At 57.5% G+C, this 115,343-nt stretch carries 94 protein-coding genes and 2 pseudogenes (2 of these 96 cut by a window edge); 59 read left to right on the top strand and 37 right to left on the bottom strand.

Annotated features, from left to right (window positions below):
- The 5 genes from LKE90_RS07590 to LKE90_RS07570 all read right to left on the bottom strand — a co-directional run.
- Nucleotides 1-1,161 carry the 5' portion of a pyridoxal-phosphate-dependent aminotransferase family protein gene (locus LKE90_RS07590; RefSeq protein WP_291492136.1) on the bottom strand. 102 nt of this gene lie to the left of the window's left edge, so only the first 1,161 of its 1,263 coding nucleotides appear in the window; the start codon lies at nucleotides 1,159-1,161; its stop codon lies beyond the left edge, outside the window.
- Nucleotides 1,158-2,483, bottom strand: coding sequence for an allantoate amidohydrolase (locus LKE90_RS07585; protein WP_291492138.1), 1,326 nt, complete (start codon nucleotides 2,481-2,483; stop codon nucleotides 1,158-1,160). The genes LKE90_RS07590 and LKE90_RS07585 overlap by 4 nt, the downstream gene beginning before the upstream one ends.
- Entirely contained in the window at nucleotides 2,477-4,072 is a 1,596-nt protein-coding gene (locus tag LKE90_RS07580; RefSeq protein WP_291492140.1) for a gamma-glutamyltransferase family protein, read from the bottom strand. The genes LKE90_RS07585 and LKE90_RS07580 overlap by 7 nt, the downstream gene beginning before the upstream one ends.
- A gap of 385 nt (nucleotides 4,073-4,457) precedes the next feature.
- The gene (locus LKE90_RS07575; protein WP_291492142.1) at nucleotides 4,458-5,780 is read right to left on the bottom strand and encodes an ammonium transporter; all 1,323 of its coding nucleotides are present in this window, start codon (nucleotides 5,778-5,780) and stop codon (nucleotides 4,458-4,460) included.
- Between the two features lie 141 nt (nucleotides 5,781-5,921).
- Nucleotides 5,922-6,662: a tetratricopeptide repeat protein gene (locus LKE90_RS07570; RefSeq protein WP_291492144.1), complete on the bottom strand. Its 741-nt coding sequence runs from the start codon at nucleotides 6,660-6,662 to the stop codon at nucleotides 5,922-5,924.
- Between the two features lie 185 nt (nucleotides 6,663-6,847).
- Between LKE90_RS07570 and LKE90_RS07565 the strand changes: the two genes are divergently transcribed.
- On the top strand, nucleotides 6,848-7,813 hold the full coding sequence (locus tag LKE90_RS07565) for a hypothetical protein (RefSeq protein ID WP_291492146.1): 966 nt from the start codon (nucleotides 6,848-6,850) through the stop codon (nucleotides 7,811-7,813).
- 216 nt (nucleotides 7,814-8,029) lie between these two features.
- Here the strand turns inward: LKE90_RS07565 and LKE90_RS07560 are convergent, their stop codons facing one another.
- The 6 genes from LKE90_RS07560 to hemC form a co-directional block, all read right to left on the bottom strand.
- On the bottom strand, nucleotides 8,030-11,110 hold the full coding sequence (locus tag LKE90_RS07560) for an efflux RND transporter permease subunit (protein WP_291492148.1): 3,081 nt from the start codon (nucleotides 11,108-11,110) through the stop codon (nucleotides 8,030-8,032).
- 4 nt (nucleotides 11,111-11,114) lie between these two features.
- Complete coding sequence (locus LKE90_RS07555; protein ID WP_291492150.1) at nucleotides 11,115-12,296, bottom strand: efflux RND transporter periplasmic adaptor subunit; 1,182 nt, start codon at nucleotides 12,294-12,296, stop codon at nucleotides 11,115-11,117.
- Complete coding sequence (locus LKE90_RS07550; RefSeq protein ID WP_291492152.1) at nucleotides 12,293-13,408, bottom strand: TolC family protein; 1,116 nt, start codon at nucleotides 13,406-13,408, stop codon at nucleotides 12,293-12,295. The genes LKE90_RS07555 and LKE90_RS07550 overlap by 4 nt, the downstream gene beginning before the upstream one ends.
- Before the next feature lie 475 nt (nucleotides 13,409-13,883).
- Nucleotides 13,884-15,131 (bottom strand): class I SAM-dependent methyltransferase, encoded by a 1,248-nt coding sequence (locus LKE90_RS07545; RefSeq protein WP_291492154.1) that lies wholly within the window; start codon nucleotides 15,129-15,131, stop codon nucleotides 13,884-13,886.
- A 30-nt stretch (nucleotides 15,132-15,161) separates the two neighbouring features.
- Nucleotides 15,162-15,896 carry a uroporphyrinogen-III synthase gene (locus LKE90_RS07540; protein WP_291492156.1) on the bottom strand — a complete coding sequence of 245 codons (735 nt, stop codon included), beginning with the start codon at nucleotides 15,894-15,896 and terminating at the stop codon, nucleotides 15,162-15,164.
- Nucleotides 15,897-15,905: 9 nt separating this feature from the next.
- On the bottom strand, nucleotides 15,906-16,976 hold the full coding sequence (hemC, locus tag LKE90_RS07535; protein ID WP_291492158.1) for a hydroxymethylbilane synthase: 1,071 nt from the start codon (nucleotides 16,974-16,976) through the stop codon (nucleotides 15,906-15,908).
- A gap of 41 nt (nucleotides 16,977-17,017) precedes the next feature.
- Between hemC and tsaD the strand changes: the two genes are divergently transcribed.
- The 6 genes from tsaD to LKE90_RS07505 all read left to right on the top strand — a co-directional run bounded on the left by tsaD (nucleotide 17,018) and on the right by LKE90_RS07505 (nucleotide 24,972).
- Nucleotides 17,018-18,148 carry a tRNA (adenosine(37)-N6)-threonylcarbamoyltransferase complex transferase subunit TsaD gene (gene tsaD, locus LKE90_RS07530; RefSeq protein WP_291492160.1) on the top strand — a complete coding sequence of 377 codons (1,131 nt, stop codon included), beginning with the start codon at nucleotides 17,018-17,020 and terminating at the stop codon, nucleotides 18,146-18,148.
- Between the two features lie 147 nt (nucleotides 18,149-18,295).
- Entirely contained in the window at nucleotides 18,296-19,522 is a 1,227-nt protein-coding gene (locus tag LKE90_RS07525) for a YncE family protein (protein WP_291492161.1), read from the top strand.
- A 247-nt stretch (nucleotides 19,523-19,769) separates the two neighbouring features.
- A complete protein-coding gene (locus LKE90_RS07520; protein ID WP_291492163.1) occupies nucleotides 19,770-20,648 on the top strand; it encodes a ferredoxin--NADP reductase in 879 nt (292 codons plus the stop codon).
- 163 nt (nucleotides 20,649-20,811) lie between these two features.
- Nucleotides 20,812-21,210, top strand: a complete 399-nt coding sequence (locus LKE90_RS07515; protein WP_291492165.1) for a hypothetical protein — start codon at nucleotides 20,812-20,814, stop codon at nucleotides 21,208-21,210.
- 112 nt (nucleotides 21,211-21,322) lie between these two features.
- On the top strand, nucleotides 21,323-23,611 hold the full coding sequence (locus LKE90_RS07510) for a TonB-dependent receptor family protein (RefSeq protein ID WP_407066070.1): 2,289 nt from the start codon (nucleotides 21,323-21,325) through the stop codon (nucleotides 23,609-23,611).
- Between the two features lie 11 nt (nucleotides 23,612-23,622).
- On the top strand, nucleotides 23,623-24,972 hold the full coding sequence (locus tag LKE90_RS07505) for a PepSY-associated TM helix domain-containing protein (protein WP_291492169.1): 1,350 nt from the start codon (nucleotides 23,623-23,625) through the stop codon (nucleotides 24,970-24,972).
- A gap of 2 nt (nucleotides 24,973-24,974) precedes the next feature.
- Here LKE90_RS07505 and LKE90_RS07500 read toward each other — a convergent pair whose 3' ends face one another.
- Together LKE90_RS07500 and LKE90_RS07495 are read right to left on the bottom strand one after the other, a co-directional pair.
- Complete coding sequence (locus tag LKE90_RS07500; protein ID WP_291492171.1) at nucleotides 24,975-25,544, bottom strand: SCO family protein; 570 nt, start codon at nucleotides 25,542-25,544, stop codon at nucleotides 24,975-24,977.
- Nucleotides 25,545-25,766: 222 nt separating this feature from the next.
- The gene (locus LKE90_RS07495) at nucleotides 25,767-26,792 is read right to left on the bottom strand and encodes a YeiH family protein (protein WP_291492172.1); all 1,026 of its coding nucleotides are present in this window, start codon (nucleotides 26,790-26,792) and stop codon (nucleotides 25,767-25,769) included.
- A gap of 75 nt (nucleotides 26,793-26,867) precedes the next feature.
- On the opposite strand from LKE90_RS07495, the gene LKE90_RS07490 reads away from it, so the two are divergent.
- From LKE90_RS07490 to LKE90_RS07470, 5 genes are all read left to right on the top strand, one after another.
- Nucleotides 26,868-27,743: a LysR substrate-binding domain-containing protein gene (locus LKE90_RS07490; protein ID WP_291492174.1), complete on the top strand. Its 876-nt coding sequence runs from the start codon at nucleotides 26,868-26,870 to the stop codon at nucleotides 27,741-27,743.
- 112 nt (nucleotides 27,744-27,855) lie between these two features.
- The gene (gene gorA, locus LKE90_RS07485) at nucleotides 27,856-29,253 is read left to right on the top strand and encodes a glutathione-disulfide reductase (protein ID WP_291492176.1); all 1,398 of its coding nucleotides are present in this window, start codon (nucleotides 27,856-27,858) and stop codon (nucleotides 29,251-29,253) included.
- A gap of 344 nt (nucleotides 29,254-29,597) precedes the next feature.
- Nucleotides 29,598-30,902: an ammonium transporter gene (locus tag LKE90_RS07480; RefSeq protein WP_407066071.1), complete on the top strand. Its 1,305-nt coding sequence runs from the start codon at nucleotides 29,598-29,600 to the stop codon at nucleotides 30,900-30,902.
- A 168-nt stretch (nucleotides 30,903-31,070) separates the two neighbouring features.
- Nucleotides 31,071-31,610, top strand: coding sequence for a hypothetical protein (locus LKE90_RS07475; protein WP_291492179.1), 540 nt, complete (start codon nucleotides 31,071-31,073; stop codon nucleotides 31,608-31,610).
- Between the two features lie 200 nt (nucleotides 31,611-31,810).
- Nucleotides 31,811-35,197: a Hint domain-containing protein gene (locus LKE90_RS07470; RefSeq protein WP_291492180.1), complete on the top strand. Its 3,387-nt coding sequence runs from the start codon at nucleotides 31,811-31,813 to the stop codon at nucleotides 35,195-35,197.
- A 132-nt stretch (nucleotides 35,198-35,329) separates the two neighbouring features.
- Here the strand turns inward: LKE90_RS07470 and gspG are convergent, their stop codons facing one another.
- The gene (gene gspG, locus LKE90_RS07465) at nucleotides 35,330-35,758 is read right to left on the bottom strand and encodes a type II secretion system major pseudopilin GspG (protein WP_291492181.1); all 429 of its coding nucleotides are present in this window, start codon (nucleotides 35,756-35,758) and stop codon (nucleotides 35,330-35,332) included.
- A 139-nt stretch (nucleotides 35,759-35,897) separates the two neighbouring features.
- Between gspG and LKE90_RS07460 the strand changes: the two genes are divergently transcribed.
- The 11 genes from LKE90_RS07460 (at nucleotide 35,898) to LKE90_RS07410 (ending at nucleotide 45,442) form a co-directional block, all read left to right on the top strand.
- A complete protein-coding gene (locus LKE90_RS07460; protein ID WP_291492182.1) occupies nucleotides 35,898-36,311 on the top strand; it encodes a lytic transglycosylase domain-containing protein in 414 nt (137 codons plus the stop codon).
- A 107-nt stretch (nucleotides 36,312-36,418) separates the two neighbouring features.
- Nucleotides 36,419-37,714, top strand: coding sequence for an NAD(P)/FAD-dependent oxidoreductase (locus tag LKE90_RS07455; RefSeq protein WP_291492183.1), 1,296 nt, complete (start codon nucleotides 36,419-36,421; stop codon nucleotides 37,712-37,714).
- Nucleotides 37,715-37,937: 223 nt separating this feature from the next.
- Nucleotides 37,938-39,446 (top strand): methyl-accepting chemotaxis protein, encoded by a 1,509-nt coding sequence (locus tag LKE90_RS07450; RefSeq protein WP_291492185.1) that lies wholly within the window; start codon nucleotides 37,938-37,940, stop codon nucleotides 39,444-39,446.
- Between the two features lie 37 nt (nucleotides 39,447-39,483).
- Entirely contained in the window at nucleotides 39,484-39,855 is a 372-nt protein-coding gene (locus tag LKE90_RS07445; RefSeq protein WP_291492187.1) for a response regulator, read from the top strand.
- Between the two features lie 17 nt (nucleotides 39,856-39,872).
- Nucleotides 39,873-41,789, top strand: coding sequence for a chemotaxis protein CheA (locus LKE90_RS07440; protein WP_291492189.1), 1,917 nt, complete (start codon nucleotides 39,873-39,875; stop codon nucleotides 41,787-41,789).
- Complete coding sequence (locus tag LKE90_RS07435; RefSeq protein ID WP_291492190.1) at nucleotides 41,789-42,253, top strand: chemotaxis protein CheW; 465 nt, start codon at nucleotides 41,789-41,791, stop codon at nucleotides 42,251-42,253. The genes LKE90_RS07440 and LKE90_RS07435 overlap by 1 nt, the downstream gene beginning before the upstream one ends.
- Nucleotides 42,250-43,104 (top strand): CheR family methyltransferase, encoded by an 855-nt coding sequence (locus LKE90_RS07430; protein ID WP_291492191.1) that lies wholly within the window; start codon nucleotides 42,250-42,252, stop codon nucleotides 43,102-43,104. The genes LKE90_RS07435 and LKE90_RS07430 overlap by 4 nt, the downstream gene beginning before the upstream one ends.
- Nucleotides 43,101-44,150, top strand: coding sequence for a protein-glutamate methylesterase/protein-glutamine glutaminase (locus LKE90_RS07425; protein WP_291492193.1), 1,050 nt, complete (start codon nucleotides 43,101-43,103; stop codon nucleotides 44,148-44,150). The genes LKE90_RS07430 and LKE90_RS07425 overlap by 4 nt, the downstream gene beginning before the upstream one ends.
- Nucleotides 44,150-44,539, top strand: coding sequence for a response regulator (locus LKE90_RS07420; protein ID WP_291492195.1), 390 nt, complete (start codon nucleotides 44,150-44,152; stop codon nucleotides 44,537-44,539). The genes LKE90_RS07425 and LKE90_RS07420 overlap by 1 nt, the downstream gene beginning before the upstream one ends.
- 18 nt (nucleotides 44,540-44,557) lie before the next feature.
- On the top strand, nucleotides 44,558-45,103 hold the full coding sequence (locus LKE90_RS07415; protein ID WP_291492197.1) for a chemotaxis protein CheD: 546 nt from the start codon (nucleotides 44,558-44,560) through the stop codon (nucleotides 45,101-45,103).
- Nucleotides 45,104-45,442: a hypothetical protein gene (locus LKE90_RS07410; RefSeq protein WP_291492199.1), complete on the top strand. Its 339-nt coding sequence runs from the start codon at nucleotides 45,104-45,106 to the stop codon at nucleotides 45,440-45,442. It abuts the gene before it with no gap.
- 38 nt (nucleotides 45,443-45,480) lie between these two features.
- On the opposite strand, the gene LKE90_RS07405 is transcribed toward LKE90_RS07410, so the two are convergent.
- On the bottom strand, nucleotides 45,481-47,376 hold the full coding sequence (locus LKE90_RS07405; RefSeq protein ID WP_291492201.1) for an ABC-F family ATP-binding cassette domain-containing protein: 1,896 nt from the start codon (nucleotides 47,374-47,376) through the stop codon (nucleotides 45,481-45,483).
- A gap of 172 nt (nucleotides 47,377-47,548) precedes the next feature.
- Between LKE90_RS07405 and ndk the strand changes: the two genes are divergently transcribed.
- A complete protein-coding gene (ndk, locus tag LKE90_RS07400) occupies nucleotides 47,549-47,971 on the top strand; it encodes a nucleoside-diphosphate kinase (RefSeq protein ID WP_291492203.1) in 423 nt (140 codons plus the stop codon).
- Between the two features lies 1 nt (nucleotide 47,972).
- Here the strand turns inward: ndk and LKE90_RS07395 are convergent, their stop codons facing one another.
- Nucleotides 47,973-48,140 (bottom strand): hypothetical protein, encoded by a 168-nt coding sequence (locus LKE90_RS07395; protein WP_291492204.1) that lies wholly within the window; start codon nucleotides 48,138-48,140, stop codon nucleotides 47,973-47,975.
- Between LKE90_RS07395 and LKE90_RS07390 the strand changes: the two genes are divergently transcribed.
- From LKE90_RS07390 to LKE90_RS07380, 3 genes are all read left to right on the top strand, one after another.
- Nucleotides 48,139-49,665 carry a flippase gene (locus tag LKE90_RS07390; RefSeq protein WP_291492206.1) on the top strand — a complete coding sequence of 509 codons (1,527 nt, stop codon included), beginning with the start codon at nucleotides 48,139-48,141 and terminating at the stop codon, nucleotides 49,663-49,665. The genes LKE90_RS07395 and LKE90_RS07390 overlap by 2 nt on opposite strands.
- 298 nt (nucleotides 49,666-49,963) lie before the next feature.
- The gene (locus LKE90_RS07385; protein ID WP_291492207.1) at nucleotides 49,964-50,455 is read left to right on the top strand and encodes a hypothetical protein; all 492 of its coding nucleotides are present in this window, start codon (nucleotides 49,964-49,966) and stop codon (nucleotides 50,453-50,455) included.
- Nucleotides 50,456-50,694: 239 nt separating this feature from the next.
- Nucleotides 50,695-52,008, top strand: coding sequence for a lactonase family protein (locus tag LKE90_RS07380; protein ID WP_291492208.1), 1,314 nt, complete (start codon nucleotides 50,695-50,697; stop codon nucleotides 52,006-52,008).
- Between the two features lie 145 nt (nucleotides 52,009-52,153).
- Here LKE90_RS07380 and LKE90_RS07375 read toward each other — a convergent pair whose 3' ends face one another.
- The 3 genes from LKE90_RS07375 to cysS form a co-directional block, all read right to left on the bottom strand.
- Nucleotides 52,154-53,779, bottom strand: coding sequence for an NAD-dependent malic enzyme (locus LKE90_RS07375; RefSeq protein ID WP_291492210.1), 1,626 nt, complete (start codon nucleotides 53,777-53,779; stop codon nucleotides 52,154-52,156).
- 183 nt (nucleotides 53,780-53,962) lie between these two features.
- Nucleotides 53,963-54,733: an RNA methyltransferase gene (locus tag LKE90_RS07370; RefSeq protein WP_291492212.1), complete on the bottom strand. Its 771-nt coding sequence runs from the start codon at nucleotides 54,731-54,733 to the stop codon at nucleotides 53,963-53,965.
- Nucleotides 54,730-56,091 carry a cysteine--tRNA ligase gene (gene cysS, locus LKE90_RS07365; protein WP_291492214.1) on the bottom strand — a complete coding sequence of 454 codons (1,362 nt, stop codon included), beginning with the start codon at nucleotides 56,089-56,091 and terminating at the stop codon, nucleotides 54,730-54,732. Before cysS ends, LKE90_RS07370 begins: the two co-directional genes overlap by 4 nt.
- A gap of 577 nt (nucleotides 56,092-56,668) precedes the next feature.
- Here cysS and LKE90_RS07360 point away from each other — a divergent pair.
- From LKE90_RS07360 to LKE90_RS07335, 6 genes and pseudogenes are all read left to right on the top strand, one after another.
- On the top strand, nucleotides 56,669-57,142 hold the full coding sequence (locus tag LKE90_RS07360; RefSeq protein WP_291492216.1) for a DcrB-related protein: 474 nt from the start codon (nucleotides 56,669-56,671) through the stop codon (nucleotides 57,140-57,142).
- A 21-nt stretch (nucleotides 57,143-57,163) separates the two neighbouring features.
- Nucleotides 57,164-58,288, top strand: a complete 1,125-nt coding sequence (locus tag LKE90_RS07355) for a PAAR domain-containing protein (protein WP_291492218.1) — start codon at nucleotides 57,164-57,166, stop codon at nucleotides 58,286-58,288.
- Between the two features lie 39 nt (nucleotides 58,289-58,327).
- Nucleotides 58,328-58,693: a hypothetical protein gene (locus LKE90_RS07350; protein ID WP_291501397.1), complete on the top strand. Its 366-nt coding sequence runs from the start codon at nucleotides 58,328-58,330 to the stop codon at nucleotides 58,691-58,693.
- A 293-nt stretch (nucleotides 58,694-58,986) separates the two neighbouring features.
- Nucleotides 58,987-59,362: pseudogene (locus tag LKE90_RS07345) on the top strand (IS3 family transposase); the annotation flags it as partial.
- A gap of 122 nt (nucleotides 59,363-59,484) precedes the next feature.
- A pseudogene (locus LKE90_RS07340) lies at nucleotides 59,485-59,577 on the top strand (IS5/IS1182 family transposase); the annotation flags it as partial.
- Nucleotides 59,578-59,985, top strand: a complete 408-nt coding sequence (locus LKE90_RS07335) for a transposase (protein ID WP_291492380.1) — start codon at nucleotides 59,578-59,580, stop codon at nucleotides 59,983-59,985. It begins immediately after the preceding pseudogene.
- 601 nt (nucleotides 59,986-60,586) lie between these two features.
- Here LKE90_RS07335 and LKE90_RS07330 read toward each other — a convergent pair.
- Both LKE90_RS07330 and LKE90_RS07325 read right to left on the bottom strand, forming a co-directional pair.
- Nucleotides 60,587-61,333 (bottom strand): methylenetetrahydrofolate reductase, encoded by a 747-nt coding sequence (locus LKE90_RS07330; protein WP_291492222.1) that lies wholly within the window; start codon nucleotides 61,331-61,333, stop codon nucleotides 60,587-60,589.
- Nucleotides 61,334-61,424: 91 nt separating this feature from the next.
- Entirely contained in the window at nucleotides 61,425-62,234 is an 810-nt protein-coding gene (locus tag LKE90_RS07325) for a glycosyltransferase family 32 protein (protein ID WP_291492224.1), read from the bottom strand.
- 319 nt (nucleotides 62,235-62,553) lie between these two features.
- Here LKE90_RS07325 and LKE90_RS07320 point away from each other — a divergent pair, with 319 nt between their 5' ends.
- From LKE90_RS07320 to fghA, 15 genes are all read left to right on the top strand, one after another.
- Nucleotides 62,554-62,904, top strand: coding sequence for a RidA family protein (locus LKE90_RS07320; protein WP_291492226.1), 351 nt, complete (start codon nucleotides 62,554-62,556; stop codon nucleotides 62,902-62,904).
- A gap of 346 nt (nucleotides 62,905-63,250) precedes the next feature.
- Nucleotides 63,251-64,507, top strand: a complete 1,257-nt coding sequence (locus LKE90_RS07315) for a sarcosine oxidase subunit beta family protein (RefSeq protein WP_291492228.1) — start codon at nucleotides 63,251-63,253, stop codon at nucleotides 64,505-64,507.
- 87 nt (nucleotides 64,508-64,594) lie between these two features.
- Nucleotides 64,595-64,900 (top strand): sarcosine oxidase subunit delta, encoded by a 306-nt coding sequence (locus tag LKE90_RS07310; RefSeq protein ID WP_291492382.1) that lies wholly within the window; start codon nucleotides 64,595-64,597, stop codon nucleotides 64,898-64,900.
- Nucleotides 64,897-67,917, top strand: coding sequence for a sarcosine oxidase subunit alpha (locus LKE90_RS07305; protein WP_291492230.1), 3,021 nt, complete (start codon nucleotides 64,897-64,899; stop codon nucleotides 67,915-67,917). The genes LKE90_RS07310 and LKE90_RS07305 overlap by 4 nt, the downstream gene beginning before the upstream one ends.
- Nucleotides 67,910-68,449 carry a sarcosine oxidase subunit gamma gene (locus tag LKE90_RS07300; RefSeq protein ID WP_291492233.1) on the top strand — a complete coding sequence of 180 codons (540 nt, stop codon included), beginning with the start codon at nucleotides 67,910-67,912 and terminating at the stop codon, nucleotides 68,447-68,449. Before LKE90_RS07305 ends, LKE90_RS07300 begins: the two co-directional genes overlap by 8 nt.
- A 249-nt stretch (nucleotides 68,450-68,698) precedes the next feature.
- Nucleotides 68,699-70,069, top strand: coding sequence for an L-serine ammonia-lyase (locus tag LKE90_RS07295; RefSeq protein ID WP_291492235.1), 1,371 nt, complete (start codon nucleotides 68,699-68,701; stop codon nucleotides 70,067-70,069).
- A 202-nt stretch (nucleotides 70,070-70,271) separates the two neighbouring features.
- Nucleotides 70,272-71,528, top strand: a complete 1,257-nt coding sequence (locus LKE90_RS07290) for an aromatic ring-hydroxylating oxygenase subunit alpha (protein WP_291492236.1) — start codon at nucleotides 70,272-70,274, stop codon at nucleotides 71,526-71,528.
- The gene (locus LKE90_RS07285; RefSeq protein WP_291492238.1) at nucleotides 71,525-72,631 is read left to right on the top strand and encodes a hybrid-cluster NAD(P)-dependent oxidoreductase; all 1,107 of its coding nucleotides are present in this window, start codon (nucleotides 71,525-71,527) and stop codon (nucleotides 72,629-72,631) included. The genes LKE90_RS07290 and LKE90_RS07285 overlap by 4 nt, the downstream gene beginning before the upstream one ends.
- 2 nt (nucleotides 72,632-72,633) lie before the next feature.
- Complete coding sequence (locus tag LKE90_RS07280; protein ID WP_291492240.1) at nucleotides 72,634-73,632, top strand: GlxA family transcriptional regulator; 999 nt, start codon at nucleotides 72,634-72,636, stop codon at nucleotides 73,630-73,632.
- Nucleotides 73,629-75,680, top strand: a complete 2,052-nt coding sequence (locus LKE90_RS07275; RefSeq protein ID WP_291492242.1) for an NADH:flavin oxidoreductase — start codon at nucleotides 73,629-73,631, stop codon at nucleotides 75,678-75,680. The genes LKE90_RS07280 and LKE90_RS07275 overlap by 4 nt, the downstream gene beginning before the upstream one ends.
- Nucleotides 75,681-75,682: 2 nt before the next feature.
- A complete protein-coding gene (locus LKE90_RS07270) occupies nucleotides 75,683-77,578 on the top strand; it encodes a DUF3483 domain-containing protein (protein WP_291492243.1) in 1,896 nt (631 codons plus the stop codon).
- A complete protein-coding gene (locus LKE90_RS07265; RefSeq protein WP_291492245.1) occupies nucleotides 77,575-78,795 on the top strand; it encodes an electron transfer flavoprotein subunit alpha/FixB family protein in 1,221 nt (406 codons plus the stop codon). The genes LKE90_RS07270 and LKE90_RS07265 overlap by 4 nt, the downstream gene beginning before the upstream one ends.
- A complete protein-coding gene (locus LKE90_RS07260) occupies nucleotides 78,792-79,571 on the top strand; it encodes an electron transfer flavoprotein subunit beta (protein ID WP_291492246.1) in 780 nt (259 codons plus the stop codon). Before LKE90_RS07265 ends, LKE90_RS07260 begins: the two co-directional genes overlap by 4 nt.
- A gap of 20 nt (nucleotides 79,572-79,591) precedes the next feature.
- Nucleotides 79,592-80,704, top strand: a complete 1,113-nt coding sequence (locus LKE90_RS07255; RefSeq protein ID WP_291492247.1) for an S-(hydroxymethyl)glutathione dehydrogenase/class III alcohol dehydrogenase — start codon at nucleotides 79,592-79,594, stop codon at nucleotides 80,702-80,704.
- Nucleotides 80,705-80,714: 10 nt separating this feature from the next.
- Nucleotides 80,715-81,566, top strand: coding sequence for an S-formylglutathione hydrolase (fghA, locus tag LKE90_RS07250; RefSeq protein WP_291492249.1), 852 nt, complete (start codon nucleotides 80,715-80,717; stop codon nucleotides 81,564-81,566).
- A gap of 4 nt (nucleotides 81,567-81,570) precedes the next feature.
- On the opposite strand, the gene LKE90_RS07245 is transcribed toward fghA, so the two are convergent.
- From LKE90_RS07245 to LKE90_RS07230, 4 genes are read right to left on the bottom strand one after another with little or no spacing between them, the layout of a single operon-like run.
- Nucleotides 81,571-82,317: a hypothetical protein gene (locus tag LKE90_RS07245; protein WP_291492251.1), complete on the bottom strand. Its 747-nt coding sequence runs from the start codon at nucleotides 82,315-82,317 to the stop codon at nucleotides 81,571-81,573.
- The gene (locus tag LKE90_RS07240) at nucleotides 82,314-83,849 is read right to left on the bottom strand and encodes an efflux transporter outer membrane subunit (RefSeq protein WP_291492384.1); all 1,536 of its coding nucleotides are present in this window, start codon (nucleotides 83,847-83,849) and stop codon (nucleotides 82,314-82,316) included. Before LKE90_RS07240 ends, LKE90_RS07245 begins: the two co-directional genes overlap by 4 nt.
- 49 nt (nucleotides 83,850-83,898) lie before the next feature.
- Complete coding sequence (locus tag LKE90_RS07235) at nucleotides 83,899-84,975, bottom strand: HlyD family secretion protein (RefSeq protein WP_291492253.1); 1,077 nt, start codon at nucleotides 84,973-84,975, stop codon at nucleotides 83,899-83,901.
- A gap of 17 nt (nucleotides 84,976-84,992) precedes the next feature.
- A complete protein-coding gene (locus LKE90_RS07230) occupies nucleotides 84,993-86,630 on the bottom strand; it encodes an MFS transporter (RefSeq protein WP_291492255.1) in 1,638 nt (545 codons plus the stop codon).
- A gap of 119 nt (nucleotides 86,631-86,749) precedes the next feature.
- On the opposite strand from LKE90_RS07230, the gene LKE90_RS07225 reads away from it, so the two are divergent.
- Nucleotides 86,750-87,667 carry a LysR family transcriptional regulator gene (locus LKE90_RS07225; RefSeq protein WP_291492257.1) on the top strand — a complete coding sequence of 306 codons (918 nt, stop codon included), beginning with the start codon at nucleotides 86,750-86,752 and terminating at the stop codon, nucleotides 87,665-87,667.
- Nucleotides 87,668-87,805: 138 nt separating this feature from the next.
- Nucleotides 87,806-89,290 (top strand): Si-specific NAD(P)(+) transhydrogenase, encoded by a 1,485-nt coding sequence (gene sthA, locus LKE90_RS07220; protein WP_291492258.1) that lies wholly within the window; start codon nucleotides 87,806-87,808, stop codon nucleotides 89,288-89,290.
- Nucleotides 89,291-89,386: 96 nt separating this feature from the next.
- Here the strand turns inward: sthA and LKE90_RS07215 are convergent, their stop codons facing one another.
- The 7 genes from LKE90_RS07215 to betB form a co-directional block, all read right to left on the bottom strand.
- Complete coding sequence (locus LKE90_RS07215) at nucleotides 89,387-90,475, bottom strand: GlxA family transcriptional regulator (RefSeq protein ID WP_291492260.1); 1,089 nt, start codon at nucleotides 90,473-90,475, stop codon at nucleotides 89,387-89,389.
- A gap of 195 nt (nucleotides 90,476-90,670) precedes the next feature.
- Complete coding sequence (locus LKE90_RS07210) at nucleotides 90,671-91,081, bottom strand: ketosteroid isomerase-related protein (RefSeq protein WP_291492262.1); 411 nt, start codon at nucleotides 91,079-91,081, stop codon at nucleotides 90,671-90,673.
- Nucleotides 91,082-91,115: 34 nt separating this feature from the next.
- A complete protein-coding gene (gene glyA, locus LKE90_RS07205) occupies nucleotides 91,116-92,405 on the bottom strand; it encodes a serine hydroxymethyltransferase (RefSeq protein ID WP_291501396.1) in 1,290 nt (429 codons plus the stop codon).
- A 149-nt stretch (nucleotides 92,406-92,554) separates the two neighbouring features.
- Nucleotides 92,555-93,436 (bottom strand): carbon-nitrogen hydrolase family protein, encoded by an 882-nt coding sequence (locus tag LKE90_RS07200; RefSeq protein WP_291493930.1) that lies wholly within the window; start codon nucleotides 93,434-93,436, stop codon nucleotides 92,555-92,557.
- On the bottom strand, nucleotides 93,436-94,077 hold the full coding sequence (locus LKE90_RS07195) for a GNAT family N-acetyltransferase (RefSeq protein ID WP_291493932.1): 642 nt from the start codon (nucleotides 94,075-94,077) through the stop codon (nucleotides 93,436-93,438). Before LKE90_RS07195 ends, LKE90_RS07200 begins: the two co-directional genes overlap by 1 nt.
- Nucleotides 94,078-94,110: 33 nt before the next feature.
- Nucleotides 94,111-95,769 (bottom strand): choline dehydrogenase, encoded by a 1,659-nt coding sequence (gene betA, locus LKE90_RS07190; protein ID WP_291493934.1) that lies wholly within the window; start codon nucleotides 95,767-95,769, stop codon nucleotides 94,111-94,113.
- 11 nt (nucleotides 95,770-95,780) lie between these two features.
- Nucleotides 95,781-97,877 (bottom strand): betaine-aldehyde dehydrogenase, encoded by a 2,097-nt coding sequence (gene betB, locus LKE90_RS07185; RefSeq protein WP_291493936.1) that lies wholly within the window; start codon nucleotides 97,875-97,877, stop codon nucleotides 95,781-95,783.
- Nucleotides 97,878-98,378: 501 nt separating this feature from the next.
- On the opposite strand from betB, the gene choW reads away from it, so the two are divergent.
- From choW to choX, 3 genes are all read left to right on the top strand, one after another.
- Nucleotides 98,379-99,224: a choline ABC transporter permease subunit gene (gene choW, locus LKE90_RS07180; RefSeq protein ID WP_291493938.1), complete on the top strand. Its 846-nt coding sequence runs from the start codon at nucleotides 98,379-98,381 to the stop codon at nucleotides 99,222-99,224.
- A gap of 12 nt (nucleotides 99,225-99,236) precedes the next feature.
- Entirely contained in the window at nucleotides 99,237-100,475 is a 1,239-nt protein-coding gene (gene choV, locus LKE90_RS07175) for a choline ABC transporter ATP-binding protein (protein WP_291493940.1), read from the top strand.
- A gap of 164 nt (nucleotides 100,476-100,639) precedes the next feature.
- A complete protein-coding gene (gene choX / locus LKE90_RS07170) occupies nucleotides 100,640-101,575 on the top strand; it encodes a choline ABC transporter substrate-binding protein (RefSeq protein WP_291493943.1) in 936 nt (311 codons plus the stop codon).
- A 42-nt stretch (nucleotides 101,576-101,617) separates the two neighbouring features.
- Here choX and LKE90_RS07165 read toward each other — a convergent pair whose 3' ends face one another.
- The 4 genes from LKE90_RS07165 to LKE90_RS07150 all read right to left on the bottom strand — a co-directional run bounded on the left by LKE90_RS07165 (nucleotide 101,618) and on the right by LKE90_RS07150 (nucleotide 106,629).
- Nucleotides 101,618-102,154: a transcriptional repressor gene (locus LKE90_RS07165; RefSeq protein WP_291493945.1), complete on the bottom strand. Its 537-nt coding sequence runs from the start codon at nucleotides 102,152-102,154 to the stop codon at nucleotides 101,618-101,620.
- Between the two features lie 56 nt (nucleotides 102,155-102,210).
- Nucleotides 102,211-102,978, bottom strand: coding sequence for a TIGR03915 family putative DNA repair protein (locus LKE90_RS07160; RefSeq protein WP_291493947.1), 768 nt, complete (start codon nucleotides 102,976-102,978; stop codon nucleotides 102,211-102,213).
- Nucleotides 102,975-104,207, bottom strand: coding sequence for a putative DNA modification/repair radical SAM protein (locus tag LKE90_RS07155; protein WP_291493949.1), 1,233 nt, complete (start codon nucleotides 104,205-104,207; stop codon nucleotides 102,975-102,977). Before LKE90_RS07155 ends, LKE90_RS07160 begins: the two co-directional genes overlap by 4 nt.
- 208 nt (nucleotides 104,208-104,415) lie before the next feature.
- The gene (locus tag LKE90_RS07150) at nucleotides 104,416-106,629 is read right to left on the bottom strand and encodes a TonB-dependent siderophore receptor (protein WP_407066098.1); all 2,214 of its coding nucleotides are present in this window, start codon (nucleotides 106,627-106,629) and stop codon (nucleotides 104,416-104,418) included.
- A gap of 714 nt (nucleotides 106,630-107,343) precedes the next feature.
- Here LKE90_RS07150 and LKE90_RS07145 point away from each other — a divergent pair.
- The 6 genes from LKE90_RS07145 (at nucleotide 107,344) to LKE90_RS07120 (ending at nucleotide 115,030) form a co-directional block, all read left to right on the top strand.
- Entirely contained in the window at nucleotides 107,344-108,804 is a 1,461-nt protein-coding gene (locus LKE90_RS07145; protein ID WP_291493951.1) for an amino acid permease, read from the top strand.
- Between the two features lie 264 nt (nucleotides 108,805-109,068).
- Complete coding sequence (locus tag LKE90_RS07140; RefSeq protein ID WP_291493953.1) at nucleotides 109,069-109,965, top strand: fructose bisphosphate aldolase; 897 nt, start codon at nucleotides 109,069-109,071, stop codon at nucleotides 109,963-109,965.
- Nucleotides 109,966-110,133: 168 nt separating this feature from the next.
- A complete protein-coding gene (locus LKE90_RS07135; RefSeq protein WP_291493955.1) occupies nucleotides 110,134-111,816 on the top strand; it encodes an alpha-keto acid decarboxylase family protein in 1,683 nt (560 codons plus the stop codon).
- Between the two features lie 318 nt (nucleotides 111,817-112,134).
- The gene (locus tag LKE90_RS07130) at nucleotides 112,135-112,878 is read left to right on the top strand and encodes a (Fe-S)-binding protein (RefSeq protein WP_291493957.1); all 744 of its coding nucleotides are present in this window, start codon (nucleotides 112,135-112,137) and stop codon (nucleotides 112,876-112,878) included.
- Nucleotides 112,875-114,413, top strand: a complete 1,539-nt coding sequence (locus tag LKE90_RS07125) for a lactate utilization protein B (protein WP_407066099.1) — start codon at nucleotides 112,875-112,877, stop codon at nucleotides 114,411-114,413. Before LKE90_RS07130 ends, LKE90_RS07125 begins: the two co-directional genes overlap by 4 nt.
- The gene (locus LKE90_RS07120) at nucleotides 114,413-115,030 is read left to right on the top strand and encodes a LutC/YkgG family protein (RefSeq protein ID WP_291493959.1); all 618 of its coding nucleotides are present in this window, start codon (nucleotides 114,413-114,415) and stop codon (nucleotides 115,028-115,030) included. Before LKE90_RS07125 ends, LKE90_RS07120 begins: the two co-directional genes overlap by 1 nt.
- A gap of 237 nt (nucleotides 115,031-115,267) precedes the next feature.
- On the opposite strand, the gene LKE90_RS07115 is transcribed toward LKE90_RS07120, so the two are convergent.
- Nucleotides 115,268-115,343, bottom strand: partial view of a YceI family protein gene (locus tag LKE90_RS07115; RefSeq protein ID WP_291493961.1) — the final stretch only. Its footprint extends 470 nt past the window's final position; only the last 76 of its 546 coding nucleotides appear in the window; its start codon lies off the right edge, out of view — the gene reads right to left on this strand; the stop codon is at nucleotides 115,268-115,270.

Here is a 115,343-nt window from a genome sequence, read left to right as displayed (position 1 = left end):
CAGAACGGTCTCCAGCGCACCAAGCGTCAGCAGCACCTTGTGCTTCATGGCGTTGTAGCCCATCGCGCCGATCCGCCAGATCTTTCCGGCCAGCGGCCCGAACGCCGTGCCAATCTCGATCTCGAAATCCTCGCGCATCCGGCGACGCACGGCCTCGCCATTCACACCATCGGGAATCCACACGCCGGTCACGTTCGTCATGCGGTATTCGTCGTGGCCGAAGACTGTCAGGCCCAGCGCCCGTAGTCCCGCCGTCATGGCGGCTCCAGAGGCCCGATGACGGTCGAAACGGTTCTTCAGACCTTCTTCCAGCATCACCCGTCCACATTCACGCGCGCCGTAGAGCATGGTGGTCGCCTCGGTATGGTGGTTCAGGCGTTTCTCTGACCAGTAATCCATGACCATAGCCAGATCGAAGTAGTTGGAACTGATGCGGGCACCATAGCCATCATCGGCATCCGCGCCGCGAATACCTTTTTCCACGTGGCGGCGCTTGAAGATATGCTCGGCGGCGCGGTCGGAAATCGTGATGGGTGAGGAGCCCGGCGGCCCGCCCATGCACTTCTGAAGTCCGGCGGTGACGATATCCAGACCGCATCCATCCACATCGACGGGCATGCCGCCGAGGGTGGCGGTGGCGTCGACGTAGGACAGCACGTCATATTTGCGGCAGAGTTCGCCCAGCCCCTCAAGCGGCTGCGCTGTCGTCGTGGAGGTGTCACCGTGGATGCAGGCGAAGACACGCGGCTTATGTTCCTTGAAGGCGGCCTCGATGGCCTCAAGGGAAGCGACCTCGCCCCATTCCAGATCAAGCGTGCGGATGTCGGCACCGATCCGCTCCGCGATTTCGGACAGCAGCAGGCCGAACCGCCCGGCGCGCACGATCAGCACCGTCATGCCGGGTTCCAGCAGCGAGACCAGCGCCGCCTCGATACCCGCCCGCGCCGTGCCATCGATCAGGAATGTCCAGCGGTTCCGCGTCATGAACACGTCGCGATAGAGCGCCATCGTTTCGTTCATGTAGGTCGTCATCTCGGGGTCGAACTGCCCGAGCATGTCGGCGCTCATCGCCCGCAGCACACGCGGATGCACATTGACCGGTCCCGGCCCCATCAGCAGACGCTGCGGCGGATTGATCTGGTCGAAAACGGGCGCGGTCATGCGGAATGTCTCCCTTGGATCTGGCTGTAATCGTCGGCGAAGAGGTGGACAAATCGGGTCAGTGCGGTCACGGCTTTGCCCACATCGGCGGGGAGGACAGCTTCCGCCGGGTTGTGGCTGATGCCTTTCTCACAGCGGATGAACAGCATCGCCATCGGCGCCAGCCGTGACATGATCATGGCGTCATGCCCCGCGCCGCTGACCAGCACCCGGGCCGGTTCGTCGGTCACGTCCTGTACGGCGGTCGTCATCAGCGCCATGAGGTGGGGATCGCAGGGGGAGGGATCGAGATTTTCACGGGGAATGATCTCGATCCCGATGTCGCGCCGTCCGGCAATGTCTTTCAGGGCCGACAGAAATGTGTCCACGGCCCGGTCGCGTGTCGCGATGGTTCCGGCACGGACGTCGATAGTGAAAATGACATCGCCCGGCACGACATTCGCCACGCCCGGCCATGTGCGCAGTGAGCCGACGGTGGCCACAAGTCCGTCACGATCCCCACCAGCGACACCGATGCGTTCAATCGCCAGAACCATCTCCGCCGCCGTCGTCAGCGCATCCCGACGCAGAGACATGGCCATGGTGCCTGCGTGTCCCGCCATTCCATGCAGCCGAATCTCGAAACGCCGCTGCGCCGCGATGCCGCTGACCACGCCGAGCGCCCGCCCTTCGGCTTCCAGAACCGGACCCTGCTCGATATGCGCCTCGACATAGGCCAGCACGCTCTCATTGCGGCGTTTCGCGGCCGCCATGCCGCGAGGCGTCAGTCCCACACGCGCCAGAGCCTGTTCGACCGTAATGCCGTCAACGTCACGTAGTTCGGCAAAGGCGGCGACAGGATCGTCCTCTTCCAGAACTCCGGCGATGGAGCGGGTGGTCAGCATGGTGATGGGAAAGCGTGATCCCTCCTCATCGCCGAACCCGACAATTTCGATGGCGAAGGGGAAACGCTCGCCGCGCTCGTGAAAGCCAGAGACGACTTCCAGTGCGGTGATCACGCCGAGCATCCCATCATAGCGTCCGCCATCCCGCACCGAGTCCAGGTGCGAGCCGAACAGCAACGCAGGCGCGTCCGGCGTGCTGCCCTCATAACGGCCGATCAGATTGGCGGCGGCGTCCTGCCGCACCGTCATGCCCGCCTGACGCATCCAGTTCGAGATGGCTTCCACCGTGGCGATGAAACCCGGACCGAGCCAGGGACGGAAGAGCAGCCCCGGCTCGTCACTGAAAGGCGTTTCGCCGAGCACATCGCAGCGTGCGACAGCGCGTTCTCCCGCGTGCGCGACGGCGCGTTCTTCCGCCGCGAGGTGCGTGTCTACCATGCGGCGACCGCTCCATCGCTGCGCGGATCGGTCGCGCCTTCAATCACGCCATCCGGATGACGGACCAGCGCTCCGGCATGGCCCATCATGGACGTGAAAGGCGCGACCTGCTCGATGGCGTGTCCCGCCGCGCCAAGCTGCGCGATCAGGGCCGGATCGAACCGGTCTTCATATTTCAGGGTCACGCTTTCCTGCCCCCATGTGCGCCCCAGCAGCCAGCGCGGCGCGGTGACGGCGGCCTGAAGACCCATGCCGTAGCGGGCATAGCGCGAGAACACGGCGGCCTGCGTCTGCGGCTGTCCTTCACCGCCCATCGTGCCGTAGACCATCATACGTCCATCGTCGAAGCGGGCGGCGGCCGGGTTCAGGGTATGGAACGGCTTGCGTCCGGGTTTGAGCGCGTTCCAGCCGTCCTCTTCAAGACGGAAACTGGCCCCGCGATTCTGCCAGACGATGCCGGTCTGCGGCAGCACGACGCCCGAACCGAACTCGAAATAGGTGCTCTGGATCATGCTGACCCCGACACCGTCCGCGTCAATCGCGCCCATCCATACCGTGTCTCCGGCCTGTGACGGGTGCGGCCATGGCGCAGCGCGGTGTGGGTCGATGGCGGCGGCCATGGCGTCCAGCGCCGAGGGATCATCCAGCAGATGCTGCGCTTCGACGGTCATGTAGGCCGGATCACCCACATGGGTATCGCGGTAACGGAAGGCCTGCTTGGTCGCTTCGATCAGTCCGTGAATATGCGCGAAACTCTCGCCTTCGTCCGCCTTCAGCCTGTCGAAGAGCGCGAGGATCAGCAGGGACGCAACACCCTGCGTCGGCGGGGCCATATTGTAGAGTGTGGCTCCCCTGATTGGCACGGAGAGCGCTGGCCGGACCAGCGCCCGGTGTGTCGCAAGATCCTCGGCGCTGACGGGACTGCCCGCGCTGGCAAGGTCGGCGGCGATGCGGCGGGCGATGGAGCCGGTGTAGAAATCCTGAAGGCCGGACGCCGCAAGGTCTCGGAGGGTCGCTCCGAGGGCTGGATTGCGAAGGATATCACCCTCCGCCAGCGGACGTCCTTCGGGTTCGAAGACGGCGGCATAGCCGGGCGCTGGTGTGAGTTCGGCTGATTTCTCGCGGGCGAGGGCGCCGCCGCCCGCTGTGACGGGGACACCGGCTTCGGCATGGTGAATCGCTTCGGCAAGAATCTGTTGCAGCGGAAGTGTGGACCCGTTGGCTTTTTCCGCCAGTTCCAGCGCCTTCGCCCATCCGGAAAGAGTGCCGGCGACCGTGTTGGCGGCCAGCGGCCCACGCCACGGAACGGTCTTGTGTCCGGCTTTGCGGTACAACGCGAGATCGGCGGCGGCTGCTGCGGCTCCGCAGGCGTCAATGGTCTCGGTGCGCCCGTCCGGCCACGTGATGAGCCAGAAGGCGTCGCCGCCGATGGAAGTCATGTGCGGGTAGACAACAGCAAGGGCTGCGGCGGTCGCCACGACCGCTTCAAGGGCTGAGCCACCGTCCCGAAGAACGGCAAGACCCGCCTGAGACGCCAGATGATGCGGGGCGGTAACCATGCCGCGCAATGAACGGGCCGTATGCAGCATCCTGCAGCCACCTTTACTGTTGTTTGTGGGTCGGTTTTTCTGAAACAGATGTAACTGGAAAAACCTCTTTTTGCCAATTGTCCTCGCGATGAGGCGAGGGGTGTTGCTCATGCGGCAGTCTACAGGGCGGAATGAAGGAAAAACCTATCCAGTTATGGTGTTTCCCTTAGAGCGGTATCCGTTCAGACTGTATCACGAATATCGCTCTAACTCATTGTTTATAGATAAATTTTATCAAACCAGACGATTTCGTATGATCGGATGTTGCTCTGAGGATTACACGTCCTGATAGTGTCGGTTGACGTGCCAGTATTTCATTGTTTCAACACGGCAACGAGCCGGTGTGATGCTCTTTGTGTGGATCACCGGAGCGATGAGGCGAGCCTCAGCCTTTGTCATGGCCCCAGTACGTCATATCCATGCCGTTTCTTTCGCACTCACGGGAAATGCGAAGTCCGGATGTCGCTTCAAAAACACGACAGATGATGTAGGCGGGTATGGCGGAAAGGAGGATCACGGTGATGATCCCCACCAGTTGAAACAGTGGCGTGATATGCGCGTGATCAAGGGCGTAGGGCGGAGGCAGATCGGTAAAACCGCCTGTTCCTGTGCCCCAGTGCAGGAAACCACCAGCCAGCGAACCGACGATGCCGGGGCCAAACGCAAGTGGCGCGACTTTCGGCTCATCAATACGGAGATGCACGAGCACGCGGGAAACGATCACGGCGAGGATCGGCCCGATCACTCCAAAAGCAAGGCTCTCCATCGAACCGGCGACGTCAAATAGAGTGCCAGTCATGACAGCTCCGGCGATGGGACCGAAAAACACCCAGACCGGTTCTCTGAGAAGCGCTGCCAGAGTGGCCCCGCTGACACCGCCGCCCAGCAGGGCGAGAAACACGTTTTTCAGCACGATACCCAGTCCGGTCGGGACCATGGTGATGCCGTAGACGCTTTTCCCCGGTGCAATCCATGTCGAACCAAGGGCGATGAGGGGGATCGCCATGAAGACGAACAGCGCCCCAGCAGCGATATTGCCGTAATTGCTCGGTTTCGGCTGAATCCCGTCAGGATCGGGAGTGAATACACCGGCCCGCGGCCCCATCCGCCATGCCGTCACCAGAGTCCATGTGCCGGTAAAGACGTAAAGCGCGACGGCTCCTTCGAAATCATGCAGACCGTTATTGGTGAGAGGCGAAAGCGGACCCCATGTGAGATACGCCGCAAGCGGGCAGAAGATGAGGCCCGTTGCAAGCGACATGACATAGAGCGGCGCGCTGCGAATGCGCTCCACCGTGCCGCTGTGAATGAGAGCGACGGTCGCCATGGCGAAGGTCACGAAGAAGACCGAGAAGACCTGTTGCGTATCCGCACCCGGTACCAGTTTCGGGTCCTGCGCCAGAGCAGGCGTGCTCATGGCGGCGCTTCCGGGCCACCAGTCAAGAAAGGCCTGCCAGAATGGATGCGGCGTGCCGAAGGCAGTATAGAACTGCCACTGCCAGATGGCGTCACCCACAAAAAACGTCGCGAGACCGCCGATCATGCAGGTGGTTATTTTCTGTACCCAGCAATGCAGGACGTTGTCTTTCCGGACCAGTCCGGCATCGACCAGACCAAGGCCGATCAGGACCAGAATCACACTGACGGCGCTGACGACATAGATGAAAGCGGACAGGATATTGGCCGTCGAAACCTGTTCAGGAAACATGGGTGAACCTTTATGAAACGCCGGACCGTCCGGTAGCGAGCTTTCTGTGACGCAAAAGCTCCATACGCAACGGGCAGCCGTCAGGCTCAAGCGTTCTGGGAGCGGTTGGGTTCCAAAGGGCAGGCTACAGTAAAGCCGCTCTCATTTCTTGAGAAACACATCAAGCTTGCGGTCCACTTCAGCAAGCAGAGCGCTGTCACCGTTGTTTTCCAGCGCCGTCAGGGAACGTTGCATGGCCTGAAGAATATCCGGCGTGATGTCCTTGTCCTGAACGGCCCGTCGCCACCATGAAAGGGCTTCCTCGACAAGTCCCGCTTCAGCCAGCGCCGTCGCGTAATTGTGCTGTCCGCGATAGTCGCCCTGTTCCGCCGAACGTTTGTACCACGTCAACGCCTCCTGCCTGTCCTGAGGCACTTCCCAGCCTTCCTCAAGAAAACGCGCATAGAGGTTCATGGATTTGGCGTGACCCTTGAAGGCGGCTTCCCGGAACAGGGCAAAGGCGCGTGGGCGGTCAGCGGTCACGCCAAGCCCTCTCAGAACGAGGATGCCGAGATTGTAACGCCCCCATTCATCGCCGAGAGCAGCGGCTTTTTCATAATGGACAGCCGCCTGCGCCAGATCTTTCTCCACGCCGTGACCGAAGTGATGGCACCGCCCGAGCATGTTGCTGGCGGGGCCGAAGCCGGCGTTGGCGGCGATTGTAAACCATCCGACGGCAGCCACCGGATCGCTCTGCATGAATGTGCTGCTGAGAAGAGCCTGTCCCCATTGCGTCTGGGCGAGCGGGTCGCCCTTCAGGGCCTCCAGCCGAATCTGTTCGATATGAGCCGGAAGAGGCGTGCGCTCGGCAGAACGCTTTCCGGGGAGAAGGCGGGAGATCATGGCGGGACTCTTGTTGCGAAGGCTTCTCAGTAGCATCGTGTGCGGGATGAGAGCAAGAATCCGGGGCTTCGCTTGTTGCTTTATGAAGGGGTTGTGTTCTTTTTTTGGAGGGGAAAGCGGAATGTCTGCTCTTGAAAATATAGAAAAGCAGACTTTATAATTGAAATCATCGAGAAGTAAATTTCATGACAATGGAGACTGAGCCTGCAGATTTAAAATCTCAGCAGGCGCAATATAATAATATGCGCCCTTTTCTTGAAAGTAAAATAATCGAAGCGAGTATTGAAATATATAATACTTCAGGTTTTGAAATATCCGCCGAAGGGGCTCGCCCTTTTGTAGATTTCGTTAGATGGATAAATACGCGACCTCAATTTATATCCGAATGGCGTTCAGAAGCAAAAACAGAACAAACACTCTATCCGAGGTTTATGATAGTTTCTGGTGGAGTACGTTCGGCATATGCAGCTGTATGCTATCATTTAATGAGAATTAAAGAAATCGAAGCATCCGTCGATGCCATTTTATCAAAATATGATTTTTCAAGTCAATTTAACCCAAATCAAACCGCTTCTTTTGGAAACATGCGGCAGCTTGATTTTGAATATCACGCGTTTGTAATAGCATACCGTCGTTGTTTGGATTATTTATCTTGGGGGTTTTCAGCTTATTTCAAACAATCGCAAAATTCTTATAACAAATTCAAAAAAACTTTAGAAAGAGCCCACCCGCGTTCTGTTGCTGAAGCCCTCATAGCCGTCTACGAGAAGCATATAGGAAAATTCTCATTTGTCATTGGAACCGAGCGAGGACAGTCTCTTAGAGATCGCATTGGTCATTCAGAGTTTGTGCAAGCTGCGACGATAAATGTGGGATCAAACGGACACAGGTTCGTCGGCGGAGGAGAAAATCTTCGGATATCTGATCCTAATGACGACCGCAGTTTTTCGGAAATACTTGATAGTAAAGCGCATGATTTGCATAAATGCATTTCCGAATTTCTGTATTCGTTCCAAGATTCGGTAATTTCCTTTGAGAATACTCTTCCAATACAAAAATTTAACGGACCATTATCAACGCAACATTCTTATTATAATGTAGATAATCGTACTTTCTATCTAGAAATAGCAAAATCATGGAAAATTTCATGATTTACACGCGCATATATTTAAAAAACAGTAGCATGTAGTGATTGTGACATCACATTGATGCCAGCTAGTTAATGTCCACTGCTCGGAAGCTGATTGGCCATGCCATATGTCGTATATGAGGCGAAACCGGTCATTTTTTCTATGGTTATGACTTGCTTGAGCAATCTCTCATTGCAGACATAAAAAATATAAAACCATCGATACAAGATAATGAACTTAGCTGCTTTTACCCCGATAAAGCCAAGCATAGAGCGATGGCAGAACCAGCAGTGTCAGCATCGTGCAGGATACAAGGCCACCGATAACTACTGTCGCCAGCGGCTTTTCAACCTCCGCGCCCTCGCTCATGGAGAACGCCATGGGGAAGAAACCCAGACACGCGACTGTCGCCGTGGCCATGACCGGGCGGAAGCGTTCGCGAACGGCCTCGACAGCAGCGTCAAAAGGCAGGAGGCCTTCTTTTCTCAGATCGTGAATATAGGACACCAGCACAAGACCGTTCATGGTCGCGACACCGAACAGGGCGATAAAGCCGATGCCGGCTGAGATGCTGAATGGCATAGCCCTGAAATAGAGCGCGAGGATGCCGCCTGTGGCCGCAAAAGGCAGATTGACGAACACAAGGGCCGCAAGTCCCAACTGACCCAGCGCCATCACAAGCAGCAGGAAAATCAGCCCCAGCATGATCGGCACCACAATCTCCAGACGCGCCACGGCTGTCTGGAGATTTTTGAACTGTCCGCTCCACTCCATGCGATAGCCCGGAGCGAGCTTGATGTTTTTCGCTACGGCATCCTGAGCTGCCGCGACGAAAGAACTCAGATCCCGCCCGCGAACATTGGACTGCACCATTGTCCGGCGAAGTCCCTGATCGCGCCGGATTGTGGGTGGTCCATCCGTCAGCGCGATATGGGCGACCTGAGAAAGATCGACGGTGCGGTCATCGCGTGTGACGACGGGGAGGGCACGGATATCGTCGATATTTTCACGCGCGTCCTCTGCGAACCGGACTTCTGTCGGGATCAGAGCGTCATCTACGGAAACGGGCGGCCCGTAATGGCCTCCGAGCGCTTCCACCACGTCCATGACAGAGGAGGTTTCCGTGTTGAGACGCCCCGTCATGGTGCGATCGACGTCGATATGCAGATAGGGAATGGTGCCGACATCCTGCGGCGCCACGTCCGCGGCACCGGGAACTTTGGAGACGACATCAGCGACCTGTGTGGCCAGACGCGACAGGACGTGCATGTCCGGACCATAGATGCCGATTGCTATCTGTGAGCGGACACCCGACAGGAGATCGTCCATACGCATCTGGATGGGCTGGCTCCAGTTGAAGAGCGAACCCGGATTGTTCTTCTTGAGCGCCGCATTGAAAGCCTTGACCAGACCTTCCTGCGTATCGGCGGTTTTCCATTCGGAGCGAGGTTTCAGAATGACATAGGTGTCACTCTGCTCACCGCCCTGCGGATCGGTGGGGATGGCGGAGGTGCCCGTATTGCTGATCACGGTACGGACGTCGGGGAAAGCGCGGAGGGTCCGCTCTATGGCCTGCGCGGCGTCCAGAGAGGCGTCGAGGGAAATCCCCGGCAGGCGGGTGGAGGTGACGATCAGGTCGCCTTCCTGAAGCTGGGGGATAAACTCTCCGCCAAGACGGCTGGCTACAAATACGGAAAGTATCAGGAAAACGGACGCAACCGCCATGACCTGTTTTGTGTGCGCCATGCAGTAGCGGGAGGCTGGCTGAAAAAGCCGCCACAGGCAGGCGATGAAGCGGGTGTGATGGTCGCTCCCTTCTCCATGCGTGTGTTCGTCAGGCTTTTTGCCACGTCCGAGAAAGACAGAGAGAGCCGGAATGCAGACCAGCGAATAAACAAGGGAGGCGACCAGCGCCAGAATGACGGTTTCGGCCATCGGCGTGAACATGCGCCCCTCGACGCCCTGAAGCGTGAGGACCGGCAGATACACCATGGCGATGATGAGGACGGCGAATGTGACCGGGCGAATGACGGAGCGGACGGTCGACAGGATGGTGGTGGGCAGCGGCGTATCATAGCGTCGGCGATGCAGGACGTTCTCGACGATCACCAGCGAACTGTCCACGACCATGCCGAAGTCGATCGCGCCGAGAGAGAGCAGGTTGGCCGAGATTCCCAGATGCCGCATCCCGACCATGGCGGCGACAAGGGAGAAGGGGATGACGGAGATGATGATCAGGGAGGCCCGCCAGTCCCCGATCACCAGCAGCAGGACAACCAGAACCAAAATAGCACCCAGAGAAAGATTTTCCCTGACGGTATCAATTGTTTTTTCGGTTAGACTCTCGCGGCTGTAATAGGGTTCGAGCGTAACGCCTATGGGCAGGGAGGCCTGGATTTTCGGCAGCTCCGTCTTCAGGGCGCTGAGTGCGGCCCGGGCGCTCGCGCCTTCCCGCAGAAGCACCACGGCGCTGACGATTTCGCCCTGTCCATCCCGCGTGACACCGCCCATGCGCGGTCGGCTGCCTTTCCGCACGATACCGATATCCCGCAGATGGACGACTTCACCGTTCGGGCCGCTGCGGACCTGCACTTCACCCAGTTCGGCCAGATCGTCGATCAGGGAGCGGCCGACAACGATGTGCTGTTCGTCGTTATGCTCGATCCACGCGCCACCAGCCGCCTCGTTGCCGGTATCGACTGCGTCGAAAGCATCCGAGACGGATACGCCGTAACGGCGCATGGCCATGGGATTGAGCGCGACTTCGTAGGTCTCGGAAGCGCCGCCGTTGATGTTGACGTCCACCACGCCGGGAACGAGGCGCAGGCGCGGCACCACGTTCCAGACCATCAGGCGGTTCAGGTCTTCGAGAGACTGGTCCCGCCCGCGAATCTGCAAATGGAGGATTTCGCCCATGCCGGTGGACATCGGCCCCATGTCGATGGACAGACCATGCACCGACACGCTGTCCCGCGCTTCAGGCAGTCGCTGGGAGACCAGTTCGCGGGCGCGATAGATATCCGTGGAATCATCGAACTGGAGGTAAAGCACCGCTACGCCTGTGCGTGACACGGAGCGCATGCTGATCAGGCCGACAACGCCCGACAGAACTTTCTCCACAGGTGATGTAACGAGTTTTTCAACTTCTTCCGTCGGCAGGCCGGGCGCCTGCACGGACACCAGCACCTGACGCGGCGAGATGTCCGGAACAGGTTCGACCGGCAGGCTCCTGATGTCGGCCAGCCCGGCCACCATGAGAAGAGTGACGATACAGAAAAGGAAAAGGCGCTTTTCGATAAACCAGTGCAGAAGCTTCATGGGGTCAGCCGTTGGCCTCGGCGGAAGGAGCCAGAATGGCTTGTGATTTCAGGGTGAAGCTGCCTTGCGTCACCACGGTTTCACCACTGTTCAGACCTGCGATGATGACGGTCTGCCCTTCGAGGGAGGGACCGGTCCTGACGATGCGCAGGGTGTAGCGGTGGGGCGCTGTCAGCACGAAAACGCAGGGCTCACCAGCAAATGTCTGAAGCGCCGTGCTCGGGACCAGAATACCTTCCACCTTGTCGGAGGAAAACAGCCGTGTTTTTACCAGCATGCCGGGGCGCAGACGATGCTGGGGATTTTCCACAAGACTGCGTGCGAGAATATGCTGGGTTTTCGCATCGACATGTCCTTCGATGACATCGATGCGCGATGAGAGAGGGGGCTCACCGGGACTGAGCCACGTCAACTGACGATCGCCGGGACGAATGCGGGTCGATGCATCCTCATCGACCTGCGAGACGATCCAGACATGGGACAGGTTTTCGATTTCAACTGGCGCCAGCCCGGTTGCGGTCATTTCCTGCCCGGTCGCGACGTTGATGCTCGTGACAATACCGCTGATGGGGGAGACAACGACCGATTTCTCCGCGTCCGGATGTTCCATGCTGGAGTGATAGCGGCGGAGATGCTCGGCCATGGTCTGGAGCGCTGCTTCCCGGCCATGCACGAGCGCGTCGGCCTCACGCAGGGCCGCGCCCCGGCGTTCCAGTTCACCGACCGAGATAGCGCCGCCCTTGAGGGTGCGGGCGCGGTCATAAAGCTGGCGGGCGTTCTCGCGTCTGGCGCGGGCCTCCTGAAGAGCGGCTTCAGCGGACAGGTGCTGCTGCGTGTCGTCGTTGAGCGTGAAGTTCTCATAGGTGAGAAGCGGCTGACCCTTGGTCACCATCTGTCCCGCGACAACCGCCACGTCCAGAACGCGCCCGCTGCCGACGGGACGGATGTGCGCGACCTTACGGGCATCGGCGGCGATGTAGGCCGGGACATCCATGTGATGCGGCAACGCTCCGGGATGGGCGACGGCGGTGCGGATGCCCTCGGCGGCCAGCGCCTCGTCGGAGATTGTGACTGTCGGCAGCGGCGATTCCGCCTGAGCCGCGGGACTGAACGCGGTCCCGAGCAGCAGGGAGGTGAGCAGAACTGATACAAAAGAGGAGGGGAAGGCTCTTTTTGTTTCGATCATGGAATGTTTCCGCTCATAAGAATCATCCGGGCAATCGTGGCCCGCATGACAATGTCTGCCTGGGCGTAGCGTTCAGCGGCTGTAAGGGCGGTGCGTCTGGCTCGCAGATACTCGATCACCGGAATCTCGCCGACCTGCCATGCTTCGGCAAGATCAGCCGCACGACGATCCGAGTGGGCGCGTAGCTGACGTGCATGTTGGAGAATCTGAGTGGAGGTCGTCAACTGGTTATGCAACTGACGATACTCGGCCCTGATCTGACGGTGGGCCTGCGTGACGTCGCGTTCCGCCCGCCCGACAGCCTGAACTTCCTTCATGACCATGGGGACATTGCGCGCCTCACTGGGCAGCGGCACCTGAAATTCGACGCCGATCTGCGTGTCCCAGGGGCTTTGGTACTGCTCCTGCCTGCTGAGAATGACGCCAAGCTGGGGGTTGGGCATATAGGAATGCCGGGCCACGGAATAGGAAGCCTGCGCCTGTTTCAGGGCGGAGTCAGCGAGTTGGACGCGCGGGTCACGCTCGGGATCAAGGCGTGTGCCGATCCGTCCCAGAAACCGGCCGTCAATGCCCGACAGGTCTGGAAGAGCGTCAGTGCCTGTAAGGGATTCCAGATCAGCGCGGATGTTCTCAAGCCTTTGCCGGGATTCCGCGAGTGTGCCGTCAAGGTCTTCCTTTTCGGTGACTGTTGCTTCGTAATCGGTGCTGGCCACTTCTCCCGCGTGCAGGGCGTGTTCGACATCCGACATGGTCTTGCCCAGCACGTCGCTGACGACTTCCTGATTGCTGATGCGGGCGCTGAGAACCGCGCCCTCACTTGCGAGATCCAGAACACGCACGGCGACGGCCAGTTTCTGCACCTGCTGCTGCTGCGCGGCGACTTTTTCATCCGCGAGGGCCGCTTCTTCCGTGGCTGAACCCTGTCCCGGCAGCCATAGCGGAACGCTGATCTGTCCCTGATAGGTGGTGTAGCCCACTTTGCTGCCGATGAAATGGTCGTCCATGTACAGGCCGGAGACGGTCGGGCCGTCCGGGAACCATGAGCGTGCCGCCGCGGCGCGCTTGTGTGCCGACATGGCGTCCGTGGCGATGGATTTGCGGGACGGGTCCATGGCCCAGGCCGATCTGATGGCTTCGCTCAGACTTTCTGCATATGCGGGCGCCCCGGAGGCAAGAAACAGTCCGCATGTCGTCGCTATCCGGACGTAAGGAACGTCGATTAGCGAGAGACAAAACGAAAGACGTCTGACACACTCTTGAAACAAAAAAGTCCCTCACAGAACGGCAAAGATGCAGAAACAGGCATACGGGGCAACCTGCTACGACGGAACGGTCAAAAACATTAAAAATATTTTATAGAAACGGCGAGAACATTACGCAATCAATATAAAAAATCATCGGGACAGAGAGAGGCCAAGCCCCATTTTCTCCTGCCCGGAAGGGCGGAAACCGGGCCTGTTCGCTGTCCCGTCCTTCCTTATAGGGCGTTTACCTGACACCAGTATGAACGAACGGTCCGGGCTCGCAAAAATGGTGCTGAGTCCCTGATAGCCCCATCAGGATAAACGGATGCTGAAAGCCCCGTTGTCAGACGGGAGAAAGCAACAGAACGCGGTTCAGGCTTTCCAGTCTTGAAAAAAGCTCTGACCAGACCGTGAAGAACTTCCTCTCGGAGAGACCGCGCTCCTGCATGATCCCGGCAATGGCCGCAACAGTCCGCTCACCGTCAATCAGGGGCAGAATGCTTCTCGCCTGAGCAGGAAGCGGAACGGGAACCGTCAGCGTCCCGAATGAAAAAGGCAGTGTGCCGTTCGGAAGAATCAGCTTCGCCAGTTCATCCCCCGGTATTTCCCGCATGACCGGCACAGTCGTTGGAGCACAGCAGTCAGGCGGCGTGGGACGTGCTCCGTTCCGCACGACGTAGGCCACATGCGTCGCCATATTGCCGGTCAGCGATTCGGCGACCTCAGCCTTCTGTCTCCATGACAGATTCTCGACACGGGCGCGCAGCTTCGGATCGGGCAGAAACAGCGACGGGTCATAGCGGGCGGGTTCCATCAGGCAGGATGGTTCGAGACCAGCTTCCGCCAGCAGATCGAGAAACGCGCTGATCGTATAGGCGCGGTCGCGTGGATTGAGCAGCAGATCGTACAGTCCGGCATCACCGCCAGTGAGGTGATCACCGAAGTTTCCGTTCTCGCGGAGCCATGCCGTGGCGGGAAGCGTACGCATGACCCGCTTGGCGATATCGAGCCGTGTCGAAGGTGATTCTGAAAAAGGGGTGAGACGTTCCAGCGCTTCCTGAAGCATATACACGCCGGTTCGACCGTAAGGCGCATAGACCATCAGTCCCATGCCGCCACCGGGAAGGAGCGCCTGTTCAAGGATTTGCAGCGTTTCCAGCGGAGCGGGGAGATGATGCAGAACGCCGCAGCAGTCGATGTAATCAAACTGTCCCGGCAGCGTTGCCGGATCGGTGAGAGAACCCTGTATGAAGCGGATATTGCCCAGATTGCGAGTTTCGGCACGGGAACGGGCAATCTTCAGCGCATGCTCGGATCGGTCCACGCAGACGACTTCGCCGGGACGATTGCCGCGGGCCATCTGGGTGGCGAGCATGATCGCGCCATCACCGGTGCCGCATCCGGCAACAAGAGCACGCAAGGGCTGTGAGCGGGGACGACGGGCTCCGAACACCCAGTAGTCGATTTCCCTCAGATGACTGGGACTGCCGATCAGGAGCCGCTTCGCCTCCTCGCGGGGATCGCGTTCCGGATAGGGATAAGCCTCATACTGGGCGGCAAGTTCCGTATCGCGGGCATCGGTGCTGGTCATGTGAGGTCTCCTGAAACACAGATTGTCCGGTCAGCATGAGGGAGGTGACGCAGCAGATTCCAGCCTGTCGAGCATGGCGGCCATATCGGGCGTCCGCGCCGTCATAATGTTTTGAAATCCCCCCTTGCGTAGCTCTTTCATGGTGTTTTGAGAGATCGCAATGGCGCGGAGTGTGCCGGGAGAGCAGTCCGCTCTGGCAAGGGTGGCGCAGAAAGCGCGTGCGCTGGCGGCTGAAAAGACCAGAACTGTTGCAATCAGTCCTTCGCGCAGGGCTGAAAGCACTTCGGGTGGGAGTGCCGTCGCTGGGCTGGTGGCGTAGGCGATCCGACGACGAATACGAAAGCCGATGTCACGGAGCGTTTTGGCGAGCGGAAGGCCCTGATGCTCTCCGGACAGCAGCAGAAGCGGTCCGGATGCCGGAGAAAGCTGCTGCGTGACGAGTTCCGCCAGTTTCATCGCGTCGCCGCTGGCGCTGATGACCGTCTGAAAGCCCTGTCTTTTCACGCGCTCCGCTGTGGCGTCGCCCACGGCATAGACCGGAATATCGTGCGTAGCGGAGGAGGACAGGGCCAGAATGGACTGGCTGCTGGTGATCAGCGCACCGGCAATGCCTCTCTGCGGCGGCAGAGGTCGCGCCGTGATCACAAGCGATTCCATCCCCCAGCAACGCCAGCCGAGCCGCTCCAGCGTTTCGCATGTGTCGGTCAGGCCGGGTTCCGGACGCACAACAAGAACGCCGCGAAGCGAGGGCGTGTCCTTGTTCATGCCGGCTGGTCAGTCAGTAAAGATCGACGCCGGGCTGTCCGCACGCAGACTGCGACCGAGTTCATGCCCCATTCGCTCGGCATCCGACGCCTGACCGACGATATCCCGACGCAGCAGGAACGTGCCGTCTTCGGAAGCGACCAGTCCGGTAAGATGCAACTCGCTTCTCGCGCCGGTCGAGGGTGAAAGCAGGCGGGCATAGCCGCCGATCGGCGTGCGGCAGGACCCATCCAGCTCGGACAGCAGGGCGCGTTCGGCGGTCGAAACCGCCCGGGCTTCATAATCTTCAATGGCCGAGAGCAGTTCGCGCAGTTCGACATCGCTTTCACGCACCGTGACGCCGACGATTCCCTGTCCGGCCGACGGGACCATGACGGACGGCTCCAGCACGATGGAAGCGCGGTCTTCCATGCCGAGGCGACGCAGACCGGCGAGCGCCAGCAGTGTCGCATCGCAATGACGCGCCGCCAGTTTGTCGAGACGGGTCTGCACGTTGCCGCGCAGCAGGCCGAATCGGAGGTCCGGGCGGACATGCAGCATCTGGGCCTGACGGCGGACGGAGGCGCAGCCGATCAGCGCCCCTTCAGGCAGGGCGGAATAGGGATCGTTCGGATCACTGCCGGGCGTGAAGCCGGGCCGCAGGATCAGCGCGTCGCGGGCATCCTCGCGGCGCATGGTGCAGGCCAGCACGAGACCGGGCGGCAGGGTGGTCTCAAGGTCCTTGAGACTGTGCACGGCGAAGTCGATCCGGCCATCCACGAGCGCTTCATGAATCTCCTTGGCGAACAGCCCTTTGCCACCGATTTCGGCGAGGGCGCGATTCTGCACCTGATCACCCGTGGTGTTGATCAGGTGCTCCTGAAACGCGTTCATGTCGCGCAGGACGGGACAGAATCGCGTCAGGCGTGTCAGGAACGCGCGCGTCTGCCAGAGTGCGAGCGGCGACCCACGCGTGCCGACGCGCAGCGGGAGCTGCCGTCGATGTGGCGGAGGGGCTGCCTTCTGGCGAGCGGCTGCCTCGGCTGCAATTTTCTGCAGGGTCGGCGAAGGGGATGTTTGTGATGGCTGTGCGGAGACCATTGGGCGTGTTTATTACCAGCACCGGATGAAGGAAAGGTGACGTGACGCCAGACAGGACCGACAGAAACGCTTCCGATGGGGAGGCTCTATATCCCAGCGGACCAATTCTTGCCATCGAGTCGTCATGCGATGAGACCGCGTGTGCCATTCTTTCACCGGAAGGCGAAGTGCTCGCGGAGAAGGTCGTTTCACAGGAAGCGCACGCCGCGTTCGGGGGAGTCGTGCCCGAGATCGCGGCCCGCGCGCATCTGGCGCTTTTGCCCGATCTGGCGCGGAAAACCGTGGAAGCGTCAGGCCTCGCCCTGCATGATCTGGGCGCCATAGCCGCCAGCACCGGGCCGGGCCTGATCGGTGGCCTGATCGTCGGAGCGAACTTCGGCAAGGGGCTGGCCATCGCGCTCGACAGACCGTTCATCGCGGTCAATCACATTGAGGCCCATGCGCTGTCCGCAAGGCTGCCCGGCGTCTCGAAAAAAAATATTTCGTTCCCGTTCCTGCTGCTTCTGGTTTCCGGCGGTCATTGCCAGTGTCTGGCGGTGGAGGGGATCGGGCAGTATCGCCGTCTCGGCGGCACGATTGACGACGCGGCGGGCGAAGCCTTCGACAAGGTGGCCAAGATGCTTGGCCTCGGCTGGCCGGGCGGTCCGCAACTCGAAGCGCTGGCGAGAGAGGGCAACCCTGCCGCCTTCGCTTTCCCGCGTCCTCTGAAGGGCAGGGAGGGGTGCGACTTTTCCTTCTCCGGCCTGAAAACCGCGCTGGCCCGCCAGATCGAGCCTTATGGCAGTGCGGCGCTGCCCCGTCCGGTGGCGGCGGATCTGTCCGCCAGCTTCCAGCAGGCCGTCGCGGATGTGATCGAGGATCGTGTCCGGCACGCCTTCGCCATGATGGAGCCGCCGACCACGCTGGTCGCGGCAGGCGGCGTGGCGGCTAACGGCGTGCTGCGGGCGTCCCTGACCCGTATTGCCGCCGAGTACGGCGTGCCGTTTGTCGCGCCACCCCTGCGCCTGTGCACGGACAACGCCGTCATGGTCGGCTGGGCGGCGCTGGAAGTCTGTCATGAGGCGGCGCGACGTGGTCTGCCCATACCGGACGACCGTGCCATGCGACCTCGTCCACGCTGGCCTCTGTCCGAAATGCAGGAACGGTTCGCAGTGCGGGCAGATGCTGGCTGAGCGGTCGTTTCTGGTCCGGTCTTTGATCATCGCGCCTGAAAATATCGGGACAAAGGGGGATGGACAGACCGGAATTGACCCAGATCGCTTGTCGCCGTGGCATCCTGTGCTATGTCCGACGCCTTGCCGAGGTTAACGGACGCAAACATGACGAAAAATCGATTTCTGACAGGCGCCGCGGTGGCTGTACTGCTTGGCGCTGCCGGTCTGGCTCCTGCATGGGCCCAGACCGGGACCGCTCCCGCTCAGGCGGCTTCTGAAGCTGCCCGTCTGGTTCCGGCCGCAACGGCCGCGGCCGTGCAGACCATCCCCGGCATGCCTCCGGTGATCGACGCCGGCAATATATATTCCGAGGCCCGTCCCGGGAACCTCAATCCGGAAGTCGCCAAGGACCCGGCCCGCGTTTACGTGCCGAACCTGCGCTCGAACGATGTGTATGTCATCGACCCCGCGACCATGAAGGTCGTGGACCGTTTTCCGGTCGGCAAAAGCCCGCAGCATGTCGTGCCGTCATGGGACCTGCGCACGATCTGGGCGACGAACAACGCCGAGGGCACGACTGAAGGCAGCCTGACCCCGATTGATCCACGCACCGGCAAGCCGGGTGCGCCGGTTCCGGTTGACGACCCTTACAACATGTATTTCACGCCCGACGGCAAGTCGGCGATTGTCGTGGCGGAGGCCCGCAAGCGCCTCGACTTCCGTGATCCGCACAGCATGCAGATGCAGGGCTCGGTGGAAGCGCCGGAGTGCCGTGGCATCAACCATGCCGGGTTCTCCATCGACGGACGCTACGCCATCTTCACCTGTGAGTTCGGTGGCATGCTGGCCAAGATCGACACGGTCAACCGCCAGCTCATCGGCTATCTGAAACTGTCCAAGGGAGGCATGCCGCAGGACATTCTGACGGCTCCGAACGGCAGGACGTTCTATGTGGCCGACATGCACGCTGATGGTGTGTTCATCGTCGATGGCGACACGTTCAAGGAAACCGGCTTTATTCCGACGGGTGTCGGCACGCACGGTATCTACCCGAGCCGTGACGCCAAGGTCATGTATGTGGCGAACCGCGGCTCCCACAAGGTGCATGGTCCGCGTCACAGCAAGGAAGGCAGCGTCTCGGTCATCGATTTCGCGACCAATCAGGTTGTAAAGACCTGGCCGATCCCCGGTGGCGGCAGCCCCGACATGGGCAATGTCAGCGAAGACGGCAAGCTGCTCTGGCTGTCCGGGCGCTTTGACGACGTGGTCTATGCCATCGACACGACAACTGGCGCGATGACCATCATTCCTGTTGGGGCCGAGCCGCACGGTCTCACGGTCTGGCCGCAGCCGGGCCGTTATTCCGTGGGCCATACTGGCATCATGCGCTGAGGTAAGGCAGGCTCTGGCGCGTATTTCTGCTTGTCAGAGCCACCTTGCGAGCGGCGGGGAGTAACAGGGTTTCCCGCCGGTCAATTCAGACGTTGTAAATTATTTCTGGTGCAAAGCGCCGGTTCCACTTAAAACCCCCTCCCAAAATTCGTCAGCAACCCAGCGGTGGGTCCGCCAGAAAGGTTCTGCTCCCAATTGGGGCAGCGCCGGATGCGAACATCGCTGCCGATACGGAGATTTCCGGTCTATGTCCGACATTCTGCCACGCGTTTCCCCTGAAGAGGCTCCTTCCGGTTTGTTGCCTGTCGAAGGGCAGGAAGGTGTGTGGCACCTTGCTCCTCCGGAGAAGGAATACGGTCATCTGTTTCCGGCCAAGGTGCTGACGGTTCATCACTGGACGGACCGGCTGTTCAGCTTCACCACCACGCGTGATCAGGCCCTGCGTTTCGAGAACGGTCAGTTCACGATGATCGGCATGGAAGTGGACGGCAAGCCGCTGCTGCGCGCCTATTCCATCGCCTCGCCGAACTATGAAGAGCACATGGAATTCCTTTCCATCGCCGTGCCGGACGGTCCGCTGACCTCGCGTCTGCGCCATGTGAAGGTGGGTGACACGGTCCTTATCGGTCGCAAGCCCGTCGGCACGTTGCTGCTCGACAACCTGCGTCCGGGCCGTAACCTCTATTTCCTGTCCACAGGCACCGGCCTTGCGCCGTTCATGAGCCTCATCAAGGACCCGGAATGCTATGAGCGTTACGAGAACGTCGTGCTGACGCACACGGTCCGTATCTCGGGTGAGCTGGCCTACTTCAATCACATCCGCCACGAGCTGCCGGAGCATGAGTTCCTCGGCGAGATGATTTCTGAAAAGCTGCGTTATTATCCGGCTGTGACCCGTGAGGACTTTGAGGTCACCGACCGCATCACCACTTTGATCGAGAGCGGCAAGATTTTCACTGATCTCAACCTGCCGCCGTTCGATCCGGAACTGGACCGCGTGATGATCTGCGGGTCGCCGGAAATGCTGGCCGACACGGAAAAGCTGCTCGAAGGTCTTGGATTTGACGAAGGCAACAACTCCAAGCCGGGCGCCTATGTTGTCGAGAAGGCGTTTGTCGAGCGGTAAAAAGCGCTGGAATGCTGGTTATGCAGAGGCTCCGGATGGTTGTCCGGAGCCTTTTTCTTTTGTGGTAATATCCGTATTTTCCATGGCCGACATTTTCATTGGTCGCGGTGATCAAGTCCGTGAACAAAATATGTGTCTGGCTAGCAGGAAAAACTTCCTGTAAATGTCACGCATGTCTTCACGTGCCCACAGTTTGACTTACATGACGGCCTTCTGGCCTCTTGTGTTGCTTGCTGTGGTTGCGCGTCTGACCTTCGGCGGAATCGCCTTCCCGTCAGCGCTGATGGACGATCCCCTCAAGAATCTTACAAAGCTGAGCATTCTTTGCGACGATCAGAGTTCATCGTCTGACCCGGACGGCCAGCAGCATCACTCCACCAATCCGGAAGATGACAGCTTTCTGCTGTCTGAGGCTTTTGAGCTTCTGGTTCTGAGTGTTGTCTTCTGTCTTTTCATCGCGCTGGTTGTCTCCGGCATCCATCAGCCCTGGATGTTCACGCCCATCCGTGGACCGCCGAGGCCAAAACGGGCCTCACTCTGCCCGCAGGGGCCTCCTGCCTGATCTGAATTGAAAGAGCCGCTCATGTGCCCCGCATGTGAGCTTTTCGTGCTGCTTGTTCAGGTTCAGTCTCATGTTTCATACTGCCCATATTTCACTCCCGTTTTGCGGGATGATGGCGGCTGTCGTCGTCATCCCGGCTACCAGCGCGTGCGCCGCGACAGAAGGTGCGGCGGCCCACCTTTCTGAGCACCACACTCTCGTTCCTGCGTCGAAAACTGGCAAAATTCCCGCCAAAACCGAACAGATTCTTGTGACGGGGTTAAACCGCTCGTCTGCTCTCACTCGTCCAACAGGCCAGACGACCTATAGCTCGGACAGACGTGATTTCGCGGATCAGATCGGCCAGAGCGTTGCGGATATGGTGGTGACCATTCCCGGCGTCAGCTTCACTCAGGGGAATGGTCCCCGTGATACCGTGGTATCCGTCCGGGGATCGGGAGACCGTCAGTCCTATGGCCTGAAGAATCTACAGGTGCTGGAGGATGGCTTTCCCATGACCCAGCCCGACGGGACTGCCCGGGCTGATCTGATCGATCCCCATGCCTATCAGGGGGTTGATGTTTTCCAGGGGCCAGCCTCCACCCTCTATGGCAATTACGCCATCAATGGCGCCATCAATTTCCATACTCGACAGGGAGCGGATATCCACGGGCTGGAACTGGGCTCCGATTTCGGCAGCTTCGGAATGTTCAACAACTATGCGACGCTCGGCTTTGGCAATAGCCGTTATGACCTGATGATCTTCGGCAGCGATGTGCGCGGAAACGGTTTCATTGCCAACAGCCGTTACAATACCTCGACGGAAAATGTGCGGCTTCGTGTCAATCTGACTTCATCCGACCGGCTGATTCTGAAATTCGTCAACAACGTCACCGATGCTTTTCTGCCGGTAAGACTGTCACTCAGTCAGTATCGCGCCAATCCCTACCAGCAGGGGTGCGCCAACGCGGCCAGCGCGGCAGCCGGATGCGCGTCCGTCAATCTGCTGGTCAATGGCCGCTATGGCGCAAAGGTAGCCATGAGTCCTGAAGCCGCCGGTCTGGGACGTTTTGACCGACGCACGGTCGTCGGTCTGCGCTGGGAGCATGATTTCAACAGCCATACAACATGGCGAAACCAGTTCACCTACGATCAACGCCACATCGATCAGCCTACCTCGCCCACGGCGTATGTCGGCCCGTATAATTCCTACAATGTGAGCAGCGACATAACCAATCATGCTCAACTCGCTGGCAGGGCATTGGAGACATTCGCCGGCGTCAGCTTTGATTATCTCGATTTTGGGTCACAGACCTACAATATCATGCCATTTGGCGGCGCAACACGAGGCGCCATGAGTTCCGAAAGCTATGGGCACCAGTGGAATCTTGGCGCCCGTTTTCAGGAAGACTGGCATTTTGCGCCGGACTGGCACATCGTGGTGGGGCTTGGTGGTACATATTCCGATATCGGCGCAACCGAAACGCTTTATGGCTATTCCGCCACAGCAAGCACTCAGCGCGCCATCACGGCCAATCGTTTCTATTTCAATCTCGCTCCGGAGGGAGCGCTGATTTACACACCATCAAAAGACTGGACGCTGCATACCCGCGTCGGCACGGCCTATGGCACACCATCATCTTCCAATCTTTTCATTACCCCGCAGGGGCAATATGGAAACAACACGCAACTGAAAAGCCAGACAAGTGTCGGAGTCGATCTGGGTGCGGACTGGCATCCATCTTCCAATATAAGCCTTCAGGCCACGGGTTTTTACGAATTTTATCAAAACGAACTGGTCAGCCAGTCTGCGGGTGTCAACACGGTTGGCTCCTATACCTTCAATGCGCCAGCGTCCGAGCATCGTGGCGTTGTTCTGGGCGTGGAGTGGAAACCGCTGCCGAAAATGCTTCCCGGCGGTCGGATCAAGCTGAGTTATACATACGATAATCAGGTTTACACCAATTACAGCGAGGTTCTTTCCAACAGCACGCTTTCACGCAGTTTCAGCCGTAAAGGTCATTATATTCCCGGGGTCATTCCCAATTTTCTCAATGCCCGCTTTCTCTACGACCAGCCTGAAGGTCCACTGGAAGGACTGGGCGGATATGCGGAAGTTACCTGGCGGGATTCCTACTGGCTTGATAACGCCAATCGTCTGAAAGCGCCGGGTTATGCGCTGCTGAATCTTGAAGTGCATTATGATCCGCCAGTCCGGTTCGGCTGGGCGCATCGGCTGCACTGGTATTTCGAGGTGCAGAACGTCGCAAACCAGACCTATGTCGCAGGCGCCACCAACATCAGTGACAGCCTGCAAGCCAACGGCCAGCAGTCTGGTGCCGCCACACTCATGAACAGCACAGGCTCCATCTACGCAGGCTCGCCCCGCGCGTATTTCGGCGGCGTGCGGATCAGATTCTGAAGGAGATCGCCATGATCACGCACGTTTCCGCGCTCTGGCCAGACCATCGTACCCTCTGGCGGTGGCACTTCTTCGCCGGGCTGTTCTGTCTGCCTTTTGTGGCCTTTCTGTCTCTGACCGGAGCGGTTTATCTCTTTAAACCGCAGATTGATGACTGGATCGACTGGCGATATGACCATCTGCCCATGGTCCTGTCGCCCTCTCCCGAGCGTGACGTTCAGACGGCCCTGTCGGTAGTGCCTCAAGGCTCTTTTCTGGCTTATGAACTTCCTCGCACACAGCACAGCGCGGCGCGTGTTCTCGTCATCAGGCCGGACGGGCAAGCCGTCCGCGTGTATGTCGACAGGAATGCTCATGTCGTTCTGAAAACCGTTCCGGAAGAAAAGAGATTTGAGAGGCTGGTCTTTCGGCTGCACGGCCAGTTGCTGCTGGGCAATGTGGGTTCCGTCATTATGGAAATGGTTGCCTCATGGACCATTGTTCTGGTCGTGACAGGTCTGCTGCTCTGGTGGCCACGGTCTCATAGCGGACTGGCAGGCGTCATTTACCCCCGTCTTGGAGCGAAGGGGCGGACCCGCTGGCGGGATTTACATGCCGTAACCGGTGTCTGGACATCACTCTTTCTGGTTCTGTTTCTGGTGTCAGGTCTGCCCTGGTCCTTCGTCTGGGGGCATGCCCTGCAATCAGTCGAAAAGACGGTTGGCCGTCTGACGTCCGTCAAGGACTGGGAGATTGGCGCGGTTCCTGCCGCCACAGTCATTGCCGGGCACCCGGTGGAGCCATCACAGACGCGTTCAAAAGGCACCATGGATATGCCCGGTATGGATATGCCGGACGCCTCAGCCCTTCTTCCTGAAAAACATCTTTTGAGTGGTCTGGACGCTGTCGCGCGGACTGCCGCCACTCTTTCCCTGTCTGCTCCGGTGATCATCACGCCGTCAGGCTCTGTCTGGACCGTTCGCTCGGATACGCAGAACCGACCCCTGCGAGAGAGTGTTACGGTCACATCCGGCGGGCATGTGATGGCGCGGACCACGTTCGCCGGAAAAGGTCTGATGGACCGGATAATCGGCTATGGTGTGGCCGCACATGAGGGGCAGCTTTTCGGCTGGATGAATCAGGTCATCAATCTTATGGTGGCGTCCGGCCTGCTGCTGATGAGCGGAACCGCGACATTTTTATGGCTCAGACGCAGACCTGTCGGGAAGCTGGGGGTTCCACCAGCCTTGCGCTCTCAAAAACATGGAATTGCTGGAATCGTAATCCTTGTTGTTCTGGCGGTGTTTCTGCCTGAACTCGGTGCATCGCTGCTCGTTCTGGCTCTCGCGAGCCGGATGTTCCAGAGATTATGCCCGACCTGACGTCAGGATGACGGTAGAAGTCGTCTGAGTTCGCTGGCAATCTGATGGGCACTGGCATCAACGGGGATCATGCCGACCAGATGGTTTTGCCCATCCATCAGGTAAAGAAGCGAGCTATGATCGACAAGATAGCCTGAGCCACTGGCGGCGTGGCGCTGTGCCGAAACATGAAACGCACTCATGACAGGCTGGAGCTGGGCTTCGGTTCCTGTCAGGCCGACAATGCGGCTGGAGAAACGCTGGACGTAATCCCGCAGGACTTTTGGAGTATCCCGCTCAGGATCGACCGAGATGAAAACCGGAGTGACTTTTTGCGCCTGTCCGCCGAGTTCCTCCAGTGCCACTGACAAGGTTGCAAGCGTCAGAGGGCATACATCAAGACAATGCGTGTAGCCAAAATAAAGAAGCGTATAACGCCCCTGAAAACTGGCCTGTGTGACGGTCTGTCCCTGTTCGTCAGTCAATGTGTAAGGACCACCGATCTGCGTATGGTGTTGAGACGTCAGAAATGTTCTCAGCCCTGCGGCCCCGGCGAACAGGATCAGCACGACGCCGAGCACGGAAAGAACCATTTTCCGCTCGTGTTGTCTCGAAAGAGAGGCTTTCCCGGCAGAGGTGGCTTTTGAACGGTTCTTCTGCTTCATGCCGGGATTGTAGCAGACATGGTCTGAACTTTCATTACACTATGACCATCCTGACGTCATGGCGGTCCGGTGAGGATGATAAAGATATAGTCGGCATGATGCCCCACCAAACCAGCTTTCTGCGTCATGGCTATGGACGGATTTTTCCTTTCATAGCTGACAGCAGAGTCTGGCGACCAGCAGCGCCACTCCGCCCAACACTCCAAGCGACAGAGTAACAACCGCCATTACACGCGGTCCGGCAGCCAGCACATTCCGTAAATCAACGCCAAGCCCCAGCGCCGCCATGGCGACAAGTGTGAGCATGCCGCTCATCATGTGGAGTGGCGCAAGCAGAACGTGTGGAACCAGATCCAGCGAGCGTGCCGTCATCAGCCCCATGAAAATCAGAATGAAGGGCGGTAGAAAACGGCTCAGGCAGGAACGGGGCTTTGCGTCGCACAGTGGAAGCCGCCGCGTGTAAACCAGCGAACTCACCGCCACGACCGGACCGAGCATCAGCACGCGGACCAGCTTGACCAGTGTGCCGATCTGTACGGCTGTCGCGCCCATCGGACCAGCGGCGGCAAGCACCTGCGGCACAGCATACACTGTCAGACCCGCCATGACGCCACCAGCCGTCTGTGTCAGGTGAAGGGCGTGGGCCACTACAGGCAGACACATGACCACCACAATGCCCAGAACGGCGGTGAAAGCCACGGCGATGGCGGCTTCATCACTGTCCGCGTCGATGGCGGGAGCGACTGCGGCGATGGCGGAGTTGCCGCAAATGGCGTTTCCGCAGGCGATCAGCAACGCCATTCTGGGCGGTAGCCCAAAAGCACGCCCCAGCAGCACGCCAGTTCCGATCGCAATGCCGACAGTCCCCACAATGCCGAGAATGAGAGCAGGACCGGCTTTCAAAACCATCTCCACGCTGATCGCAGCCCCCATCAGGGCGACGGCTGTTTCCAGCAGGGTATGAGCGGAGACATGGATGCCACTCTCAAAAACGGTTGACGGCTTCCACAGCGTACGGAGCACGGCGCCAGCCAGAATGGCGAGCACAAGACTTTCGATCCATGCCGAACCAGTCAGAAACCGTTCCGTCTGTTCAAGGAGTATGGCGCATCCGGCGACGGCCATGCTGAGCAGAAGACCGGGAATTGTACGAAAAAGGCGAGGTGTCTGTTTCATGCTGCGAAGATCGCGCCACATGAATGACAAATCCAATGGATTGATATAGTCAATTCAACAAAGTAAATCTATTGAATGACCCTCGAACAGCTCCGTATCTTCGTCACAGTGGCAGAACTGCTGAACATGCGGGCTGCGGCGGAAACACTCCATCTCTCGCAGCCCGCTGTCAGCGCCGCAATCGCCGCGCTGGAAGAGCGGCACGCGACGCGTCTTTTCGACCGTGTGGGACGCAGGCTTGAACTCAACGACGCGGGGAGGGTGTTCTTGCCTGCCGCACGGAATGTGCTGTCCAAAGCGGCGGACGCGGTGCAGGTGCTGGATGACCTGTCAGGGCTTTTACAGGGCGAATTGCGGATCGCTGCCAGCCAGACAGTGGCGACCTACTGGCTGCCGGGCTTCCTGACACGGTTTGCCGTGCAGTACCCTGCCATCACGCTGAACTTCCGTGTCAGCAATACCATGCAGGCGGCTGCGGCCGTGATGGAAGGGCAGGCTGATCTGGGATTCGTGGAAGGCCGGATCGATCAGGCGTTTCTGTTGCACAAACAGCCGGTGGCCACCGATGATTTCCGCCTTTATGCGGCGCCCGGACATCGGCTTTTCGGCCAGTCCCTGACCCGACAGGACCTCGTGGACGCGCAGTGGGTGCTGCGGGAAGAAGGTTCCGGCACGCGGGATCACCTCGCACGCTGTCTGCAAACGCTCTTCCGGCTTGATCTGACCGACCTCGATATCCGGCTCGTGCTGCCTTCCAACGAAGCGGTGCTGGAAGGTGTGGCCAGTGGCGGGCTGATCTCGGCCGTGTCCGATCTTGCTGCTGCCTCACGTGTGCGGGCAGGGCTGGTGGAGGCGCTGGATTGCACGCTTGAGAAACGGAATTTCCATATGCTGCGCCACCGTGAGCGTCCCTTGAGCCGTGCGGCGCAGGCGTTCGTGGCGATGCTGTAGACGCATTTCCTTCCCGCAAAGAAGCTCCGTCGCTCTGGTGTGGTTGTTTCCGTGACCCACACAAGGCATCTTCAATCCAACAGTGTGATGAAACCGGACGGAGAGCAGGGACATGCCCGACAGGACAGAATACGACGTAGACCTTCTGGTCATCGGCGCGGGGTCGGGCGGTGTTCGCTGCGCGCGGATCGCCGCGGGACATGGCGCGAAGGTGGCGGTGGTCGAGAGCCGTCACTGGGGCGGCACCTGCGTCAATCTGGGCTGTGTGCCGAAGAAGCTGATGGTGCAGGCCAGTGAATACGGCAATTATGTCGAGGACAGCCACGGATTTGGCTGGAGCACGGAGCAAGGCTCGTTCGACTGGAGCAGGTTGATAGCCGCCAAGGACAAGGAAATCTCGCGTCTCAACGGCATCTATGTCTCGATGCTGGAAAAGGCGGGTGTGAAACTGCTGACCGGTTTTGCCAGCTTTGAGGACGCGCATACCATTCTTGTCACGCCATCGGAACTGGCTCCCGATGCGAAGCCGGAGCGGATCACGGCGAAGCAGATCGTCATTGCGACGGGATCGACGCCTTCGAAACTGGACATCGAGGGTTCTGAACTGGCCATCACGTCTGATGAAGTCTTCGGTCTGAGAGAGATGCCGGAGCGCGTCTGCATTATCGGCAGCGGCTATATCGGCATTGAATTCGCTGGCATTTTCGCAGGGCTCGGGGCGCAGGTTGATCTGGTCTACCGTCAGACGCTGCCTCTGCGTGGATTCGATGAGGATCTTCGGGAGGCCCTGCATGAAGCGATCAGCCAGCGCGGCGTGACACAGCATGTGCAGGCCAGCCCGACGCGCATCCGCAAGGAAGGTGAGGCTCTGGTCGTCACGCTGGACAATGGCGTGGAACTGACGGTCGATTGTGTGCTGATGGCCACAGGGCGTCACCCGAAGAGTGGCAGGCTTGGGCTGGAAAACACCCGCGTCCGCCGGACGGCGGAGGGGCGCATCGAGGTTGACCGGCACTTTGAAACGGCTGAACCCGGCGTGTTCGCCATTGGCGACGTGACGAATCACCTCAACCTGACACCTGTCGCGATTGCCGAGGGGCATATTCTCGCGGACCGGCTGTTTGCGGATCAGTCCCGCGAGTGGTCGTTCGACACCACGCCGAAAGCGGTATTCTTCACGCCGCCGCTAGCCAGTGTCGGTCTGTCCGAAGCCGAGGCCGCCGAAAAGGGCGTGGTGGACGTGTATGTGTCGAAGTTCCGCCCGATGCGCCATACGCTCAGCGGTCGTGAGCGGCGCACGCTGATGAAGCTGGTCGTGGATCAGGCCACCCAGAAGGTGGTTGGTGTGCACATGCTGGGCGAGGACGCGCCGGAACTGATGCAGGGGCTGGCCATTGCCGTGACGGCGGGATTGCGGAAGGCTGATTTTGACCGGACGATCGGCATCCATCCAACCTCGGCGGAAGAATTTGTCACCATGCGGACGCGGACGCGCGTGGCTGGAGATTGACGGGTTTTTCCTGCTTTATGGCGCATTCTTTCCCGATTGACGGGCTTGAGTAATTCGTTACGAATAAGCTACGTATAGGCAAGGTCAGTGTCATCTCATAATGAGATGAACGTCTTGATGTGTGTTCCGCAGGCAGGGTGTTCCCACAGGCTCTGTCGGACGCTCACACCATAACGATCAAGCGTGAATGAGGCAGGGGGCAGCGAGCGTTTATGAATATACAGTTTTCCTCGTTCGCGGGGCATGCCCCGTATCGGCAGGGTCAGGTGGCCATGCCACTGAAATCCCGCTTCTCCGGGGCGCTGACTGCTGTTTCTGTCGGTGCGGTCGGGCTGCTTGCCACCATGCCGGCGTTCGCTGAGGAGGCCGCTGCACCGGCCCCGAGCATCGACACGGGCGACACGGCCTGGATGCTCGTCAGCACGGCGCTGGTGCTGATGATGACCATTCCGGGTCTTGGCCTGTTCTACGCCGGAATGGTTCGCAAGAAGAACGTGCTGGCGACTCTCATGCAGAGCTTCGCCATCTGCTGCATCATCACGATCGTCTGGATGGTGGCGGGCTACTCTCTCGCCTTCTCGAATGGCACGCCTTATGTCGGCGGCCTGTCCAAGGCGTTCCTTGCGACACTGGGCGAGCATATCAGCAAGGGCGCGGACATCCCCTTCACGATTGGTGAGGGCACCGCTTCCGCTTCGACCATGACGATCCCTGAGAGCATCTTCATGATGTTCCAGATGACCTTCGCCATCATCACCCCTGCGCTGATCGCGGGCGCTTATGCCGAGCGCATGAAGTTCTCGGCGGTATGCCTGTTCAGCATCCTGTGGTCGCTGATCGTTTACGCTCCTGTTGCCCACTGGGTCTGGAGCCCGCTCGGCTGGCTGGCCGGTATGGGTACGCTGGACTTCGCTGGCGGCACGGTCGTTCACATCAATGCCGGTGTCGCCGGTCTGGTGTGTGCGCTGGTCCTCGGCAAGCGCCGTGGCTATGGCACAGAAGACCTTGCGCCGTTCAACCTGACTTACGCCGTCATCGGCGCGTCCCTGCTGTGGGTGGGCTGGTTCGGCTTCAACGCAGGCTCCGCTGTCGGCGCGAATGGCCGTGCGGGCATGGCGATGGCCACCACACAGATCGCAGCGGCTGCGGCTGGCGTGTCTTGGATGGTCGCCGAGTGGTTCCGCACGGGCAAGCCGACGGTTCTGGGCATCATCTCCGGTGCTGTCGGTGGTCTGGTGGCCATTACGCCGGCGGCCGGTTTCGTGCTGCCGGGTGGCGCGCTGGCCATCGGTCTGGTCACGGGCGTCGTCTGCTACTGGGGTGCGACATCTCTCAAGCACATGATGGGATATGACGACAGTCTCGACGCCTTCGGTGTGCATGGTGTCGGTGGTATCGTCGGCGCCCTGCTGACGGGTGTCTTTGCCTATGGTCCCCTGTCCGCGACGGACGCCAATCCGACAGGCACGTCCGGTTCGCTGCACCAGCTTCTGGTGCAGGCCGAGGCTGTCGGCGTGACGATTGTCTGGTGTGGCATCATGACATTCATCCTGCTGAAGGTAGTGGATCTCATTGTCGGTCTGCGTGTTTCCACGGAAGCCGAGCAGGAAGGTCTGGACGTTGCGCTGCATGGCGAACGTATCAACTGATCCCTGTTTGACCGGATGATATGGAGAAGGGGCGGATCGGCTGATCCGCCCCTTTTTCGTTGGGGTTCTCCGGGCTTGTATGATGACGCATTCTGGTTTCTTGTGAGTGCGGATGCTGTGCCGTGCGGGCGCGGCATCACCGTCAATTCTGTGATGTAAGGATAGCCGATGGGCTTCAATCGTTCCGTTCGTACGGTGACTGCTTCGCTTGCTCTTCTGGCGGCGGGTGCAGCGTGGTCTGTGGTGGTGCCGGGTGAGGCGCATGCCGCTGTGACGGCCAAGGAGTGCCACGCGAAATTCAAGGCGGCGAAGGAAGGCGGCACTCTGGCCGGTCAGAGCTACAAGGAGTTCAAGGCCGCTCAGTGCGCCGGGGCCGAGGTCGAGCCGGAGGAGAAGAGCGAGACCCCGGCTGCTGCATCGATCGCCGCACCGGCTGCCGCGACTCCGGCGGCTGCCTCCGCAGTCGACACCAAGTCTGAAAGCAAGGACAAAACAGCCAGCAAGGCATCGACCTACTCAGGAAATGCCGTATTCCCCAGTCAGGTTTCTTCAAAATATTCCTCCCTGTCCGCAGGGAAGGCCCGCATGAAGACCTGTCTGGACCAGTATCACGCGAACAAAGCCTCTGGCGGCAATGGCGGTCTGAACTGGATTCAGAAAGGCGGCGGTTATTACAGTGTCTGCACGAAGCGTCTGAAAGGCGAATAATCCTTTCTCTTCTCTGTGTTTTTGCAGGAAGCCGCCCTTCTGAATGGGGCGGCTTTTTGTTTTTTGCCCCTGTTTTTTTAAAGGTTTGGAAAGGGATGTATCCAAAAAATTAGTTATTGGAACCAATAATTGGACCCTAGGAAATTTTTTTTGAGTGCAATCAAAAGGTTGCGCTGTGACTGGGGGAAAATATGAGCACCATGGACGTCACTTTAGCCAATGAGAGTTTAACCTCGAATGTTGCGAGCGCGACAATCGAAAGCGGGGGCCGACTTAATATCTCATCTGGTGGCGTGGCGTCCTCCGTTACGGTCATGAGTGGTGGTCTGCTTTTTGTCGGCAAGCAGAATGATACGTCAGATGCGCCCGGAGCACAGGGAGTTGTCAGTGGCGGCGTTGTTTCGGCTGGCGGCACCCTGACGGTCTATGGTGGCGGCCTTGTCGAAAATGTGCTGGTCAACTCAAGTAACCTTCTGGTGTCCAGTGATGCCGTCGTCAGCGCTCTTACGCTTGCGTCCGGCGTTACGGAAACTCTCTATGGAGTGGATTCAGGCGCAACCGTGCAGGAGAATGCCGACCAGAGCATTCAGGCGGGTGGAAGCGCCGTTTCCGCGACCCTGCAACATGGAACGCAGGATATTGGCCAGGGCGGCACAGCGATTTCGACCACTGTCATTGGTTTCGGTTCGGGCCACGGTGCTGACGGCGGCGGTCAGAACATCAATGCCGGTGGCTTTGCGTCCCATACCATCGTCACGAATTATGCAACCCAGCTGATTACAAGTCAGGCGTCCGCGACCGATACCATCCTGACCAACGGTGGCGTGCAGGAAATTGATGGCGGCGGTTCGGCAACCAACACGACTGTCAGCAGTGGCGGCTTCCTTGATGTTACGGAGGGAGGGTTTATCTCCGGCGCCACGGTCTCAAGCGGAGGCACGCTGAGCGCCACTGAAATTGACGGCTCCAGCACGACTGTCGCTGACGTAACCGTTTTAAGCGGCGGCTCGATAGCTCTGACGGGAGTAGGGGTCACTGTAACGGGACTTACGCTTCAGAGCGGCGCCGGCATCCAGCTTTTGAGCTTGGACGACACTACTCATTCAACGACTTTGTCTGCTTCCGGAAATACCCTGACTGTTTCGGGGTATTATAACGGTTCTGCTGTTACTCAGGTTTTTTCGTTTGCCGGAACGGCTGGAACCATCACGGCTGAAGACTTCAGTCTGGCGCAGGACGCAAACGGTACTACCCTGAATTATGCCGCTTGCTATTGCTCCGGCACGTTGATCGCCACGAAAGATGGTGAAGTTCCGGTCGAACAACTGAAAATCGGTGATATGGTGCGCACGGCGTCGGGCACCCTGAAAAAGATCCGCTGGATTGGTCGCCGCAGCTATGGCGCGGAGTTTGTCAGCAACAACCGGGGTCTGATGCCGGTGCTCATCAGGGCCGGTGCGCTTGCCGATAATGTGCCCCGCCGTGATCTGAAAGTTTCTCCCCTGCACGCCATGTATCTGGATGGCGTCCTTGTGGCGGCCAGCGCGCTCATCAATGGTGAGACGGTCATTCAGTGCGATGTGAAGGAACAGATCGAGTATTTCAATATCGAACTGGACACGCACGACCTTCTGATGGCCGAAGGCGCCCCTTCAGAGAGTTACGTGGAAGATGGCGGTCGAGGCATGTTCCACAATGCCGCTGAGTTTTACACGCTTTATCCTGATGCTGTCGCCACGCAGGCGGTTCACTACGCGCCGCGTGTCGAGAAGGGTGAGGAGGTTGTTGCAATCTGGCAGCGTATCAACGCTCGGGCACAGGCTCTGGTGTCCCGTGAAGTGGATATGGGTCAGGCAGAGACTTGCCTTCGTCTGCCGCCGGAAACGCAGGCTGAAGCCGGTCCGGTCTCGCCTTTTGACCCGGCCGACTATCGCGGAGGGCTGGATCACGCTTCCCATGACTGTGTTGGCGGATGGATCTGGAACGCAAAGCGCCCGTGTGAAAAAGCTCGGGTCGATATCCGTATCGATGGTCAGCATGTCGCCACTTTGCCTGCCGTCAATTATCGGGCTGATCTCGTTCCGGCAGGTATGGGCAATGGCTGGTCCGGCTTCAGGATGACCCTGAAAGAGCCGCTGGACTGGAAAACCTCTCACATGATCGAGGTCTTTTACAGCGGCACGGATGTACAGGTCCCCGGTTCGCCAGCGCAGCTTTCAGTGCCGGAGCAGTTTGACGGCGCATTGCGCAATGTCATCGGACGCGCCGTGAAAGATATGTCCTCTTCGACCGAACGGCGTCAGGCATTGTCATTCATTCTTGAGCAGGCCGCCCATCTTCGTCAGAAGGAAGCCGATCTGGACGGGCAGCGGGAGAAGCGGACTGCTCTTCATCATGAGCGGCGGCTGGCCGGTCGGGATGCGGCGGACATGCCGGTCATGCGGCGCGCTCTGGTGATCAGCGAAACGATGCCGCGTATCGGACATGATCCTGATGCGGCTCCCCTTCTGTCCCACATCAGGTCTCTCGCACGTCTGGGATACGATGTGACGGTCTCGACAGTGGATCATGCAGCCGTTCCGGAAACGGAAACGCTTCTGGAAGCGGAAGGCGTTTCCATTACCCGGGCTCCGCTCTACGCCTCGCCGGAAGAAGTGCTGCGGCGTCAGGCCGGATGTTTTGATCTGGTTTATCTGCGTGGATTGAGCGCTGCTTCGTCCTATGCCGGTCTCGCCCGTCGCTACATGGGGCGCGCCACGGTGGTTTATGGCACGCGCGAGCTTCAGTATCTCCGTCTTGAACGGCAGGCCGAGACAGAAGCGCGTGTCGATCTGCTGCGTGCAATCGGCAGGATGCGCACTTACGAGATCACGACAGCGCTGCTTTGCGATCAGGTGATTGTGCATTCGCAGGTTGAGGCAAACCGTCTGAAACAACTGGTTCCGGCATTGAATGTTCATGTCGTGCCATGGGAGGTCGAGCCGGAAGCCGTGGAACAGCCTGCCTCGACCCGGTCGGGTGTGGCTTTCTTTGGCTACTATGATCGGGCGGACAGTCTCGATGCGGCCATCCTGCTCGTGCGCGAGATCATGCCGCTGGTATGGGCGCGCCGTCCGGACATCAGATGTCTGCTTGCTGGCCCCGGTCAGGAAAAAGTCGTCGGTACGCTCGCTATGCCTGCGGATTCAGATTGCGGAGGCGTTGAAATCGTCGGTGGTATCGACAACCCGGCCAAAGCCCTCTTTCCGCAGGCTCGTGCCGGTGTTGTGCCGCTCAACTTCGGAGCGGGTGTCGATGGGGTGGTTCTCTCGGCGTTTGCCGCAGGTGTTCCCTGCGTGATGAGCGCCGTGTCAGCCGAAGGTATGGTCTTGCCGGGACGGTTGACGGGGCTGGTGCAGAACAGCGTCGAGGGAATAGCGGAGCAGCTCCTGAGGCTGCATGAGGAACCTGAGACGTCCGATGAACTCGGGCGCACGGAGATGCGTCTGATCCGTGAGCAGTTCTCAACGGAGACTGTGGATCGCTGTCTCGGTGAGGCTTTGGGTCTGAAACAGGCGTCCCAGCCTGTGGTCAGAATGGCAGGCTAAGAGCGACTATCTTATAATTCAGACGGGCATTTCACGTCTGACCGGTGCTGTTTGGCTGAAAACAGCACCGGGTTGTTGCAGAAACGGCCACTGCTTGAAAGTTTTTTTGAGCGTTTCTGCTCAGCCTTCATTCTACGGATTGCAGATTTCGCCGCTGCGATCGCCATCTTTCGGTCCCTGCGAACACAGGTCGTAATCCTTGCCTTCCCGGTCTGAAGGAGCGCGGTAGGCGTAAGGGTGTTTCCACGGATCAAGGGGGACGGTGCCACCCTTCAGGTAGGGACCATTCCAGTTTTCAGCGCCGGAAGGACGATGGATCAGGGCGTCCAGACCATCTTCCGTTGAAGGATAGCTGCCAGCATCCAGTTTGTACATGTCCAGTACCGTGCCGATACGGGCGATGGATTGCTGGGCGACAGAGAGGCGGGCGCCTCCAAGCTGTCGCAGGGCCGCAGGGGCGACAAGTCCGACAAGCAGGCCTAGTATTGCCAGCACCACCAGAATTTCCAGAAGGGTGAAGCCGGCATCAGGCTGGTCGGTGTGGTTCTCAACGTGTGACATTTTTATGCCAGAGCTTTCGCTGTTCGATCATGATGCGTTAGTAAACGCACCCGCTGTCTTCGGAACAGCGGGTGCGTATTAAATAAAAATGAAATGTAGGCTCGGCTGTCTGGTTGTGCCTGTCTCGGAAAAGGTCTTCATGCCAGCCCATTTGCTTGCGTGTATGGTTGCCGCTGCAATCCGCTATGATGTTCCGCCACGCGTGCTGCCCACGATATGGGAAGTGGAACGCGGTGCGAACGGCATGGTTCGTCGCAACAAGGATGGCTCCTCGGATATGGGGCTCATGCAGATCAATACCCGGTGGATCCAGCCGATTACCGAACTGACCCGTATGCCTGCCGTTCAGGTGGCCGCGCGTCTGGTGTCTGACGGGTGCTTCAATATCGCGGCTTCCGCCATGATTCTCCGGACATATCTGAATGAGACGCATGGTGATCTCATGAAAGCTGTCGGAAATTATCATTCGCATACACCCATGTTGAACGAGGCCTATCAGAAGAAAATCATCCAGCAGGCTTCGAAACTGTTTCCGGTGCAGTCAGACCCCTGATTGTTTCGGGGAGGGGTGTCTCCCATTCCGTGCATGGAATGAAAAAACATGCCATATCAGGGCAGGCGGTGAGAGAGCATGCTCTCTGGATGCAAGACGGAGCTGATATGCGGCATGATGTCCGGAACTCCTATCCACCATCACTCTGGTATGACACAGCAGGACAGGTTCCGGCCTTTGGACAACTGACGGGTTACGATCGTCAGTATGATGTTGCCATTGTCGGCGGGGGATATACGGGGCTTTCCACAGCACTACATCTTGCGGAAAAAGGTCTCAGTTGCGCTGTGCTGGAACGTCACGGTATTGGCTGGGGGGCATCGGGGCGGAATGGCGGCCAGGTTATTGCTGGTCTGAAGTATGATCCGGATGAGCTGGTGGCGCTTTTTGGCCCTGATCTCGGTAACGCCATGATCCGGAGCACCGGCGGTGCGGCAGCTAGTGTTTTCGAGTTGATCGCGCGTTACAATATCGCATGCCATGCGGTGCATAATGGCTGGATTCAGGCGGCTCACTGTGAAAAAGCTCTGGCAAGACTGCGTATCAAGGCCGCGCAATGGGCCGCGCGGGGAGTAGACTCCGAGATTCTGGACGCCAGACGTGTTGCGGATCTGACGGGAGCGCAGACTTATAACGGTGGCTGGCTGGACCCGAGAGGCGGCAAAATTCAGCCTTTGCTGTATGCTTTTGGATTGGCCAAAGCCGCCGCTTCTCTTGGAGCGGATATTTTTGTCAACAGCGCCGTAGAAAACATGACGCGCTCGGCAGGGCGCTGGCGGCTCGGCACGGGGCAGGGCAACCTGATCGCCAGACAGGTTGTTCTGGCGACGAACGGCTATACCGATGGCCTGTGGCCTCATTTGAGAGAAACTGTTGTTCCTGCCTATTCAATTCAGATTTCGACGGAGCCTCTCGTGCCAGAAATCAGGAAAACCATTCTGCCTGACGGGCAGGCGCTTTCGGAAACACGTCGGGTTCTGCGCTACAGTCAGATGGATGCTCATGGCAGGCTGGTCATGGGCACGCGTGGCCCAGCTCATGACGAGACGACCTGGAAGGATGCCACCCCTCTGATCAAGGCCATGCATCGGATTTTTCCTCAAATCGGTGAAGTTCGCCTTGACCATGTCTGGGTTGGCCGGGTCGGTATGACGGCCGATCATTTTCCGCATCTGCATCAGCCTGCTGAAGGTGTGCATGCCGCGCTGGGATATAATGGCCGAGGTGTCGCCATGGCGACTGTGATGGGGCGCATGCTGGCACAGCGGGTGCAGGGTGCTTCTGCTCTGGAAATCGGTTTTCCCGTTACTCCTCTTGAACCTATTGCTTTCCATCAGTTTTCTGGTCTGGGTGTGAGTGCTTATGGAAGCTGGTATCGGCTACTGGACAGGTTGAAAGTCTGACGCCTTGGTCGTGTCGTCGGGCGATGGTCTGCTGTTTTCCGTAAACGGAGATTACGTATTCGTAAAACATCGGAGGTATAAACTTCTTTATTTACCGTTGATTTATATGTGAAAGACTATGGTGGACGAATAAACAATCAGTAACGATTTATTCAGCGCATTGAGGCAAAATCGGGGAGAAACAAAATCCCTTGCGGGAACGTTCACTTGAGGGTGCCTGAAAATGTCGTTGCATTGGCTGCTGTACGTCGCGCCCGCGCGTAAAAAAATTTATTTTGTTATGTCTGCTCCGGTTATTCTCTCTGTATTGGAGCCATTGGTAAGTCTGTACTGGCTGCAGAGGGGGGTAACCCCGAAAATAGAAGCAGTTATGATTGCCGCAAGCGCTGTTCAGTTCCTTTTTTTCGTATGGTTGACGTATATTCTCGTTCGCGCAATGGCAGTTCCTCTGGAAATAATGACTTCTACAACTGAAAAAATTGCATCTGGCGATCTTGATGTTGTTATTTCATACCAGCAGTCGCAGGATTGCATAGGCCGTCTTGCCAAGGCGCTGACCCGCTTCCGTGATCAGGCGCTGGAGAGAGCTCGTCTTCAGAGAGAGGCGCTTGCTCAATCACAGGCTGCTGCTGCCAAAGAGAAAGAGTTCGCAGCGAAAAGCAGTGAAACGCAGCAAAGGACAGAAAATGTCATGCGTGAGCTGATGAAAGGCATGAAGTGTCTTGCGTCAGGAGATCTCAGTTTTCGACATACAGAAAAATTTATTCCGGAATACGAAACCTTCCGCGAAGATTTCAATACTGTCGCCGAAAGATTTTCCAGCACGATCGGTCGGGCGGCATCTAGCGCATCTACAATTGCGGATAGTTGTGCGGAAATCGCTCTGGCTTCCGATGATCTGGCGCGTCGAACAGAGCATCAGGCGGGAAGTCTTGGTGAAATTTCTAGTGCAGTGAATACGTTAACCCAGCGTGTCCAGAAAACGGCACGAGATGCCATGGATGCCCGCACAGCGACGGGAGGAGCGCGTGAGCAGGCTTCAGAGTCTGCGTCTGTCGTTCAGTCTGCGGTTAAAGCCATGCATGAGATTGAGGAATCTTCAACCAAGGTTGCGGATATTCTTGGTGTGATGGATGAGATCGCCTTCCAGACCAATCTGCTCGCGTTGAACGCCGGGGTAGAGGCGGCGCGCGCAGGAGAGGCTGGGCGTGGCTTTGCTGTGGTGGCGACCGAAGTGCGTTCTCTGGCGCAGCGTTCAGCAGTTTCAGCAAAGAATATCAAGGAACTGATTTCTCTTTCCAGTCGGCAGGTTTCGTCGGGTGTGACGCTTGTCACCCAGACCGGTATCGCACTGACAAAGATTTCAGAAAATGTAGAGACTATTTCAGAGATCATCGATTCCATATCTTCGTCTGCCCAGGAGCAGGCTGATAGTCTCGGTCGGATTAATGGTTCATTGGGGGAAATGGATCAGGCGACTCAGCAGAATGCTGCTATGGTCGAGGAAACAACGGCTGCAAGCCATAGTCTTACTCATGAAGTGCAGGATCTTGCAAAAGCGGTGTCAGAGTTCAGTCTGAGCAAGAATTTTGTAAAAAACATGGGCGAAACGGCGAAAAGTACCCGGTCTTTACAGGTAAAGACCGGGACGACGTCACCTGCGCTGACTGTGCAGAATTCAGCAGCGGTTACTCGTCACACAGTTTCCGATGATGGCTGGGAAGACTTCTGATCTTCCGATTGACACTGATAACAACAAGGATCGTCTAATGCCTGCTACCATCATGATTGTCGATGACTCCCGGACCATGCGCGACATGCTCCATCGGACTCTTGAAGGAGCTGGCTACCTGGTGGTCGAAGCAGTCGATGGGAAAGACGGGCTGGAGAGGCTGAGCCACCTTCCAGACCCTCCGGAAGCTATTATTTCCGATATCAATATGCCTAATCTTGATGGATATGGTTTCATATCCGGGGTTCGTTCTTTGGAAAAGATGCAAAAAACACCCATTCTCGTTCTGACGACTGAAACGGATCCTGTCAAAAAAGAACGGGCAAAGCAAGTCGGCGCGACAGGTTGGATCGTGAAGCCGTTTGCTCCTGCAATTCTCCTGAAGGCCATTGAACGCGTTACGGCCTGAGTAAGCGGAGGCGACCCATGGACGAACTTGATGCTATTAAACCAATTTTTTTCGAAGAATGTTCAGAGCAACTTGTTGAGCTTGAGCGGGCTCTAGCAATCCTTGAATCCGGTGAGGCTGATCAGGAAACGGTCAACAGCGCTTTTCGGGCAGTTCATTCGATCAAAGGTGGTGCCGGTTCTTTCGGCATGACTGAACTTGTGAGATTTGCCCATGTGTTTGAAACGGCGCTGGATCTCCTACGGTCCCACAAGATTGAATCCACACATGAAGTATTGAAGATTTTTCTTCGTGCAACCGATATTCTCAGTGATCTAACTGCCTTTGAACAGGGAGGGGAACCTGTAGATGAACAGCGTCAGCAGGAGAGTATTCAATCACTTGAAGCATTGTTACGGAAACCTGACGAGATAACTTCTAAAGAAGAGGAAGAGGAGGAAGATTGGGGACTTCCTGAAGGGTTTGTGCCAGTCCCTGTGTCTGCTGAAATATTCAGCGAACCGGCTGTAGATCAGGTTGCTGTAGACACTCCGGATGATTCCACAGACGGATTTGAGATATTTGATTTTGAACCGATCAAACAGGTAAAAGAAGAAGAAAAAAAAACAGAAGAAAAACCATTCAAAAATATTGAAAGCAAGAAATCTGCGCAGGGTGGCCGTGCTGCGCCTTCCAGTAGTAATGCGCAAAGCATTCGCGTTGATGTCAGTCGTATTGATCGACTGATGGATCTGGTGGGAGAGTTGGTCATCGGACAGGCGGCCCTACGCGAATCTTTTTCTTCTTCTGAAAAGAAAAATTATTATCCTGATCCAGGAGGCAGTGATCTTTCAGATGCGATGAACAGTACTGAGCAACTGACGCGTGATCTGCAGGATGCAATCATGGCGGTCCGCGCTCAACCGATGCGCGCAGTCTTTCAGCGAATGCAGAGAGTTGTTCGAGAGGCTGCGCATCTTGCCGGCAAGCAAGTTCATCTGGAGATGGAAGGGGAAGACACGGAAGTCGATAGAACACTGATTGAAAAGTTGACTGATCCTCTCACGCATATGTTGCGCAATGCTGTTGATCACGGCGTTGAAAAAGAACAGGTGAGATTGCAGCATGGCAAGCCTGAGGCTGGGACGATTCGATTGTCTGCCGCACACAAATCGGGACGAATTGTGATCACGCTCAGCGATGATGGAGCAGGTATAAACCGTGTCCGCGTGCGTGACATCGCTGTGGAAAAAGGGATTGTTTCTGCTGATGCTCAGTTGAGTGATGCAGATATTGATAATCTTATTTTTGCTCCTGGCTTTTCAACGGCCACAACCGTAACCGACCTTTCTGGTCGAGGTGTAGGAATGGATGTGGTCAAACAGGCTATTCAGGATCTGGGTGGACGAATATCCATTACTTCGGAGGCAGGCAAAGGGTCTTCATTTTCCCTCAGTCTTCCTCTGACGCTGGCTGTGATGGATGGAATGTTGGTGACGGTTGCAGGACAGCTTTTGATCCTGCCTGTTTCCTGTATTGTTGAAACAATGCAAGTCAGTAAAGAAAATATATTTGTCTCCGGGAGTAATTCCACTGTAATTTGCGTAAGAGGTCGATTTATTCCAATCGTGGATGTTTCGAAATCTCTTGGAATAAAAAGTAGAAGAGAAAGTTCCGACCAGCCTGTAATTCTGATTGTGGAAGATGATGCGGGTAAGATGACAGCTCTTGCGGTCGATCGTATTGAAGGTCAACTACAGGTTGTCATAAAAAGTATAGAAAAAAACTATCGTTCTGTCAGATACGTTTCTGCGGCGACAATACTCGGTAGTGGTCGTGTTGCTTTGATATTGGATGTGCCAGAAATCGCTACTTCTGCCGAAGGTAGAATGCTGGATATGTGGATATCTGAAAATGAAAACAAGGCTTCTCTTGAATGTGTGGGTGAAATCTGATGCAGGAAAACAACATATTGCCTGTTAGTTCAGGAAAAGTCATTTCATTTAATGTGGGAGAGCAGGAATACTGTGTCGATATTCTGCGTGTAAGGGAAATAAGAGGGTGGACAGAAGCAACCCCACTTCCCGGAACTCCACGATGCATCAAGGGTGTCATCAATCTCCGTGGGATTATTGTGCCGGTTATCGATATGTGTGAACTTTTACACGTATCACATCATGATTCCTCTGATCGTAATGTGGTCATGGTTATTGATGTTGATGGTAAGACCGCAGGGCTCCTGGTGTCAAAAGTCTCTGATATTCTGGATATCACTGCTGAAATGGTTCAGGATGTTCCTGTCTCCAGCACTGATGAAATTGATCCGCTCGTGAGTGGTCTGATTGCTTTTGATGGCCGGATGATTGGCTTTCTACAATTGTCTGTTGTGGCAGAGCAGGCACTGGAAAGCACTCCATGAGCACACTCTCAGAACAGAACCTGTCTGGTGGGGAGATTCCTTATGATGAGTCTGATTTTAATAGCATAAGAAATATTCTAAAAGAAAAAAGTGGAATTTCTTTAAGCTCTTCAAAAATGCGGCTTGTGTATTCCAGGCTGTCACGAAGAGTCAGGCTATGTTCCCTTCCTGATTTCCGATCATATATTTCGTTTGTCAATTCTTCTTCCGGAGTTGAAGAACGGTCATGTATGATTGATGCTTTAACGACAAATGTCACAAATTTTTTCCGTGAAAAATATCATTTTGAGCATTTTGCACAGGTTGTCATGCCTGAAATCATAAATCGTGCACAAAAAGGAGAGAAGATAAGAATATGGTCATCCGCCTGTTCGTCTGGGCAGGAGCCTTTTTCCATTGCCATGACTGTTCTTGACTGTTTTCCGACGGCTAACAAATATGACATTAAAATATTAGCGACAGATATCAGTCATGAGATGATAGATTTTTGCCGACGTGGTGTTTATTCGATATCAGAAACTGAGTCCATTGCTGAAGATTTTCTGAAGAAATACTCAATAAAAACAGGGGATAGAATTCATTTTTCTGATGATATAAAGAAACTTATCAGTTTCAGAAATTTGAATCTGCTGGAATCCTGGCCGATGCAGTGTCAGTTCACCTCCATTTTTTGCCGTAATGTAGCTATTTATTTTGATCGTGCCACGCAGAATATATTGTGGCGTAGACTTGCTGACGCGCTCCTGCCTAGTGGGTATTTATATATTGGACACTCGGAAAAAATAGCAATGGAAACTGCTCCTGACATCACCCCGTGTGGATGTCCTACAACGTATAGGAAAGATATATGAATAGAAAAATTCGCGTTATTATCGTCGATGATTCTAAAACTGGACGCGCTTTTATCGCGGCGGCCTTGCATCGGGATTCTGATATTGAAATTATAGGAATGGCATCTGACCCACTGGAGGCTAGGGATCTTATTATCAAGGATCAGCCTGATGTCATTACCCTTGATATTGAAATGCCCAACATGAATGGTTTGCAATTCCTTGAGAAAATCATGAGGATGCGTCCAATCCCAGTAGTCATGGTCTCAAGTTTGACGGCAAGAGGAGCCGAGACCTCAGTAGAAGCGCTTCAACTTGGTGCATTCGACTGTTTTCCAAAACCGGCTGCCTTTTCTGGTATTGATGCTTATGCAGGGCTTGTTCCTATAGTGAGGGCTGCTGCCGGTTCAATGTCGGGGCGAAATTCTTCAAGGAATAGTAGTTGTAGTAGTAAAAATTCGGAACGACGGGTCGTGTTGCCTGAGGTGATCGCTATCGGGGCCTCGACCGGTGGGGTGGAAGCCTTGGGGGCTATTCTTCCACGTTTACCCTCTGTTTTTCCACCAGTCATGATAACGCAGCACATGCCACCGCTTTTTACGGCGAGTCTGGCTACACGTTTGAACCAGATGTGTGATATCACTGTGCAGGAAGCGGAAGATGGTGTTCCTCTGGAAAATGGGCATGCTTATATTGCTCCCGGCGGAAACCGCCATATGCACCTGAAAAAGATGGGAGGACAGCTCTTTGCCAGTCTGGATGCAGGTGATCCGGTTTCAGGACACCGTCCTTCTGTTGATGAACTTTTCAGGTCTGTCGCTCATTGTTCAGGAGCGTCCTCGGTGGGCGTTATTCTGACGGGTATGGGACGTGATGGTGCAGAGGGTTTGCTGGAAATGAGGAATGCTGGTGCCTACACTCTGGGGCAAAATGCTGCATCCTGTGTTGTTTATGGAATGCCAAAAGCTGCGATGGAGGTTGGAGCTGTTGAACGCATGGTTCCTCTCGGTTCCATGGCGGAAATGCTGATTTCATATTGTAAGTCTGAAAACGGAGGTTTTGTCTGATGCCTGATGCTGCTTCAATTCATGTTGTCATTGTCGATGATCAGACATCCATTCGCGCTATCCTGCGAAACAGTCTGGCTCAACTTGGTATAATTAATGTTTCAGAAAGGAAGAATGGGAAAGATGCTATGGAGTATCTTGCTCAGAATTCCGCTACTCTTATTATTTCAGATTTTAATATGCCAGAAATGAATGGTCTGGAACTGTTGAGGGCTGTGAGAGCCAATCCACGAACAGCGAAAACCGCTTTTATTATTTTGACCGGTGAAGCCAGCAAGGAACTCGTGCAGGAAGCTGTTAAAGCAGGCGTCAATAATTTTCTCGCAAAGCCGTACACGGTTGGTAAGCTGAAGGCGGTGATGGAAGCCGTCTTTGGTACTATTGTATGACAATCGAAAAAAATCTCCATGCGTGATGCCAACACGATTTTGGTGACGCAGGGTGAAATGTACATATCCTGCGACCCCAACGTGATCATGACCACACTTGTCGGTTCGTGCATCTCTGCATGTATGTTTGATAGTGCGGCAAAGATTGGTGGTATGAATCATTTCCTTTTGCCCGACGGAAGCGAAATCTCTGCCACCAGCAGATTGTCATATGGTTTCTATGCCATGGAGTGTCTGATCAATGGTCTTGTAAAACAGGGTGCCCGGAAAAGTCATTTGTGCTGCAAATTGTTCGGCGGTGCCAATATTCGTGCTAATCTCGGTGATATTGGCACACGAAACGCGACATTCGCGACAGATTTTCTGAATAGTGAGGGTATTTCTTGTGTCGGTTCCAGTCTGGGAGGCGATAGAGGACGAAGAATTCGTTTCTGGCCAGCGACAGGTCGAGCCCAGCAACTTATGGTTCGTGACGATACTATCGTCAATCGTGAGATGGAGACTGCACGGAAAGACCTTCTGCGTCGTCATGATTCGGCTGCGCAGGAAGTGGAATTTTTCTGAATGAATCGCACTTCCTTGAATATTTCAGATCTTCTCTTTCGTGCAGGGAAAGTTTCCGAACACATTGAAAATCTTCTGATTGCATTGCAGGACAGGTTGGCCCAGCGTGAACCAGATGTGTGTTCCGAACTGCAAAATCTTGATCTGGCAACGCAGTTGTCGGCTGAACTGACCGCCCTTTTGAGACGCCTCTCTCTTGATGGTCATGTCATCGCCGCCGGTCAGCCGAGTGATGTGGCCGCGATTGTCGGACCTGTGAAACTTGACGCTGTTTCCAGTATTCTGGCTGGCGAAAGCCCCTCCAAACAGGAAGACTCTTCGGAAGTCGAACTGTTTTAGGCAGGCTTTAGGAGAGGAAAGAGCTAAAGAAGAGATGTTCACTCTTCAGCGGAGGCTTCTTCCAGTTCGCCCTGAACGATGAACCATTCCTCTTCTGCTCTTTCCTCGTTTTTTTTGAGTGTCGCCAGTTTCATCGTCAGTTTGGTGACATCATCACCAGCAGAAGATTCATAGAGAGCAGGATCAGCCAGACGCGCTTCGACCTTCGCCCGTTCTGCGGCCAGCTTTGTGACCTTGGCCTCGGCCTCTTTCACCTTCTTGCGTAGGGGGGCAAGCGCCTTGCGTGCCTCGGCACGTTCACGGCGTTCCTCCTTCTTGCCGCCGGATGGGTCATTCTCCCTGCCAGAGGCGTTCCGTGCGGCAGCGCGGGACTGTTCCAGCAGCCATGTGCGATATTCAGCCATATCGCCTTCAAACGGCGTGACCTTCCCATCACCGACCAGCCAGAGACGGTCCGCGACCATCTCCACCAGATGCGGGTCATGGCTGATCAGGAGGACGGCTCCTTCAAATTCGGATAATGCCCGCACGAGTGCGTCTTTGGCGTCGAGATCAAGATGGTTGGTTGGCTCATCCAGGATCAGCAGTTGCGGTGCGTCACGGGTGGCCAGCGCGAGTAACAGCCGGGCCTTCTCGCCACCGGAAAGCTCGGACACTTTGGTCTCGGCCTTACCTGCATCAAGACCGAAACGGGCGAGTTGCGAACGCACTTCGGGTGGCAGCGCCTTCGGCAGGGCGCGGGCCATGTGGTCGATCGGCGTGTCGCTCGTGACCAGTTCTTCCGCCTGATGCTGGGCGAAGTAACCGACCTTCAGGCGCGGACTGTGGTTGACGGTACCGGACATTGGTTCAAGCCGTCCGGCCACCAGTTTGGCGAAGGTGGATTTACCATTGCCGTTTGCGCCAAGCAGCGCGATGCGGTCTTCCATATCCAGCCGGAGCGACAGGTTGGAGAGGATAGCCTTGCCGTCATAGCCGATGGTCACGCGGTCCATGGTGAGCATTGGCGGGGGGAGGGGCTCAGGCTCGGGAAACGCAAAACGCGTTGGCGTGTCTTCCACCACACTGTCGATCACAGGCAGCTTTTCGAGCGCCTTGATACGGGCCTGAGCCTGCTTCGCCTTGGTCGCCTTGGCGCGGAAACGGTCTACGAAGGACTGCATGTGCGCCCGACGTGCGGCCACCTTTTCGGCGGCGCGAGCCTGCTGAAGCGCCTGCTCGGTGCGGATACGGACAAATTCCTCGTATCCGCCCGGTGTCAGCGACAGTTTGCCTCGGTCAAGATGGGCGATGGCGTCCACGCAGGCGTCGAGCAGGCCACGGTCATGACTGACGATCAGAGCCGCGCCACCGAAGCGTGTGAGCCAGCTTTCGAGCCAGAGAGTCGCTTCGAGATCAAGATGGTTCGTCGGTTCGTCGAGCAGCAGCAGATCGGGCTCAAGAAACAGCGCGGTCGCGAGCGACACGCGCATCCGCCAGCCACCGGAGAAGTCGGAAACCGGTCGGGCCTGTGCCTCCGCATTGAAACCAAGACCCGAGAGGATGGCGGCCGCGCGGGCAGGAGCGCTGTCGGCATTGATGGCGATCAGTCGCTCATGCACCTCGGCAATGCGTTGTGGATCGGTCGTGGTTTCCGCCTCCAGAAGCAGGGCAGCCCGCTCCGTGTCACCTGCCAGCACCGTATCGACCAGCGAGGCCGGGCCTGAAGGCGCTTCCTGTTTGATCCGCCCCATGCGGGCGCGGGAAGACAGGCGGATCGAGCCGCCATCCGGCTGGATATCGCCCGCGATGGCCGCAAGAAGAGTGGATTTACCCGCGCCGTTGCGGCCGATCAGGCCTACCTTGCGTCCCGGTTCGATGGACAGATTCGCCTGATCCAGCAGGGTGCGACCGGCAATGCGGAGTGTCAGATCATGGATGACAAGCAGGCTCACGGGACTCTCAATGTTCAGAAACGGCGAAAAGTTTGTCTCGCCATAGCATCCAATGCAGCAAAGCCCTACCCGAGAGGCGGAGAATGCTCTAGAGGGCATCCATCCGCGGGATGATCCGCAAAGCAAGCGGTTCCGTCTCCGGGCGGGACACACAGACTATCGGGAGCCACACATGGCCGTAGAACGCACCCTCTCCATCATCAAGCCAGACGCAACGCGTCGTAACCTGACCGGCAAGATCAACGCCGTGTTCGAAGATAACGGCCTGCGTATCGTCGCCCAAAAGCGCGTTCAGCTGAGCGAAGCACAGGCAGGCGCGTTCTACGCTGTGCACAAAGAGCGTCCGTTCTACGGCGAACTGGTGTCCTTCATGATCTCCGGCCCGGTCGTGCTTCAGGTTCTCGAAGGCGAGAACGCTGTTCTGAAGAACCGTGACGTCATGGGCGCCACGGACCCGAAGAAGGCCGAGCCGCAGACCATCCGCGCCCAGTTCGCCGAGAGCATCGAAGCCAACTCCGTGCACGGTTCTGACAGCGCAGAGAATGCAGCGAACGAAATCCGCTTCTTCTTCGCCGAGACGGAAATCCTTCCGTAAGTCAGACTGACTGAAACCAGACCTGTCCTGAACCTTTCCTCCGGGAGGGAACGTAAGGGCGGGTCTGACTCAGTTCCGTGCCGACAAGCGGACGGTCCTGTCGGTATCTGGAAAATGGCAGTTGGCTCTCCAGTGGGCAGCCGACAAGTTGCAGGACGATGACCGTCATGTCTTCCCCTGATGAGACGGGCGCATCTCCCCGTTCACGCCATATTCTGACCAGCACCGGCTGGAACATTATCGGTCGCATTGCGCCGGTTTTTGTCGCTATTCTTGTGACCCCCCGACTGATCCATCTGCTTGGTCTGTCGCGCTGGGGCATTTTCACCATCGCCCTGAGTCTGATCAGCACTCTCGGTATCTTCGATATGGGACTGGGCCGCGCGCTCACCCGCGCGATTGCCGATCGTCCTGAAGGGAAGACCACGTCCGAGACTGCGGATCTGATCTTGACCGGCAGCGCCATGATGGGGCTGATGGGAGTCTTGGGTGGAGGCATCGCCGCTGTACTGGTGGGGCTGTGGGTTGATCACGGACTGAAAATCGCGCCGGAATTGCACTCTGAAGTGCTCTGGTCATTGTGGATATTCTGCGCGACCGGCCCGCTACTGATGATTAACGCCGCGTTCTGGGGTGTTTTTACCGGTTATAACTCATTCCGGACCGTCAATCTCATTACCATTCCGGTTTCAGTCGCCTATTACATCGCGCCCGTTCTTGTCCTTTATGTCTGGGACAATCTTGTGGGTGTCATGCTGGCGATCTTCGCCTGCAGGCTGTGGCTCACCTTCGCCTATGCGCGATCCCTGCTGCGCCTGATCCCGGCATTGAGGCAGGCCCGCTTGCGTGGCCATCTTCTGAAACCACTGCTGCGGATCGGCGGCTGGATGACGGTTTCCAATTTTGCCTTTCCTATCCTGAACTATGTCGATCGTTTCATGATCGCCAGCGTGGTCTCGGCTGCCGCGACCAGTTTCTACACGACGCCCGCTGATGTCGTGACTCGCTTTAACATGCTGAGTTCGTCCGTCAGCGCTTCCTCTTTTCCTGCTCTGGCCTCCTCATGGCGGCGAGAGCCGGAGCGGGCATCGGAGATTTACTGTACGAGCGTGCTGGCGGTCAGTGCCCTGCTGTTTCCACCCTGTCTGATCACGGCCCTGTTCAGCCACACTTTTCTGTCGCTCTGGATTGATCCCTCGTTCGCGGATCACAGTGCGATCATCATGAAATTCCTGTGCGTCGGTGTCTTTCTGGGCGGTGTCGATTCCATTGCGTCTGGACTACTGGACGCTATTGGCCGACCGGATGTGAACGCACGTTTTTCCATCGGTGAAATTATCTTCTATCTGCCGCTTCTGTATCTTTCCCTGATTTATTTTGGCGTTCCGGGAGCAGCCTGTGCATGGGCGATCAGGATCTGTGCCGATTATAGCGCCCGCTCTCTGGTCAGTGTCCGGTTCTATGCACCGTTGAAATCCGCAATCCTGCGCGTCCTGCCGGCGACCTTATCTGGCGCGGTGCTGTTGGTGTTGGCCATGGCTGGTGTTTCTAGCGTGATGGCTTTGGGGGAGATGCTCCTGTCCCTGCTGGTTTTCTATGCGATCCTGTGGTTTGTCTGCCTGAATCGCTTGGAACGGGCAGCCTTTCTGTCCTTCGCGGGGAAAATAAAGAATAGGGTTGGTATAAAGATATAAATAATACACTCATTCTGGGAGTTTGAAGGTTTCATAAGATTAGGTTTGGGTCATTTCTAGCTATATGTTTGCCTCTCATTCTGACTGTTTAGGCATGAATGGCGGCCATTTATTACTTAAAAAAACCGTCTGCTTCATATCATCTACCCTTCATCACAAGATGAGGGATGGAATCAAAGAGAATCTATCAAAACCAAGAGGTTTTTTGAACCCTCCATTTTCGATTTTACGGAAAGGTCTGTCTGTTTCCGTTGCCCGGCAGAATGTTTTCCATCGTGACATGGCTGGCCCTCCGGATATGACGTTGACAGAAGCATCTGGTTTCGCAGAGGCTTGTGAGATGGTCGACGCCTCCTCATCAGCCGGGCCATCTGAACAGGGCCCAACAGTCTACGCGTTTCCCGGCAAATCCTTGCTGAACCGCGAAGAGGCGGCCCGCTATCTCGGGATTACGCCACTTCGTCTGAGGTTGCTGGATATAGCGTGTTGTGGCCCGATTGCACTGTCTCCGGGGCGCTATCGCGTTGATGCGCTCGATCTTTACAGAAGCGAATTGTTTCTCAAGGCGGCTTTGCCAGTCGAGGAAGCATCACGCCGTGCCCTGCTGGCCCAGACAAGGATAGAAAGCGGTCATTTCGTGTCCGATCCGTTCATGGAGATGGCGACACAGCATGACCTGCGGGATGTGATGGCGTTTATCGGCGGACGCGTCGCCATTGTCGGAGGGCTGATCATTGTCGTTCTTTCGCACACGCCTCTATCCAGAATTCTGACTCATACGCTCAGATAAAAAGTGTCCGTTCCGCTCCAGCAGGCGAAAGTGTTGTTCCTTGCATTTGCATCACCTGTTTCTCCCAAAAGGTTTGAAAGGCTGAAGCAGACAAACTTTGGGGGCATAAAGGAACCTGACAGGATATCCGGATGTTGTCCTCATAACGACATATACAGAGGCAGATTGGTCCGAAGAGCAGTCTGTCCGGATTTTGGCCTGATTCCACGCGGATTTTGGTATGAAAACTTGGAACGATCATGAAGAATAAAACAGGTTTTGGCCGTCGTCTGTTCGGGCTGTCCATGCTGGGGACCGGATTGGCCGGTCTGATGAAGGGTGCTTTAGGAGAAACACCGAAAGCGCCACCACCCGCGCCGATACCGAAGGCGGCCTTGCCGAAAGTTTCTCCCGAAACAGCCGCTCGCAAAAACAGCGGAAATCCGCGCACATTATGTTATGTCGGCGGCTATACCCGGCCCGGTCCCGCCGATACGAACGCCAAGGGCATCACCCTTTTCGAAATGAATGAAGAGACGGGTGTGCTGACCCAGCTCGGGCAGATTACTCCCGCGGACAATCCTTCCTTTCTGGCTCTGTCTTCGGATCGCCGCTTCCTTTACGTCGTCAATGAAATCAGTGACTTCGGAGGACAGAAGAGCGGGTCAGCCACGGCCTATGCGATTGATCAGCGGACGGGTGTCATCACAAAACTGAATACGGTTGCAACGGGTGGTGCGGACCCTGCCTTTCTGAGCGTGCATCCGTCCGGACGTTATCTGCTGATCGCCAATTATACCGGAGGAAGCACCGCAGTCATTCGCATCCAGCCCGATGGAAGCCTCGGAGAACTGTCGGATCTCGTGCACAATACCGGTCCCAGAATGCCTGAACGGGCGAAAGACAATCCTCCCGGCAATTATGCGATCAGTGATCATTCCGCCTCTCACATGCATATGATTCAGGCTGACGTGGCCGGTCATTTCATTGTCGGGTGTGATGCCGGTCTGGATCGGGTTTATGTCTGGAAACTGGAACCGGACAAAGGTGTGTTGACACCTGCGGCAACGCCGTGGCTGACAATGGAGCCCGGCTCCGCGCCGCGTCATTTCTGCTTCAGCCCCAACGGCAAGGTGATCTATATTCTGGGTGAACAGGACTCACGGGTTGTTGTCGCCGATTATGATCAGGACACGGGGGCGATGTCCGTGCGTCAGACGGCATCGACCGTAACGGCAAAATTCCGCGGCAGCACGCTTGCCGCTGAAATTGGTCTGCATCCGAACGGTCGGTTTCTGTATGTCACCAATCGTCTTGGTGATTCTATCGCATGTTTTCGCGTCAGTGATGACGGTTCCATCGAGCTGTTTGACGAGATCTGGGAGCGCGCCAATTATGGACGCTCCTTTGCGTTTGACCCATCGGGGAAATTCCTTTTCGTTGCCAATCAGCGCAGTGATTCCATCACATCGTGGCGTGTGAATCCTGAGACGGGCGCTCTGGATTTCACATGGAACTTTACGCCGATAGGGACGCCAAGCGCCTTTGCGTTCCTTACGCTGGATCATGCCTGATTCAGGTAAGCGGTTTCTGAAACGGGTCTGTGAAAGCCCCCACGCCAGACATTCCGGCGTGGGGACTTTTATATTGCAAGGCGGCTTCTGCTCACAAAAACTATCTGAAAAAAATCGAGGTTTTTAAAAAGCTTCGGGAGTGTCTTCAGTAATGCGGGTCGTAGGCCTGTTTCTCAATCCATGCCCGTATGTCGGTTGGTCTGTCCACGCGCGCCATTCCCTTGTCAAAAATGAACTCCGCAAGACGCACAGCCGATGTTATGGAAACGTCGATGATGTCTGTCTGCGGAGGGAACAGCCGTCCACGCTCCAGCGCGATTTCGTCGACCTGATCCGTTAACGCTTTCGCCGCTTCAATAATCAGTTCGTCGGTGATGATCTCGGGGTGGGTTGCATAAACCGCGAGGCCAAGACCGGGGAAAATGTAGAAATTATTCGCCTGTCCCGGATAGAAAACCTTGCCGTCAAGTTCGACGTTGGGGAACTGGATGCCCCCTGCGAACAGCGCTCGTCCTTCCGACCAGATGTAGGCCTGTTCCGCCGTGCATTCCGCGTTTGTTTCTGGAAGCGACAGCGAGAAGATGATGGGACGTTCATTGAGTGTCGCCATCTCCTTGATGACGGCCTGATTGAAGGCGCCTCCACAGGTTGAGACGCCGATCAGGACCGTTGGCTGTGTGTTCCTGATTGTGGCGAGAAGATCCTGTGTCGGAGAGGCATCCTTGGCAAAGCGCTGCTGCTCGGGGAGCAGGTCTGTGCGGGATGTTTCCAGAAGCCCTTCCACATCCATCAGCGTGATGCGTTCACAGGCCTGCTCGTCGGTGAGTCCTTCCAGCTTCATGGCTGAAACCAGCATGTCGGCGGTGCCCAGACCGGATGACCCCGCGCCAAGAAACAGGTAGCGCTGCTCTGAGAGTTTTTCCTTCTTGACGCGAAGGGCGGTCACCAGACCGGCGAGCGTGACGGCAGCCGTTCCCTGAATGTCATCGTTGTAGCACAGAACCCTGTCACGATATTTGGCGAGGTAGCGCAGTGCATCGGTGCCTTTCCAGTCCTCGAAATGCAGACAGCAGCCCGGGAAGACCTCCTGCACGGCCTGCACAAATTCCTCGACAAATTCATCGAGTTCTTCAATCGGTGGTGGCTCGCGGCGTGCGCCCAGATAGAGCGGGTCTGCTCTCAGGGCTGCGTTGGTCGTGCCGATATCAAGCTGGATGGGGAGCAGGGAGCGCGGAGGAACGGAGCCGCAGACGGTGTAGAGTTGCAGCTTGCCGATGGGGATGCCCATGCCGTTCACACCGATGTCGCCGAGCCCGAGGATGCGTCCACCTGTCGTTACGCAGATCGTCCGAACATCGCTTTCGGGCCAGTTACGGAGCACTTCCGCGATGCGGCCTTTCATGTCGAGCGTGATGTACATGCCGCGGGGACGACGGTAGATGTGGCTGAACACCTTGCAGGCCCGGGCGAGGGTGGGGGCGTAGATGATCGGCACGAAACGGGCCGGGTCTGAGCGCAGAACCTTGTAGAAAAGCGTCTCGTTCCGGTCGACCAGCGAGTTCAGATAGATATAGCGCTCAAGATCGTCCGGCTTGAGCGCTATATGATGAAGCGAGCGCTCCATCTGCCTGTCCAGTGTTTCAACATGAGGCGGGATCAGCCCTTCAAGACCAAGGGTTCTGCGTTCCTCCAGTGTGAAGCCTGTGCCGTGGTTGACGTCGCCGTCATTGAGCAGCGCCATGCCGCGAAGCGAGGATTTCTGCGATGTCATGAATCAACACCTTTCTGTTCCAGTCATTGTCCCGGATTGCCTCTGTCCACAATGCTGGATTTTTTCGGTATTGTCCAAAAACCGGATTTGTCCGGATTCGTAGGATTCTCTTTGGGTTTTCCGGGGGATTCTATTCTGGAGTGGCGATGGAGTGTTCAGTATACTGAACACTCATCCTGTTTCTCAGCGGACCCGGCGTCGGTTCACCAGTTCCGTGACAACCCCGTGCAGTGTTCTCAGTTCCTGTTCGGTCACTTCGCCACGCGTGAAGAAATGGCGCAGATTACGGACCATCCCCGGGCGTTTCTGCTCGTTGCGGAGGAAGCCGCAGTCATCGAGCTCCCGAAACAGATGACTCATGAAGTTCTCAAGCTCGCCTTTGGTGGCGACATGGGTTTCATTGGTCATCAGCTCGCGGGGCGGCGTGCCGTCCTCTGTCAGCCACCACTCATAGGCCATGATCATCACGGCCTGCGCCAGATTCAGGGACATGAACGCTGGATTGAGAGGATAGCGGATCAGCGCGTCCGCCCGAGCCATGTCCTCATTGTCGAGGCCAGCGCGTTCCGGGCCGAACATCAGCCCGACCTTCAGGCCGCGATTGGTCGCTTCCCGCAGCTCGATCGCGCCACCGCGTGCCGTCAGCAGCGGCTTGACGATATGGCGGGGGCGCGGGCAGGTCGCATAGACGTGATGCAGATCGGCGATGGCGTCATCGACCGTTTCGAACACTTCCGCCGCATCGAGAATACGGTCCGCGCCGGAGGCGGCACGCCATGCTCGTTCTTGTGGCCATCCGTCACGCGGGGCGACAATACGCATATGAAACAGACCGCCATTGGCCATGGCGCGCGCGGTCGTGCCGATATTCTCCGCCATCTGCGGGCGCACGAGAATGACAACAGGGCTGTTACCGATCGGTTCGATGTCGGCGCCGCCGTCACGCCCGGTCATGCGCGCCTCCATGTGGTTCCACCGGGACCATCTTCAAGCACGACACCCTTGTCGGTCAGTTCCTTGCGGATGGCGTCGGCACGGGCGAAGTCCTTCGCCTTGCGGGCCGCCAGACGTTCGGCGATCAGGGCTTCGATCTCCGCTTCGGGTGGACCGTCACCAGCCTCGCCCCGGAACCATGCGGCAGGCTCCTGCATGAACAGGCCGATCATGCGACCCGCTGCCAGCAGGTCAGCAGCGGCATCCCGGTCGCCAGCGAGGGCTGCCGTCGCCATGGCGTGCAGTTCGGCTACGGCTTTCGGAGTGTTCAGGTCGTCGCACAGGGCGGCAAGGAAAGGAGCCGGAATGTCACGATCTTCCACATCCAGCGGCCATGCGCCTTCCAGCGCCCGATAGAACCGGTCCAGCGTACGCTTAGCCTCATCCAGCCCAGCCCATGTAAAGTTCAGAACCGAGCGATACTGTGCGCCCATCAGCAAGAGACGCAGCGCTTCGACTGGGCCTTTGGCCAGCACGTCACGGATGGTCAAGAAGTTGCCCAGTGACTTGGACATCTTCTCGCCATCGACCAGCAGCATGGCGTTGTGCACCCAGTAATCCGCGAAACGACTGCCGGGAAAGCAGCACAGGCTCTGGGCGCGTTCGTTTTCGTGGTGCGGAAAGAGCAGATCGCTGCCGCCGCCGTGAATGTCGAAGCTGTCGCCGAGATAGCGATGCGACATAGCCGAGCATTCGATGTGCCAACCCGGTCGGCCGCGTCCCCACGGAGAGGGCCAACCGGGCTGGGTCGGCGTGGAGGGTTTCCACAGCACGAAGTCGCCCGGGTCGCGCTTGTAGGGAGCGACCTCGACACGAGCGCCCGCGACCAGATCTTCCGGATCACGCCCTGAAAGCGCGCCGTAGGACGGGAAGGACGCGACGGCGAACAGGACGTGGCCTTCCGCCTCATAGGCGTGATCAAGTTCGATCAGACGGGCGATCATCGCCACCATCTGTTCGATATTATGCGTGGCCCGGGGCTCGATGTCAGGCGGCAACATGTTCATCGCTGCGAGATCGGCATGGAACTCGGCGGTGGTGCGGGCGGTCAGAGAGGCGATATCTTCGTTGTTCTGTGCGGCTCGGGCGGTGATCTTGTCGTCAACGTCGGTGATGTTGCGGACGAACGTCACACGCGGATAGAGCTTTCTCAGCAGCCGGGTGAGGATATCCGCTGTCAGCATGGCCCGCAGATTGCCGACATGCGGGAGATCGTAGACCGTCGGTCCGCAGTAATAGACCTTCACATGCTCCGGATCGAGTGGCTCGAACGGTACAGTCGCACGGCGCTGGCTGTCGTGGAGCTGAAGTTTGGTCATCGTGATAGGTCTCTGTCGTCCTGAAACTGTCAAACGCGCGCATGATTGCGCGACCCCGACGCAGGCTTTTGTCCTCTTCGTTCGTGTTGAAGGGAGTCAACCGGCGGATCGTTTCGCGTGGATGCCTTTTCGCGCGCCGGAAGGCAACACCCAAGACATATCAGCTTTCAGGGGGTGTGTCGGGGACGCAGCCAGTCATTGAGTGGAGATGAGGTTGACTGACCGCTCTGGACCCAGACTGGGTCGTAAAAAGGCCAGCCCTGTCTCCATGCTGCGACACTTATGACAGGACTGACCTCCGGTTTGACTAAAGGACACTGACTAACATTATCCTAATATCACTCCTTCACCTTTATCGGGAGAAAATCAGGCAGGATTTTGTTATTTTGGAACAGTATTTGTGTTTTATGCTGCGGCAGTAGCATTCTGGTGATGACAATACGGTGATGTGACAGCCCAGCAGGATGTCGCATTTTTCCTTCCCCGGCATCGGACGTGAACAAAAATGTTCCTGCGTTTGTCATTGTCGTCAGAATTTCATAAGTTGGACATTCTTGTGAATTCTGGCGGTGCCTTGATGACGACTGCTGCAAACGACACGTCCGCTCCTGTTTTTCAGTTCAATGAAGGGACACTTCCTGCGGATGTCCCCGGCATGTGGGAAGATCAGAGCGTCAATATCCTCAGGATCAGGGGAGATGAGGCGCAGGCGTCGAGTCTTGTCATTTCACGCGAACTTCTCCCGGTCGGCGTTGGTCTCGCGGATTATGTCGAGAGCGAGATCGCCCGTCTGAAGGAACATCTGAAGGACTTTGAACTGAAGGCCCGTTTGCCTGTGGACTGGGCGGACGGTCATGGCGAGGCCCTTCTGACACGCTGGACATCCGAGGAAGGCAGTATGGATCAGGTTACGGCCTGTCGTCTGGTGGATGACAGGAGGATACTGATCTTTACCGCGACCCATGCCTCACCGATGCCGAGTGGAACATACCGGACAGTTATGGGGATCATCAGCGGTTTCCGCCCGCGTTTTCCTGCTTCGGGTCACTGAGAGATGCCTGCGGCGGTCCGTGTGGATGACCCGATTGGTCACAGTCACGCGCTTGGTGGTTTTCTGGCGGGCGCTGCTGTTGGTCTGGCGGCTGCTGCCGGGATAGCGATTGCAACCGGCGCCATTGTCGGGGCGGTAGCGACGAGTGCCGTTACTGCGGGTCTTGCGGCTCCGCTGGCCATAGGCATTGCTGCGACGGCGACAGAGCTGGTTGTGAACGTGGTGGCTGGTGGCTACGCCGTTGAGAAAGCTCAGGAGATTGGCGAGAGTCTCGGGGGTGGCATGACCTTGCCGACGGGAACGGTCGCCGAGGGGTCTTCGAATGTTTACATCAATGGCAGGCGGGCGGCGTTTGTCACAAAGAAAGTGCTGTGTTCGAAACCGGGTCATCAGCCGGGTGACATGATTGCCGAGGGGGCCTCGGCAGTCTTTATCAACGGCCAGCCTGCCGCTCGTGTGGGGGATAAGGTTGTCTGTGGCGGGGTGATTATTTCTGGTTCGTCGAATGTTTTTATCGGCTCACCGACGAAGTCTGTGCTGAAGGTGAATCCTGAGGTTCCCGGATGGGCGAGAACGGCAGTTTTCGTAGCGTCTCTGGTGCCTGCGGGTGCTAGCCTTCTCAGGGCGGTGAGACCCGCATTGAAGGCGCTTTCAGAGAAAGGGCTGGTTGGGAGTCTGAAGGCGGGGGTTAAATCGCTTGAAAAAACAAAAGAGGGATATAAAATTTCTAAATTGGATAGAGAAAAAATAAATAATGGAGAGCCTCTGTATCGTGGAGACACCAGAGATGTTAATTTTATTCATGAAAATGGATTTAAATCCAGAGGTGGGACAGTAAGTCTTGAAGATTATGTTGAAAATAATACATCTAGTATTTTCATCAGTACATCAAAATCTAAATATGTGTCTGAGAAATTTGCTAATCAAGGTATGGATGGAGGATATGTTCATGTGATTGAGCCTGAAGGATTGAGGGGCGTGGACGTAAACGCTGTATATAAAGGGAATACTTTTTTTGATGAGCAAGAGGTTTCTGTAATTAATCAAATTCCGAAAGAAAATATCATTGGATCGTATCGTGTAAACCCAAATGGGAGTATAGGTTCTATGATTTTTAATCCTAATTATAAGGGAGGAATTGAATGAGTGTTATGATAAAAAAAAACAGCTCCAAAAAACGATGGATTGATTAAAGAAGCAAAAAAAAATCCAGGTGGATATGTTAGTGATATCGATTGGCAATACCCTGAAAATCAAGAAATTCCTAGAGAGGCTATTCGAGGAAGCTGGAAGGTAGATTTAGATGGGAAATTGACCGATCATTATTATTTAAATAATAATTATAGAAAAATAGAAGAGGTTGAAAAAATCCTTCCAAAGTACATGATTGAAGCTGCCCGTCACTTTAAAAATATATGGGTTGCAGAAATTTCTTCGGATGCAGAGGATTTGTATCCAGAAATTCCCGAGGAAAAAATAATTGGTTGGTGGTATGTTGATATAAATGGAAACATAACAAAAAAATTTAGAAGAAATTCAAGATGCGATTAAATTTTGTTGAAAAAATATGTACGAGTTTTCATGCATTGGGGGGTATCGAAGAGCCGTTTATTGAAGTTGTTGATGTCTGATTTTGGGAGTGGCGAGTGAGATTGATGGTTTTATTCGGCGTCGTTTACCAATTTTATGAATAAGATAGAGCTTATTGTAATCAATCCCTACTATGCAACTTTGCTGATCCACTCGCAGTGTCTGCCCAGATAATTCAGGCGGTATGGCAGAAGAGGCTTCCGTTTTTCGGACAGGACGATCATCTGTAATCTAACCTGAGAGCGGGCGGGTTTATGAGCAAAGTTACGCGGAAACGGTATTTGGGTGAGTTGAAGTCGTGTGTCGCACTGAAAGCGGTTCGGGGTGAGCAGATGCTGGCGGAACTGGTGCCGAAGCACAGCGCGCATAAGACGATGATCGCGCAATGGAAGCGTCATGCCATCAATGGGCATGACGAGCCGCTTTTCTGGCAAGACAGCATCGAAAGCGACAGTCAGCCTGGTCGACGTGGAAAAGCTGGGTGCGAAGATCGGCCAATTTCTGGTAAAATGTGATTTTTTGCGTGATGGCCTCTGTTCGGTTAGGTGTGATCAGAGGCGGCAAGTGATCGACCCGAAACGGCCTCGGCTTTCAGCCGTATTGCAATGTACGTTGCTGCAACCCAACCGATGATCGGGCGTCTACTACCCGCCTGTGTCAGAGAGCTACGGCGTGTCGTCAGTTATCCTCTGAGTGTTGTACTTTCCGGCGTCCTGCGCTGACTGTTTTCCTGATTTTGGGGAGACAGACGGATGCGTCGCTACGGTTTGTGTGATGACCAGTGGGAGCGAATAAAAGATTTTCTCCCCGGTCGGGAAGGTCATGTCGGCGGCACGGCTGCGGAGATCTATGATGAACAGCAGCGATCACATGCCGAATATGCTTACGACAAGTGGGCCGCCTCCCTTCTGCAGGAAATCGTCCATCGTTTTACGCCTATTCTGACAGCCATGAAGCGTTGGCGTCCCTACATTTTCCATTACTTCGAGCATCCCTACACGAACGCTTACGTCGAAAGCCTGAACGGGTTGATCGGAGAGATGCAGCGGCTTGGGCGTGGCTACACTTTCGACATTCTCCGCGCCAAGGCGCTGCTGAAGTTCGGACCGCCAAGACGAGCCGGAGAGGTACGCCATTACAAGTTCTGCTTCTTTCCCGGACGCCCTAACCCCTTTGGCGTCAATGGTGAGGTGCTGGATTACGGGGGCGGGATCGACGACTTGGTCGAGGTCTTACACCAAGGGAAATTCTAACCCATCAACCCCATATGCCGGATAGCCAAAAAAAGACCGCTTACGCGGCGGAGCAGGATCGCTCCGACACGCGACGCCTTGTGGGACAGGATCGGCACACTGATCGATCAGGTCACTCCTACAGAATGCGCAAACTTCTTTACAGCTGCTGGATATGAGCCAGATTGAGAGGAAAACGCTTTAGGGGATGCCTGCAGCAGTGCTTCCGATATGACCCTCACGACTTGGAAGAAGGTTTTTTATCCGCTCCCACTGATCGTCACGCAAACCATAGCGCCCCATCTGTCTGTTTCCCCAAGAAACGGGACAGCAGCGGTGCAGGAAGCAAGAAAGTACAACCCCCATGCGCAACTCAGAAATTAACTGATGACACGCTGTAGGATTATGTATAAAAACAAATCCTTATATTTCTTTCTGTTTCAGAAAAAATTATAGTAAATGTTTTCCTGTGCATTGCAGAAAAACAAGGTTTTGATATCTCAGGCTTTGAGAATGGATGCGTGACGTCTAAGGGGGACTCATTACTGAATGCCCCAAAGTGATAAAAGTATAAAAATGATGATGCAGAGAAAATAGTTTCAATATATCGCGTTCAAAGCTCTCATTTCTTCAGGATATCGGCAAGGGGGGCAAGATAACTTGGCAGCTTCACTCTGAGCGGCATCAGATAGACGGAACCTCCATCCGCCCGCACACTACGAATGGCCTTTCGGGCAAATGCAATATTCTCCTCAAGAGTGGGAGCAAAATCATGCGGAAAGACAATATGGTTTGTCGTTTCCCAGTAGGATCGCGATTTTGGGCCGATAACGGGCGAGAAACCCCAGAAAACAGTTTCGTCGCGCAGCCATTCCCGACAGAGATCGAGCATCCTCATATCGAAAAGAGGCTGGGTAAAGAAACCGCAGGCCCCGGCGTCCCGTTTGCGCGCCAGCTCTTCCAGTTCCTGATAAGGAGCACGTCGGTAGGGGTCAAAGGCAGCGTAGATTTTCAGATGCGGCGCTTCACGCTGATAGCGTCGGATGATGGAATCAGAGGAGTTGGGGAATACGCGGCGGCTGAGATCCGCTGGCGGATCGCCTTTGATGATAAGGATTTCCGTCAGATCGGGGCGGTCCAGACCGGGAAGAGGTCCCTTGGGATCAATATCAATGGCCCGGATATGCGGAATCGCGGAATTGAATCTGTCCCGGACCATGTCGGCGGCATCCCAACTACGAAGCGAAAAGCGCTGAATATCGGGAATGTTGATTGTATCGACGAAAGGCAGGCACGAGCGCAGTTCCTGCACCTCCCGTTCGAGAGTCTCCGCGTCCCGGGGGACCAGTTCAATGGAAACGCGACTCATTTCGGGAGCCATTCATAAAAGCTGTTCATATGAGGAGCTTTAGACCAGTTTGGGCTCGAAGGGAATCAATCGGCACCTGTCCGGCCTGAAATCACGTTGGGGTGGCGCCTCGCCAGTTTCCTTCCGGACGTGCCTTGTAGGCCATATCCGCATCATTGAAGGCTTCAGTAACGGCGGAATAGGGCCGAAACAGCAGGCCGCTTGCCGTGGGTAAAACGCCCTGATCGATAGACTGCTTCGCCAGCCAGCGCATTGTCGCCATTGTGGTGACACCCGGCCCTGTCTCGACCCACACATTCTCAAACTGGTGCGTGCGGACAAAACGGGAGACGTTGTCGAACATGAGCGTCAGAATGGCGTGTATCAGCGGATTTCTTGGTGTTGCAATGATGAAGCCATTGTTGATGCACCAGGGGCGACCGATGGCATATGTCAGCATGCAGTTGAAAGTCGCTCCGGCGGCAATGCGTGCCAGAGGAGCATGAGCGGTGGTGTCAACGTCGACATAGATTCCGCCGTGCTCGTAAAGGTCGCACAGACGCCAGAAATCAGAGCGCATTGTGGCGTGAAAGCAGGCGTCGAACAGACGTGCCTTTTCTTTTCCGTAATGCTGCTGAATGAAGGCTCTGGCCGTCTCATCACAGACCAGATGATGCGTGAAGCCCGGATTATGGGCCTGCATGGTGTCGACAGCGTGCCTCACCTCTTCCGGTAGAGTGGGCGAATGCCAGTACTGGGCGATACGGTGTGGAATGCCTTCCGGCAGAATGTTGCCGTGAGCTGGTTTTACCTGAGGTAGCCAGCCGCTCTCGATGCCGGATGCCAGCAGTCCGAAGCACGGCATTTTTTCACCACGATAGACAGCGGAGAGTTCTGGCGGAGCATCAGGGGGCAGGGACATTCGTTTGCGGATTTCATCTTTCTTGCAGAACGTTCACTATAGGTCTTCCATGAAGATTGAAAAGCTCTGAGGACCGAATGGGGCCGCAGTTCCACAAGACGTGTTCTGTCATCAACTCGCGTCTAAAGAGCCTCCACGGTCAGAAGCCGTATCGCTGTTGACGGACCGGAATCGTGAGTATTCCGGCGGAGGCGTGGGACTGGGCGGCTTCCGGCGCGTATCGACGTCTTTTGATTGTGGCGCCGCCGATTGTGATACGACGCGTAAATTTGTTAAGAATGCGCCTGTCAACCTGCCACAAAGAAAGAGAGCTGGCATCATGAGCAAGATCATTCGCACCGAACCGAACCAGATTCTGTCTAAAGCCGTCGAATATCATGGCTTTGTCTTTACGCAGGGAATGGTCGCCCGTGACCTGACGAAAGACGCCAAAGGCCAGACGCAGGATATCCTTGAGCAGCTTGATGCGCTTCTGGAAGAGCACGGCACGGACAAGACCCGCATCCTGCAGGCCCAGATCTGGCTGAAGGATATCAATGACCGCACCGCGCTGAACGAGATCTGGAGCGCATGGCTCCCGGAGAATGGCGCACCGGCCCGCGCCTGTGTTCAGGCGGTGATGGCTGACCCGCAGATGCTTGTTGAGATCATGCTGGTCACGACGAAATAATGCATCCCTCCCGTCTGCCGGTTTTGTGCAGGCGGGAGATTTCTCTGCCGTATTTTGGATAATTCCTTTTATTCTGGCCCGGTCAGTGAAGAGAGTTGCAGCGCCTCTCAGGATCTGAAGTTTTTCAGTCCCGCCGCATGTTCCTGCAAACAGAATCATCATCTTATCCGTTTGGTTGTCTTCAGCGGCCTGAGAATGACAGGCGCTGCCAATGTCGTTCGTTTCGAATACGATAAAAATTTTCACCATGTCGTCTTTATTCAAGTTTCACGTCTGATCCTGACCAGCGACCGCTGAGTGCGGGGCGCATGCTCGCTTCATAAACCTGTTGTGATGCGGGACGGATATGGAACGATTTTCTGCTCTTTCCCTGGCCAGAAAGGCTCTCGGTGGCCATCTGGGCTGGAAGCCGCAATGGCGCTCCGTCGAGCAGCCAAAGAAGGCTTATGATATTGTCATTGTTGGCGGTGGCGGCCACGGGCTTGGCGCGGCCTATTACCTCGCCAAACAGCATGGGCTGCGTAACATCGCCGTGATCGAGCGTGGCTGGCTGGCGGGCGGTAATACCGCGCGAAACACCACTATCATCCGTTCGAACTACCTGTTCGACGAAAGTTCGTCCTATTACGAGCACTCGCTGAAACTGTGGGAAAATCTCTCGCAGGAACTGAACTATAACGTCATGTTCAGTCAACGTGGATGCCTGATGGTCGCTCACACCGTGCATGACGTGCAGGTGTTCAAGCGCCACGTTCATGCCAATCGTCTGAACGGAATCGACAATGAGTGGCTGTCGCCCGAAGAGGCGAAAGAGTTCTGCCCGCCGCTGAATATTTCTTCCAATATTCGTTATCCCGTGCTGGGTGGCGCGCTTCAGCGTCGTGCAGGCACGGCCCGTCACGATGCCGTGGCGTGGGGCTTTGCGCGCGCCGCCAGCGACATGGGCGTCGATATCATCGAGAATTGCGAAGTGACCGGCATCAATCGAGGACCGGACGGCGCTGTCACTGGTGTCGAAACGACAAAAGGCACGATTGGCGCGAAGAAGATCGGCGTTTCCGCTGCCGGACACAGTTCCGTTGTCATGGCGATGGCGGGCATCCGCGTGCCGTTGCAGAGCAACCCGCTTCAGGCGCTTGTGTCCGAGCCGGTGAAGCCTGCGTTCCCGACCATCGTCATGTCCAACACCATCCACGCCTATATCAGCCAGTCCGACAAGGGGGAGATGGTGATCGGCGCGGGCACGGACTCCTATGTGTCCTATACCCAGCGCGGCGGGTTGCATATTCCGGCCGAAACGCTGGCGGCAATCTGCGAATTGTTCCCGATGTTCCGCCGCCTGCGCATGATGCGTTCGTGGGGCGGCATCACGGACAACACCCCCGACCGTTCACCGATCACGGCGAAGACCTCGGTACCGGGGCTTTACGTCAACTGTGGCTGGGGAACGGGCGGCTTCAAGGCGACGCCGGGTGCGGCCAACCTTCTGGCCTGGACCATCGCGAAGGACGAGCCGCATCCGATCAACGCGCCTTTCACCATCGAGCGTTTCCGTGACGGTGTGATGATCGACGAAGCGGCGGCGGCGGCGGTGGCGCACTGAGATGGTGTGTCGCCCCATGCTTCAGGAATCATCGCCGATAACGGCACAGGTTTTCACATCTGGTCTGCTCCGAGGAGCGAGTGCATCATGCTGCTGATCCGCTGCCCGTATTGCGGGGAACGAGCCGAAGTCGAGTTTTCAAACGGGGGCGAGGCTCATATCGACCGCCCGCAGGACCCCATGAGCCTGACCGATGAGGAATGGGCTCAGTTTCTCTACATGCGCGACAACCCGAAAGGGCTGATCGCCGAGCGTTGGCGTCATGCTCACGGCTGTAACCGTTTCTTCAACGCCATCCGCGACACGCGGACGGATCGTTTCGTTGTCACTTATGAAATCGGACAGCCCCGTCCGGAGGTCACTCCGGAACAGGCTGCGGAGGCTGCACGATGAGCCGCTTGTCCCGCGCTTCTGCGCGCGTTCCTGGTCGCGGCCGCGTCAATTCGCGTCGCCCGGTGCGCTTCACGTTTGATGGCCGGAGCTTCGAAGGGTTTGAGGGCGATACGCTCGCTTCCGCCCTGCTGGCGAACGGCGTTCACCTGATGGGCCGGTCCTTTAAATATCACCGTCCACGCGGTCCGATTTCCGCCGGCTCCGATGAGCCGAACGCCATTGTCGCGGTCGGTTCGGGGCCTGCCTTGCAGACGCCGAACCTCGTCGCCACGCAGGTCGAGATTTATGACGGTCTGAAGGCGCAGAGCCAGAACCGTTTCCCCTGTCTCCAGTTCGACATGGGTGCGGTGAACAATCTGGCCTCGCCACTGCTGCCATCGGGCTTCTACTACAAAACCTTTATGTGGCCGCGTAATTTCTGGACCAAAGTCTATGAGCCGGTTATCCGCCGCTCCGCCGGTCTGGGTGTCGCTCCGACCGAGCCTGATCCGGATCACTATGCCTTCCAGTATACGTTCTGTGATGTGCTGGTGGCGGGCGGCGGCGCATCCGGTCTGGCTGCGGCTCTTGCTGCGGCGAAAGCCGGTGCGGAAGTTATGCTGGCTGACGAGACGGCGGAATTCGGTGGCAGCCTGCTGTTCGATCGCACGTCCCGTATCGACGGTCTGCCTGCATCCGAATGGGTCGAGCGCACGGTTGCCGCACTGAAGACCATGCCGAACGTGAGGCTGTTCACCCGCACCACGGTCTTCAACTACGGCCCGCACAACATGGTCGCGCTCAACCAGCGCATGACCGACCATCTGAGCGCACCGAACCCGGCTACGCCGCGCGAGCGTCTGTGGCAGGTGCGCGCGAAACAGGTGGTCATTGCGTCTGGTGCGATCGAGCGTCCGCTGGTGTTTGAAGGCAATGACCGTCCGGGCGTCATGCTCGCCAGCGCGGCCCAGACCTATCTCAACCGGTATGGCGTCGCCTGCGGTCGCAAGGCTGTCATCGCCACGGCGGACGACAGCGCCTATCGCGTGGCGCTCGACCTGCTTGAGGCGGGTGTGAAAATCGCTGCCATCGCCGATATCCGTCCGAAGCCGGATTCCGAACTGCTCCGCAAGGCGAGGGCGGCTGGCATCCCGGTTCTGGTCAACAGCACGGTCCAGCGCGCGCACGGTTCGCAGCGTATTCACAGTGTCGAGCTCGCGCCGGTTCTTCCGGGTGGCGATGTAGGCGAGGGTAAGAACTACAGTTGCGACCTGCTGCTCATGGCGGGTGGCTGGACACCGAGCCTGCACCTGTTCTCCCAGTCCAAGGGCAAGGTGATCTACAGCCCGGAACTCGATGTCTATCTGCCCGGCGAGTCCACGCAGGAAGAGCGCTCAGTCGGTTCATGCCGCGGCATCTACGACCTTGGCGAAGTGCTGGCCGATGGCCTGAAATCCGGAGCGGCTGCCGCGAAAGATGCTGGCTGTGACGGCGAAGTCGAACTTCCATTGTGGGAAGTGACCAGCGACGCCATCGGTCGTGGTGGCTTCACCGGTGCGCTGCCCCGTCGCGGTAAGGGCCTGATGGCCATGGCGTTCGTCGATTACCAGAACGACGTGACGGCCAAGGACGTCAAGCTCGCTGTGCGTGAGGGCTTCCAGTCGATCGAACATATCAAGCGTTACACCACGACCGGTATGGCGACGGATCAGGGCAAGACCTCGAACCTGAATGCGCTCGGCATTGCCTCCCATGCGCTGGGACGCCCGAAACAGCAGATTGGTCTGACCACGTTCCGTGCGCCTTATACGCCGGTGACATTCGGTGCGTTCAGCGGGCACGAGCGGGGTAATGAGTTCGATCCGGACCGTCGCACGCCGATCGACCCGTGGGCCCGCAGCAAGGGCGCGGTCTTCGAGGATGTCAGTCTCTGGCGTCGCGCCCGCTACTTCCCGCAGCCGGGCGAGGACATGGATGCCGCCGTGGCCCGTGAATGTCTCGCTGTCCGCAAGAGTGTTGGCATTTTCGATGCCTCCACACTGGGCAAGATCGAGGTTGTCGGACCTGACGCCGCCGAGTTCATGAACCGGATGTATGTCAACGCCTGGACCAAGCTGGGCGTCGGCAAGTGCCGCTATGGTCTGATGTGCCGTGAAAACGGCTTCGTTTATGACGACGGCGTGGTCGGACGCATCGCGCAGGACCGCTTCCACGTCACCACCACGACAGGCGGTGCGGCAGGTGTCCTGAACATGATGGAGGATTATCTCCAGACCGAATGGCAGGACCTTGATGTCTGGCTGACCTCCACTTCGGAAGAATGGTCCGTCATTGCGGTGCAGGGTCCGAAAGCGCGTGAGGTTCTCGCGCCGTTGGTGGACGGTCTTGATATCTCGCACGAGACCATGCCGCATATGAGCGTCGTGGAAGGCAGCATCGGCGGAATTCCGATGCGTCTGTTCCGTGTCAGCTTCTCCGGTGAACTCGGCTTCGAGGTGAATGTGCCGCCGAGCCGGGCGCGGGAAGTGTGGGAGCGCATCTGGGAGGCGGGCAAACCCTACGGCATGACGCCTTACGGCACGGAGACGATGCACGTTCTGCGCGCCGAAAAAGGTTACATCATCGTCGGTCAGGAAACCGACGGCACGGCGACGCCGGATGATGCAGGCTGTGGCTGGGCGGTCAGCAAGCTGAAAAAGGACTTTGTCGGCAAGCGCTCGCTGGCGCTTCCGGCGATGCAGGACCCGGACCGTTACCAGCTTGTCGGCCTCTACACGCAGGCGCCGCAGGAAGTGCTGGAAGAGGGCGCGCAGCTTGTCGCAAACCCGAACGAGGTCATCCCGATGAAAAAGATCGGACATGTCACCTCGTCCTATCACAGCGCAACGCTGGGTCGGTCCATCGCGCTCGCCATGATTTCCGGTGGCCGCGCCCGTATGGGCGAAACACTCTATGTGCCGATGGAAGACAAGGTGATCCCGGTCACCGTCACCAGCCCGGTGTTCTATGACGCGGAAGGAGCCCGCCTCAATGTCTGACGCACTTGCCCCCAACACCCTTTCCGTCTCTCGCGCCGGGTTCACGGCCACACCACTCAAAGGGGGGCGTCGTTTCGCCCTTCAGGGGCGGAAGGCCATGCTGGAAGGCGTGGCCGGAGCTTTCGGTCTCGCTGGCACTCCGGACATGCTGCAAAGCGCTGTCGTCGGTGACTGCACGCTGTTGCGTCTTGCGCCGCAGGAGTTGTTCATCATCACGGGCGATGCCGGATTGCCTGAGGCCGTGACCGGCTATCTCGCCAGCGTGCCACACAGTCTGGTTGAGGTTTCCGAGCGTCAGATCGGCTGGACTCTGGAAGGTGAAAAGCTGCGCGACACGCTGGCGGCGTTGAGTCCGCTTGACCTGCGCGAACGGTCCTTCCCGGTTGGGATGGTCACGCGCACGCTGTTCGGCAAAGCTGACGGTATGGTCTGGCGCACGGCTGAAAACACGTTTCATCTGGAAGTCTGGCGGTCCTTCGGACCGTACATGTCCGCCATGATGGATGCGGCGGCGCTCGACGCAGTCTGGTAAGGGCGTTATTGAGCGCTTTTCCGTCCATTTCGGAAAAATGCTCGATTTCAATAATGTTTATAAAAACCGCTCTTCCCACCCGTTCCGGTTGGGAAGAGCAGGGCGTCTTCGCCAGTTTGAGTGGGCACATTTAAGCTGATGGAGATGCTTCGGGGCGGCGGCCTGACGGTATCGCGCAGGAATGGCCCGCAAGGCGCTTTCAGTGTGAGTCCTGTGTGGACTGCGTAAAGGGATATCGGAAAGCTCGCCATGATCAGTGTATTTGAAATCTTCAAGATCGGCATTGGTCCTTCCTCTTCCCATACAGTTGGTCCCATGAAAGCTGCCGCGGAGTTCGTCACCGAACTGGCCGTGCTTGCAGCTGATGCAGTCCATCCGCTGCACGTCCGGGTCACGCTTTATGGCTCTCTGGCATGGACCGGAGTAGGGCATGCCACCGACCGCGCCGTTATTCTCGGTCTGGGTGGACTGCATCCCGACATGGTTGATCCTGATGAGGCCGAGACCATTCTTGTGCGTGCTCGTGAGACGCACGAGCTTGGTCCGCGTGGTTGTATTTTCACGTTCGATCCTGACAAAGACATTATCTTTGACAAGGACACCATACCGCCGGTTCATCCCAACACACTCCAGTTCCTTGCTACGGACGGGGATGGAAAGGCCGTTCTGATCCGTCGTTACTGCTCTATCGGCGGTGGTTTTGTCGTGCCGGAGGATAAAAACGCGGAGGCTGTGCCGCAGAGCGTCAATGTGCCGTTCGATTTTCGTAGCGGCACGCAGCTTCTCTCCTGCGCGCGGCGCAGCGGTCTCAGTATCCCCGAGATTGTGCTGGCCAACGAAAGCGCCCTGCGTCCTGTAGAAGAAGTGCTGGCCTATGTGGATCGTATCATCGACGTAATGATGGCGTGTGTGGACCGTGGCATGAGGACGGAAGGCGTGCTGCCCGGTCGTCTGGGGGTGCAGCGACGTGCGCCAGCCATCCGTGACCGGTTGGAGGCGGACCGGTTTCGTAATGTCCGCACGGCCCATGAGATCATGGATTGGGTCAGCCTGTTCGCCATTGCGGTGAATGAGGAGAATGCGGCGGGTGGGCGCATTGTGACGGCCCCGACCAATGGCGCGGCGGGCGTCGTTCCTGCGGTGCTCAGGTATTATCGTGATTACAGTGCAGGTGCATCGCGGGCCGGTGAGCGTGATTTCCTTCTGACGGCTGTCGCCATCGGCGGTCTGTTCAAGCGAAACGCCTCGATTTCCGGGGCCGAGGTGGGGTGTCAGGGGGAGGTAGGCGTTGCCTGTTCCATGGCGGCGGCGGGTCTGTCCGCTGCTCTGGGGGCGGGAGCGGCGCAAGTCGAGAACGCGGCGGAGATCGGGATGGAGCATCATCTCGGCATGACCTGTGACCCGGTGGGTGGTCTGGTGCAGATCCCATGCATCGAGCGTAACGCGTTCGGCGCGATCAAGGCGATCAACGCCGCCTCGCTGGCCATGCGGGGAGATGGTTCCCATCATGTCTCTCTCGATGACGTGATCAAGACAATGTACGAGACCGGAAAAGACATGAGCAGTCGCTACAAGGAGACCTCTCTGGGGGGGCTGGCAGTCCGTTTCCCAGAGTGCTGACGGTTTATGATTATTGCCTTGATATAAGACGATAAAATTCGAAAACCTTCATAAGAAAAGCACGGAGCTTTTTTAGAGTTGGACAGGTCGGCGTTAAAGTCGTTACGATATAAAAATATGTCGTAATTGGGAAATTAAAATTCTCCGGAAACAGCATACTGGGTGTGTCGAACCAGAGTCGGGTCGGGAAGGAAACGTCATCATGTCCGGTCACACAGAAGAAATGCTCAGAACACTCCTTGCCCGACGCAAGCCGGGCTTTGCCCTTGAGGCGCCGTTTTACACGGATGCGGGCATCTTTGACGAAGATATGAAGTTTATCTTCGGTCAGCACTGGATTTATGTCGGCGTCGAACCGGATGTTGCCGAGCCCGGCGACGCGATGATCGTCAATATCGGAAAATCTTCTGTCATTATCACGCGTGACGATGATGACGCCATTCGGGCGTTTCATAATGTCTGCCGTCATCGTGGCGCAAGAATGATCCCTGAAGGCAAGACGATGATCGGCAACATCGTCTGTCCGTACCACTCATGGACCTACGGCATCGATGGTGCGCTGAAATTTGCCGAGCATATGGGGGAGGATTTCGATCCCAAATGCCGTGGCCTCAAAAAGGTGGCGGTGCGTTCCGTCGGCGGGCTGATCTTTATCTGTCTGGCTGAAAATCCGCCGGAAGATATCGAGGACATGGCCCGTATCATGGAGCCGTACCTTGCGCCGCATGATATCAGGAATACCCGGGTGGCCTTTGAGTCCGATCTCATCGAGAAGGGAAACTGGAAACTCACGCTGGAAAATAACCGCGAGTGTTATCACTGCGGACCGAACCATCCTGAACTGACCATTCCGCTTTTCGCCTATGGCTTCGGCTACGCACCCGGAACGCTCGATGAGGACAGTCAGCGTGACGCGCAGCGCTATGCGGAACTGGCCACCACATGTCACGCACGCTGGGAAGGAGAGGGGCTTCCTTCCCGCGAGGTCGAGCATCTTGATGACAGAATCACCGGTTTCCGGACCGAGCGTCTGCCGATCGACCGCTCGGGTGAAAGCCAGACGATGGATACCAAGGCGGCCTGTCGTGTTCCATTGGGAGATCTGAAGGACAAGGCGATCGGCGGTCTGTCTTTCTGGACGCAGCCCAATTCGTGGCATCACTTCATGGGAGACCACATCGTCACCTTCGCGGTGTTCCCGCTGGATGCCGATACGACACTGGTGCGTACGAAATGGCTTGTTCACAAGGACGCAGTTGAAGGTGTCGATTATGACCTGCAACGTCTTACGGAAGTGTGGCAGGCGACGAACCAGCAGGATGCGGATCTCGTCGAGATTTCCCAGCAGGGGGCGACGGACCCCGCCTTCGAAGCAGGTCCTTACTCTCCCTACACTGAGGGGCTGGTTGAGAAATTCGCCTCCTGGTACATCGGTCGCATGAAGGCGGTTCTGGCATGACGACAAAAGGCGTGCTTGCGGAACTGGGTGGTTTGACTTCCGCCCCTTTGTGGGATTCGGAACGGGACGAGATTCTCGTCTGCCGTCAGGTCATCAATGAAACGCACGATGTGAAGACATTCGTGTTCTCCGCTCCACAAGCGCGTCGGTTTTCCTATCAGCCCGGTCAGTTCATGACGTTTTCTCTCCCATGTGGTCCATCGGGAGAGGAAATAAACCGGAGCTATACACTGTCTTCCGCGCCGACCCGTCCGGATCGCGTGTCGATCACTGTGAAACGGGTAACGAACGGGCCGGTCTCGAACTGGCTGCACGACACGTTGCTGCCGGGGATGGAAGTGAAAGTGGTCGGTCCGGCGGGAGAATTTACCTGCGCTGACAGCTCGTCGAAAAAATTTCTGTTTCTGTCAGGAGGAAGTGGCATCACGCCGATGATGTCCATGTCCCGTACGCTGATGGATCTCGGTGGTGAGGCGGATGTGGTTTTTCTCCACAGCGCCCGCAGTCCGGACGATCTGATTTTCGCACGGGAACTGGCGCTGATGGAGCAGCGCTGGTCCGGTTTCCGCGCCGCCACGGTCTGTGAGAGCGACACGCCTGCCGGTCGCTGGCAGGGATTGCGGGGGCGGCTCGTCGCTTCGATGCTGCCTCTTGTCACGCCGGATTTTCTGGATCGTGAAGTCTATGTCTGTGGTCCGGCGCCCTATATGGCGGCAGTCCGGGCGCTGCTGGCTGATAGCGGTTTCGACATGACCCGGCATCATGAAGAAAGTTTCGATTTCACCACACTGATGCAGGGCGAACTTGAGGAAGCTTTCGCCGCACCGGAGCCCGGCGAGACGACCTACAAGGTCAACTTCACGAAAAGCCGTCGCGAGATTGAATGCGGAGCGGACACCAACATTCTCTCCGCCGCACGTGCCGAAGGGATGCGTGTTCCGGCATCCTGCGGAAAAGGGCTGTGTGGCACCTGCAAGTGCAAACTGGTGTCCGGCACGGTTGAGATGAAGCACGAGGGCGGTATCCGGCAGCGTGAGGTTGATATGGGTATGATCCTGATCTGCTGTTCAAAGCCCACCAGTGACGTGGTGATTGAACGCTGACGATGCCTGCTGCGCCTGATCTCAGCAATTTTCAGCATTTCGCTTTCCTGACCCTGTCAGGCTATTCGATGATTGCTGTGAGCAACGCCATCGAAGCGTTGCGGATGGCGAACAGGCTGGCGGGTGAGGATGTCTATACCTGGTCGGTTCTGTCGCTGGATGGAGAAAGCGTTCTGTCCAGCAATGGTCTTTCGCTTTCACCGACACAGTCGGCGAAAACCTCGACCTCTTTCGATGTTGTCTTTGTCTGTGGCGGCGTGGATGTGCGTGCGGCGACAAGTCCGGCGTTGCTGACCTGGCTGAGGCAGAAGGCCCGACAGGGTGTCCCGCTTGGTGCGCTCTGCACGGGCACGTTCGCACTGGCGGAAGCGGGGCTTCTCCGGGGATATCGTTGCGCCGTGCACTGGGAAAATCTGTCTTCAATCCGGGAGGAGTTCCCTGAAATTGACATTGTTGACGATTTTTTCGTCATTGATCGCAACCGTCTGACCTGCACGGGTGGTCTCGCGCCGCTCGACATGATGCTGAAGATCATCGCGTCCCGTTACGGGACATCGCGTGTCAATGAAATCTCCACGCAGTTTCTTCTCGAACGCGGACGTTCGGGAGACGAGAGGCAGCCTGTCCCGGTGCCTCCCGGAACGCCGGAAGCGATGGCGCGGGCGCTCAGTCTTATCGAGCGTGAAAGTGACAGGCCGTTGCGGATCGAGGAAATAGCAGGGGCGGCGCATCTGTCCGTACGACAGCTTGAGCGCGTTTTCCGGCGTCATGCCGGTGTCACCCCGGCTGCCTATCTCGTTGGCGTGCGTCTGGAACGTGCCCGTCGTCTGCTTCGCCAGACGACGATGTCGGTCACCGATATCGGAACCGCCTGCGGCTTTGTGTCCAGTTCGCATTTCAGTTCAGCCTATCGCAGCCGCTTCGGCTGCCCGCCCCGTGATGAACGGCGGCGTAAAAATGGCGCCCTACAGCAGACTTCAATCATGGATGTGCCCGCATGAGCTCTGACATCGAAGCCCTGTTCAAGCCACTGCGGATCAGAAACATGGTGATCCGCAACCGTGTGATGAGCACGAGCCATGCGCCGGGCTATGGCAAGGACGGCAAGCCGCAGGAGCGCTATCAGCTCTATCACGCCGAGAAGGCGAAGGGCGGGATCGGACTGACCATGTTCGGTGGCTCGTCCTCGGTCGAGCATGACAGCCCGGCGACGCCATGGAATCAGGTTTCCGTTGTCGATGACAGCGTGATTCCGTTTTTTCAGCAGTTCTCGGACCGTGTGCATGGGCATGGCGCGAAACTGATGATCCAGATCACCCACATGGGACGGCGCACACGCTGGGATACCGATGCATGGCTGCCGGTCATCGGTCCGTCTCCGCGCCGGGAACCGGCGTCACGCTCCATGCCAAAGGAAATGGAGATCGAGGATATCCGCCGTGTGGTCAGGGCTTTTGCAGACGCGGCTGTGCGCTGCAAGAAAGGCGGACTGGACGGGCTGGAAATCTCCGGCGCGCATGGTCATCTGCTCGACCAGTTCTGGAGCCCGTCCGCCAATGATCGCGTTGACGAGTATGGTGGCTCGCTTGAAAACCGTATGCGGTTTGGCGTCGAGGTGCTTACGGCCATCCGTGAGGCGGTGGGCGAGGATTTTGTCGTCGGCATGCGGATGTCCGGCAACGAGATGCTGCAAAATGGCCTGTCACAGCAGGATTGTCTGACAATCGCGACCGATTACGCGTCGCGCGGACTGGTGGATTTCGTGAACGTCATCGGTGGGCAGGCCCGTGACGAGATGTCGCACGCCGTCAGCCTGCCGAATATGTCTTTTCCTGTCGCACCGTTTCTGCATCTTGCCAGCGCTATCAAGCGTGAAGCCGATGTGCCGGTGTTTCACGCCCAGCGCATCATGGATGTGGCGACGGCAGCCCGCGCCATCGCGGAAGGCCATGTCGATATGGTCGCCATGACCCGTGCCCATATCGCGGACCCGCATATCGTGAACAAGCTGGCGGCAGGGCGTGCGGACGATATCCGCCAGTGCGTCGGGGCCGGATACTGTATCGACCGGATCTATGTCGGTGGTGACGCGCTCTGCCTGCAAAACGCCGCGACGGGGCGTGAAGCGACCATGCCTCACGACGTTCAGCCGACGATGGGCGCGAAGCACAGGATCGCCATTATCGGTGGTGGTGTGGCGGGACTGGAAGCCGCTCGCGTCTGCGCTTTGCGCGGTCACAGTGTCGTGCTGTTCGAACGTGAGAACGAGACTGGCGGGCAGGTCAATCTTGCCGCGAAAGCGACATGGCGCGAGGCGCTGACCGGGATCGTGCGCTGGCTGGATGCGCAGGTTCGCAAACTCGGTGTTGATGTAAGGACAGGCACTGAGGCCACCGCCGAAATGGTGCGTCTGGAAAAGCCGGATATCGTCATTGTCGCTACCGGCGGTAGCGCATGGCGGGGTGATCTGGAAGGCAGTGATCTGGTCCACACCACGGCGGATGTGCTCTCCGGCGCCGTCAATCCTTCCGGCAGTGTTCTGCTGTTTGACGAAATGGGCCAACATAATGCGTCATCGGTTGCAGAAGTCATGGCGACACGTGGCTGTCTCGTGGAAATGGCGACGCATGACCGTTTGATCGCGCAGGATGTCGGCACGACCAATCAGCCGATCCATCTGCGGGAGATGTACAAACTCGGCGTCGTCATGTCGCCGAACATGGAACTGCGTGAGGTTTCGCGTGAAGGTAACCGTCTGGTCGCCGTTCTGCGCAACACCATGACGGACACGGAAGAAGAGCGGCTTGTCGATCATGTCATTGTCGAATGCGGCACTCTCCCGCGCGACGCGCTCTACATGGAACTGAAGGAAGGCTCCGCCAACCACGGGCAGACGGATCTGCCGACACTTTTGCAGGGCCAGACACAACCCGCTGTCGAGGGACTGAAAAGCGGGGAATACGCGCTGTTCCGTATCGGTGACGCCGTGGCCGGGCGTAACATTCATGCGGCGCTCTACGACGCGCTCCGTCTCTGCAAGGATTTCTGAGCGTGGGCGGGAGGGCAGGTCTCCTCGCATCCGGACTGGTCTGGACCATAGCGGCGGCGCTTGCGGCGTCCGCTGTGCCGATGGTCCAACGCTGGCGCAAGGGCAAGTCCAGTCCCAAGGACATGATCCGGGGGCTGGCGACGGTTCCGCAGCGTTATATGGTGGATGTTCATCATGCGGTCGAGCGCCGCAAAGGTGCGGCTCCGATGCATGCGCTCGTCGCGGGCGGAACGCTGGCCGGGTCTGTGGTTCTTGCGGCTGGTGTGATTCCCGCGCTCCGTGAAAGCCGTCTCTACTGGGGCGGTGTCGGCGTGTTCTTTGCCACGGCCATTGGTGGCACGTATCTCGTGTGGAAACGCCGTAACCCGAAGAAGCCCTCCTGGCTCTCCGGCGGTAAATTTCTCTGGCTGCCGAATGCGCTGTTGGCGTGGAATCTCGGCGGCACGCTCGTCGCGTTGGTGCATGTCGCCATGCCCGGGAAAACAGGTGTCGCACTTGTGCCGCTCGCCATGATGGCTGCCGGTGGCGCTGGACTGGTCGTGCAGGTCGCGCGTGGTCCGATGCGGCACGCCTTCTCCGGTGTGACATGGCTGGCGGCCCATTCCCGACCGGAGCGGTTCGGGGGCGGTCGCAGCACCGATCTGCGCCCGCTGGATCTCACGGCTCCTACGCTTGGTGCACTCGTTCCCAGTGATTTTGCTTGGAATATTCTTGCTTCTTTCGATGCGTGCATCGAATGCGGGCGCTGTGAACAGCATTGTCCCGCATTCGCCGCCGGACAGAGACTGAACCCGAAGGCGCTCATTCAAGGGCTGGCGCTGTCCGCCCGTGGTGAGGACGCCAGCGCCTATACCGGCTCGCCTGCGCCTCACGCACCACCGACGGCGGGGAAGGGGAGCATGACCAGCCCGATCATCGGCGCTGACGCGGTGATCCACCCCGATACGCTGTGGGCCTGCACCACCTGTCGGTCATGCGTCGAGCAATGTCCGATGATGATCGAGCATGTGGACGCCATCGTCGATCTCAGACGCGGCCAGACACTGATGTTGGGTGAAGTGCGTCCCGGCGCCGCCGATGCGCTGCGCCGCCTGCGTGACACGGGCGAGTCCGGCGGGCGTCCGCTTTCCGCCCGTGCGGATGGGCTGGCGGGCGAGAATATTCCCGTTCTTACCGAAGAGAATCAGACAGACGTGCTGCTGTGGCTGGGTGATGGCGCTTATGAACTGCGCTACGCCCGTACGCTGCGCGCGCTCGTGAAACTGCTGCGTCTGGCGGATGTGAAATTCGCCATTCTGGGCGAGGCTGAACTGGACTGCGGCGATCTGGCGCGTCGTCTGGGCGATGAGGCGACCTTTCAGGGGCTGGCCACGGAAGTCATCGGCACATTGAACAATCGCCGGTTCCAGCGGATCGTCACCGCCGATCCGCACGCGCTGAACGTGCTGAAAAACGAATATCCCGCCCTCGGCGGCAGATGGGAAGTGGTGCATCACACGACGTTCCTCGACGAACTGGTGAGCGCGGGGCGGCTGAAACTCGATGCGCGTGATTTGCCGTCCGTCGCCTACCACGATCCCTGCTATCTGGGCCGCTATAACGGTGAATTCGATGCGCCGCGTCGCCTGCTGGCGGCCGCCTGCAAGACGACGGTTGAGATGGAGCGGCACGGGAAACAGTCCATGTGCTGTGGTGGCGGCGGCGGTAATCCGGTCAGCGATGTCGATGCCGAACTGCGTATTCCTGACATCCGCATGGGACAGGCCGCCGAGGTCGGGGCCGCGATTGTCGCGGTCGGATGCCCCGGCTGCACGGCCATGCTGGAGGGCGTGCCGGAGCCGCGTCCCGAGGTGAAAGACATCGCCGAACTCGTGCTGGAAGCGGTGGTGCCCGCATGAGCGCGCTCCGTCTCCGTCGAGACCCGCGTGCCGAACGGGCGGCACGTCTTGTGCCCGGAAACGGGCGGCTGCGTTATGACATGAGCGCCACGCCGGAGGGGCCGATGACCTCGCCATCCGGTCGTCTGCGCCGTGATCCACGCGCGGAACGGCAGCGGCTTCTGACGACGGGACGAGATGGTCGGGCGCGTCTGGTGCGTTCGGGGCTTGTCGGTCAGATGGCGGCCGGGGCTGCTTCTCCTGCGTCTGTCGTAAAGAAAATCCGCGTCGAGCAGCCGGAGTTTTTCATCATCGTTGTGCCTGACCTGCCTGAGGGGCGGCTCGACCGGACGGACCGTCAGGTGCTGGGCGCGGCCCGCAAGCTGGCGGATGCCGGAAGTGGCGCGGTCGTGGTCGTTGGCGCGACTGTCGATGAAGCGTCACTTGGTCAGGCGGGAACGGATCGGTTTGTGCCGCTTTCGGATCATTCTGACCCGGAAGCGCGGATCACGGAGCTTGTCGCCGTGATGAATGCGCTGTCGCCACGGTACGTTCTGTTGCCGGAAAGCGAGGAAGGCGCTGACATCGCACGGCGTCTTGCGGCGAGAACCGGCCTTGGCCTGACGGTGGGGATCGAGGCGCTGGGGCCGAAACAGGTCATTCGTCCCTGTGGCGCAGGTCGTCAGGAATGGGCAGGTGATCTCACCCCTCTGATGACACTGGCTCCCGATCGTGTGTCGGCATGGGAAGGTGACGCGCACGAAATCCTGCCGCTGGAGACGATGCCCGAAAAGCCGGTTCTGGCACCTGCGCGGATGACGGTCGGCGCGCTTCAGTCCGCTGACCCGGCCACCATGAATCTCGGGGATGCGCCGTTTGTCGTCTCCGCGGGGCGTGGCGTGACGGATTTCACCGCTTTCCGCTCGACTGTCCGCGCCCTGCATGCAACGCCGGGTGCGAGCCGCGTGGTGTGCGACAATGGCGACATGCCGCGCGCCACGCAGGTCGGCGCGTCCGGCACGATTCTCGACGCGCTCTGCTATGTCGCGCTGGGCATTGCCGGAGCGCCACAGCATCTTCAGGGGCTCGGCCGCGTGGAGCATGTCGTGGCGGTCAACACCGATCTTCACGCGGCGATGGTGGCGCGCGCCGGTCTCGCCATCATTGCCGACGCGCAGGCTGTCATGCCTGCCCTGTGTGCGGTTCTTGCCGCCGAATATGGGGAGCAGGGCGCATGAAGGCGGTCATTCTCCTTTCCATCGGTCTTGACCCGGTCTCCGGACGACCCGCTCCCGTGCCGGGCGAGGTGCGCGCCATCGGCCTGGCCCGCGCGCTCGGCGTCACGCAGATGATCGGACTGCATGCCGGCCCGGCCAGCCCCGCACTGGCGGATTATGGTGGCTACGGTCTCACCCGGATTATCTGTCTGAAGGGCGGAGAAGCCGACCCCGTTCAGGCTCTGGCGACCGCAGTGAAGACCCATAGCCTGTTCGCGGATGGTGAGCCCGATCTGGTGCTGGCCGCCTCGCGTGGTCGTGGCGGCAGTGATACGGGTCTACTGCCATATCAACTGGCGCAGGCGCTGGGCTGGCCGATCGCCACGGACGTCGGCGCGCTCATCGAACAGACCGCTGCCGGACAGTTCGCCCTTGCGCAGTTTCGCGCCCGAGGCGCGGTCAGGCCTGTTTCGATAACATTGCCCTGCGTCGTCACCGTTCCGGAGACGGCCCGCTCTGTTCCCGCTTTTGTGTTCGCCCGTCAGAGAACAATGCGGGTGGACGAGGTGGCCGTTACGGTTCACTCTGTCGCCACCGAGGAGACGGCGGGTGCGCTTCGTCCCTACCGCAGGCGGCCGAAACTGATTTCGGGTGCGTCGAAGGGCAATGGCGGTGGCCAGCTCATGGTCAATCCCGATCCGCACGAGGCTGCGCGCGCCATTGTCGCGCATCTTCGTGTGCTGGGTGTTCTGCCCGATCCCGATCAGGCTTCGCTGCCTGATCACTCAAAAGACTGATGAAGAAAGAGAAAAGCGTAATGGACGTAAGAGCTGCGGTAGCGTTTGAAGCAGGCAAGCCACTGGAGATCGAGACGGTCCAGCTCGAAGGCCCGCGCGAGGGTGAAGTGCTGGTCGAGATCAAGGCGACCGGTCTGTGTCACACGGACAAATTCACCCTTTCCGGCGCTGACCCGGAAGGTCTGTTCCCGGCCATCCTCGGGCATGAGGGGGCAGGCATCGTGCGTGAGGTCGGGCCGGGCGTGAAGCACCTGAAGCCGGGCGATCATGTGATTCCGCTTTACACGCCGGAATGTCGCGAGTGTAAGTCCTGCCTGTCGCAGAAGACCAACCTCTGCACCTCCATCCGTGCGACGCAGGGCAAGGGGCTGATGCCGGATGGCACCTCGCGCTTTTCCTTCAAGGGCCAGCCGATCCATCACTACATGGGCTGCTCGACCTTCGCGAACTTCACGGTGCTGCCGGAAATCGCGCTGGCGAAGGTGCGTGAGGACGCGCCGTTCGACAAGATCTGCTACATCGGCTGCGGTGTGACGACGGGTATTGGCGCTGTCCTTTTCACGGCCAAGGTGGAGGCGAACTCCACGGTCGCCGTCTTCGGTCTCGGTGGCATCGGCCTGAACGTGATTCAGGGCGCGAAGATGGTGGGTGCCGAGAAGATCATCGGCGTGGACATCAATCCGGCCCGTGAGGAAATGGCCCGTAAGTTCGGCATGACGCACTTCGTCAACCCGAAAGACCTGCCGGATGGCGATGTCGTCGGTCGCATCATCGAGCTGACGGGTGGCGGCGCTGACTACACCTTCGAGTGCGTCGGCAACACGACCCTGATGCGTCAGGCTCTTGAATGCGCCCATCGTGGCTGGGGTGTGTCCACGGTCATCGGCGTTGCCGGTGCGGGACAGGAAATCAGCACGCGTCCGTTCCAGCTTGTCACGGGCCGTCGCTGGATCGGTTCGGCGTTCGGTGGCGCGCGCGGTCGGACCGATGTGCCGAAGATTGTTGACTGGTACATGGAAAACCGGATCAATATCGACGATCTCATCACGCACAAGCTGCCGCTTGAGAAGATCAACGAGGGCTTCGACATGATGACGCGCGGCGAGAGTATCCGCACCGTCGTCGAATTCTGAGGAGCAGGACATGACCCTGACAACAGCATCCAAACACGTCTGCTGCGGGGGCGAACTCGGCTTTTACACGGTGCAGTCGGAGGCTCTGGAGCTTCCGACGACCTTTGGCGTCTTCATCCCCGAAGGCGCCAGCAAGGAAAAGCCGGTTCCCGTGCTGTATCTGCTGGCGGGACTGACCTGCACGCAGGATACGTTTCTGATCAAGTCGAACATTGTCCGCTTCGCAGCGAAGCACGGCATCGCTCTGGTGGCGTGCGACACCTCTCCGCGTGGAGCGAATGTACCGGGCGAGGCGGAAAACTGGGATCTGGGTGTAGGCGCCGGATTCTATCTGGACGCTACACAGGCACCGTGGCGGGCGCATTATCGCATGGGCACGTTCATCAGCGAAGAGCTTCCGAAACTGGTTGCAAGCCAGTTCCCGGTTGACGCCTCAAGACAGGGTATCTGCGGTCACTCGATGGGTGGTCACGGCGCGCTGGTTCATGCGCTCCGCTCACCCGAGAAATGGAAGTCCGTTTCGGCGTTCGCACCGATCGTGCATCCGGCCGCCGTGCCCTGGGGCGAGAAGGCTTTCACCGCCTATCTCGGTCCTGACAGGGCGGTCTGGGCGCAGCATGACGCCACGCTGCTTCTCAAGGCCGGTCACACGCATCCGACCACGATCCTTGTCGATCAGGGCGATGGAGATCAGTTTCTGGAACGTGAACTCCAGCCGTGGCATCTGGACGAAGCCGCGAAGGCCGCAGGTCAGAAGCTGACACTGCGTCGTCATGCCGGATATGACCATTCCTACTGGTTCATTCAGACGTTCATTGAAGATCACATGAATCATCATGCGAGCATCCTGAAAGCGGCCTGACGTTTCAGATCGCAGGAACATCCGTCAGCAGCAGGACGGATTTTTCCTGTGCGATGACGGTGAAGGACTCACAGTTTTCAAAAATGGCCGCGTCATCCTGAAAAAGCACGGCGTCGTTGACTGTGACATGCCCAGAGACGACGATCAGATAGAGGTCGCGCCCCGGCGTTGTCTGATAGACAGCGCCTTCATTGGCCGGAAGAGTGGCTCTCAGAAGACGGGCGCGGGTTTGCAGGGTGATCGGTGAGCCGTCCGCGACGGTCTCTCCTTCTTCCGGGTCGTCTTCCGGAAAACCTGAGGCAAGGATACGGAAAGCGCCGTCCTGTGTTTCCGGGAAGGCCCGCCGGACTTCCTGCATCGGCTCACTGCCGTTCTGATCCGGGAGCAGCCAGAATTGCAGGCAGTCTGTCGTATCCTGCGCAGCATCCCATTCCAGAGCGGTGCATCCCAGCCCGCTGCTGACCAGATGCAGATCGCCCGTTTTCAGATTTTCGGCTGGAAAGTCATCAATGTGGGCCGTTAAGGACCCGCTCTCGACCCAGGTGAGAATCTCCACATTGGTTTCAGGTCCGATCCGGTAACGCTCTCCCGCAGGCAGGGACAGCAGGTTCACGGCCCGCAGACTGCCTTCGTGAACATGCGCCGGGTCCTCCCAGTCAGCGAAGGCGAAATGACATCGAAGCATGACGCCGCCGGAATGCGCCATGCCAAGGGATTCAGACCGGCGGATAGTCATTCTGGCTGCATTCATGCGGGTTTCCTGTTGGCTGCTGCCGGATAGATGGTTTCCCAGCCTCCTCCGAGCGCACGATAGAGATGGGTGACAGAGACCGCCACCCGTGCTGTCGCATCGACCAGCGCGCTCTGGGAGGCGAGGAGCGCATTCTGCACGGTCAGCACGTTCAGGAAGTCGGACGATCCCTGCACATACTGCGCTCTGGCCGTTTCTACGGCGATCTGGTTTTCATGCACAGCTTCCGCCAGCCGGTCACGCTGGTTCTGCGCAGCGGTGAAAGCGGCCATGGCGTCGTCGATTTCCTGCCATGCTTTCAGGGTGGTGCGCTGGAAGAGCGTTGCCGCTTCCTGCTGCTGGGCCTTTCTCAGACGAAGCTGCCCGGTCAGACGACCGCCCTCAAAAATCGGCAGGGTGGCGGTGGGACCAAACCCATACTGCCGGGACGCCCATGAACCCAGTCCGCTGAACTGAAGCGCCTGCACATCCAGACTGCCGGACAGGGTGATACGCGGGAAGAAGTCGGCAATGGCCACGCCGATATTCGCCGTCGCGGCATGGAGCCGCTCGGAGGCCATGCGGATGTCGGGACGGCGTTCAGCCAGTTCGGAGGGTAGGCCGACCGGCACTTCCGCTGGCACAGGTGGAATGGCGGCGGGTTTGCCGAGTTCCGCATTCAGCGCACCCGGTTCACGCGCCACAAGGAAACTCAGCGCGTTGAGCAGGTGGATTTCCTGACTTTTCAGCGGAGACAGGCGGGATTCAAAACTGTGAAGCTGTCCGCTCGCTTCCGCCACATCCAGCCGTGTGGCCGCGCCCTGCTCGAACCGCAGTGTCGTCAGTTGTACGCTGTGGCGGGCGATTTCGATATTGTGGTTCAGGATGCCGATCTGCGATTGCGTCGCGCGCAGGTCGATATAGTCCTGCGCTGTCTCGGCCATCAGCGAAACCGCCACGTCCCGCTGCATCTCCTGAGTGCCGCGCATGGCGGCAGTCGCGGCTTCGACCTGTCTGCGGACATGCCCCCAGAGATCGACCTCCCATGAGGCGTTCAGGCCGTATTGCGGCAGGTTGAAGGACGGATTGCCGACGCTGCCGGGGAGGGCGACTGGTCCGAAACCCTGTGTGCCACTCGCGATGTTTCCGGCGTTCGACCGTTCCATCGTGCCCAGCAGGCCGAGAATGCCGTTCGTGCTGGCGCGTTCGCGGGCGTAGGAAGCGTTGGCCTGCAACTGCGGAAACTGCGCGGCGCTGGCGATGCGACGTTCCGCCGAGCTTTCCGCCAGCCGGAACGAGGCGGCTTTCAGATCGAGGTTCGCAACAGCGACATCGTTTTCCAGCTTGGTCAGGATCGGATCGTTGAACAGCTTCCACCAGGCCGGATCGGTGGATGCGGTCGTGACCCGGCTTTCGGCGACGGGCAAAGGGTCGCGCCACTTTGCCGAAGTGGCCACCTGCGGTTTGTGAAAGTCCGGGCCGACCGTGCAGCCAGCCAGCGCCAGCAGCGTCAGAGCCAGAGACGCGTGGCCGGAGAGAAGGGCCTGTCGCAACGGGCTGGCGCCGGAGAACTTAATGCCCGAGAGCTTATTGCCAGAGAAATTAACGCCAGACATAGCGGTCATCTCCGGCATGAGGGCCTTCCGGCTTTGAGGTGGTGTCGATTTTCACTTCCACAGACATGCCGACACGCACACGGGCGGCGAGCGGCTGACCGGCGTCGAAAGTCAGCTTGACCGGGATACGCTGCACGACCTTGGTGAAGTTGCCGGTGGCGTTGTCAGGCTGGATCGGTGCAAACGCCACCCCCGTCGCGGGGGCGAGGGAGTCCACATGAGCTTTCAGCGGATGGTCGGGGAACGTATCGACCCAGATGGTGGCGCGTTGCCCCGTCTGCACCTTCGTCAACTGGGTTTCCTGAAAATTCGCCAGCACGTAGGCGGCCTGCGTCGGCACCACGGCGAGGATGCCGGTGCCCGGATGCACATAGGCGCCCACGCGCACGCCACGTTCGCCAACCACGCCATCAACCGGGGCCGGGATGGTGCAGTAGGACAGGTTCAGTTCGGCCTGTTTCGCATCACCCTGCGCGCGGAGCAGCACACCGCGGGCCCGTTCGAGCTGTCCCTTGAGGACGGCAATCTGACGGATGGCGGCGTCAACACCGGCCTGATCGCGGGCAATCGCGGCCTCCTCTTCCTTTTCACGCGCCTCGGAAGACTGTTTCTGCTCGATGGTGCCTGCGCCGCCTGCCGAAAGATTTCGGTATCGGGCTGTGTTCTGTTTAGCGAAAAGCAGATTGGCCTGATCTGCTAAAATAGCTGCACGAGCCTGGGCTATCACCGAATCCTGTCGTGCCAGTTCTGCTTCCAGATTGGTCACATCGCCCTGCGCGGCCATCACGTTGCCTTTGGCCACGTCGAGGGCGGCGCGGTAGTCATCGTCCTCGATATGGGCGAGTTCCTCGCCCGCGCGGACGTGTTCGTTATCTTCCGCGATCACGCGGTCGATGCGTCCGGCGACTTTCGGCGCGACGGTGGTGAAGTCGGCGCTGACATAAGCGTCGTTGGTGTACTGGCTGATTCCGTCGCCGTTGACGAAACGTGTGCCGCCCCATGCGACACAGGCCAGCACGGCGGCCGCGCATCCGGCATAGAGGAGGGGTTTTTTATAGATCATGACAGCTGGTTCCGGGTTCAGCGGGCGGGAGTATTGGGGGCGGGCGCACGCGGCGGATAGACGCGGTGCGGCAGGATGAGATTCAGGGCGGCGTAGCCGAGACAGACCCAGATTAACACGTAGTAAATGTCGTTCATGGCGAGTACGGATGCCTGCTCGTGTACGTAGGTGTGAAACACTTCCAGAGCATTGTGAGCGACATGGGCGCTGTCGGGAGACGTGGCCGAAAGCTGCTGGTCGATCGGGTCGCCCATACCCTGTAGGGCGAGACCGTGCGTGCCGTGGTGGTCGAGCAGCATGGTCGAATGATACTGTTCGCGCCGCCGCGACAGGGTGGCGAACAGAGCGAAGGCAATGGCATTGGCCAACCCCTTGAGCATGTTCACCATGCCCGAGATGAAGGGGCCATCCGCCGGTCCCATGGCCAGCGTGGCGAGCATGAGGGTGGGGATGACGGTCATGGGCTGTCCGAAGACCTGAAGAATCTGGATCAGGTAAAAATTGTCACGAACCCAGTCCACCGTCAGCCATGTTCCCAGCCATGAAGCGGTAGCCAGACACAGCATGCCGCCCACCAGCACATACCGGCAGTCCACCTTGCTGCTGTTACAGATGGCGGCGATCAGGGGCAGCATGACAAGCTGGGGCAAGGCCACGACGAGTGAGACAGGTGCGGTCTGTATGGGACGGTAGCCGCGCACTTCCTCCAGAAAAGTTGCCGGAAGATCACCCAGTATGGAACAGATTGCGAGAATGCCGACCAGAGACAGCAGGGCGGCCGTAATATTGCGGGACTTCCAGTACTGGATCTTGAAATAGGGGCTGGGGTGATAAGCCTCGTTGATGACGAAGACTATGAATGCAGCGGCACCCCAGAAGGCCAGATTGGTGATGACGGAAGAGCGGAACCAGTCCAGCCGGTCGCCCTGATACAGCACGGTGACCAGCGAGCAGATGGCGGGCAGGCCGACCAGCAGGCCGAACCAGTTGAATTTCTCGAATCTCTCGAAATGCATAGGGTCTTTCGGCAACCCATAGGCCATCATCGCAATGGCGCATGCCGCTGTCGGGATGATCTCCCAGTACAGCCAATGCCAGCCGACATGCTCGAACCAGAAGGCCTCCAGCGGCAATCCGAGATTCGGCCCGAAGGTTGCGCTCATGGCGTACCCTCCGATACCGAACACACGAATGGGCGCGGGCAGGTATTTCAGCATGACGGTCATCAGCACCGGCGGCAGACAGCCCGCCGCCAGCCCCTGAAAGGCGCGCAGGATGCAGAGCGAGGTGACATCCGGCATGAACGGGGCCGGGATGGACAGCAGCGCCAGCATCGCCGTCATGAAGATGGAGAAACGGTAGATCGAGAACGTCATGTAGAACCACGGCGTGAAAGCCATGGCGGCGATGTTGAACGCCTCGTAGATGGAGATGACCCACGTGCCTTCATCGTGGCCGATATGCATCGCGCCACGAATGTCGGACAGGCCGATCTCGGTGACATGTTCGTTGAATCCCGCCACATGCACCGCGAGCAGCATGCCGAGGCAGCCGATCACGGTCCGCAGACCGAACGGCGGGATATAGGATGGCATCGGCGGCGCGGCGTGAATGACGGGCGCGTCGGTTGCCTGTGCGGGGGCTGCGGTGCTCATGGCCTGCATCATCCGCAGGAACCCAGCACTGAAAACCCCTACTTCGGGCAGGTGATGATTCCACTTTTCGGAAGGATTGCTGCTGGCTCCTTCGCTGGACGAAGTCTATATCCGAAAGAATGCGAGGTTATGATCTTGATTTGCTGCGCTACCTTCAGGTTCTGATCGAGGAGGAAAGCGTTTCGGTCGCGGCACGCCGTCTCAGGATGAGCGAGCCGGCGATGAGCCGTCATCTGTCCAAGCTCAGAACTGTTTTTTCCGATCCCATCCTCGTTCAGTCCGGACGACGGATGACGGCGTCTTCTTTCGCCGCTGGTATTCTGGATCGTGTGCAGGAGGTCGTTCGTGCCGCCGACAGCCTGATCGAAACACAGGTCATGGCCGATCTGGTCAATCTGGAGCCGACCTTCACCATCCGCGCCAATGATCTGATCGTTGCGGCGCTTGGTCTGCCCCTGCTGCGCGCCTTGCGTCAGGAATGTCCCAAATGCGAGATCGTCTTCGCGCCGGAAATTGATGATCCGGCTTCCGATCCTCTGCGCCACAACAGCATTGATCTCTATATCGGCGCGACTGACAGCATGAAGCCGGAAATCCGGCGGCAAACGCTGTTCCGTCACCAGATGTACGGGCTTGTCCGGAAAGGCCACCCCATTCTCGCCGAGCCGGTCACGCCGCAGAGCATGGTGCTCTACGATTATATCAGCGTGTCGCGGCGGGGCAGGGCGCGGGGGCCGATCGACTGGGCCTTGCGTGATCATTACGGGCTGACACGCCGGATCGTGATGGTTGTGCCGAATTATCACGCCATGGTGGAGAGCATGAAGGATACGGACCTCATTCTGGCGGTCCCGGATCTTGTCCTACAGCATATTTCCATGGACGCTCTGGGTTTGGCAGCCTTCGCGTTCCCGCTGTCCCTGCCCTATGTCGAAGCGTTTCAGGCCTGGCATCCACGGCGGGATACGGACCCTGTGCACCGCTGGCTGCGCGAGACCTTGTTCCGGGTCTCGCGGGGGCTTTTTATAGGGGAGTAAACCGTCCGTTGTTCCTGTGAAGACGGACGTTGCAGATCCGTTACAATAACATCTTACACCATCTGTTGATTTGGCACCGGCAACCCTTCATGCGGCTATGCGTCATGACGACACATGGAAACAGGTGGGCAGGCGCGTATGGCTGGATCGTTTGATTATGACCTGATTGTTATCGGGAGTGGCCCTTCCGGCCGCCGCGCCGCCGTGCAGGCCTCGAAGTTCGGAAGATCGGTGCTGATCATCGATAGACGCGGACAGCTTGGCGGGGTTTCCGTGCATACCGGAACCATTCCGTCAAAAACCCTGCGTGAAACGGTGCTTAACCTGACCGGCTGGCGGGAACGTGAAATCTACGGGATCAATTATCGCGTCAAACAGGATATCGGCGCGCAGGATCTCGACACACGCCTTGGAAAAACGCTTCAGGATGAAGTTGATATTCTGGAACACCAGTTCCTCCGCAACGGCATCGTCGTGGAGTATGGCAACGCCAGATTTACAGGCCCGCATACAGTTGAAATCACGAATGAGGAAAAAAACCGCCGCATTGTCAGTGGCAAGGCGATTGTCGTCGCCGTTGGTTCCGTTCCCCATCGACCCGGGAATATTCCGTTTGACGGAAAAAGGGTGATCGATAGCGACGGGATGGTCAGTCTGGAACGGATCCCGCGCTCACTGACCGTCGTCGGCGCGGGGGTGATCGGTATTGAATATGCCACCATCTTCAGTGCGTTGGATGTGCGCGTCACCATTATCGATCAGCGTGAGCATATTCTTGATTTCATTGATCATGAGGTGGTGGATGAATTCGTCCATCAGTTGCGTGACCAGAGTATCAATTTCCGCCTTGGCAGCCCGCTTGAGTCCATCGTGATCGAGGCTGAACAGCCGGTCGCCATTCTGGAAGGAGGGCGGCGGGTTCGCGCTGACATGCTGCTCTACACGGGGGGAAGACAGGGCGCCACGGGAGCTCTCAATCTTGCCGCCGCAGGGCTGGAGGCGGACAGTCGCGGTCGTCTCACAGTCGATCCGGTTACGTTCCAGACCAGTGTGCCCAGTATCTATGCGACCGGCGATGTCATCGGTTTTCCGGCTCTGGCATCCACATCCATGGAGCAGGGACGGATTGCAGCCTGTCACGCCTGCGGCCAGCCGGTGCCTCCTGCGCCAAAATTTTTCCCTTATGGAATCTACTCGGTTCCGGAAATCTCCATCGTCGGGATGACGGAGGAGGAAGTCCGCAAAAAGAAAATCCCCTACGAGACAGGTATTGCCCGCTTCCGTGAGACGTCCCGTGGCCAGATCATGGGTGAACGCGGCGGTTTTCTGAAAATCATTGTCTGTCTGGAAACGCACAGACTTCTTGGTGTGCATATTGTCGGAGAGGCGGCGACTGAACTGATCCACATTGGTCAGGCCGTTCTGAACTTTGATGGAAGCTTCGAGTATTTCATTGAAGCAACCTTCAACTATCCTACTTTTGCCGAGGCTTATAAAAGCGCGGCTCTGGATGTGTGGAACCGTATTACGCCCCGTCATGAGGGAGATGGCGAACCCCCGGCAGTCTCGCCCGAAGCATCGGCTCCACGCAGGGCGAAGAAGGTGACGAGGGAGAAGGAGTAGAAACAGACCTGTCCGTCGAGTTTTAGGGCACATGAAGAAACCTGAGAGCTGATTATGGGAAATGTAGTGAGTTCCCCGTAATCAGCCCGGAAATCATCAGGTGGATTCGAAAAGTCTTACCCCTGCGCGTTCACGGGATTTGAGCCCCGCCAGAAGGGGAGCAAGGGAGAGCGGGGTCTCCTCACTTCGCCCTTTCACCGAACTTGGTGAATGACCGAACATGGTCTTGAACTGACGTGAAAAATGCGCGCAATCTGAAAAACCGGTTTCGATCGCGACCTGTGTGATCGACATTTCTCCCTGAGAGAGAAGGGAGCGGGCATAGCGCAGCCGGATCATCCGGTAGAAAACGGCAGGCCGGATGCCGAGAACCGACTGAAAAAGTCTTTCGAGCTGGCGGGAGGAAATGCCAAGTCGCTTGGCAACGGAGCTGATCGGGAGCGGATCGATCATGTTCTGCTCCATTTCCATCATCGCCCGCCTGACCCGCTGGTCCACCACGTGCCCGATGTCCTCGCTGATCGGCGGGTGAGGCTGAAGGGATGGTGTGTCACCACGGCGGGGACGGTCCAGCAGGAGAATATGGCTGGCTTTACGGGCCAGCGGGCGGCTCAGATGTTTTTCGATGAGATGAAGGGCAAGTTCAGCCGTTCCGCCGCCGCCCGAGCAGGTGATGCGATCACCATCCACCAGATACATCTGCTCGCTTGCGACCTGCTGGTCCGGGAATTCTTCCAGAAAATCCTGACGGTGGTACCAACTGACGCAGGATGTGCGACCGTTCATGATGCCTGCCCGCGCCAGCACGAAGGCGCCTGTGCAGATGCCGATCAGAGGAATGCCGAGACCGGCGGCTTTCTGTAGGTAACGGATTGTCGTTTCATCGACCTGCCTTCGTCCGTGCAGCAGTCCGCCAACGACCGCGATATAGTCGAATTCGGACGGATTGATGAGGTCTGAGGTCCGGCTGACGGAGATTCCGCAACTGGCGCGGATGGATTCCGGGCGGCTGTTCATGATCTGCCAACTGCACAGGATCGGCCGACTCTTGTCTTCCTTGTCCGCGGCAAGACGCAGATGATCAATGAACAGGGAAAAGGCGGACAGAGTGAAATTCTCCGCCAGAATAATTCCGACACGAAGGCTCGGTGTCTCGGTTGGTAGCGACTGTTTCCGTTGCAACATCCTGCACCTCCAGCCGTTCAGCTTCCGAACGACTGACTGCCGTCGGCTTATTTGTTTTGAGCTTAGAACGAATAAGGATGGGGCAACAAATGCTTTTTCAGGCTGGAAGGCGCGCGCGGACAGACTGTTCAAAAAACGACATAATGACTGTCAAGGGCGACACACTCAAAAGTGAGATGCCGCCCTCAACCCGCGTCAGGCCGTGACCTGACGCTCCCACTCCGGCAGGTTGTAATAGTTGGAGATTCTCGTCACCTTACCGTCACGCACAGTGAAGAAGGCTCCTGCGGGGAGCAGGTAGGTCTGGCCCTTTGCTTCAGGCAGTCCGTCATCGGTGGCAAGATATTTGCCGTGCACCATGAACTCGGCGGCGGCGCGTGTGCCGTCCTCATTCACCATCACCGCGATGTCGGCAATGGTTTCCTTGTAGCAGCGGTCCATGCGCCCCAGAAAAGCGCGGAATGCGTCCTTCCCGACTTCCTTTCCGCCCTGATTGATATCATGGACGACGTCATCAGAGAGCAGGGCAAGGAAGTCATCGCGGTTTCCTGCATTGAACGTGGCGTAATAGGACGCGATCAGTGTCCGTGTGGTATCCTGTGTCATGTCACTTCCTGAAATTTTGTGAGAAACAGTCAACTCATCTTGTATAGATTGGGAACTTTTTGCAGAGCGCCTTGACGCGTTCGTGGACGGCGTTCTCGACGGCGGCGTCTCCCTCACCACCGGACGCGGCCAGCGCGGTCAGAACCTCGTCGATCATCTCGCCAACTTCGCGGAACTCCGCCTCGCGGAAGCCGCGCGCCGTCGCCGCCGGGCTGCCCAGACGGATGCCGGACGTGATCGCAGGCTTCTCCGGGTCAAACGGTACGGCGTTCTTGTTCGCCGTGATGCCCGCGCGCTCCAGAGCCTTCTCCGCGATCTTGCCCGTCACCTTCTTCGGACGCAGATCGACCAGCAGCAGATGGCTGTCCGTGCCGCCGGTCACGAGGTCGAAACCACGCGCCACCAGCGTCTCGCCCAGCGCCTTCGCGTTGGCGGCGACGGCTTTCTGATACTCTGCGAATTCCGGCTTCAGCGCCTCGCCGAACGCGACGGCCTTGGCGGCGATCACATGCATCAGCGGGCCGCCCTGCAGGCCGGGGAACACGGCGGAGTTGATCTTCTTGGCCAGCGCCTCGTCGTTCGTCAGGATCAGGCCACCGCGAGGACCACGCAAGGTCTTGTGCGTCGTGGTCGTGACGATGTCGGCATGCGGGATCGGGCTCGGATAGAGACCGGCCGCCACCAGACCGGCGAAGTGCGCCATATCGACCATCAGGAAAGCGCCGACCTCGTCAGCGATCCTGCGGAAGCGGGCGAAGTCGATGATGCGCGGATAGGCGGAGCTGCCGGCGACGATCAGCTTTGGCTTATGCTCGCGGGCGAGGGATTCCATCTCTTCGTAGTCGAGATGACCGTCCTGCTGGCGCACGCCATACTGCACGGCGTTGAACCACTTGCCGGAATAGTTCGGGGCCGCGCCGTGCGTGAGATGGCCACCGGCGGCGAGGCTCATGCCCAGCACGGTGTCGCCCGGCGCGACAACGGCCATGAACGCCGCCTGATTGGCGTTGGCGCCCGAGTGTGGCTGCACGTTGGCGAAGCCCGCGCCGAACATCTGTTTCGAGCGTTCGATGGCCAGAGTCTCGACCTTGTCGACCTCGGAGCAGCCGCCATAATAGCGACGGCCCGGATAGCCCTCGGCGTATTTGTTGGTCAGAACGCTGCCCTGAGCCTGTAGCACAGCCTCCGACACCATGTTCTCCGATGCAATCAGCTCGATCCCGTCACGCTGACGCTCGAACTCGCTCGCAATCGCTGACGCAACCTCAGCGTCAACAGATGCCAGCGAAGATTGGAAAAAGTTTTTCAAAATGTCCGTGCTCATGATTTCTGCCGTGTCCTGAACTGGAGTTCGGCAGCAGGAGGATGGAATGCCACTCTCCGGTCTGCCGTTATTACATGAGAATATAGAAGCGGGGAGTTGTGGGAGACTTTCATATTTGCGACGTCTCCTTGCCCGGAAACGCGGAAATTTTACGCCGCTGAAAAAACGTTCTTTCCGGCTGGAGGCACGGTCGTCGGCCAGTCCCGGCAGTTACGAACAGCACCGTTCTCCCGCACTTCTTCCAGTGTGTCCGGAGAGAGCGTCGCAAAAATCCATCCACCTTCGTCAAGTTTTCCTTCGGCGATCACACCGTCGTCAGGAAAGCCCCGGTCGACCGGGCCGTACACTCCGGCGCACCCATGATTCTCGTCCAGCGTGGCCAGCCAGGGCGCATCCCCCACGGTCGGTGAAACCGCGACGAAGCACTGATTTTCAAGCGCCCGTGCCTGTGAGGAAATCTTCACGCGGTTAAAGCCGTGCATGGAATCCGTGCAGGTCGGCACAAGAATCAGCCATGCACCGGCCTCGACCTGTGCTCGCGCCAGCATCGGAAACTCCGAGTCATAACAGACGGACGTTCCGATCAGTCCCCACGGTGTTTCGAACACGCCGGGTGGAGTGCCCGCTTTCACGCCCCATGATTCATTTTCGAAACGCGTCATGACGTGCTTGTCCTGAAACGCCACGGAGCCATCGGGCGCGATCAGCGGAGCGCGGTTTCGCACACCGGCTGCTTCGGGGCGGGGCAGGGTGCCCGGCATCAGCCAGACCGCATGCTTTTTGGCAGCCTCCCGCATGATGGCAAGAATGGTGTCGCTGTGCTCGCAGATGGCCTCCAGTTCGGCGGAAGGGTCCGGCTCGCTGGTAATCGCAGTTGCGGCTTCCATGCAGGCATATTCAGGCATCAGCAACAGGTCGGCGTGCTTTGCGCCCTCGGCCACCAGCCTGTCGAGATGGTCGGCATACTCTTCCAGAGAGGCGATTTTCGCGACTTTCCAGGCCAGCACGCCTAGTCGGAGGGGAGTATTCATCAATCCTCGTCCTGATTGTTATGCAGGAGCGCCTCGGGGATCGGGTCGCCTCTGAGTGGTTTGATATGAAAATCGAGCAAGTGATCCCGCTGGCCGGGGATGCCGGGTTCCTTCCAGCTCATGTGGCAGAAGAGACCGGGAAGGGGAGAAAAGCCACGCTTCCCCCAGAAATCTGCGAGAGAGTGCGCATCGTCCGGTCGGCGTGGGTCGGTTTTCCAGCGTCTTACGGCGCAGAATACGGCAAATGATGCCTGACTTGCGGAGCGCGCGTGGCGTTCCCGCTCTTCAAAAAACCGTACGCCGATACCCTGTCCACGATAGGATTCCAGCAGGACGGATTCTCCGAAATAGAAGAAGTCACTTGCGGAAAGGCCGCGTTCTTCAAAAGGCGCACGGATGCACGCCATTTCATCCTTCAGAGGAAGGCAGGTCGAAGCGCCGACAACCCTGTCGCTGTCCTTCGCCACCACGACGGCGGTTTCCGGACTCTGCATGTAGGCGTGCAGATAATCTTCCTCGTAGGCGAGATTTCCATCATAAAGATAAGGCCACTCCCGGAAGACCGTGATCCGCAGCCTTGCGAGATCAGGGACAACCGAAAGAAGGCGTTCTCCGGTAATGGTTTCAATCGTCACTGACATGACATCGGATTTCCCGTTTCCATGCCCGGCAGATCAGCGTTGCCGGGTCTCCCAGTGTGGTGCGACGTAATACGACGCATGTGATGGCGGCAGCATAGGCCGGTTACGGATGTGATCGGCAGCTTTTTCTGCGATCATGGTGGTTGGCGCGTTCAGGTTGCCGTTGGTGACACGCGGCATGATGGAAGAATCCACCACCCTCAGTCCCTCCACACCGATCACCCTTGTTTCCGGATCGACGACTGCCATCGGATCATCCGCCGCGCCCATCTTGCAGGTGCAGGACGGATGCAGTGCGCTTTCCACCTTCTGACGGATGAAGGCGTCAATCTGTTCGTCGGAGGTGCAATCTTCGCCGGGTTGCAGTTCATGACCATGGAAGGGCTGGAACGCTTCCTGATTGAACAGCTCACGGGTCAGACGCACGCAGGCGCGCATCTCTTCCCAGTCATCCGGGTGGCTCAGATAGTTGAAGAGAATCTTCGGCTTGTCTTCAGGATTTGCCGATTTGAGGCGTATGTGACCCCGGCTCTTTGAACGCATTGGTCCGACATGCGCCTGATAGCCGTGACCGGACGCCAGTCCCTTCCCGTCATAGGTGACCGCCAGAGGCAGAAAATGGAACTGGATGTCAGGGTAGGGGATGCCTGCCTTGCTACGGATAAAACCACAGCTTTCGAAATGATTCGTGGCGCCCAGACCATCTTTCCGCAGAATCCAGCGTAGGCCGATCTTCAGTTTCGCCAGCGGACTCATGGCGGAATAGAGGGTGATCGGCTTCTTGCAGGAAATCTGGAAATAGAATTCCAGATGGTCCTGCAAGTTCTCGCCGACACCCGGACGATCCGCGATTACCGGAATCCCGAGCGCTTTAAGCTGTTCGGCAGGGCCAATCCCTGAAAGAAGAAGCAGTTGCGGCGAATTGATCGAACCACCGGAGAGAATGACTTCCTTCCGTGCCCGCGCAACACATTCCTTGCCCGCGCGTGTATAGGCAATGCCGACAGCACGCTTGCCTTCAAACAGGATTTTCGTGGCGCGGGCCTGCTGATGCACTTCAAGGTTCTTCCGGTGCATGACCGGTCGCAGATAAGCATTCGCCGTGTTCCAGCGCCGACCGTCCTTGACGGTCATGCTCATTTTGTCGAAGCCTTCCTGCTGGTAGCCGTTATAGTCATGCGTGACCGGATAACCGGCCTGATAACCGGCTTTCAGCCACGCCGCATGGAGTGGGTTGTCCACCGTGCCATACTGGGTGTGCAGTGGCCCCGTGCGGCCACGATACGTGTCGTCTCCTTCCGTGCAGGACTCGGCTTTTTTGAAGTAGGGTAGAACATCAGCGTAGGACCAACCGGTCGCACCTTCCTTCACCCAGTCTTCAAAATCGAGCGCATTGCCGCGCACATACACCATGCCGTTGATGGAGGAGGAGCCGCCAAGCCCCTTGCCGCGCGGCGTGAACATACGCCGACCATCAAGGTAAGGCTCGGGCTCGCTTTCGTAAAACCAGTTGAAGCGTTTGGAATGCATCGGCATCGCCAGAGCGGTCGGCATCTGCACGATGATCGACTTGTCGCTGCCACCGAATTCCAGAAGCAGGACGGTGTCCTTACCGTCTTCGGTCAGGCGGTTGACCAGCACGCATCCGGCAGACCCTGCTCCGACGACGATATAATCAAATTCCTGTTCCATGGCCTGCCTCCTCAGTAGGGGGATTCGACATTGCCGAGCGCGACATAGACGCTCTTGATCTGTGTGTAATGGTCCAGAGCAGCCTGACTGTTTTCACGACCCAGACCGGATTGCTTGTAGCCGCCGAACGGCATTTCGATTGGCGTGATGTTGTACTGGTTGATCCAGCATGTGCCTGCTTCCAGCGCAGCCACGACGCGGTGGCCGCGGGCGAGATCGTTCGTAAAAACACCCGCCGCCAGACCGAACTCTGTCGCATTGGCGCGAGCAATGACTTCATCTTCGTCATGGAAGTCGAGAACGGTCATGACAGGGCCAAAAATTTCCTCACGGGCGATCTTCATGCCATCATGACAGCCGATAAAGATGGTCGGCTGCATGAACGCGCCCTTGCCGAATGCGCCGTCTGTAAGACGCCTCCCACCAGTCAGAAGCTGCGCTCCTTCGGCTACGCCACTTTCCACATAGGCCATGACTTTTTCCAGATGCGGCACGCTGATGAGCGCACCGACATCCGTATCCGCTGCCAGAGGATCACCGATCTTCATCGCCTCCACGCGATGCTTCAGTTCGGCAAGGAACCGGTCCCGGATTCCGGACTGCACGAAAACACGCGTTCCGTTCGAGCAGATTTCGCCACCCGAGTAGAAATTGCCAAGCAAAGCAGCGGAAACGGCATTGTTTACGTCAGCATCGTCAAAGATGATGAGCGGAGATTTGCCCCCCAGTTCCAGCGTGACGTATTTCAGTGTGTTGGAAGCCTCGCGCATCACGGCCTTGCCCGTGGGAACGGAGCCCGTGAGACTGACCTTGCGAATATCGGGATCGGCGCACAGGCGTCGTCCAACGTCGCCCGCTCCGTGCAGCACATTGAACACCCCGTCAGGCAGACCTGCTTCCCGATAGATTTCGGCCAGCCGCACCGATGTCAGCGGTGTCATTTCTGAACTCTTGAAGATCATCGCGTTGCCGCAGGCCAGCGCGGGGGCGGACTTCCAACAGGCAATCTGGATCGGGTAATTCCATGCGCCGATACCCGCCGTCACGCCGAGAGGTTCACGGCGCGTGTAGGCGAAGGCCTGTTCGCCGAGATCCATGGCTTCGCCGTTGATCGTGCAGGCGACGGACCCGAAATATTCAAGAGCGTCCGCGCCGGAGAGAATGTCGACAGCCGTCGTCTCTGCAATGGGTTTGCCGGTATCGAGAGATTCGATGCGGGCGAGCCTGTCATTGTCACGGCGGAGAAGGTCGGCTGCCTTACGCAGAACGCGGCCTCGTTCCGTGCCGGTCATTCTCGCCCAGATTTTCTGTCCACGTTTGGCGCTTTCAACAGCGACCGCGTGTTCCTGTTCGCCTGCGATTTCTACTTCCGCAAGCACTTCGCCGGTGGCTGGATTGCGTGTCTCAAACCGTGAGCCCTTCGTCGGCATGGGGCGTCCGTTGATCCAGTTGGTGCAGACTTCCTGCCGTTTGATCTGAAGGGACGGTATTGGCAGACTCGCCTGATTCAATGCGATCTGATTGTCCAGAAAAGCGGTGACCTGCGCTCTCGCGGCGGTGCTGTCAGCCTCTTGCCAGTCCGAAAGCGCCGCCCGCAGCCAGGTGCCGTCAATCAGCGCCGCTATCGAGGTGGCGAGCGAGTGAATGTCCCGACCGGGCAGAAGCGCTTTCAGATCATGGGACAGGTTGGACAGAATCCGCTTCTGGTAGATTCTCTGGATACGTTTGAGCGTCGGCACGTAAGGGACCTGTCCCCAGAAAGACAGCCAGGTCGCGCCTTCCTCCTGCTGGAACTGGTCTCTGGCCAGCAGGGAATCGATGACGGCCTGGAGACGCTCGCGGGGGGTACGGGCTGTCAGAAACCGCTTCATGATCTCATGCCGCAACGATTCGGACTGATACCAGAAGGCTGTGCCGAGCAGCGTGTCCTTGTCGCCAAAATAATGAACCAGCAGACTTGGCGAAATATCCGCGCGTTCGGCGATCCGGGCGAGGGTTGTCCCAACATACCCGTTATCGGCAAGAACCGAGAGCGTTGCAGCGACAAAAGAGCGACGACGCTCATCATCCAGTCGTGCCATGGGGGAGGGAGCTGAGGGCTGCATCATGGAATCCCAATGCCTTTGAATGATCGTTCAATGTCGTCTTTATGTCGAAACGAAATGGAGATGTCTACAGGAAACAAGAAAAAGGAAGAAGCGGATTTTCGGCCAATTCTTAGCATTTTTAGCCAAAAAAATGTGCTTTTGCAGCGATGGGCATTCTTTGACTGACCATTTAACGTGGGCGTTGGCGAGGTTGACCGAAAAGCGGGGTAAACGGCGACTTTATCCAATACGACGTCGGAATAAATCAATTCGTTTCTGTTTCTTGAACGCAATGATGGGCGGGTGAATAAACTTTAGCCAGCCTGAACGGTTTCAGACCAGGAAGAGCGGGATGTGTGTTCTGACGTGGCATGCGAAAGAGCTTTATATCCGGCGTCTTTCAGTTACGATATCGAATTGAAATAAGGCGGGCCGTATGGAGCGGTTCGCTGGACAATATCTGTTCGTGGCTTTCCATCGCCTTGGCCAGGCCTGAAATCTCCAGACTGTGAAGCGAGATCAATGAACGGGCTCGAAGACTGGATCACATCGCATAAAATACCTGTCGGTGAAGTGGCGTCGAATGCCGTTGACTGGATCAGGGATCATTGTCAGGGTGGCTTTGACGTCATAAGTGAGGCGATCGGTTCCTGTGCTGACGGGTTTACCAACCTGTTGACGTCGGTTCCGCCTGTACTGTTTGTGGCCCTTCTGACAATTGCTGTGTGGTTCTGGAAGCGTGCTATCGGAACCTGTGTTCTGGTCGCGCTTGGCCTGCTGTTCATCATCAATCAGGGATACTGGCAGGAAACGATGGCGACCCTGTCGCTCATTTTTTTCGCGACAGCCACCTGTATGCTGGTCGGGGTGCCGATCGGGATCGCTTCAGCGCATCGGCCATGGCTTGCACGTACGCTGCATCCGGTGCTGGATCTCATGCAGACGCTGCCGACTTTCGTTTATCTGATCCCGACCCTGATCCTGTTCGGTCTCGGCACCGTTCCGGGCACGATTTCGACAGTCGTATTCGCCATTCCCGCGCCCATTCGCATGACGCAACTGGGGATTTCCTCTGTCTCGAAAGCCTTGCTTGAGGCGGGTGATGCGTTTGGCGCCACGCCGAGACAGCGTTTGTGGAAAGTCGAGATTCCAGCGGCGCTTCCCATGATCCGTGAAGGTCTGAGTCAGTGCATCATGCTCAGTCTTTCCATGGTGGTGATTGCCGCTCTGGTCGGTGCCGGTGGACTGGGTGTGCCTGTCGTGCGCGCCCTGAATACGGTGCAGATCGACACGGGTTTTGAATCCGGTCTGGCTATTGTTCTGGTTGCCATCATTCTGGATCGGCTCTGCCGCAAGAAAACGCACTGAGGAGATTATCGGATGGAAGCCGTGCGGACAGAACCTGAAGGTAAAACTGCTGCTCTCTCTTTCAGGAATGTCGATATTCTTTTTCATCGGAATAATTCGGCAAGTGCGATTGCGCAGGCGGTCAAACGTCTGGATCAGGGGGGGACGAGGGAGGAGATCGCTGCCGAACTGGGGGTGACTGTCGGTGTTGCGAATGCCAGTCTTGAGATCAGACGCGGCGAGATCAGCGTGCTTATGGGGCTGTCCGGCTCGGGGAAGTCCACATTGCTTCGTGCTGCGAACCGGCTCAATAAAGTGACGCGAGGCAGTATCGAGATTGGTAATGGTACGGCCTTTGTCGATATCGCCAGTTGTGATGACGAGACATTGCGGGATATGCGACGTACCCGCGTTACCATGGTTTTTCAGCAGTTCGGTTTGCTGCCATGGCGCACGGTGCGGGAAAATGTTTCGTTTGGTCTTGAGTTGCGTGGATTTACTCCCAACGCACGGCGTAAGATCGCTGAGGAAAAGCTGGAACTGGTTGGTTTGACGCGCTGGGCCAATTCCTATGTTTCCGAACTTTCGGGTGGTATGCAGCAACGCGTAGGACTGGCGAGGGCTTTCGCCACGGATGCCGACATTCTCCTGATGGATGAACCGTTCTCGGCACTTGATCCGTTGATCCGTCGCAAGCTTCAGGATGAGCTTCTGGACCTTCAGACACGGCTCAAGAAAACCATCGTTTTCGTCAGTCATGATATTGACGAGGCGCTTCGTATTGGCAGCAATATTGCCATCATGCGGGAAGGGCGCATTATTCAGGCGGGACCACCACAGGAAATCATTTCTTCGCCTGCCGATGATTATGTCCGTGATTTTGTAAGGCACATGAATCCGCTACCCTTACTGAATGCTGCAAGTGTGATGCGTCTTCTGGATGTCTGTCCCCGTATGGGGGATGAGACCATTCAACTCGATACAACGGGAGTCTATGGTTTCAATCCTGCGACCGCTACCGTGGTGGATAGGGCAGGACAGGAAATTACATTACAGTTTCAGGATGCTGACGATATTTCCGAAGTAAAAATCGTTCCGGGATGTGTCTATTGTGTGCCTGTTGCCGCTTCTCTCAACACGGTCGCTGTTCTGCGTCAGAAAAGCGGTATGCCGGTGTTGATTTCTGATGCGGGCCGGATTGTTGGATTGTGTGATGACGCGGATATGATTGGTGCGATTACAGGGGTTGCACGAGCAGCAAAAGCGAATTGATCCTTTTATATATTCAAAAAACATAACTTATAAAAACCTGACGAGCGCATGGTGCTGCAGAAGACTGTCTCTGAATGAGGTTCTAATTGTTTCTGTTGCGGAATGTATGGTGGTGGGATCATACTTGCGGCAATGGGCGAACAGGAAAAGGACGAGTAACTGTCATGAAGAAGAAAATTCTCGCCTCCATGGTTTTTCTCGGGATGGGGCTCAGGGTTCTGCCTGCTCATGCTGCGGAGGCCGAAGCCTGCCAGATGGTCCGTATCGGGGATGTCGGCTGGTCTGATGCGGCCGTCACCAACGGCGTTGCCGCAAACCTTCTCGCCGGATTGGGTTATAAAACCAAGACAACCATGGTCACGCTTGCTGTGGCCTATCTGTCTCTTGAAAACCATCAGCTCGATGTGTTTTTGAGTGACTGGGAGCCTTCGGGCGCGTCCTATATCGATCCTTACCTCAAGAGAGGAAAGGTCGAGCGTATCGTCAAAAATCTTGCAGGTGCGCGCTATACGCTGGCCGTGCCGGATTATGTCGCCAAGCAGGGGCTCACGCAGTTCAAGGATATTGCCGGGTGGGCATCCAAACTGAACAGCACGATCTATGGTATTGAGTCAGGTAATGACGGTAACAAGATTGTTCTCGATATCATCAAGGCCAACGACTTTGGTCTGGGAAAATTCCATCTGAACGAGAGCAGTGAGCAGGGGATGTTGTCTCAGGTTTCCCGTGCGGTTTCCGCCCAAAAACCGATTGTGTTCCTAGCATGGGAGCCGCATCCCATGAACATGAATTTCCACCTTACCTATCTGTCCGGGGGCGAAAAGCAGTTCGGCGCCTCCGCCGAGGTCAATACCATTGTAACCAGTGGTTATGTGGAAAAATGCCCGAATGTCGGACATCTCCTCAAGCAACTGACTTTCACCATCCCCGCTGAAAACGAGATGATGAAAGAGGTTGCCGAGACCCATGCCAAACCCGAAAAAGTGGCCAAGGACTGGCTGAAAGCACATCCTGAAGCTGTGGAAAAATGGCTTGATGGTGTTTCGACGGCTGACGGGAAGCCAGGGCTCTCTGCCGTCAAAACCTATCTCGACCAGTAATATGAACCGTGAAAGCCGGAGGCGTAAGCCCCGGTTTTCGCGTTAGTCGTTCTTCCCGATGACAGGATTTGCAGTCGGAGATACGGCGCACTTGGCGCATAGCCCCTCGACCTCGACGGTTGTGTGCTGCAATCGGAAACCTGATTTTCGGGATGCCGCCACGATAGAGGCAAGAATGGCGGAGTCCTCAAGTTCAGTCACGCTGGAGCATTCGCGACAGATCAGAAACTGACTGGCATGAACGCAGTCGGCATCATGCTCGTGGCAGGGTGCGCGCCCCAGAGTATGTGTGCAGGGCATGAAGGCGGATAGCCGTTCGATCTTGTGAATCAGGCCGAACTCCATCAGGAATTCCAGCGTCCGATAGACCGTCGGCGGAGCGGCATTACCCTGAAGGGCCTGAAGGCGCTGAAGAAGATCATAGGCTCCCAGCGGAGCATTGGCTTCAAGCATCAGGCCGAGAATCTGGCGTCTCAGGGCGGTCAACCGCACTTGCCGCCGGGCACACAACTCATCCGCACGGGCAAGAAGGGCCTCGACGGATGCGGAAAACAGATGAGGGGCAGTGTCAGTCGTCATGATGGGCGGGATGGTAGGCCAGAACGGGTCGATTGCCCACCCATTCAGTAAGTTACCTACCACCGCTGACGGGTAGCTTGAGCCAGCATCTCGGGGATCAACTCGGTTTCCGGCAGGTTTTTCCAGTATCTGGGAGACATTTCCGACCGCATGGCCTTCACCTTGACGCGTGCGGGGTTGAAGATCGAACGATAATACACCTTCCACAAGGACTCTGCTTCGTCCTCAAGGAGCGCCGGCGTGCAGGCTTCTCTCGTGACGACACAGCTTTCCCCATCCCAGCCAATGGACCCTTTGGGAGTGAGGATCATCCAGTTCATATCGGTGAAACGACGTGCGAAGAACGGGGCGGCTTTCTCAAGAATATGGTGTTCAGGCTCAAACCAGGCGGCGAAATGACGTGTGTTGCTGTCTTGTGACGTTTTTTCCCTGAACCGCACAAAAGCTTTCATCTTGTGAATTTCACGGCTGATCTGGTGGGTCATTCTGCTGGCCGTGGCGACATCAGGGTCGGTCCCTGTCTTCAAAAGAGAGTGTTCCCTCCTGCTCCGCCACAGGATGCGATAGGCGAGGGCGAATTTTTCTGGATTAGCGTGGCATAAAAGCGTCTCCAGAAAATTCAGGCACTCCTTGCTGACGCTCTGAGAAGGCGCGGTATCGGTTTCTGGTAACGGGTCAGACTGTGAAAACAGATCATCCTGTTCGGACGAACTGCGCCAGACGACACGATCTGGCGCAATTCCCGCAGCCAGAAGCGGGCGGGCATGAAGACGCCATAGGGAAAAAGGCGCCGCATCCGGCAGTGAAACGCAGTGCTCTTTCATAAAAGCGACAGTTGTTGGGGCGGTGGCGCAAAGAGGGATTTGAGATCGAGGCGGTCGATCAGCTTGACAGGACGCCAGTCCGGCGTGGTGATGAATGGCCGTATTTTCCTCAGACTGACGCGCAGCCGTTCCAGATCATCCAGACGGATGGTTTTGTGACGGCGCGTTGTAAGCAGCACTTTCACAGAACGAGGGCCCAGTCCCGGCACCCGCAGCAGGAGTTCGCGAGACGCCTGATTGATGTCCACCGGGAAGATGGCGCGATTATCCAGCGCCCAACTCAGTTTCGGATCAACTTCCAGATCCAGCATGCCGTCGGGGCGGCTCTCAGTGATTTCCTGAAACTGGAAACCATAAAAACGAAACAGCCAGTCTGCCTGATACAGGCGATGCTCACGCAGAAGCGGCGGCCTCCGGGCGGGAAGGGCCTGTGACGCATGGGGGATGGGGCTGAAAGCGGAATAATAGACCCGTTTCAGTCGGTAATCCGAATAAAGCGATGAACTGCTTGAGAGGATATCCTGATCGGTTGCGGCGTCCGCGCCGACAATCATCTGTGTGCTTTGCCCGCCGGGTGCGAAGCGGGGAGGGCGGCGTCCGGTGAGGGTTTTCTCCTTCGTCGCATCCATCTTTTTGCGGATATGCTCCATGGCGGATCGGATACCGGCGGCATCTTTCTCCGGCGCGTACTGGTTCAACCCGGTCTCGGTGGGCATCTCCACATTGATGGAGAGACGATCGGTGTACAGTCCGGCTTCCGCCAGTAGGTCGGGCGAGGCGTCGGGGATGGCTTTCAGATGAATATAACCGCGAAAGCTTCTGTCCAGACGAAGAACTCTGGCGACGCGAACAAGTTCTTCCATGGTGTAATCGGACGAACGGATGATGCCGGAAGACAGAAACAGCCCTTCGATATAGTTGCGTCGGCAAAATTCCATCGTCAGCCAGACGATTTCCTCGACCGAGAAGCGGGCGCGCTCCACGCCGGATGATGCTCTGTTGATACAGTAGGCGCAGTCATAAACGCAGAAATTGGTCATCAGAATCTTGAGCAGCGAGACGCAGCGTCCGTCCGGTGTCCATGAATGACAGATGCCGCTGCGTTCGGTTGACCCCAGCCCCGGCTGTCTGGTCGAACCACGCCGGTCCGAGCCGCTCGATGCACAGGAAGCATCGTATTTCGCGGCGTCTGACAGAATGGCCAGTCTTTCGGAGAAAGTGCGTTTCATAGCATGTTCATGATATGTTCCTTTTATGGATGCGTCAAATATTTCTGATGCCGTGGAAAAGCATTCGGGGCTAAAATATGTGCATTTTTTACGTATATGGGGAAGCTTTCAGAGCTTCGCTCCACATTACAAAGGGTCTCAACCCCTTTGATCTCGACCTGCTAAACAAGGGGAGAGCGGCGTCATGCAGCTCTCCTTCTGATGTGTTTTACCAGGTGTAGCCGATGCTGGCCTGCGCGTTGCGGCGCTCTCCGTAATAGCAGAATTCCTGCCCATAAGAGGCATAGGCCAGACAGTTGGCGACAAACCGTTTGTCGAAAAGATTCCGGACGCTGGCGGCTGCCGTCCATCCGTGCAGGGCGGGAGAAAGCTGGGCGAGATCATAGCGCAGGGAGCCATCAAACAGCGCGTATTGCGGAACCCATGCGCTGCCGTAAGAAGCTTCGCCGCCATAGGCTTTGGCCGTGTAACGCATGCCTCCACCAAAACCGAGACCTTTGACCGGACCGGAAGGCATTGTGTAGAACGCGAACAGGGAAGCGTTGCCTTTTCCCGATTGTATCAGGGGTTTTCCAGTTGAGTCGTCGTGGACTTTCTGGATGCTGATGGCTGCGGTCAGGACAAGGTTCTTGTAGGGTTCGGCATGGGTTTCAAACTCGAAGCCATCGGAATGAACTTTTCCGCTTTCTGTATTGAAGCCAAGCGCGGAATTAGTCGTCACGAGAACATTGGTCTGCTCGATGTGGAAACCGGCGACGGTGAAGAGAACGGATGTGCCGGGAATCTGGTATTTCAACCCGCCTTCAAGCTGCTTCCCAAGAGAAGGATTGGCCTGACGCATGGTTTTTCCGCCATCGTTCGAGACAATTCCTGACTGTGGCTGAAAGGATGTTGAGTAGCTGATATAGGGGGAAAGTCCGAAATCGAAGTGGTAGAGGCCTGAAGCGCGCCATGTGATCTGGCTCGGATTCTCGCGGGTGTCGGTGTGGGAAATTGATTCCATCTGGTGCGAGCGGTACCAGTCGTTGCGAAGGCTTCCTGTCAGCACCAGACCACGCCAGCGGATTTCGTCCTGCCCATATACGCCGATCTGATGCGAGTTGGTCTGATAATTCAAGTAAGGACTGATGGGCGCGATGGCCATGCGGTAGTCCGGGTAGCGCACGTCAATATCTGGCGCGGTTCCGGAATATCCCACTTCTCCTGCGCTCTGCTGCATGTAATCGAAACCGAACATCAGATTGTGTTGCAGGAAGCCTGTGCGGACCTTGCCCTTGAACTGGCTGTCGAATTCCAGATTGTGCGTGTGCTCGTCGGTGCCGAAAGCATAGCGGGGCAGTGTGTAGGTGTTGCTGTAATAACCGGCGTTATAGATGCTGCGATAACTGGTTTTCAGATCATCATAACGTCCGCGTGTTGAAAAGCTCCAGTCATCACTGAAACGATGATTGAGAATGTAGGTGATCGCTCCCTGTTTTCGGTTGAATTTCTCGAAAGAACTGTCGCCATCATAGAAATTCCGTGGAAGATACCCGAAGGACGCGCGCTTCAGGGACCCGACGAGCGGCACGCCGCCATAAGTGCCGTTTTCCGGATCATACTGATAATTTCCCAGAAGGGTCAGGGTAGTCGGCCCATCACCGCCGAATGTGAGGGACGGGCTGATGGAGAAACGCTTGCTGCCGGTGCGGGCAAGCTGGGTATGCTGCCCGTTGGCGGTGCCGTAGAGCCGGTAGCGGACGAACCCGTCATTCGTTGCGTATCCGCCAACATCCGCATCCACGCGATAAAGATTGAAACTGCCACCTGTCGCGTTGATGCCGCCGTAAAAACGCTGGTCAGTCGGCAGCTTGCTTGAAAGTGCGGCAAGTCCGCCGGGGCTGGACTGTCCGTAGAGCGCGGAAGCGGGGCCTTTCAGAATTTCAACACGCTCAAGGCGGGATGTGTCGGTCTGTGCCGTCGCATAACCCGTCGGGCTGTCCTGCAATTTCAGGCCGTCAAGAAAGGTCGGAACCGTAAAGCCTCGGAGCTGAAACTGGTCGTAGCGCGTGCCGACACCGCCGCGAAGATTGGGGGTTATGCCCGCAGTGTAACGAACGGCCTGATTGAGATCCAGCACCCCGCGAATGTCCATTTCGTTACGGGTGATGACGCTGACAGACTGGGCTGTCTCGATAAGGGGAGTGTTCGTTTTTGTGGCTGACGAGGCGATGGTCGATGCCCGTCGTCCACGCACTTCCAGATGCTCGGTTTTTGTCGAGGCTACTGACGATTTTCCCTGTTTTCGGGGCGTTGCGGGTATTTGCTGAGAGTGCGTCATGCCGGGCTTTTCTTCCTGATCGGCAGCAAGGACTTCGCCGCTCATGATGAGCGAAAGAGGGAGGGCGTAAGCGACCCTGCTGCGGCGCATGGCGGACTTCATTGAGGGCTCCTGAGACTGTGTATGCAGGCCCGTATAGTAAATGCGAATCATTTGCAACATGTGTTTGCGGGGCGGAATGCGGGTTCTGTTGTGATGATACAGAGATTGGGAGACTGCGGATGTAGGTGTTGATTGGTATATCGCTTTATTATCATGTATTTAATTTGCATTTTCAAATAATTTTATTCATTTTATTAAGTAGTATGTAGAAATATTCATATGTTTAAGAGAATTTATCTAAATATTATATTATTTTTTGTTCTTTTCTGAAAAGGAATTTTTTATGTCGGGCGTTTGCGGGGTGTTCGTGGTTGGTCGCTTTGAAAGCATGCTCTCGCATTTTGTGGAAAACCCGGCGACGTAGCCATTGTGATGGGCGTTGACGGTGGCTGGGATGGTTATCGAGAAAATGTGCGACCCATAGAAGTCGGAGTAATCCCAGCCCCCGAACGCCTTCGAAGGAGTGCCATGACCAGTGCCTGTGACGACCTCGGAACGGTGATTCCGTAAACCTGAACGACAAACCAGAGCTGGCTGTGTCCACCGGCACGCAGAACCGGTGTATCGTTACCCGGTCCACGATCAGCACCGTTTTCGAATGCCCACCGCCAGCCTGTCCCCTGAAACACTCTGCTGATTTTCGATGGACAACATTACGGCTTCGAACCAATCTGGTCGGTAACGCTCCTGCGGGAGAGACAGGATTGGGATGGAATGACTGAGTCGACAATCAGCCGGAGCAGCACCAGCGAAGGCTATAAAAAGACTTTGGGTCGCAGACAGATGCAGATGATCGCCATCGGCGGCTGTATCGGCACCGGCCTTTTCCTCGGCGCGGGAAGCCGCCTTCAGCAGGGCGGCCCGTCACTGGCCATCGTCTACGCGGTGTGCGGGCTCTTCAGCTTTTTCATTCTCAGGGCTCTGGGCGAACTGACCATGTATCGCCCAAGCAGCGGAAGCTTCGTATCCCATGCCCGCGAGTTTCTTGGCGACAAGGCGGCCTATGTCGCGGGATGGGTTTCATTCCTCAACTGGGTGATGACCGGGATCGCCGATATTACGGCGGTCGCGCTTTACATGCATTTCTGGAGCGCTTTCGCGTCTTTTCCTCAGTGGGCGCTGGCGCTGATCGCCCTGTGCATTGTGACAGGCATGAATCTGATCGGCGTCAAATATTTTGGCGAAATGGAGTTCTGGTTTTCCATGATCAAGGTTGTCGCGCTGATCGTCTTTCTGATTGCGGGCTCGATCATACTGGGGTCAGGCATGTCGATCGGCGGGCATCAGACAGGTTTTCATCTCATCGCGGATAATGGCGGCTTTTTCCCGCATGGTATGCTCGCTGCCCTCGCCCTGACGCAGGGAGTGGTTTTTGCCTATTCCGGAATCGAGCTGATCGGGACTGCGGCAGGGGAGTGCGACAATCCCCGGGACATTCTGCCGCGGGCCATCAATAGCGTGATCTGGCGTATTGCCGTGTTCTATGTCGGAGCCGTTGTGCTGCTGGTCTGCCTGCTGCCCTGGACGGCCTATCAGGCAGGTGAAAGCCCCTTCGTGACCTTCTTCAATGCGCTGGGTGTGCCGTATGCGGACAGCGTGATGAATGTCATCGTGCTGACGGCGGCTCTGTCCAGTCTGAACTCAGGCGTCTATTCCACCAGCCGTGTCCTGCGCGCTCTCGCGATGGGTGGAGCCGCTCCACGGTTTCTGAGCGCCATGAACAGTCATTCCGTGCCTTATGCTGGCATTCTGCTGATTGCGGCATTTTATCTTGTCGGTGTGGTGCTCAATTATATTGTGCCGCAGAGTGTTTTTGAGATTGTTCTCAGTTTTGCGGCAATCGGTATTATCTGCACATGGGGCATCATTATACTGAGCCAGATTGCGTTCCGCAGAGCCGTCGCCCGTGGGGAAATCGTCGCTCCCACATTCCGCATGCCGGGCGCGCCGTTTACATCATGGCTGACTCTGGCTTTTCTCGCGGGTGTGGTCGTGTTGATGGCGTGCGATTATCCGGCCGGGACCATCACCGTCGGGGCGACACCTCTTCTGGTAATTCTCTTTGTGATCGGCTGGTATCTGACGCCCAGCAAGCCGCCCATGCTGATGCCGGAGACATCGTCATCGCCGATCCTGACCGACATGGTCATGAAGGAACAGCCAAAAATGCCCTGATAACGCCGCTTTTGGGATTTTTAATAATAACTTCCATATAGGGGAGGTGGCACAGGCCGCTACTCCGTGTAAATGTCACGCGGTCTGGATCGGGCCACTCGGATTTCAGTCCTTTTGGGTTTCGTCGGTGTGCATGCAGGGAACCGAAGGAGTGTGGGGTTGATGTCTCTTCTGTCGCGGCATGAGCCGAAGGTGAGAGGCGGCATCGGGCTGTTCGGGCGTTCCCAGACACGCGCCATACGTTAAGAATAAAGGGTAATAAGAATGTCCAACGACCGTATGAAAAGCCAGATTTCGGAAAAGGGCGGCTTTATCGCGGCACTCGACCAGAGCGGAGGCTCAACGCCGGGCGCTCTGAAAGCTTATGGCATTCCCGAGACGGCCTATTCTTCCGAAGAAGATATGTTCCGTCTTATCCACGACATGCGCGTGCGCATCATCACCGCTCCGAGCTTTTCCGGCGAGAAGGTGATCGGTGCGATCCTGTTCGAGCGTACCATGGACGGTCTTGCAAACGGCAAGCCGGTCCCGGCCTATCTCTGGGAAGAGCGCGGCGTCGTCCCGTTCCTGAAGATCGACAAGGGACTTGAGGATGAAGCCAACGGCGTCCGTCTGATGAAGCCGAATCCCGGTCTTGACGCGCTGCTGGAGCGCGCCGCGAAGCTGGGCGTTTACGGCACGAAAGAGCGTTCCGTCATCAATCTGCCGAATCAGGAGGGCATCGCCGCCGTCGTGAAGCAGCAGTTCGAAGTCGCCCATCAGGTCGCGTCTCATGGTCTGGTGGCGATCATCGAGCCGGAAGTTCTGGTGAATAGTCCTGACAAGAAGGGCGCGGAAGCCATTCTGCATGACGAACTGCTCAAGGCGCTCAACGCCATGCCGGGCGACTACAGGGTCATGCTGAAAGTCACCATCCCCGAGGTCGCCGACCTGTATGATGATCTCAGCAAGCATCCGCGCGTTGAGCGTGTCGTGGCGCTTTCGGGCGGTTACTCTCTCGATGAGTCCTGTGAACGCCTGAAGAAGAACCACGGCATGATCGCCAGCTTCTCCCGCGCCCTGCTCGGCGGGTTGCAGGACGGCATGTCCGACGCCGAATTCGATGCGGCGCTCGGCGGCACGATCAGCAAGATCTATGACGCTTCCGTGAACAAGGTCTGAGCCTTCCGCCAGATCTGACGGTTTCTGCCAGACAGCACGATCCATATTTTATATATATGGATCGTGCTGTTTCCATATAGTGGTCATGAGGCGACTCTCTCGTCAGACTGCCTTCCAAATCGAGGCGCCGGGCAGAAGGTCCGGCAAATCCTCTAGAGGAGGCATGTCATGACCAAGCCATATACTGTCGGCCATTATCTCTCGGAACGTCTGGGCCAGATCGGTCTGAAAGATCATTTCGCGGTCGCGGGCGACTTCAATCTCGTGCTGCTTGACCAGCTTCTTGAAGAGGGTTCCACCAAGCAGCTCTATAGCTGTAACGAGTTGAACTGCGGTTACACGGCCGAGGGATATGCCCGCGCCAACGGTGCGGCGGCCATGATTGTCACTTTCAATGTCGGCGCCCTGTCCGCCATCAACGCCATCGGCTCCGCCTATGCCGAGAGTCTGCCGGTGATCTTCGTGTCCGGTGGACCGAACACCAACGATCAGGGTTCCGGTCATATCCTGCATCACACGATCGGCAACTCGAATTACGGCTATCAGGCCGAGATATTCCGTCAGGTCACCTGCGCCACGGAAGTCATTCTTTCCGCCGAGAACGCTCCGTCACAGATTGATAACGCCATCCGCACAGCGTTGCGTATGCGCAAGCCCTGCTACATCGAAATTCCCTGCAATCTCGCGTCGGTCGAGTGCGTCCGTCCGGGTCCGGTCGGCTCCCTGCTGGCTGAAACGACCCCTGACACGGCCAGCCTTGACGCTGCCGTGAAAGCGGCCTGCACGTTTATCGAGACACGCAGGAACATCGTTATCCTCGTCGGCAGCCGGGTTCGCACGCTGGGCTCGCTTGAGCCGATCGTGGCGCTTGCGGACCGGATCGGCTGTGCTGTGACGGTCATGAGCGCGGCCAAAAGCTTCTTCCCTGAAGAGCACAAGGCGTTCCGTGGTGTTTACTGGGGTGAAGTCAGCTCCCCCGGCACTCAGGAACTGGTCGAGAAAGCTGACGGCGTGATCTGTCTCGCCCCGATCTTCAATGACTACGCGACGGTCGGCTGGCAGTCCAAGCCGCCTGCGTCACAGGCCCTGATCGCCGATCTCGCCGAAGTCACGGTTGATGGCCAGAGCTTTGCGGGCTTCCACCTTGGCGCGTTCCTCGCCGCCCTGAGCGAGAGGGCTCCGAGCCGTCCGGCCACGGTCGAGAACACCACCTACACACCCGCCGGAATTCCCGAAGCGACCCCGGCGGCCCCGCTGACCAACGACGAAATGGCGCGTCAGATCAACGCCATCGTTGATGGCAACACGACCATCACGGCCGAGACCGGAGATAGCTGGTTCAACGCCGTGCGTATGAACCTGCCGAATGGCGCTCGTGTCGAAACGGAAATGCAGTGGGGGTCCATCGGCTGGTCGGTGCCCGCCGCTCTTGGTAACGCCATCGGCTCACCGGATCGTCAGCATATCCTGATGGTTGGTGACGGCTCCTTCCAGCTTACCGCGCAGGAAGTCGCGCAGATGATCCGCTATGAAGTGCCGGTCATCGTGTTCCTCGTGAACAATCGTGGCTACGTCATCGAGATCAAGATCCATGACGGTCCGTACAACTATATCAAGAACTGGGACTATGCCGGTCTGATCAAGGCGTTCAACGCCGAGGACGGTCATGGTCTGGGTCTGCATGCCCGCACCGGCGCGGAACTGGCGGACGCCATCGCGCAGGCCAAGGCCAACAGGAAGGGGCCGACCTTCATCGAGTGCCATATCGCCACCGAGGACTGCACCGATACGCTGGTCCAGTGGGGCAGGAAGGTTGCAAAGGCCAACAGCCGTCCGCCTCAAAAAAACTGAAGGCTGCGGGTATTCCGCATCCATGATTCTGTCACCCCGGCCATCTCGTCGGGGTGATATCGTCTGGAGTGACGTCATCTGGAGGGGAAGTGACCGGGGAGAAGGGCTGTATCGGTTTACTTGCGGCCATCCAGACGTAATAGTCACGGCCAGATCAAAATGCCGGTTTCATTTCCGGTTCTGACGACGTTTCTGTCTCAAAAGGGCAGATCTGAACTCGACAGAAGTGTGCGGAAAGAGCATTTCCGGCACCTGTTATAGCGATAAGGTGATACCGCTTGAGGAGAAGGGCGGGTTACCTCTGTGAGGAAGCGTTTCATGCGAGTTGGGTTGTTTGTTCCGTGTTACGTTGATGCGTTTCACCCCGAAGTGGGGCAGGCGACGCTCGAACTGCTGGAACGCTTTGGGTGCGAGGTTGAGTATCCGTTCGACCAGACATGCTGTGGTCAGCCCATGACCAACACGGGCTGTCACAAGGAATCGAAGGCGACGGAAGAACTCTTCGTCCGCAATTTCAAGGATTATGACTATATCGTCGCACCTTCCGGTAGCTGCGTGAACCATATCCGCAAGAATTTCGACGCCGTGGCCCAGACCGACGATGTAAAGCATGTGCGCGCCCGCACCTATGAACTGGTCGAGTTTCTGCATGACGTGCTGAAGGTGGATGCCTTCCCCTGGGCGGAGTTCCCTCACAAGGTCGCGCTGCACAATAACTGCAATGCCCTGCGTGGCCTGAATATCGCCAGCATGAGCGAGCTTCGTGAGGACAAATTCTCCAAGCCGCGTGATCTGCTGGGCAAGGTCAAGGGGCTGGAACTGGTCGATATCACCCGTCCTGACGAATGCTGCGGTTTCGGCGGCACGTTCTCCGTGTTCGAGGAAGCCATTTCCGCGCGGATGGGACAGGACAAGGCCCGCGATCAGGCGCGTTCTGGCGCTGAATATGTCACATCGTCCGACAGTTCCTGCATGATGCATCAGGAAGGCTGCGCCAAGCGGCTCGGTCTTCCGACCAAATACATCCACATCGCCCAGATTCTGAATGGTGAACACGTATGAGCATCGAGAATCAGGCTGCTCCGATCACTCCTGCCGGTCGCACCGATGATGGCGCTCCGGCGCATCTGACCCATGCCGCGGGGGCTTCCGTCACGCTTCCGGCCTACGGTCCCGAACCGCAGCCACGCGGCGCGATCATTCGCGGCAACAGGCCGGTCGATCAGTCGGAAGCGGCGAAGCGCTTCATGGCGGCGCCTCAGCATCTTGAAATGCATGACCGTCGCCTGTGGGATCTGCGCCAGAAGCGTGACGGCCAGAAAGCGATCATCGAGGAATGGGAAGAGCTTCGCCAGCTTGCGTCCGATATCAAGACACACACGCTGACGCATCTCGATACCTATCTGGAGCAGTTCGAGAAGAACGCGACGGCGAATGGTATCAGGGTGCACTGGGCGAAGGATGCGGCTGAGCACAACAGCATCGTTGCTGAAATTCTGCATTCGAAAAACGCGAAGAGCCTCATCAAGAGCAAGTCGATGCTCACCGAGGAATGTGGCTTTCGCGAAGCGATGGCGCATGAAGGCATCACGGTTGTCGAGACCGATCTCGGCGAGCGTATCCAGCAGCTTGATAACGAGAATCCCAGCCATGTCGTGGTGCCGGCGGTTCACAAGCTCCGGACCGACGTGGCTGAGGTGTTTTCAAAAACCATTGGTTCAGATCCGAATAATTCTGATGTCAGCTATCTGACCGAGCAGCAGCGTGAACATACACGCCCGTTGATCCTGCATGCGGATGCGGGCATGACCGGCTGTAACTTCGCCGTCGCTGAAACCGGTTCTGTCGTTGTCTGCACCAACGAAGGCAACGCGGACCTTTCGGCCAACACCACGGGTCTGCATATCGTCTCCGTCGGGATCGAGAAGATTATTCCCAATCTGAACGCGCTCGCGGTGTTTGTGCGGATGCTGTCCCGCAGCGCGCTCGGTTCGCCGATCACACAGTATACGTCGCATTTCCGTGGGCCGCGTCGTGGCGCCGAGATGCATATCGTCATCGTCGACAATGGTCGTACCGAGCGTCTGGGAATGGAAAAGTTCTGGACGTCGCTGAAATGTATCCGTTGTGGCGCGTGCATGAACACCTGTCCGGTGTTCCGTCGTTCCGGCGGCCTCAGCTATGGCGCGACCTATGCGGGCCCGATTGGTCTGATTATCGACCCGACCTTCAACCGCCACAAATATTCCACCCTGCCGTTCTCCTCGACCATGAACGGAAGCTGCACGAATGTCTGCCCGGTGAAGATCAATATTCACGAGCAGATTGCCGACTGGCGTCAGGTTCTGGCCGAGAATCATGAAATTCCGGCATTCAAGAAGACGATGATGAAAGCTGCCGGAGCGCTTCTTGCGTCACCCAAGCTGTATCGCGCCAGCCTGCCAATGGCGGACAGCGCGCTGCGTCATCTGCCGCGTTTCGTGCTCTACAACAAGCTGAACACATGGACGCGGGGTCGTGAAATGCCGCACGTGCCCAAAGAAACTTTCCATCAGTGGTATAAACGGACCCGTGGTGTGGACGGAAAGAAGAAGTGATGAGCAGCACAGACAGCCGCGCGGCGATTTTCGCCGCCATCCGGGCCAACCGTCCCAGCATCCAGCCGCCTCTGCCGGAGGTGCCGCTGTTCGATGAGAAAGCGCCGTCCGATCTGGTCTCCGCCTTTTCGGAAATGCTTGTGAAAATGGGCGGAAAACTGCTGGATGCTCAGGGACAGGACCCGATTTCAGCTCTCCGGGCCGCTGTGGCCGGGAAGGGAGTCATCGCTACCTGCGTGCCGGAACTGCATGGCGATGTCTCTCTCCAGATTCGTCAGATTCTGCCAGACATGGACCCGCGTTCCCTCGCTGATGTGGAAATCGGTGTTGTGCGGGCGGCTTTTGGTGTTGCGGAGACAGGTTCGGTCTGCCTCACGGATGACGGACTGATCGTCAATACAAGTGGCTATCTGCCGCAACATCTGATCGTTCTGCTTGATCCGACTCAGATCGTGGCCAATCTGCATAACGCCTACCGTCGTCCGGAATTCCGTGAGCATAAATATGCGGTTTTTCAGACTGGGCCGTCTGCGACCGCAGATATTGAAGGCGTCCTGATCCACGGCGCGCAGGGTGTGCGGTCGCTGCGTGTTCTGTTCTGCCCGAAGCGGGGTTGACAGGCATTTTCCGTATGCAGGGGATGATGCTTTTCCTCTGCATACGTGCCGACATCATGCTCACTGGCACAGGTCAAATGATGTATTTGCCCTGTGCAGCCGCAATTATGTATAAATTCTCCGGCTTCTCCCTGCTCGACGGTAAGGTTGAGACCGTGTCGGGGTAGGTCATATCCCGTAGACTTGATCGCATTGGGATGTGAGACAGTTGGCCGCTGACGGGGTGTTTCCTGCTTTTTACTTCAGAGTGATGATTGCCTCGGTCTGAACGATTGGATCAACCGTATCCAGCATCGTACTCATGCCCCATTGC

This window comes from Acetobacter sp. (genome assembly GCF_022483985.1).
In the GTDB taxonomy this organism is placed as follows: domain Bacteria; phylum Pseudomonadota; class Alphaproteobacteria; order Acetobacterales; family Acetobacteraceae; genus Acetobacter.
This window is presented reverse-complemented; position numbering and strand designations above follow the sequence as displayed.

Coding starts and splice junctions, on each gene's coding strand:
- LKE90_RS07585 (WP_291492138.1), bottom strand. CDS start 2,483: ATGGTAGACACGCACCTCGCGGCGGAAGAACGCGCCGTCGCGCACGCG.
- LKE90_RS07580 (WP_291492140.1), bottom strand. CDS start 4,072: ATGCTGCATACGGCCCGTTCATTGCGCGGCATGGTTACCGCCCCGCAT.
- LKE90_RS07575 (WP_291492142.1), bottom strand. CDS start 5,780: ATGTTTCCTGAACAGGTTTCGACGGCCAATATCCTGTCCGCTTTCATC.
- LKE90_RS07570 (WP_291492144.1), bottom strand. CDS start 6,662: ATGATCTCCCGCCTTCTCCCCGGAAAGCGTTCTGCCGAGCGCACGCCT.
- LKE90_RS07565 (WP_291492146.1), top strand. CDS start 6,848: ATGACAATGGAGACTGAGCCTGCAGATTTAAAATCTCAGCAGGCGCAA.
- LKE90_RS07560 (WP_291492148.1), bottom strand. CDS start 11,110: ATGAAGCTTCTGCACTGGTTTATCGAAAAGCGCCTTTTCCTTTTCTGT.
- LKE90_RS07555 (WP_291492150.1), bottom strand. CDS start 12,296: ATGATCGAAACAAAAAGAGCCTTCCCCTCCTCTTTTGTATCAGTTCTG.
- LKE90_RS07550 (WP_291492152.1), bottom strand. CDS start 13,408: ATGGACCCGTCCCGCAAATCCATCGCCACGGACGCCATGTCGGCACAC.
- LKE90_RS07545 (WP_291492154.1), bottom strand. CDS start 15,131: ATGACCAGCACCGATGCCCGCGATACGGAACTTGCCGCCCAGTATGAG.
- LKE90_RS07540 (WP_291492156.1), bottom strand. CDS start 15,896: ATGAACAAGGACACGCCCTCGCTTCGCGGCGTTCTTGTTGTGCGTCCG.
- hemC (WP_291492158.1), bottom strand. CDS start 16,976: ATGGTCTCCGCACAGCCATCACAAACATCCCCTTCGCCGACCCTGCAG.
- LKE90_RS07525 (WP_291492161.1), top strand. CDS start 18,296: ATGACGAAAAATCGATTTCTGACAGGCGCCGCGGTGGCTGTACTGCTT.
- LKE90_RS07520 (WP_291492163.1), top strand. CDS start 19,770: ATGTCCGACATTCTGCCACGCGTTTCCCCTGAAGAGGCTCCTTCCGGT.
- LKE90_RS07515 (WP_291492165.1), top strand. CDS start 20,812: ATGTCACGCATGTCTTCACGTGCCCACAGTTTGACTTACATGACGGCC.
- LKE90_RS07510 (WP_407066070.1), top strand. CDS start 21,323: ATGGCGGCTGTCGTCGTCATCCCGGCTACCAGCGCGTGCGCCGCGACA.
- LKE90_RS07505 (WP_291492169.1), top strand. CDS start 23,623: ATGATCACGCACGTTTCCGCGCTCTGGCCAGACCATCGTACCCTCTGG.
- LKE90_RS07500 (WP_291492171.1), bottom strand. CDS start 25,544: ATGGTTCTTTCCGTGCTCGGCGTCGTGCTGATCCTGTTCGCCGGGGCC.
- LKE90_RS07495 (WP_291492172.1), bottom strand. CDS start 26,792: ATGAAACAGACACCTCGCCTTTTTCGTACAATTCCCGGTCTTCTGCTC.
- LKE90_RS07490 (WP_291492174.1), top strand. CDS start 26,868: ATGACCCTCGAACAGCTCCGTATCTTCGTCACAGTGGCAGAACTGCTG.
- gorA (WP_291492176.1), top strand. CDS start 27,856: ATGCCCGACAGGACAGAATACGACGTAGACCTTCTGGTCATCGGCGCG.
- LKE90_RS07480 (WP_407066071.1), top strand. CDS start 29,598: ATGCCGGCGTTCGCTGAGGAGGCCGCTGCACCGGCCCCGAGCATCGAC.
- LKE90_RS07475 (WP_291492179.1), top strand. CDS start 31,071: ATGGGCTTCAATCGTTCCGTTCGTACGGTGACTGCTTCGCTTGCTCTT.
- LKE90_RS07470 (WP_291492180.1), top strand. CDS start 31,811: ATGGACGTCACTTTAGCCAATGAGAGTTTAACCTCGAATGTTGCGAGC.
- gspG (WP_291492181.1), bottom strand. CDS start 35,758: ATGTCACACGTTGAGAACCACACCGACCAGCCTGATGCCGGCTTCACC.
- LKE90_RS07460 (WP_291492182.1), top strand. CDS start 35,898: ATGCCAGCCCATTTGCTTGCGTGTATGGTTGCCGCTGCAATCCGCTAT.
- LKE90_RS07455 (WP_291492183.1), top strand. CDS start 36,419: ATGCGGCATGATGTCCGGAACTCCTATCCACCATCACTCTGGTATGAC.
- LKE90_RS07450 (WP_291492185.1), top strand. CDS start 37,938: ATGTCGTTGCATTGGCTGCTGTACGTCGCGCCCGCGCGTAAAAAAATT.
- LKE90_RS07445 (WP_291492187.1), top strand. CDS start 39,484: ATGCCTGCTACCATCATGATTGTCGATGACTCCCGGACCATGCGCGAC.
- LKE90_RS07440 (WP_291492189.1), top strand. CDS start 39,873: ATGGACGAACTTGATGCTATTAAACCAATTTTTTTCGAAGAATGTTCA.
- LKE90_RS07435 (WP_291492190.1), top strand. CDS start 41,789: ATGCAGGAAAACAACATATTGCCTGTTAGTTCAGGAAAAGTCATTTCA.
- LKE90_RS07430 (WP_291492191.1), top strand. CDS start 42,250: ATGAGCACACTCTCAGAACAGAACCTGTCTGGTGGGGAGATTCCTTAT.
- LKE90_RS07425 (WP_291492193.1), top strand. CDS start 43,101: ATGAATAGAAAAATTCGCGTTATTATCGTCGATGATTCTAAAACTGGA.
- LKE90_RS07420 (WP_291492195.1), top strand. CDS start 44,150: ATGCCTGATGCTGCTTCAATTCATGTTGTCATTGTCGATGATCAGACA.
- LKE90_RS07415 (WP_291492197.1), top strand. CDS start 44,558: ATGCGTGATGCCAACACGATTTTGGTGACGCAGGGTGAAATGTACATA.
- LKE90_RS07410 (WP_291492199.1), top strand. CDS start 45,104: ATGAATCGCACTTCCTTGAATATTTCAGATCTTCTCTTTCGTGCAGGG.
- ndk (WP_291492203.1), top strand. CDS start 47,549: ATGGCCGTAGAACGCACCCTCTCCATCATCAAGCCAGACGCAACGCGT.
- LKE90_RS07390 (WP_291492206.1), top strand. CDS start 48,139: ATGTCTTCCCCTGATGAGACGGGCGCATCTCCCCGTTCACGCCATATT.
- LKE90_RS07395 (WP_291492204.1), bottom strand. CDS start 48,140: ATGACGGTCATCGTCCTGCAACTTGTCGGCTGCCCACTGGAGAGCCAA.
- LKE90_RS07385 (WP_291492207.1), top strand. CDS start 49,964: ATGACGTTGACAGAAGCATCTGGTTTCGCAGAGGCTTGTGAGATGGTC.
- LKE90_RS07380 (WP_291492208.1), top strand. CDS start 50,695: ATGAAGAATAAAACAGGTTTTGGCCGTCGTCTGTTCGGGCTGTCCATG.
- LKE90_RS07375 (WP_291492210.1), bottom strand. CDS start 53,779: ATGACATCGCAGAAATCCTCGCTTCGCGGCATGGCGCTGCTCAATGAC.
- LKE90_RS07370 (WP_291492212.1), bottom strand. CDS start 54,733: ATGACCGGGCGTGACGGCGGCGCCGACATCGAACCGATCGGTAACAGC.
- cysS (WP_291492214.1), bottom strand. CDS start 56,091: ATGACCAAACTTCAGCTCCACGACAGCCAGCGCCGTGCGACTGTACCG.
- LKE90_RS07360 (WP_291492216.1), top strand. CDS start 56,669: ATGACGACTGCTGCAAACGACACGTCCGCTCCTGTTTTTCAGTTCAAT.
- LKE90_RS07330 (WP_291492222.1), bottom strand. CDS start 61,333: ATGAGTCGCGTTTCCATTGAACTGGTCCCCCGGGACGCGGAGACTCTC.
- LKE90_RS07325 (WP_291492224.1), bottom strand. CDS start 62,234: ATGTCCCTGCCCCCTGATGCTCCGCCAGAACTCTCCGCTGTCTATCGT.
- LKE90_RS07320 (WP_291492226.1), top strand. CDS start 62,554: ATGAGCAAGATCATTCGCACCGAACCGAACCAGATTCTGTCTAAAGCC.
- LKE90_RS07315 (WP_291492228.1), top strand. CDS start 63,251: ATGGAACGATTTTCTGCTCTTTCCCTGGCCAGAAAGGCTCTCGGTGGC.
- LKE90_RS07310 (WP_291492382.1), top strand. CDS start 64,595: ATGCTGCTGATCCGCTGCCCGTATTGCGGGGAACGAGCCGAAGTCGAG.
- LKE90_RS07305 (WP_291492230.1), top strand. CDS start 64,897: ATGAGCCGCTTGTCCCGCGCTTCTGCGCGCGTTCCTGGTCGCGGCCGC.
- LKE90_RS07300 (WP_291492233.1), top strand. CDS start 67,910: ATGTCTGACGCACTTGCCCCCAACACCCTTTCCGTCTCTCGCGCCGGG.
- LKE90_RS07295 (WP_291492235.1), top strand. CDS start 68,699: ATGATCAGTGTATTTGAAATCTTCAAGATCGGCATTGGTCCTTCCTCT.
- LKE90_RS07290 (WP_291492236.1), top strand. CDS start 70,272: ATGTCCGGTCACACAGAAGAAATGCTCAGAACACTCCTTGCCCGACGC.
- LKE90_RS07285 (WP_291492238.1), top strand. CDS start 71,525: ATGACGACAAAAGGCGTGCTTGCGGAACTGGGTGGTTTGACTTCCGCC.
- LKE90_RS07280 (WP_291492240.1), top strand. CDS start 72,634: ATGCCTGCTGCGCCTGATCTCAGCAATTTTCAGCATTTCGCTTTCCTG.
- LKE90_RS07275 (WP_291492242.1), top strand. CDS start 73,629: ATGAGCTCTGACATCGAAGCCCTGTTCAAGCCACTGCGGATCAGAAAC.
- LKE90_RS07265 (WP_291492245.1), top strand. CDS start 77,575: ATGAGCGCGCTCCGTCTCCGTCGAGACCCGCGTGCCGAACGGGCGGCA.
- LKE90_RS07260 (WP_291492246.1), top strand. CDS start 78,792: ATGAAGGCGGTCATTCTCCTTTCCATCGGTCTTGACCCGGTCTCCGGA.
- LKE90_RS07255 (WP_291492247.1), top strand. CDS start 79,592: ATGGACGTAAGAGCTGCGGTAGCGTTTGAAGCAGGCAAGCCACTGGAG.
- fghA (WP_291492249.1), top strand. CDS start 80,715: ATGACCCTGACAACAGCATCCAAACACGTCTGCTGCGGGGGCGAACTC.
- LKE90_RS07245 (WP_291492251.1), bottom strand. CDS start 82,317: ATGAATGCAGCCAGAATGACTATCCGCCGGTCTGAATCCCTTGGCATG.
- LKE90_RS07235 (WP_291492253.1), bottom strand. CDS start 84,975: ATGATCTATAAAAAACCCCTCCTCTATGCCGGATGCGCGGCCGCCGTG.
- LKE90_RS07230 (WP_291492255.1), bottom strand. CDS start 86,630: ATGAGCACCGCAGCCCCCGCACAGGCAACCGACGCGCCCGTCATTCAC.
- LKE90_RS07225 (WP_291492257.1), top strand. CDS start 86,750: ATGCGAGGTTATGATCTTGATTTGCTGCGCTACCTTCAGGTTCTGATC.
- sthA (WP_291492258.1), top strand. CDS start 87,806: ATGGCTGGATCGTTTGATTATGACCTGATTGTTATCGGGAGTGGCCCT.
- LKE90_RS07215 (WP_291492260.1), bottom strand. CDS start 90,475: ATGTTGCAACGGAAACAGTCGCTACCAACCGAGACACCGAGCCTTCGT.
- LKE90_RS07210 (WP_291492262.1), bottom strand. CDS start 91,081: ATGACACAGGATACCACACGGACACTGATCGCGTCCTATTACGCCACG.
- glyA (WP_291501396.1), bottom strand. CDS start 92,405: ATGAGCACGGACATTTTGAAAAACTTTTTCCAATCTTCGCTGGCATCT.
- LKE90_RS07200 (WP_291493930.1), bottom strand. CDS start 93,436: ATGAATACTCCCCTCCGACTAGGCGTGCTGGCCTGGAAAGTCGCGAAA.
- LKE90_RS07195 (WP_291493932.1), bottom strand. CDS start 94,077: ATGTCAGTGACGATTGAAACCATTACCGGAGAACGCCTTCTTTCGGTT.
- betA (WP_291493934.1), bottom strand. CDS start 95,769: ATGGAACAGGAATTTGATTATATCGTCGTCGGAGCAGGGTCTGCCGGA.
- betB (WP_291493936.1), bottom strand. CDS start 97,877: ATGATGCAGCCCTCAGCTCCCTCCCCCATGGCACGACTGGATGATGAG.
- choW (WP_291493938.1), top strand. CDS start 98,379: ATGAACGGGCTCGAAGACTGGATCACATCGCATAAAATACCTGTCGGT.
- choV (WP_291493940.1), top strand. CDS start 99,237: ATGGAAGCCGTGCGGACAGAACCTGAAGGTAAAACTGCTGCTCTCTCT.
- choX (WP_291493943.1), top strand. CDS start 100,640: ATGAAGAAGAAAATTCTCGCCTCCATGGTTTTTCTCGGGATGGGGCTC.
- LKE90_RS07165 (WP_291493945.1), bottom strand. CDS start 102,154: ATGACGACTGACACTGCCCCTCATCTGTTTTCCGCATCCGTCGAGGCC.
- LKE90_RS07160 (WP_291493947.1), bottom strand. CDS start 102,978: ATGAAAGAGCACTGCGTTTCACTGCCGGATGCGGCGCCTTTTTCCCTA.
- LKE90_RS07155 (WP_291493949.1), bottom strand. CDS start 104,207: ATGAAACGCACTTTCTCCGAAAGACTGGCCATTCTGTCAGACGCCGCG.
- LKE90_RS07150 (WP_407066098.1), bottom strand. CDS start 106,629: ATGAAGTCCGCCATGCGCCGCAGCAGGGTCGCTTACGCCCTCCCTCTT.
- LKE90_RS07145 (WP_291493951.1), top strand. CDS start 107,344: ATGACTGAGTCGACAATCAGCCGGAGCAGCACCAGCGAAGGCTATAAA.
- LKE90_RS07140 (WP_291493953.1), top strand. CDS start 109,069: ATGTCCAACGACCGTATGAAAAGCCAGATTTCGGAAAAGGGCGGCTTT.
- LKE90_RS07135 (WP_291493955.1), top strand. CDS start 110,134: ATGACCAAGCCATATACTGTCGGCCATTATCTCTCGGAACGTCTGGGC.
- LKE90_RS07130 (WP_291493957.1), top strand. CDS start 112,135: ATGCGAGTTGGGTTGTTTGTTCCGTGTTACGTTGATGCGTTTCACCCC.
- LKE90_RS07125 (WP_407066099.1), top strand. CDS start 112,875: ATGAGCATCGAGAATCAGGCTGCTCCGATCACTCCTGCCGGTCGCACC.
- LKE90_RS07120 (WP_291493959.1), top strand. CDS start 114,413: ATGAGCAGCACAGACAGCCGCGCGGCGATTTTCGCCGCCATCCGGGCC.